The following is a 115343-nucleotide window of genomic DNA, read 5'->3' as shown; positions in this document are numbered from 1 at the left end:
TTTTGGAAAACAAGAATGGGTGAAACCTTATACCGATCAGCTTTTACAAGATTGGGCAAAGCAGGGCGTTAAGTCCGTTCAGGTGTTAAGTCCAGCTTTTTCTGCCGATTGTTTAGAAACTTTAGAAGAATTAGCGATTCAAAATGCAGAGCTATTTCAACAAGCAGGTGGTGGGAGTTACGCTTATATTCCTGCCTTAAATAGCGATCAGGCTCATATTGATTTGCTTGCAGGATTAGTTCAGGCTAATCTTGATGCCCTCACTTATACCTTAGCCCACCGTTAATTGCGTTTTAGCCAGAGGTTTTTATGTTGCAAGTCAAAATTGTTCCAGTTACTGCATTTGCCCAAAATTGTTCCCTTGTTTGGGACAGTGAAACGAAAGAAGCAGTTTTGATTGATGCTGGTGGTGACGCTGCTGTTTTGAAAAAAGAAGTAGAAGCCTTAGGTTTAAAGGTAAAAGCACTTTGGCTGACTCATGGACATTTAGACCATGCTGGAGCGGTAGGTGAGCTTGCCAAAGAATGGAGCGTTCCAGTTATTGGTCCACATAAAGAAGATCAGTTCTGGCTAGATATGATTCAGGAAGTATCAGCACGTTACGGCTTCCCAATTCCGCAACCTGTTAAAGTCGATCAATGGCTTGAAGGTGGTGAAGTACTGAAACTGGGTGAAGATGAGTTTGAGGTGCGCTTTGCACCGGGGCATACACCAGGACATGTTGTTTTCTATAATAAAAACCATGGCTTACTTTGGACGGGTGATGTTCTGTTTAAAGGTTCGATTGGACGAACAGACTTCCCGCGTGGCAATCATGATCAGTTGATTGAATCGATTAAACGTGAATGTTTTAGTTTGCCAGATGATACTCAGTTTATTTCTGGACATGGTCCGATGAGTACCATTGGCTATGAAAAACAATTTAACCCGTTTGTCGCGGGTAAAGCAGGTTAATCCTCATAATCATCTTCATTTTGACTACCCTTGTCTTGCTGAGGAGCATCTTGGGTAGGCAATTTATATTCATCGTTTGCCCAAGCTCCTAAATCAATTAATTTACAGCGTTCTGAGCAAAACGGACGAAACTCATTACCTTCCCAAACACTTGGTCCACCACAACGTGGGCAGGGGAATGTACGTGGCATAGGGCAATGTCCTTCATTGTGAAAAGAAATAGATTAGGCAAAAGTCAGGTGTCTTGGTAGACTTGTGCCGATTTTTATTTAGTTTGATGTGATTATGCCGATTCGTCAATTTCAAGCACAACGTATGCAAGCGCCTCGCGATTTTACCCCAATTGAAAATACTCCAATTTGTGTAGAAATTGGTGCAGGTAAGGGTAAACATGCTTTGCTCTTTAGCGGGCAACACCCACAGTATACGTTATATGCAATTGAACGAACCCGAGAAAAATTCTTGGCAATGCAAAAACAGCATGGTTTGGAACCAAGAGATAATTTGGTGCCTGTACATGCAGATGCTTTACCTTGGGTTGTACACGCTTTACACCCTGCTCAAGTTGAACATTTCTTTATTCTCTATCCAAATCCAGAACCACATAATCCGGCACAGCGCTGGTTGAATATGCCATTTTTTGAATTCTTAATCTCACGCCTGCAAACAGGTGGAACCATTACATTGGCAAGTAATATTCCTGAATATATTGAAGAAGCAGAACAGCAGTTATTAAATGTGTGGAAGCTGCCGTATCAAAAAGAAAAAATTGCCCAAACCTCTGCACGTACTCATTTTGAAATTAAATATTTAGAACGTGGCGAGCTTTGTCAGCAACTCATTATGACCAAGCCTGAAGGTTATAAAACTCGTTTTGATGAGTTTGCACCATTGCAAGGGCAAGTGCATGGTGAATAAGCGGGTTGCTATTATTGGTGCAGGCCCAGCAGGTCTTATGGCTGCTGAAGTGTTAAGCCAATATGCTTATGAAATTGATGTGTATGAGCAAAAGCCTTCAGCTGCACGTAAGTTTCTCATGGCTGGTAAGACTGGTTTAAATATCTCGCATGCTGAACCTTTAACACAGTTTATTGAGCGTTATGACCATGTTGAATGGTTGAGGCCGTGGGTTGAAAAGTGGGATGCAGTCTGGATTCAAGGCTGGATGAAAAGTCTTGGAATTGAATCTTACGTTGGCAGCTCGGGTCGTATTTTTCCTGTCGAAATGAAAGCAGCGCCTTTACTGCGTGCTTGGCTAAAACGCTTGGCAGAGCAGCAAGTTAAATTTTTTTATCGTCATCGTTGTATTGATTTACAAGGTACAGCAGTGACTTTGGAAAATCAGAATAATCAAAACACTGAAACTTTTACCCAGCAATATGATGCGGTCGTGTTGGCTTGTGGTGCTGTGTCGTGGTCTCAATTGGGCAGCGACGGAGCTTGGCTACAATGGATTGACCCATCTAATATTGAGCCTTTCCAACCGAGTAATGCAGGTGTTTTACATGCATGGTCGTCTTTTATGGAAAACTGTTTTGGTGAGCCGTTAAAGCGTGTACATGCATGGGTTGATCCAAGTCAAATTGTGCAAGGTGATATTGTGATTACCCACTATGGTTTTGAAAGTGGTGTGATCTATAAACTGGGCCGTGCCTTACGAGCACAACAAAAACAAGGACAAAGCTTAAATCTATTTTTAGACTTATTACCCGATATTGAATTAAGCCAGCTTATAAAAAAATTACAGGCTGGGAAAAAGCAATCTTTGACGAATATTTGGCGTAAAGCAGGATTAGATACAGCCAAAATTAACTTAATTCGAGAAGTCGTTGATAAAGCGCTATGGAACCAACCGGAAATAATGGCTGAGCAGATCAAGTCATTAAAAATAGCCTTAGATGGTTTTAGACCTATTGAAGAAGCGATTAGCTGTGCTGGGGGTATTAAACAAGAGGCACTGTCCGAAAGTTTAAATCTCAAACAGATGTCAGGTATATTTTGCTGCGGTGAAATGCTGGATTGGGATGCGCCTACTGGCGGTTATTTGCTTACAGCATGCTTTGCCACAGGGCGAGCCGCGGGAGAGGGTGTGCATTCATTCTTGGAGCGATAAGCGCTTCATTTTGCGCTTTGTTTGATATGTGGAAAGTGTTATTTTTGAGCGATCAATAATAATAGGAGTTGCGATCACATGTCTCAAGCATCACCAGTCTATCAGGGAAGCTGTTTATGCCAAGGTATTCGTTATGAAATTAAAGGCGATATCGGGGATATTATTCAATGTCACTGCCAACGCTGCCGTAAAGCAAATGGCACTGCCTTTGCGACCAATGCTCCTGTCAAAAGTGGAGACTTTAAAATCATTCAAGGTGAGGACTTAGTCAAAAAATTTGCTGTGGAAGGTGTGTATCGTTGGTTCTGTAGTGAATGTGGTTCACCTTTGATTAGCTCTCGTGATGGACAGCCTGAACTTTATCGTTTAAGAATTGGTACTCTTGATACACTATTAGACCAAAAACCGACAATGCATATTTTTGCTGCTTCAAAAGCAGAGTGGGAATGTATTCAGGACGATTTACCTCAATACGCTGAACGCCCATGAGTTGAAAAGAGTATTTCAATCAACTTTTAGTTGTTTTAAGATACTGATCAAGGGGAGATGGCATTCCTCCCTAGAAAAACCGCCGTATTGGCTAATGATGCCTACGTGATCCTCATATATTTATATTGTTAGGTGCGTAGGTTATTGCGTACTCGGCTATTTTGGGAGTACGCGATGTCAGTTTATCCTTCATGCTTTTTTGCTCTTTTAGCGCCTATCTAAAGGGGTAGTCCTATGTATTATTCTCTACTTTCAATTGCTTTAGGTTCTGTTCTAGGGGCATGGCTGCGTTGGTTTTTGGGCTTAAAGCTCAACTCGATTTATCCGCAAATTCCACTTGGCACCGTCACTGTTAATTTAGTCGGTGGTTTTATTATTGGTTTTGCGATTGCCTATTTTGCTCACAGTGATTTAAGTCCAAATTATAAACTTTTTGTGATTACTGGTTTTTGTGGTGCTTTAACCACTTTTTCTACATTCTCAATTGAGATTGTGACTTTATTGCAAAGTGGTAAGTTGGGCATGGCAATTTTGGGAATTTCTATTCATTTGATTGGATCGTTAATTTTTACGTGTTTGGGGTTGGCGACTTATTATTGGGTAGCAGGCAACTGAGTATTTGTTTCAGTTGAAATGTTTACTGTAGAGTCTTTTCAATAAGGTTTTATGTCTGGATTAGCCGTCGGCTCGACCTACTTTTGTTTCGGCAAAAGTAGGCAAAACCATTTTCATCAACAGAACCTGTTATCTGTTTACATTTATCAAATATGTCGCAAAAACATTATATTGCTGATTTGAGTCAGGCTGTTGATGACTTCCCGAGTATCCAATGCAAGACATTAATCAAATAATTTAAATAACAATTGGACATTTACTATCGTGACAGACGGCATGGATGCCGTCGTTTCGCTGTGCTACATGGATGTAGCATTAGCGGAACAAAGGATTTTTGTTACTTTTCATCCTTGAAAAGTAAGGTTAGCCTATACAATCCATTATTTGGATATCACTTCCATCTAGGGCAGTGCTAATAATAAGAATTACGACACTTCTATTATTTTTCAGCTAAAGCCTGGCCTTCAAACTTCACACCATCCCAACCATTTTGCATAAACTGGCGAATATTTTGATGATCAGTCCCCTCTGGTGTAGCCAATACAGATGCATAGTGTTCTGCAAATAAACTCAAAGTTTGTGCTTGGTCTAAACCTTGTAACTTGGCAAAAGAGAAAACTTTTGCACTGCCTTGATTTTCAGTAGCAGCGTTATGCTGTGCGCCATTTTGAAAAGCTGTTGGAGTATGTTGGTAGCGGGCTTCAATATGAGCTAAAACGTCTGAAAATTTTGCTGTGCCTGCTTGTAATTGGGCAAGTAATTCTTGTGCCATTATCTTAAAACTTCCTATCAAATGAGGGTTTAAGCATAGCATCGAATAAAAGCTTTGGAAGCTTGCCGAATACAAAAAATGATGAGTTGTGGGCAAAATAAGAAGAGTTTTTACACAAATTGTGGATAAGTTCTCTTTTATACACAATATAAAAAGGTCGAAAAACGGACATAAAAAAAGAAGCCTAAGTGGAGGAGATAGTCTTAGGCTTCCAATGATTTAAGTGTATTGGTCAAATCTTAACGTAAGATTAACTCTTACGATTAAAGCGAGCGAAGCGTTTATTAAAGGTTGCAACACGACCTTCATTGCTGGCTTGGCGTACTTCACCTGTGTAGAAAGGGTGTGATGCACTTGAAATATCAAGGGTGACATAAGGATAGACTTGTCCTTGATATTCTTTAGTTTGCTTCGTCTGAATCGTACTACCAATTACGAAGTACGCATCTGCATTAGTATCATGAAATAACACTTGTTGATAAGCAGGATGAATATCTTTACGCATGAGAGATCTCCTAATTATTTTTGAATATAGGAATGTTATAACATAACATTAGGTAAAGTCAATGCATCTAGTGAGGAGTGCATTGGGAAAAGTTATGGTGTAGGTGGAACGAGTTCTTCGAACAGATCTTTTAGATTGTCGTGTACTTTTAAGTGAATCAAATTCCAGTAATGGCCCGAAATTGTACGATTTACCATGAGCGTATCTGGAGATGGTTTAAAGACATCCCAATATTTTAATGATTTTTTCACGAGTAACATGCCATCATGATGTGATGAGTTTTCAGCAAAATCATAGGTTGTGGTTAAAGGACGTAATAAAATTTCAATCCAGAGCTTATATAAATCACTCGGGAACTTATCTTTTTCAACAATGGAATGTAAGGCTACAAGCTCTGTTTCAAGCAACTCAATATTTTCATGACGCGCTGCATTTACCAGATGTTTAAAGTTTTGCACAATTTCATTTGAAAGTGTTTTAACACTGCCATAGTCATAAATAATGACACTACCATCTTGGCGGAAAGCGAAATTACCAGGGTGAGGGTCACAGTGAAAACGTTTTAAAAAGAACATTTCCTGACCTAAAGCACGAATGAGACGACGTCCAATGGCATTTCGAGTTTCGATAGGCCAAGAGCTCGCAGTTTCAATACTGTCACCTTGTTCGAGGCTGAGTGTCAAAATACGTCTTGAAGAATAATCTTTATAGACCGTTGGAATAATAATTTTGTCGTCTAGTTGGCTATGGAATGTTTTAAAAACTTCAAGGTTCTGAGCTTCAATTTCATAGTTGAGTTCTGCTGAAAGGCTGTCTTGAATTTCTGCAAAAAGCTGATCTTGCAATTTTTTATCAATTTTAAGTACGCCCATTAAACGCAGTGCTAGACGTACTTGTTTTAAATCGCTTTCACAGGCTTCATCAACGCCAGGATATTGGACTTTAACTACGACTTGTTCCCCACTAAGAAGAACTGCTTTATGAACCTGCCCAATAGAAGCTGCGGCAAAAGGTTCACTATCAAAAGATTTAAACGCAACATTAAGTGGCTTTCCAAGTTCTTTTTCGACTTGTTGTTGAATAGCGGCAAAAGGAACTGCTGGGGCTTGGCGTTGTAGTTTTGAAATTGCTTTGGCTACTTCGGGCGGGAAAATGTCTTTATATTGTGAGGCAATTTGCCCAACTTTCATGACCGCGCCTTTCATTTCACCTAAGGTGTCGGCAATTTGCAAACCAATATCTTGAAATAGTTTGCTTTTTGCAGCCAGTTTCTGATCTTCGTCTGCATTAAAGTTTCGGATCGAATTAGAAACGGTTTTTGTTGCAATGCTCGCGGTCATCCCTGCAAGTTTCATAAAACGTTTGCCAGGTGAACTTGCATTCTTTGCCATATCTTCGATACCTCGTTAACTACAACATAATACTGCGTAGTTTTGATCATAGGTGACAAAGCTTAAAAAGCCTATACGAAATTGTTTATCTCATGTAAGAAAATTTTCGAAAAACAAAATGTTATTTTTATAGTAAAAAATATGAAAAGCTTTTGAATATTCATTTCATAAACAAAGCTTTAATAACTATAAGAGGTGTGTTTTTTTGATGCTAAGGTGAATGTCATGTTAGATAAGAATAGAGATAACAAAAGTTATGACAAGTTTAAATTCGGCCCATGGGCGTTCTCAAGCGGTTCCACTGTCTGTGTTTGAGCAATCGAAAGATGCACATATTATTCGCTTTGATGAAGAAGCCATTGAGCTTGCCAGACAACTTGCCCAAGAGTTTGCTCAAGAGGCATCTGCTCGGGATAAAGAGCGCCGTTTACCCTTAAATGAAATTCAACAATTCTCACAAAGTGGCTTGTGGGCGATTACGGTTCCTAAGCAGTTTGGGGGCGCGCAAGTTAAATATCGGACCTTGGCTGAGGTGATTAAAACAATTGCGAGTGTTGACCCATCTCTGGCTCAGCTTCCTCAAAATCACTTGGCTTTTATTGAACATTTAAGACTTGATGCAGCTCCAGAACAACAACAGTTCTTCTTTAATTTAGTGTTAAGAGGCATTCGCTTTGGCAATGCTTTTTCTGAAAAAAATAGCAAAACGGTTGCAGATCTCACTACAACATTACGAAAGACCGAGCACGGTTATGAAATTAATGGCAAGAAATTCTTTGCAACGGGAGCATTACTTGCACATTGGATTCCAATTGTGGCGGTGAATGAAGAAGGGCAACCTTATGCTGCTTTAGTGCCACGTGAAACATCGGGAGTTAATATTATTAATGATTGGTCTGGTTTTGGGCAACGTACCACCGCGAGTGGCACAGTTGAGTTAAACCAAGTGCCGGTACGTGAAGAATATTTAGTTCCGATTTATAAAGCGTTTGAACGACCAACACCAGCAGGTGCAATTTCTCAGTTTATTCAAGCCGCAGTGGATGCGGGTATTGCGCGTGGTGCAATTGAAGAAACAATTCACTATGTCAAAAATCATAGCCGCCCATGGGTCGACTCAGGTTTGGAAAAAGCGAGTGATGACCCTTACACGATTGCCAATATTGGTGATTTAAAAATAAAACTGCGTGCAGCAGAAGCGGTATTAGATTTGGCAGGAGATGCGATTGACCAAGCGATTGCCGACACGACAGAAGAGCTTGTAAATCAGGCCACACTTTTGGTTGCCGAAGCAAAAGTATTAACCACAGAAATTGCCATTTTAGCTGCCAATAAGCTTTTTGAGTTGTCAGGGACACGTTCCACTTTGTCTGAACTGAATCTGGATCGTCATTGGCGTAATGCTCGTACTCATACTTTGCATGATCCAGTACGTTGGAAATATCACCTTGTAGGAAACTACTATCTCAATGGTATTTATCCACCCCGTCATGCTTGGAGCTAAATTGAAGAAAATAGGATTAGGAGAATAACGATGACAATAATACAAATTGAAGTAGAAGAACTATCTCTAGGGGCCGACTATGAGAAAGTGGCAAGCAGATTTCGGCCGATTTTTGAAAAGATTGCCCAAGGTGCAATTCAACGTGAAAAAGAACGAATCTTACCTTTTGAACCCATTCAGTGGTTAAAAGAGGCGAAATTGGGTGCTGTACGAGTACCGGTTAAATATGGTGGAGATGGGGTGTCATTGCCACAGCTTTTCCAGCTTCTAGCTGAGCTTGCGCAAGCAGACTCAAATATCGTGCAAGCTTTACGTGGGCATTTTGCATTTGTTGAAGACCGTTTAGTTGCTCATAAAGAACATTCGCAAGATGTTTGGTTTCAGCGTTTTGTACAAGGTGATTTAGTCGGAAATGCATGGACAGAAGTTGGTAATGTACAAATTGGTGATGTGGTTACACGAGTCACTAAAGATGCTTCGGGTAACTTGGTGGTGAACGGCGAAAAGTATTATTCAACTGGAAGTATTTTTGCGGACTGGATCGACTTATTTGCTTATGATGAAGTGAATGATCGTCATGTGATTGCCGCTATTTACCGTCACGAAACGGGTGTGAGTGTTATTGATGATTGGGATGGTTTTGGGCAAAAAACCACGGGTAGCGGCACCTTAAAAGTACATCAGGTTCATTTACCAGCTTCGCACCTCATTCCATTTGATCAACGTTTTAAATATCAGACCGCTTTTTATCAGGTCGTACACCTTGCAACCCTAACAGGAATTGCACACGCCGCCGTTGAAACTTTTAGCCAAGAGATTCGGGAGCGGAAACGTATTTTTAGCCATGGTAATGGAGACTTAGTTCGCCACGACCCGCAAGTTTTACAGGTGGTGGGTAAAGCCTCTGCTCAAGCTTATGCGAGCCAAGCAATTACCGTAAAAACAGCAGAAGCACTACAAAAGGCTTATGAAAGTCACTTTAGTGAGTTAGAAGTGAAAGAGCATCAGTTTAATGTAGATGCTGAGCTTGAGTCCGCGCAAGGACAGGTGGTGATTTCTAATTTGGTACTCGATTTAACCAGTCAATTATTTAATGCATTGGGGGCTTCAGCAAGCAGTCAGGTCAAGCAACTTGACCGTTTCTGGCGTAATGCCCGAACGGTATCTTCACACAATCCACTCATCTATAAAGAAAAAGTAATTGGAGATTGGGAAGTGAACCGTACAGATTTACCGTTTGTTTGGCAAATTGGAGCAAGCCCAAGAGCAAAATCTGCATAGTAAAAAAAAGCCGATATTTCATCGGCTTTTTTATTAGGTTTGGCTTAAACGTTTGGTGTTTAAATAGAGCCTTGAAAGTAATAACACACAGGCAATGCTTAAACCAATAATCAAGCCTAGCCATACACCAGCTACGCCCCAATGAGTATAACGTGCTAAATAAAGTCCAATAGGGAAAGCAATCACCCAATATGCCATGAGTGTAATCCACATCGGTGCTTGAGTATCTTGCATGCCTCTTAAACAACCTGCGGCACTCACTTGCAATGCATCCATCAATTGATATGCCATTGCAAACCAGAGTAAATACATCGCAACAGGAGCTACGGTTAAGTCTTGAGTATAAATCGAGATAATTTGTTCACGGCATAGAGCAATAAAAGTCATGGTTAATATGGCAAAAAATATTGCTGTGCTGAGACCAATCTTTTGTACCTGATACATTGCAGCCCAGTTCTTTTCACCATAATAAGTACCGACACGGATGGTTAAGGCAATGGCTAGTGAAAGCGGAATCATAAACAGCACAGAGGTAACGGAAATTGCGACTTGATGTGCAGCAATAAACACTTCACCAAGTGGGCTAAGTACCAATGCACCTGTACTAAAAATACTAATCTCAAAGAACACAGCTAAACCGATTGGTAGACCAAGCTGTAAAATTCTTTTAACCCAAGCCATATTAATTTTATCAAATCGGCCAAAAATAGACGTGTTTCGATAAGCTGAGGCTTTATAAATATAGCCAGCTAATATAATCAGCATGAGCCATTGTAAAATGGATGTTGCAAAACCACAGCCCGCGCTACCTAACGCAGGTATTGGTCCTAATCCATGCATAAAGATCATGTTAAGAGGGATCAACACAACTAAAGCTAACATGCTAATAGCTGTGACAGGGCGTGGATGGCCTAATGCCTCTGAATAGCCACGTAGCGCTGCGTACATGGTCACAGCTGGCATACCTAAGCCAATTGCATGCAAGAATAGGCTTGCTTTAGGTCGTAAGCTCTCTGGTACACCGAACACGTGTAAGAAAAAAGGCATAAGCTGCAAAATGAGCATTGCCAGTACACCTAAAATGACAGCAACCCATAATGACTGACGAACAACGACAGGAATCTGCTCTGTATTTCTTGCGCCTTTTGCTTCGGCTACCAAGGGTGTAGTTGCAATCATAATGCCGCTGAACAGAAGCATGATTGGAACCCATAAACCGACCCCTACAGCAATTGCTGCTAAGTCGGTTGCGGATAAATGGCCCGCCATAATGGTATCAATTAACCCAAAGCCTGCTTGAGCAAACTGGGTAATTAAAATCGGTAGCATTAAGTGGAAGAGTTGTTTTAATTCAGACCGAAAAGACGTGACATTCGACACAAAAGGTACTCTTTATCAATATACAAATGAAGCTACCGTTGCAAAGTGAGTAAAACACCGACAAAAATGATGATCCCACCAAGAAACCGTTGCCATGTAACAGGTGTCTTTTCTGTACCTAACCAGCCAAAGTGGTCAAGTAACATAGAAATAACGATTTGCCCAAAAACGACTAGCCCTGTAAAGGTTAAAAAACCAAGTTTAGGTGCAGTATAAATGCTCATGCTAATTGCATAAACCCCAAGAAATCCTCCAGTCCAAAGAAGCCAAGGAATATTGGATATTTCACTTAAAGTGGGTTTCTCGGCGCTTTGAAAGAAAACCATAATAGCCAAAACAATAGTTCCCACAAAAAATGATAAGAGCGCTGCTTGTAATGGCGAGTGTAATTGTTCTCTGAGCTGTGCATTAATAGCAGTTTGAAAAGCCATGGCAACACCAATTCCCATAGCTAGGGGTAAAAACAGGAAGAGTTGACTAGAGAATTTCATCATTTTTATCAGTATTTAAGTATGTTTAAAATTAGTCTAAAGCAATTAAGGTATGTTTTCATAAGCCCATTGATGCAGTCATGTTAAAATAGAAATATTGTGTAAATTGGGCTTGCTCCTTGGCTGTATTAAATCCTGCTTCTATTCCTTTATCTTTATATATCCACATGCCTTGGTGCGTGCGTAAATGTCCATATTGTGACTTTAACTCGCATGCTGTACCAGACGGAGCACTTTCGTCAGAACTCGAACAAACCTATTTAAAAGCGTTGGTCGCCGATTTTGAAACTCAATTAGAAATGGCACAGGGGCGTTCAATTCACAGTGTATTTATTGGTGGTGGTACTCCTTCACTGATTTCGGCACAGGGTTACGTGTGGCTGTTTGAACAGCTTAAGTCGCTACTTAAATTTGAAGATGGCTGTGAAATTACCTTAGAAGCCAACCCTGGAACAGTAGAGCATGACCCGTTTGCAGGATATTTAGAAGCTGGTATTAACCGCTTGTCTATTGGCGTACAGAGTTTTAATACCGATCATTTGCAAAAGCTTGGTCGTATTCATTCAGCAAATAATGCAATCGATGCGATTCAACAGGCAAAGCAAGCTGGCTTTAAGCGGGTGAACGTCGATTTAATGCATGGTTTGCCTGAGCAAACGCTAGAGCAGGCACTTTATGATTTAAAAGTTGCTGTAGAGAATGGGGCAACTCATATTAGTTGGTATCAACTTACTATTGAACCTAATACGGTTTTCTTCCGTACTCAGCCCGTTTTGCCGCAAGATGAAATGCTAGAAGACATTCAAGAGCAGGGTGAGGCATATCTTAAAGCAAATGGTTTTATAAACTATGAAGTGTCAGCTTGGCGTAAAGAGCAGCCTTCCGCCCATAATTTAAATTATTGGGATTTTGGTGATTATCTTGCGATTGGGGCTGGTGCTCATGGCAAAGGTACACGACCAGATGGGGTATATCGTTTCCAAAAAACTCGTTTGCCGAAAGACTATTTAGCCAAGGTTCCAGCTGAACATTTGCAAATGAAAAAGATTGAGGCAGCAGAGTTACCTTTTGAATTTATGATGAATGCTTTGCGTTTAAATGATGGGGTAAAAGCTGAGTTATACGAACAGCGTACAGGCTTAAGCTTAGATAGCATAAATGACGTACTAACATCGCTGCGAGCTAGAAAACTCTTGGTAGAGGACAACTCTCGTTTAGCTTGTACAGAGCAGGGGCATATTTTCTTAAACTCAGTGCTTGAAGAATTCTTATAATTAAGCAAAGCAAAACCCGCATCATAAGATGCGGTTTGTTTTATTTTAGCGAGTCGTATAACCGCCGTTTGCAAAAATTGTTTGGCCGGTAATCCACCAACCATCTGTGACCAAGAAACGGATTAAAGGCTCAATATCTTCAATTTTGGTGAGCCCACCTAAAGCTGAAGCTGATTTATGGTAAGCGACTGCTTCGGCAGATTCTTGTCCATAAAAGAAAGGTGTATCCATAGGACCCGGTGCAACAGCAGTCACAGAAATCTGACGGTCTCCAAATTCTTTTGATGCAGCGCGAGTGTAATGCTCAACAGGCGCTTTTAAGCCTTCATAGGTTGAATACAGCCCAGTGTAAGCTGCAAGAAGCGAAGTAACGATTGAACAGATTTTTCCGCCATCATTTAAATGACGACCAGCCGATTGAATAAAGAAATAGGCGATTTTTGAGTTGATATCACTCATGCTATCAAACTCTTGCTCGGTGGTTTCCAAGAAAGATTTTTTCAAAACCTTCCCAACTGTATTAATGGCAATATCAATTCCACCAAAATGTTGCTTAGTGCCTATAAAGAGTTTTTCAATATTATCAATATGGGTTAAGTCTGCCTGAATTAAAACGGCATCTACACCCAGTGCTTTTACATCTGCCAAGGTTTGTTCTGCATCAGCCTGAGTTTCCGAACTATTGTAGTGAATTGCGATTTTTGCACCTTGCTCTGCAAATTTACGGCTAATGAGTCCACCTAAGTTTTTTGCACCGCCTGTAATCAGTACAACTTTATCTTTGAGAGTATGAGTTGTCATGATGATTGTTCCTATGATGACTTGTTCTAATGTATTTTTAGTCTAGATTGGCGGTAATTTTTGATCAATTATGCTAGTTTGGTTTAACTATTCAGAAAATACGAACAATTAAATGGATCGGTTGCAGCAATTTTTTATTTTTACAGAAGTCGCTAAACGACAAAGTTTTAGTGAAGTGGCAAATCAGCTTGATTTACCTCGTTCGACAGTGACGAGTGCAATTCAGCAACTTGAAACGCACTATGGTGTTCGGCTATTTCATCGGACCACGCGCAAAGTAAGTCTCACTCAAGATGGACAAAGAATATTGCCCGAATGTCAAAATCTATTATTTGACTATGAACAGCTCGAACAACTCATACAGACGCAAAAGCAGCATTACCGTGGCACGCTAAAAGTTTCAATGCCTAGCCGAATCGTGCATCAAGTCATTATTCCTGAACTTCCCGATTTTTATAGCCGCTATCCAGATATTCATTTACAACTGAATAGCTCTGATGACATCACTGACTTGATCGAGAAAGGGATTGACTGCGTTGTTCGGGTGGGGCAGTTAGATAGTAGTAGTTTGATTGCGAAGTTCGTTGGCAACTTGATTATGGTGAACTGTGCAAGTCCCAATTATCTGGAACAGTACGGTATGCCTGAGCAATTAGAAGATCTATCTCAGCACAAACTCGTTAATTACGCAGGAGCCGTAGGGGAAAAACAAGGCGTATTTTTATATCAAGATGGAACAGTAATGATGGATAGTGCTTTGAGTGTAAATAATACAGAAGCTTATGTCGCAGCGGCTTGTGCTGGCTTAGGGATTATTCAACTTCCATACTATGATGTTCAGGATAAAATAGAGCAAGGAACTCTGATTGAAGTGCTAAGTGCACATACGCCTCAATCTTTGCCACTCAATATTTTATATCCGAACCGAAGTTATATTCCTAAACGTTTAGAAATCTTTATGAATTGGGTTAAAGACGTTTTATATAAGAAATGCATCGTCATCTTTTAGTCATGAAATTAAAATAAGATAACAATAAAAAAAGCCTCTCGCAGTGAGAGGCTTTTTAGAATTTGGTGGGTCGTCCGCGATTCGAACGCGGGACCAACGGATTAAAAGTCCGCTGCTCTACCAGCTGAGCTAACGACCCAAATAGGTTCAAAACAGATAAGTGGTGGGTCGTCCGCGATTCGAACGCGGGACCAACGGATTAAAAGTCCGCTGCTCTACCAGCTGAGCTAACGACCCTGAACAAACATTCAAACACTGTTTGAATGTGAAGTGCAAGATAACTAAAAGTTTTCTAACACCACCTTTGTTTTGATGTCGCGTATTTTAGCAAGTTATTCAACTAACACAAGAGGTAAATCAAAAACATTTGCATGATTGCCTATAAAAAGCACGATTTTCTCTTGTTTAGCTAAAAAATGAACTAAAAACGATATTTATATGCCTGAATGTTGTCAAAAATCTCAGTTGTGACATCACAATAGCTGTTCGCACCAGGTAATAAAGCGAGTAAACGTTCAGAAGTTTTGCCTGGATTAAACGAATCTTCCTTCAATTTATTCTTTTGATATTTAAAAGTACCTGTTGTTTCAACTTTAGCTTGCACACGTAAAAACACGGGTACTGCGTAAGCCGGTAGGCATTTTTTAAATATAGTGACCATTTCTGTTAAATCAGACTCATTTAATTCGGCACCATCAGCAAGTGTGATTGCTGCCATACCAGCACGACCATTGGTATTTGGAATTTCTACACCATAGACCACCGCTTCAGCGATCTTGTCATATTCACAAACCATGTTCTCAACTTCAGTCGTAGATACATTTTCGCCTTTCCAACGGAAAGTATCTCCTAAGCGGTCAACAAACTGGGCATGACGGAAACCAATATTACGAACAAGATCACCTGTGTTGAAATATGAGTCACCTTTTTTAAAGATATCTTTCATAATCACAGATTTATTCTTTTCTGGGTCTGTATAGCCGTCAAAAGGCGAACGACTGGTAATTTTACCAACTAGCAAACCGATTTCACCTGCTTTAACTTTTTTACACCAGCCATTTTTATCGCGTACAGGCTCATTCTTTTCTTTATCAAACTGAATGACCGCGTAGGGCATAGGAGAGAAGCCTACGGTATTATTGAAATTGAAAATATTACTAAATCCGACATTGCCTTCACTTGATGCATAAAGCTCAAGAACTTCTTGAACACCAAAACGTTGTTTGAACTTATCCCAGATGTTTGGACGCATGCCATTGCCGATCATTTTGGTTACACGGTGAGCACGGTCAATTTCTGTAGTAGGAGCGTCCATTAAGTAGCGACAAAGCTCTCCTACATATCCAATTGCAGAGGCATTAAATTTCTGAACATCTTTCCAGAAAGCACTGGTTGAATATTTACGTCGAATTGCAAGGGTAGAACTTCCTGCAATCACTCCACACCAGCAAACGACGACACCCGTTGCATGATACAGCGGTAAAGTTACATACATCACATCATCTGGGCCAAGATTTAAAATGTGGCCATAGGTGCCATATGCGAGCGTCCAGCGACTGTGTTTGAAAATAACAGCCTTTGGTAAGCCAGTAGTGCCTGAGGTATAAATATAAAACAGGCCATCGCTCCCATGAACAGACTGGGTAGTCGATGGGTTAAATTTTGGAAATTGATCAATTTCTATTGCAAGATTGGCATAACCTTGAGGCGCTGTTCCTGCATCTTGACGTGTAGCCTGATCTGCAAACCAATGAAAACGGTCTTTAGGAACATTGAGGTCCTGACGAATTTCATCAATTACCGCCCGAACTTCTTCACCTGCAATGACGGCAATTGGTTTGACAAGATTAATACTATGAGCGAGGACCTTACCTACTTGAGAGGTATTAACAAGCGCAATAGTTACCCCAATTTTAGCTAAGCCTACAATCGTGGCAATAAGTTCAGAACGGTTCTCAACCATTACTGCAATCACGTCACCTTTACGTGCGCCAAGAGAGAGATAGTAATGAGAAATCTGGTTAGCCCATTCGTTTAAAGCTTCATATGAGTAACTTTGATCTTCAAATAATAATGCAATACCTTGCGGATTTCGCTTAACAGCTTTTTCAAAAGCCACACCTAATCCCGTTGGTGTATTTGCTGTTCTTAAGTAAGCCTGTTTAAGACCATTCAGGATATGGGGTACCTTGGGGATGAAGCTAGGAAGTCTTGTTGCAACATCACCAAGCGTAATGATATCGGTCTGTGTTGTCTGGCTCATATCAATCCTATTTATTTTTCGATCAATCCAAAAAAGGTTGCGTTGGCAAAAGTACAGTATTTTTCATGGTTCACCATGCTTTTAAAACTTTTCTTCTAGTGCAATCAACCTAATTGGTTAAAAATAACAAAAAAAACCTAGTCATCGAAATGACTAGGTTTGTTTAAATTAGCTGCAATTGAGCAAATGATTTACTCAGCTACAGGATTTGCTTTCTTTGGTGGACGACCACGAGGACGACGGGGAGGACGATTTGGTTTGTCCAGATCAGCCTTAGAATCTTCTGATTCAACCTCTGCATTAGCTTCTACTGGTGCTACAGCTTGTTCAGTGGCTGCTTTGGCTTTTGCTCTCGGTTGTTTCACAGCCGGAGCTTCAACCACAGTTGTTGCTGGTGTTTCTTCTACGCTTGTTTCACTTTGCGCTACTTCAGTTACCTGATCAAGCTCAAGCGGTTGTTGTTTTGACTCAACAGGTGCTTGCGTTTCAGCAACAGGAGTAACAACAGTTTCTTCAACAACTGGAGCTACGGGAGCAGCTTCTTCTGGTGCAGAGTGTTGTTGTTTAACTTGCTCAAAAGCTTGTTCAGCAGCAAGTTTTGCTAAACGACGACGCTCACGTGGATCATTCGCAACACGTGGTGTCGACTCTTTTTGTGGCGTCAATGCAAGTACAGGCGCAGGCTCTGCTTCTTGTGATGGTTTGTTGCCTGGAAGCTCTGCATCACGAGTAACAGGCTTCTTGTCTTCAGCATCAGACGCGACTTCTGTTACTAGAGTGCTTGCGTACTGTTCGGCAAATTTCAGCAATGCACGATTAAACGTTGGAACTAAACCAAACTGTTCAATCAATACTGTGCAGTCTTCACCATAAACATGACGAATCAAGCTACCAATTGTGTATTGCGCCAAAGTTGGAATTTGCGATGGGGCAATAGACGGTACCGCAGCTTTAGCACGTTTTGCGTTGCGTTGTTCACGGCGACGCATGCGAGGGTCATTACTCGCACGTTGAATTTGCGGTTGATTTTTGTTGTCTGCCGAAGGAGGAGTAGTTTCTTTTGCTTCAGCAGTTACTACCTCTTCTACAACAGCAACAGGTGCTGGAGCCGACTCTTGAACGACTTCAACAACAGGTGCTGTTTCAGTACGTTTTTTAACAGGCTGCTCAGGAGTTAAAGCGATAATTTCGCTTTGTGCCTGATCAACATTAATCACTAAGGCTGTATTCATGACTTCATGCTTTGGAGCATCAATCAGATTAACCTTAACTTGTTTCTCATCAACAATTACTGGTGCCGCCGGCGCATTTTGATTTTCATTCAATACGCTTGGATCGCGGTGGCGATTTGGACGATTCGGACGTTGTTGATTATTACGGTCACGACGCGGCACGACATTTTCAGTTTGTTGTCCATCATTTTGATGCTGTGGATGTGGCTGATCAGTGTGCGGACGTTTTTGTTGACGTTTTAACTCACGTTGTTCTTGACGTGATAACTGTACAACTTCTTCATGAACCTGTTGTGGTTGCTGCTGCTGTTGTGGCTCTTGAGTATGGTGATGTTGTTCACGTTGCTCTTTGTGCTTACGTTTTTTGTTGTTTGGACGTTGTTGTACTTTCTCGTCTTTTTCAACATTCTCACGAACTTCCTGTTTAGCAGGAGATTGCGAAATATAAGCATTGTTAGATGGCGCCGAAACAACTTCAGCAACTGCCGGTACTACAACTTGTCCAAACTGGCCACGGCTTACAGCGCCAGTATTCACCATTTGTTCAATTGTCGCAGCAGCATTTTGAGCCGAGCGAGATTGGTCAACAGTTTTAGCTTGTTTTTGAACAAAAAGATTCTCTAACCATGCACAAGGGCTTGCTGCTTTTTGAGTGCTTGGTTGAGCAGCAGAAGGTTGAGCTGATGATTGATTTACTTTCTTTTGAGCAGTGGCGTTGTTTGCAGCAGGAGCTGCATGAGCATGGCCATGATCTGCTTCTTCTAAATGCCATTCAGAAGATTCATAACCTAACTCTTTCTCGCTTGAACGAGTTGCTTCAGTACGCTCATAGCTAGATGGTGCAAAGCCATCTGGATTGTACTGAATTTCATAGTGAGGTGTTTCTAAGTGTGGGTGAGGTAAAATCGTCACACGAACACTAGAGGTTTGCTCTAAATAAACAAGGCTATGTCGTTTTTCATTGAGTAAGAACGCTGCAATTTCAACAGGAACTTCTACTTGTACTTCACCATGACGTTCACGAAGTGCAATTTCTTCGACTTTACGCATAATTGAAAGCGAAAGTGAACGTAAGTCACGGACCATACCTGTGCCATGACAGCGTGGGCAAACATATCCGGTTGCTTCTTCAAGTGATGGGCGTAAGCGTTGACGGCTCATTTCCATTAAACCAAAACGAGATAATTGGCCAAATTGGATGCGCGCACGGTCGCTTTGTGTTGCTTCACGAAGTTTTGCTTCAACCATGCGTTGGTTGCGTTCTTTAGTCATGTCAATAAAGTCGATCACAACTAAACCGCCAATGTCACGAAGACGAAGTTGGCGAGCAATTTCTTCTGCTGCTTCTAGGTTTGTATTTAGTGCAGTTTCTTCAACGTCATGTCCACGAGTCGATTTCGCAGAGTTAATATCGATTGAAACTAAAGCTTCAGTCTGATCAATTACGATTGAACCACCAGAAGGAAGTTTTACTTCACGCTCGTAAGCAGTTTGAATCTGGCTTTCAATACCAAAATGTGCAAACAATGGCTCATTTAAAGTATAAGTTTTAAGCTTGTCTAATTGACGAGGCATTACTGCTTTAACAAAGTTATAAGCTTCGTTATAGGCCTGTTCACTATCAATTAAAATTTCTGCAACGTCATCACGTAAGTAATCGCGAATAGCACGAGTTACTACACCAGCTTCTTGGTGAACAAGCATTGGAGACGGGCCAGAACTTGCTGTGCCTTGGATTTGTGTCCAAAGATCAAGCAAGTGCTGTAAATCTAGCTGTAACTCTTCTTGAGTACGGCCAATACCTGCGGTACGCACAATAACGCTCATGCCACGAGGTAAATTTAAAGAAGCTAAAATTTCTTTTAATTCTTCACGTACAGAACCTGAAATTTGACGGCTAATACCACCGCCTTTCGGGTTGTTTGGCATAAGAACCAAATAACGTCCTGCAAGTGAAATGAATGTAGAAAGGGCAGCGCCTTTATTACCACGTTCTTCTTTTTCAACCTGAACAAGTAATTCAGTACCTTCAGTGATGAGCTCACGAATGTTTGAAGTTTGTCGCGGGTCTGCCTGGAAATAGCTGTTCGCAATTTCACGCATAGACAAAAAGCCTTGACGGCCTGCGCCATATTCGACAAACACAGCTTCTAAAGAAGGTTCTACGCGGGTTACATGGCCTTTATAGATATTGGATTTTTTCTGTTCTCGGGTACGATTTTCTAAATCAAAATCGTAAAGACGATTACCAGTGATAAGTGCAACGCGGACTTCTTCTGCGTGAGTTGCATTAATCAACATACGTTTCATGGGTGTGACACCTAATAGTGACCCACACAAACATATCGCACAAACTTAAAGGTTCTGAACGAACATCGAACATGACGGATCATTTCCCAGATCTCAAAATATTTGTGGTCTGAGTCATCTGTTACCGGCTACATTTAGCCTGAACTTCGATTCTCGTCTGTGATGTAGGCAATACTGCTTCAACCTTTAAATCGGATTTCCTTAGTGCTTCACTGGCGGGTGAGCGGTACATTGGTTAATGACTTTCACTGTCATTGTGCGCGAAGTGACTTCTTTTTAGAAGTTTGATACGGAATGTTCATCGTATCGGTGCTTTCGGCAGTTCCAATGCATCAACGCTTTAGCCTGAAGGCAACATTAAGGAGCGATTTGTCTGATGTGTATCAGTTTACGTTCCATAACCAACTAGAGTTGGTAACATATTTTTTTGAACAAACTGAATTAAACGCAACAGTTTGTCATTTTGCCGATATAATAAGCCTTCGGCGTCGGCATAATTCTTTAGGACCTATCCGAGCTGATGGTGAAAGCATCATTTTGATTGAGGTTTCAATCAGGGAAATTCCCTATTAGATGTTCACTTACGGCGGTATCCGTGCGCTGACTATATCAAACCTTGCAGCATCTGCCTATGGGCTAAGCTTAGATTTCTTGTGAAAAAACTAAGCTAAACGGTCATTTATTAATCAAATTTAGCAAAATTTCAGGTTTAAATATTAGTATGAATTCTACACAGCAATGGCAAAGTGTCACTTGGTTTGAGGTGGATGAACATCAAGCAGGACAACGAATTGATAATTTCCTGTTCTCGCGCTTAAAAGGTGTACCTAAAAGTCGTATTTATCGTTTGATTCGTGAAAGTCAGGTTCGAGTAAATAAAAAACGTGTTAAAGCTGAGACTAAACTTGAGATTGGCGATCAGATTCGTGTTGCTCCAATTCGTTATGAACAAAAAGATGAAACAGCCGCTCCTGTCAGTGACAATGTAGCACAAAGCTTATTAAGCCGTATTGTTTATGAAGACGAAGGGCTATTAGTTGTCAATAAACCTTCAGGTATTGCTGTCCATGGTGGCAGTGGTATGGCATATGGTTTGATTGAGGCACTACGTGCAGCGACTGGCAAAAAATATTTAGAACTTATTCATCGTATTGACCGTGATACTTCAGGCCTGGTCATGATTAGTAAAAAACGAAGCACATTAAAACAACTACAAGATATGTTGCGTGAGCACAAAATTCGTAAAACCTATGCTGCGATTGTTAAAGGGCAGGTGAGCCTAGATAAACAACTGATTGATGCACCTTTATTGCGATATGAGTTGGCAAATGGCGAGCGTCGTGTACGTGTGACTAAAGATGGTAAACCAAGTAAAACAGAATGGGTTGTAGCAGAGCGTTTTAAAAATGCAACATTAATCCATGCGTCACCTTTGTCAGGTCGTACTCATCAGATCCGTGTGCATGGTTTAAGCATTGGGCACCCGTTGATTGGTGATGATAAATATGGGCACACTACTGTGTACACTGGCCCTGAAGCCCGCCGTCTATGCTTACATGCGATGCGTTTAGATATTCCGGGTTATCCATCGATTGAAGCGCCGTTACCAGAAGATATGACCCAGTTATTAAAGGCTTTGAGAGTGGCAAAATGAGTCTAAAAACCGAATTAGTTATTTTTGACTGGGATGGGACTTTATATAACTCTGTTGGACAGATTGTTGCGAGCTTACAACATGCTGCAGAACAACATGAATTGCCTTTAACCAATGAAGCAGCAAAAAGCATTATTGGTTTAGGCTTGCCCGAAGTTATGCAAACCTTATTCCCAGAAGCACCTGAGTTACATGATTCAATTTTAAAAGCATATGGCGATCACTATATTGCCAATTCTACAAATGACGCATGGTTCGATGGTGTTGCTGAGCTATTACATGATTTAAAGGCTCAAGGTTTAAAACTTGCAGTTGCAACGGGTAAAAACCGTCGTGGGTTAGATCGCGTAATCGCAAAAACACAGAGTACTCATCTTTTTGATGTGACTCGAGCAGCCAATGAAACTCGATCGAAACCCGATCCACTCATGTTGCAAGAAATCTTAACAGTCACTGGAGTGAGTGTTGAGCGTGCTGTAATGATTGGTGATAGTAGCTATGACCTTGAGATGGCCCAGCGTTTAAACATGCCACGAATTGGTGTCGGTTATGGCGTTCATTCGGTTGAAGTGCTACAACAATTCAAGCCTTTAACAATTGCCAAAGATGTTAAAGAGCTTCATCGCTTCCTAAACGGTTATGCTCAGTTACCTGCTATAGATTTAGTGTAATTTAAAGCGGTACGAAGGGGGATAATTCCCCCTTATTTGAATTTAAAAAACAATAAGAAGAGAAAAATGAGTCGTTCTATTCGTCTATTAAATCTTTTACAACAACTTCGTGAAGCGCGTTATCCAATCACTGCACAAGTTCTTGCTGAGCGTATGGGAATTAGTGTGCGAAGTATCTATCGGGACATTGATAGTTTACGTGAGCAGGGTGTAGAAATTGAGGCATCGGCAGGTATAGGTTTTCAGCTTAAAGAAGATATTGTATTGCCACCAATGTCGCTCAATGAAAATGAAGTCGAAGCTATTTTTTTGGCGCTGTATTGGTTGAAGAGTGTGCCAGATCAATCGTTACAATCGGCATCTACATCAGTATTAGCTAAATTGAATTCTGTTTTACCCGAACATCGCCAATATTTATTACAGCAAACGACCTTAAGAGCGTTTAATACATGGCTACCAGTAGATGAAAATCGAGTCGAACAAGTACGTTTAGCCATTCGGCAGCAAGTCAAAATTTCGATGCATTATCATGATGAACAGCAACGAAGTAGTGTTCGAACCTTGTGGCCTTTTGCATTGGGATATTTTAATGACAAAATTGTGTTGGCTGCGTGGTGTGAACTCAGGCAGGATTTTCGACATTTTAGAATAGATCGCATTCAACAGCTGAGTTTAAGCCAAGAATTATACCCATCATTTAAGCAACAACTATTTCAGCAGTGGTGGGCGCAAGAATCGCAGACTACTGACAAAAACTGACAAAGAGGTTTTGTAGACTAGGACCCACGATAAACAAGGAGCCATAAAAATGAGCCTTAAACTTTATACTAACAAAGAGTCACGTGGTGTTGTGGTCGACTGGCTTTTAGTCGAATTAGGTGTTGAATGTGAACGTATTGAAGTCGCATATAAGACCGAAATGAAATCATCAGAATATCTAAAAATTAATCCTTTTGGAAAAGTACCCGTATTGGTAGATGGCGATGTTGTTGTTTATGAGTTAGGTGCAATCTGTGCATATTTAGCCGATAAATTTTTCGACAAAGGTTTAGCTCCTGCATTGGATGACCCTAAACGTGGTTTGTATTATCGCTGGTTATTTGTGATGGCGGGTCCATGGGAAGCTGCGGGTGTTGATAAAGCCCTCGGAATAGAGGTATCTCCTGAGCAAAAAATATTTGTGGGTTATGGTGACTATAACGATGCTTACCAAGCTTTAGTGCAGGGGCTTAGTGAAGCTAACCCATATGTATGTGGTGAACAGTTTACGGCTGCCGATGTCAGTGTTGGAGCAATGCTATTATGGCAGTTGAAAATGGGGGCGATTGAATCACATCCAGCCATTACGCGTTATGTTGAAACCATTAAGCAACGCGAAAATTTGCAAGCGTTAGGGGCGGTGTTCTCCAGCTAAGCTTTTAAGTAAAAAGTCATCCATTTGGATGACTTTTTGTTTTTATAAGTAAGAAGTTAGTTGGTCAGAAAGCCTGCAGCAACGTTAATGCAAATCGCTAAAATTGTAGTATTAAAACCAAATGACAACACGGCGTGAAATAAGTTTAAAAGCCGCATATGCTTATTGGTAATTGAAACGTCAGCAGTTTGGGCCGAAGTTCCAATAATATAACTAAAATATAAAAAGTCCGGATAGATCGGATGTTCTGTTCCGGGAAAATCTAAACCACCATTTTTTTCATTTCTAGATAAAGCCATATAAAAATCATGAGCATAATGCAGAGCAAAAACGGTATGCATAAATAGCCATGCCGAAACAATTGTTAATAATGCTAAGGCAACATGTCCTAGTTTTGCAGAACTATCGGAAGGAAGTTGTGATAGTTGAATTAGAATAGCAACCATACACATGGTTAAGGCCAGTAACACAATCAGCATGATGACCCATTTACTTTCATCTTGCTTTTTTGCTTGTTGTTGCATTTGTGAGTGATCGGCACTTTTCATGAGCTGCCAAACATGAAGTAAATATATGCTCACGGAAGTATTCCAACTTACTAATAAAATGGTTGACCATTTCCATGAGGTTAGCCAAGTCAAAATAGCTGCTGTGATAAATCCTACAAATAAAGCAATAAAGAAATGAGGGCGGTTTCGTACACTACGTCCAAAATGTTGAAATAATGCAACCATTTTCCTAATCTCCTTTTACTAGATAATAAATATATTATTTTTTATTAAATGGTGAAAATAATATCCAGTTTTATATAGATTTTATTCCAAGATTTTCAATTATATTTACTTTTACCGATTAGGTAAAATAGAACAAAAGCGCGGGCTAAACTGTTTATAAAAAGTATAAAATAAATAAAAAGATTATTTACTTATACCTTTTATAAAGGTGTTGTTATTAATCATGGGCTTAAAAATAAAATATAGCTTTCTTGATTAGGTGTGGGTTAAGTTTTTATCCAGATGGAATACTTTAGTGAGCTGGTCAATAAACTTTTGAACGCCTAAAGATTGTGAATTTTTGCGGTAATTGACAAATAAATCGAGAGTCGGTAATTCAACATCCAGTGGACGAACCACCGTATTTTTAATCCCTAAAGGTGCAACGTAGGCTGGTAAAATCGTACAACCTAACCCTGATCCCAGAGAGTTAATATTAAACAACATACTGTCCGCTTTTTGAACAATATTAAGGTCAATATTGTGTGTTTTGGCAAAGTCTAAAATAGTGTTATGTAATGTTTGTGACTGCTCGGCAGCAGGAATAATAAAGTCAACGCCTTGTAAGGCATGGACAGGAATTCGGTCATATTGAGTAAGTGGGTGATTTTTAGGAAGTAAAAAAATTAAGGGTTCAGTCAAAACAAATTGGCTTTGGATGTCATCACTAAGTATATTTTCTCGGGTAAAGGTAATGTCCAACTCACCTTTTTTTAAGGCTTTAAGTTGTTCTGTATTGTTTAGGTTAGATAATTCAATGATGAGGTCGGGGTGTTGTAATCGCAAATTAGGAAGAACGTAAGGGAAAATTTTCATTTCTGCAATGGGGACAAAACCGATACGTAATAGTTGCTGTTTAGCCTTAGAAACCTGTCGTGCTAGAGCAACTGCTTTTTCAGCTTGAATAAGTGTTAAGCGGGCATGTTCTAAAAACACTACGCCTTCTTCGGTTAATTCAACTTTACGTTTTGTACGGTTTAAAAGTCGTACACCTACGTCTTCTTCTAAATCTTTAATTTGTTGGCTAAGGGAGGGCTGTGCGGTAAAAAGTTTCAGAGCAGCTTTACTAAAATTTAATTCTTCAGCAACGGTAATGAAATATCGGAGGTGGCGTAGTTCCATAAGACTAATCCAAAAAATGTCTTACTATGATTTGTGTGAAGTATAAAGCATAAAAGGATATAGCGTGAAGGTGCTTTAGGTATTTATAAAATAAATGGAATTTTAATTTTCATTAAATATTTAATATATAAATATAAGTTCTAGTAATTCATAAAATATATTAATTATGAGAGGTTAAGTACATTATTTTTAATTAATCAAAGAAATATTTAAATGTTTTAAATATTAATATGGGTGATTCTCATATTATGCAAAAATAAAGAAGAGTAAATTAAGATTATAAAATATAAATTCTGTCAGAATGAATTAACTTTAAATGTTACTAAATATTTTGTTTTATAGTCTGTCAAAGCATGTGAAGGGGGGAAAGTAAGGCCTATCAAGGCAAAAACGACTAAATCTCTGATAATTTCATGTGACTAATTATTGTTATGTTATACAAGTGCTCTTATTAAGAATGGTAATTATCGACGCATAAACCCAACACATCCATGTATTTTTTATGGCAATCTAATTCAACTTATGTTGGCTGTGACCACAATAAAAGGGATATTTATATGATAAATAAGTGCAAGTGCCATAGCTTAATTTGTTTTAATTGTTAAGATAGAAACCTGAACACATCCATTCTGCAGATGCTAAAACATAGAAAAGCCCATGAAAGACAAGCCGACATTAACATATCAATTGCCGACTCAGTCCTGTTGGACGCATACATGGATAAAACCTCCTTTTTATCATCCCGAGTCAGGGCATGAATCTGATACACGTTTTTATAACCAACACCCTAAATTGCCAGCTCGTGGCTCAAAAGAGTTATTGCGTTGGTTAGCCACTCGTGAGTCTTTCACATGGAAAGTCGATATTCAAAATGAATATGATACGCGTGTAAACACTGCTGTGGCATTACCTCAAAATCGACCTCAGGCAGATTTAGATGATTGGCAAGTTTGGTTTGTTGGGCATGCAACAGTATTGATTCAGATCGGACCTTATAACTTTATTACCGATCCGGTATGGTGTGATTATGCAAGCCCTTCACAGGGGCGTGGACCTCGTCGTGTGTGTCCTGCAGGTTTTGCGTTAGAACAATTACCGGTTATTCATGGTGTTCTACTCAGCCATAATCACTATGATCATATGGATTTGGCTACGCTTGAGTGGTTACATAAAAAATTCGCAATGCCCATTTACACGGGACTCGGAAATGGCTTTTATTTACCCAAAGAGTTTCATGTAATTGAGATGGATTGGTGGCAAGAAATTCCTTATCACGAATTAAGAATAATCTATACACCTGCACAGCATGGCTCCGGGCGTGGTCTACGCGACCAGAATAAAGCACTGTGGGGAGGCTTTTCTGTTGTGGCTAAAACTGGTCATTGTTTCTTTGCAGGGGACACCGGTTATGCGGGGCATTTTAAACAAATCCATGCACGTTATGGTGCGCCACGTGTTGCTTTGCTTCCAATCGGAGCTTATGAACCTCGCAAGTTAATGAGTTATGTTCACATGAACCCTCAAGATGCTGTGCATGCACATTTAGATTTGCAAGCTCATCGTTCTGTTGCGATTCATTATCGAACTTTCCAGTTGACCGACGAAGACCGAGAAGATCCTGAACATGCTTTAATGCAGGCGATTAAAGCGTCATCGAAACTTGCGAGTCCTTTTTATTGCATCCGCGAAGGGCATAAATTGACCGTCTAAAAGTACATCATTTTATATTTAAGTAAAAAAGCCAGTTCAATTTGAACTGGCTTTTATTATTTTGACTTCAATTAAGCTAAGTCAAAACGATCAAGATTCATGACTTTAGTCCATGCCGCTACGAAGTCTTGAACAAATTTTTCTTTACCATCTGCCTGAGCATAAACTTCTATCAGTGCACGCAAGATTGAGTTTGAACCGAAGACTAAATCATTACGTGTTGCAGTAAATTTTACTGTGCCTGTTTTACGGTCTTTGCCTTCAAATACTTCACCTGATGAATCAACAGGTGCCCATACAGTAGACATGTCGAGTAAGTTCGTAAAGAAGTCTGTGCTGAGTACACCGACCTGATGAGTGAATACGCCGTGTTGCGAACCATCCCAGTTGGTACCTAGCACACGTAAACCACCAATCAATGCAGTTAACTCTGGTGCAGTTAAAGTCAGTTGTTGTGCTTTATCAATTAACAATGCTTCAGTTGCTGCATTGATTCCTTCTTTTTTCCAATTTCTAAAACCATCGGCAAGGCCGAGGAGTAATTGGAAAGATTCGACATCAGTTTGACTTTGTAACGCATCAACACGACCAGGAGCAAATGGAATACTAATGTTGAAACCTGCCGCCTGAGCAGCTTGCTCTACACCAACGTTACCTGCTAGCACAATTAGATCAGCCAATGACAGTTGAGTTGATGCTTTGATCTCTTCAATTTTAGTTAAAGTCTCAACCGCTTTTTGGTTCACTTCCCAATCACGTTGCGGTGATAAAGCAATACGGGCGCCGTTTGCACCACCACGCTTGTCCCCACCACGGAAAGTTGACGCTGAAGCCCAACCCAGAGAAACCAACTCGCCAGCAGATAGTCCTAGCGCAACGATTTTTGCTTTTGCATCAGCAATGCTGGCAGAAGATGGGGTAGTGCTAGCAGCAGGTAATGGATCTTGCCAAATTAAATCTTCAGCAGGAACTTCTGGACCTAAATAACGTGCTTTTGGCCCCATATCACGGTGAGTTAATTTAAACCATGCACGGGCAAAAGCATTGGCGAAAGCTTGTGGGTCATTATGGAAGCGACGAGAAATCTTTTCAAACTCAGGATCAAAACGTAAGGTTAAATCTGTAGTGAGCATTGTTGGCTTACGTTTAATTGATGGGTCAAACGGATCAGGGATGATCGCTTCAGCATCTGCTGCTACCCATTGAATTGCACCAGCAGGTGAACGTTCTTGTACCCACTCGTATTTGAATAGGTTTTCAAAGAAGTAATTGCTCCATTGTGTTGGAGTCTGAGACCAAATGACTTCTAAACCTGAAGTGATGGCGTCTTTACCAACACCTGTACCAAAGCTATTTGACCAGCCAAAGCCCATTTGTTCAATTGGCGCGCCTTCCGGATCGGCCTGAACATGGTCCGCAGAGCCAGCACCGTGGGTTTTACCTAAAGTATGACCGCCTGCAATCAATGCAACAATTTCTTCGTCATCCATTGCCATGTTGCCGAAAGTCGCACGAATAAATGGTGCCGCTGATTTTGGGTCACCACTGGCTTGTGGACCTTCAGGGTTCACATAAATTAGACCCATTTCAGTTGCAGCTAGATTGCTGCCTTCCAATGCTTCAGAGTTGCGATGAGCTAACCATTCTTTTTCATCGCCCCAGTTTACATCGTTGTCTGGTTCCCAAACATCTTCACGACCTGCACCAAAACCAAAGGTGCGGAAGCCAGAAGACTCGAGTGCAATGTTACCAGCAAGAATAAATAAATCTGCCCACGATATTTTTTGACCGTATTTTTGTTTAACAGGCCATAGCAAGCGGCGTGCTTTATCTAAGCTCGCATTGTCAGGCCAACTATTTAATGGTGCAAAACGTTGCTGACCGCGACCAGCACCACCACGGCCATCGCCCATACGATATGTGCCGGCAGCATGCCATGCTAAACGAATAAATAAGCCTGTATAATTTCCCCAATCGGCTGGCCACCAATCTTGAGAATCTGTTAATACATTTTTGATATCAGCTTTGAGGGTGTAGTAGTCGAGTTTCTTAAATTCTTGACGATAATTAAAATCTTTACCGAGTGGATTAGAGCGTTCTGAATGTTGATTCAGCAGGTCAACGCGTAATTGTTTTGGCCACCAATGTAAACTAGGCGTGCCACCACCGACTGTTACTTGAGGTTTTGAGGTATGACCTGAAAAAGGACATTTTGATTCGTCTGACATGGTTATATTCTCTCTGGGTAATAATTATTGAGCTCTTGATAAAGTAGTAGGGCTCATTTTCCTGGACTTCTGGGTTAAAAACTCATGTTTATCAAATAAAGAAATGAGTAAACAAATAGTGAGAGAAACCGTTTAAAAAATTCTTTTCACTAAGATGTTAGCCCATCATTTTTATTCAATAATGCATCAGATTCCTTTAATTGTTATTCCTCCAATTTACTGGATGAAGGTTAAAAAACAAAAGGAAAAATAAGCTGAAGGTTGTAAATAATGATGCATAGAATTACCTCTTCAATTGCTGGAACAACGTAAGATCTTTTAATAACGCTCTTTAAACATAGTAAAAGTAGAAGACTTATTTTTCAAATGGATTAAAATGCAAATATTGATTTAAAAAACCGATTGAAGTTTTGTTTGAAAAAGTAGGGTCAAGTGAGAGTGAAAAGAAATTTTTTATATTTGGTTGTAATTTTAGAAGCTATTGAAAATAAATAAAGGAGAGCGTTGCTCTCCTTTATTGTTTATATATTAAACATTTACGATTCGATTTGATTTGACCATATCTGCTAAACCGTGAGTTTTAAAATAGTACTCAAGCCAGCTTTTTACAATGAGTGGATTATTCATTTTCATGACATCCTCAAGTAATTTTTGTGCGTCTGTCATTGGTACATGACAAATTGCTTTTCGTACTCGCAAAATGTTACTCGAACTCATTGAAAGGGTGTTGAAACCCATCGCCATGAGCAAAATGGCAGATAATGGATCACCTGCCATTTCACCGCAAATACTGACTGGTTTTTTGTATTCATGGCATTCTTTAACCAGACGGCTTAATGCACGAAGTATTGACGGATGAAAGTGTGAATAAACGTTTGCTACATGTGGATTATTGCGGTCAACTGCAAGTAAGTATTGTGTTAAATCGTTTGAACCAACCGAAAAGAAATCGACGAGTTCAGCAAACTCATCAATTTGTAGCAGTACGCTTGGCACCTCAACCATAATTCCGATTTTTGGCTTGTTAATTTTAACTTGTTCTTCTTCTTGCACTGCAATCCAGTCACGCTCAAGTAAATAAAGTACTTCTTCGACTTCACTTACTGTAGTGACCATTGGCAATAAAATATGCAAATTATTTAAACCAATACTTGCTTTGAGCATTGCGCGAATTTGTGACGAAAAAATCTCGGGATGATCGAGCGTGAAACGAATACCACGCCATCCTAATGCCGAGTTTTCTTCTTCAATACTGAAATAAGGAAGATCTTTATCGGCACCAATATCCAGAGTTCGCATCACCACAGGTTTATTGGCAAAGTGACTCAATTGTTGACGATAGATTGCACGTTGTTCTTCTTCACCTGGGAAACGTTCCCGTAGCATAAACGGAATTTCACTTCGATATAGACCGACGCCTTGAGCTCCGCGTTGTACACCGCGAACCACATCAATCATAAGGCCTGTGTTTACATAAAGTGGAACAGATACACCATCTGGAGTAATCGCTTCTCTTGTCTCGTATTGTTTGAGATCTTTTGCGATCTGCTCATCTTCTTTTTGAATTTCTTTATAGCGTTGGCGTAAACGGCGTGGAGGATTGACAAAAATACGGCCTTGATAGGCATCCACAATCATTTCTGCATCATCAAGCGTGTTAACTGGCAGTTCAGTTACGCCAACCACAGTTGGAATTCCTAGTGCCCGAGCCACAATCACCATATGTGAATTGGCTGCACCTTCGGATGTAACAATGGCAGCAATATTATCAACTGGTAGTTCAACTAACGCAGCCGTACTGATTTCTTCACCAATTAAAATACTGTCTGGGCTAAGCTCGCGGTGGCTAGAATCTTCTTTTTGCAAAGACGCTAAAATACGGCGACCTAAATCTTTAAGATCAGAAACTCGCTCACGTAAGTAGTCATCTTCCATTTGTGAAAATAAAGCAGTGTGCTTTTCAATCACACGGCGAACAGCCCCTTGGGCCCAATGTCCATCGCGAATAAGTTCTTTGATTTCGGCGGGTAATGCATTTTCATCAAGCATTCTTAAGAAAACGCTGAATAGGGCGCGTTCTTCTGCCATTAATGAATCATGCATTTTTTCATCTAAAGAACGAATCTCTAAGCGAACTGATGAAATGGCTTGATCTAAAATTCGAAGCTCATCACTAATATCTTCAGCTTCACGGTCAGGTACTGAACCTAAGTCGGCAGGAGGATATAAAATAATAGCTCGACCTAAAGCGACGCCACCTGCACCTGAAACACCCTGAAAGGTTTTATAGGCTGGGCCATTGCTTGGTTTGCGAAAAACATCAATATTGCCGACCGCATGGGCATGCGCAATAACACCTGAAAGTTGTGCACACAGCGTGACTAAAAATGACTCGGCGGCTTCGCTAAAATCTTGAGGAAGCTTGTTTTGTACAACTAAAACGCCCATAACCTTACGGCGATACATGACAGGTACACCAAGGAATGAGTTGTAAATTTCTTCACCTGTTTCTGGTAAATACAAGAAACGCTCATGTTTTGGTGCATTGTCAAGGTTAACAATTTCTTCGCGTTGCCCTACCAGACCGACCAAGCCTTCACCTAATTGTAGGGAAACATGGCCTACTGACTCTGGATTTAAGCCTTTTGAGGCCATTAATACATAGCGCTGATTTCGTTCATCGAGTAAATAAATAGAACAAACATCCACTTTCATGGCCTCAGCAACCTGATTGACCATAATGTCTAATGATTCATGCAAACTGACGGACGCATTTACTTCTTGGACAATGCGCCGTAGAGTGTCGAGTTGCATGTTTGACATGGATGTATACTCCAGTATTTTTTTAGACTATGAATGTATTTATAACAGCACTTTTAATAAAAATCATTTGCTAGATAAATGATTTTTAGGGTAATTGTTGCACCGGCAACTGTGTACACAACTCCACCATGGCTTTACGATAAACGTCACGCTTGAAGTTCACCACTTGTCCAAGAGGATACCAATAGCTGACCCACTGCCATTCATCGAATTCGGGCGGGTCGGAGAGGTTTAACTGAATATTTTTTGCAGACGCATTTAATTTCAGTAAAAACCATTTTTGTTTCTGTCCGATACATACGGGGTCAGAGTCTGACCGAATGTAACGATGTGGCAAACGATAACGCAACCAACCTTTGGTTTGCGCAATAATCTGGACATGTTCGGGCAATAAGCCGATTTCTTCTCTCAGTTCTCGAAAAAGTGCCTGTTCAGGGGTTTCTCCAAACTGAATGCCTCCTTGTGGAAATTGCCAAGCATTGTGACCAATGCGCTTTGCCCATAAAACCTGTCCATCATCGTTTGCCAAAATGATCCCGACGTTCGGTCGGAAACCTTCTGAATCGATCATTTGGCTACCTAAATATTGTCTATATCGTTGACTTTAATCGCGGGGACAAACACTTTTTTATGTCCAGCTCGAAAAGATCAAAGTAAAATGTTTAAATTGCTACGATCTTAACGAATTTCTATCGACTAGCGGAGATAGATTTACATTTTTTTTCTTAAATTTCAGTTTAAACGAGAATTTTCATGAAACTGGCGTTGTTTGATTTAGACCACACCTTGTTAAATACCGATTCAGACCATTCTTGGGGTGAATTTTTAGTCAATGAAGGTTTGGTTGATCCGGTTCATCATCGTCAGATGAATGATAAATTTTATGAAGATTACAAAGCAGGGCAACTTGACCCATATGCTTATAATGAGTTTGTCTTTGGATTTTTAACAAAGCACGACAATAACTACTTAACTGAGCTTCACCAGTTGTTCATGCAAAAAGTGATTCGCCCACAAATGCGTCCAAAAGGTTTTGATGCCATCAAAAAACATCAGGACTTAGGACATACGATTGTTGGAATTACTGCAACAAGTGATTTTATTACTGCGCCGATTTTTCGCGAATTTGGTATTACAGAAATTTTGGCAACCAATGCTGAAGTTGCTGAGGGGAAATATACAGGTAAAGTTGCTGGTTTAGCGTGTTATCAAAAGGGCAAGCTTGCACGTCTAGATGGGTGGTTGGAAGGTCGTAGCGTGTCTGAGTCTTGGGCTTATTCAGATTCAATTAATGATCGTTTTTTACTTGAATATGCAACTCACGCGATTGCAGTGAATCCTGATGATCGCCTTGAAAAGCTGGCTCAAGAAAATAATTGGGAAATTCAGGACTGGTCGATTTAAGATTGTGGAGTTGGAAGAGTAGCTTACAAAGCTTTGAGGTCTTCCAACTCTTAATTAATTATATTTAAAATCATCTTTTGAATATTTTTTTATAAATCTTGTTCCAAAAGTAGATATAAGTATGTCTAATAAAAAATAAATTTTGCCTTGGCAAAGGTTTAATAATATAAAAATTTTTAATTTAAATATGAGGGAATAATGCCAAAAAAAGCACAAATTAAATTACCAAAACAACTTTGGAATGATGAAAGTATTGATTTAACACGTCATAGCTATCAAGGGAAATTACTTAATAAAAGTGAAGGCTTCAAATTAGGTAAGGCTCAACGTAAAAAAGTTCCGCGAGAACAACTGTCAGAGCTTTCTGAGCGACCAAAAGGTATAACTGCTTTAACAATCTATGATTGGAGTAACCAACGACGTTTAGAGCAGCTCAAACCAATTCGTGCAAAACGAATGAGTATTTCACCCTTTACATTTTATCGTGGTATGCCTTCTTTAATGCTTTTTGATCAGGCTTGGGAACAGGTGAGCTCAGGCTTATTTCAACAGATTTGTGGAGATTGCCATTTAAGTAATTTTGGTGGGTTTGCTAGCCCAGAGCGTAATCTGTTGTTTGGAATCAATGATTTTGATGAGACGTTGGTGGCCCCATTTGAATGGGATTTAAAGCGTTTAGCTACCAGTTTTGTGATTGCGGCTCATGATATTGATCTTGCAGATAAGGTTGGTTTAAAAGCAATTAAAACGATGTTAAATAGTTATCGTCAGCACTTATTAGAAAATACGGAACTTTCGCCTCTACAAGTTTGGTATGAAAAAGTTGATGCCAGTACCTTATTAGAAAATACTGAATGCCGAAAACTGAGAAAGAAACGCGAGAAGCATCTTGATTCAGCGCAGAAGAGAAATGCATATTCTGTTTTACCGAAGCTCACTCAGCAAGATCAAGATACAGGATTTCGCTATTTTGTGGATGATGTGCCGTTATTATGGCATCCAAATGCAGATGAACCTTTCAGTAAAGATATTAATGCATTCTTTCAGCAATATCGTGATTCTTTGAAATATGATCGCCAAGTACTTTTTGATCGTTATCAACGGACAGATGTGGCTTTGAAAGTGGTTGGTGTCGGTAGTGTGGGTACACGATCCGCGATTGCATTGTTTCAAGACGCAGATCGGGAACCGTTAATTTTACAAATGAAAGAAGCGAATCCATCGATTTTAAGTCCATTATTTGTAGAAAAAGTAAAACATGAAGGTGAGCGCGTGGTACATGGTCAGCAACTCATGCAAGCTGCTAGTGACATCTTTCTTGGATTTTCTTCAACATCGAATCAACATTTTCATGTACGTCAGTTACGTGATATGAAAATCTCGGTTGATCTTAGTGATATGGATGATGAGTATTTCTATGAGTATGCCGAAAGTTGTGGTTTGGCTTTAGCTCATGCCCATGCTAAGTCTGGAAATGCTGATGTACTTATGGGATATCTAGGAGAGGGCAGTACAATTGTAGAAGTATTACAAACGTATGCAGAGGAGTATGCAGAGCGCAATTTAAACGATTATCAGCAATTTATGAATGAAGTTACAGATGGTAAGATTCCGCTCGCTGGAGATGATGCGCTTTAAGAATAAGTATGCTGCTACAGATGACATCAAATAATTCGAAAGGTTAGAGAAAAAATGTTTAATAAAATTATGTCTGGTTTGGGCCTTCAAGGCGTAACGGTAGAAACTGTTTTAGAGAATCCAAACTTGCAAGCAGGCGAGATACTGCATGGGGAAATTAGCTTTAAAGGAGGGTCAATTGATAAAGAGATTAATGGTCTTTATTTGAAGTTGATGACGATGGCAGAAGTTGAATCTGGTGACCATGAGTTTAATCAACCTTTGGTCTTACAAGAGTGGTTAGTGAATTCTCGATTTTTATTGCCGGCCCATCAGGCACATTCTTTTCCTTTCAGTATTCAATTACCATTTGAGACACCTATTACAGAAGTTGCCTGTCGACGAAATGGTACACGTGTTTGGATTCAAACCCATATGGATGTTGATTGGGGATTAGATGCAACTGATCGTGATTATCTAAAAGTGCTGCCAACCCCCGCTATGCAAATGTTTTTACAGGCTATGCAGCGATGTGGCTTTATTTTATCAACAGTTGATGTAGAAAAAGGTCAACTTACTGCGCGAAATTTCAGGTCAACAATTGGTTGCTACCAAGAGCTTGAATTTGTCTCTTCACATATGTTTAGTGGGTTTAATGAGGTTGAGGTCTCTTTCGTTGCTGAACCTAATCAAACTCACGTTATGCTTGAAGTTGACCGCCATTTTCGATCAGATCAACTATTAACGATGACCATTTCACATCATATGCTTGATGAAAACCAAATGGTGCAACAAATTCGAAGCCTATTGCAGCTTGGATAAAATAAATTAGGTGCATCAAATGAGAGTTTTTTATGCATCCTGCATCATTTTAATCAGTTCTTGCATAGCTCTAGATTGAGTACGTGCAGGATGCCATACCATGCCTAACTGACGATTCATTTCTACATCTAAATCAAGCTGCTGCATATCTTGATTCAGTAAAGTTTTTGGCAAAACTGACCAACCTAAACCAATAGACACCAGCATACGAATAGACTCAAGCGGGTTATTGCTCATGGTGATTTTAGGTTTAAGCCCTTGTTTTTCAAACTCGGCTAAAGTGATTTGAGCAGTGTAAGTTTGTGCGGCGGGTAACAAGCTTGGGTATTCAATGAGGTCTTGTAAGGTCAGATTCGTTTTTTGTGCCAGTGGATGAAAAGGGGCAGCAACAAAAACTAAAGGGTCATTCCAGATGGTAATGTAGTTAAGGCGATCATCACCTGAAGGGGGAAGTGTTAAAAATGCTAATTCTAAATCACCAGCGAGTACTTTTTCGTGCGCTTGCTCTGAGTCAACAAAATGCACATCTAAAGTCACTTGCGGAAATTGTTGAACAAAGTGTTTAAGGGGCGCGGGTAAATGATGCAAGCCAATGTGATGACTCGTTCCAATTTTTAAACGACCTTGTATCTGAGTTTGTTCATGGCTGAGAGTGTGATGGATATCGCCAAGCTCATTTAGCCAGTTTTTAACTTTGGGTAATAGTGAATGAGCAGCATGAGTTGCTTGAACCCCACGGCCTGCCGACTCAAATAGTTTTACACCAAAATATTCTTCTAAACTGTGAATCCGTTTGGTTACAGCCGGTTGAGTAATGAATAGTTGATCTGCTGCCACAGAGATAGACCCTGTTTCCATAACTTTTACAAAAGCTTCAAAGGCTGCAAGATTCATAATACAACTCAACTTGGAATAGAAAAATCGAGGGGCTAAAGTTACCAAGCCAAAATCGTATCATGCTTGCAGCGAAACGAGTTAGAAAGTTGTGAATTACCGCACTAATCTTAGCCTAAGCTGTTGTTTCTTCCTTTGCTAAAGCTGAAATGCGACGATCTTTAGCAGCCCATACTTTTTCATGAAAGAAAAACGCAAATGCTTGTACGGTTGGTTCGAGCATACTTAATGTTAAAGCCATCCATAGGTTACCTGTGACTAGATAAGCAACTAGCATTGCTACACTAATATGCATAATGTAATAGCTGAATGTTTTCTTTAAAGTACGTTGATTATTGATAACAAATTTTTGGATTTTAGCCATGATCATTCTCTTTAGCCACTTTTGATATTTTTAGTATAGAGTTTAGAGTATAAGATTAAAAATTGATTATGCAAATGATAATCATTAACAAAAACGATTTATTAAATTTGATGTGTATGGAAGGGATTATGATTCATTCTAAAAAGTTTTCTAATTTATAAAAATGATAAATTAGATTTATGTAAAACTCTGGCTATAATCGAAGAAAGATTAGAATTACCCAGTCCAATGGAGCAAGACGACATGGCAGGCAAAACTTTATATGACAAATTGTGGGATGACCACGTTGTTTCACAGCGTGATGATGGCTCATGTTTACTTTATATTGACCGTCATTTATTGCATGAAGTGACTAGTCCACAAGCATTTGAAGGTTTGCAACTTGCGGGTCGTCAACCATGGCGTTTAAGTGCAAACGTTGCTACACCAGACCATAACGTTCCAACATCTAAAAAGGAACGTGAGCAAGGCATCGCGGGTATTGAAGATGAGACGTCTCGTATTCAGGTTCAAACCTTAGATGACAATTGTAAAGCCTTTAATATTGTTGAATTTAATATTAACGATATCCGTCAGGGGATTGTGCACGTAGTAGGACCTGAACAGGGCTTAACTTTACCCGGCATGACCGTGGTGTGTGGTGATTCACATACAGCAACACACGGTGCTTTTGGTTGCTTGGCACATGGTATTGGAACATCTGAAGTTGAACATGTTTTAGCCACACAATGTTTGATTCAGAAAAAATCTAAAAATATGTTAATCCGTGTAGATGGCGTGCTAGGCAAAGGTGTAACACCAAAAGATGTGGTGTTGGCAATTATTGCTAAAATTGGTACCGCAGGTGGTACGGGTTACGCGATTGAATTTGGTGGTCAGGTGTTCCGTGATATGTCGATTGAAGGGCGTATGACGGTATGTAACATGGCGATTGAAGCAGGTGCTCGTGTAGGCATGGTTGCTGTCGATGACAAAACCGTTGAATACGTGAAAGGCCGTAGCTATGCACCAAAAGGCGAGCAATGGGAACAAGCAGTTGCTTACTGGGACACTTTGCATTCAGATGAAGATGCTGTTTTTGATGCAGTCGTTGAATTAAATGGTGCAGAGATCGAACCACAAGTGTCTTGGGGAACTTCACCTGAGATGGTTATTCCGGTCACTGAAGCTGTACCAACTTTAGAACAAGCAAAAGATGATGTTCAACGCAATGACTGGACGCGCGCTTATCAATATATGGGCTTAAATGCAGGTCAGGCTTTAGCTGATATTCAACTTGACCGTGTCTTTATTGGTTCTTGCACTAACTCTCGTATTGAAGATATCCGTGCAGCAGCAGAAGTAGTAAAAGGCCGTAAAGTAGCATCTAGCATTAAGCAAGCCATGATTGTTCCGGGTTCAGGTTTGGTAAAACAACAGGCAGAAAAAGAAGGCTTGGATAAAATCTTCTTAGAAGCTGGTTTTGAATGGCGCGAACCGGGTTGTTCAATGTGTTTAGCAATGAATGCAGATAAATTACAACCAGGTGAACACTGCGCATCGACGTCTAACCGTAACTTTGAAGGTCGTCAAGGCAATGGTGGTCGCACTCACTTGGTGAGTCCAGCAATGGCGGCAGCGGCTGCAATCGCAGGTCACTTTGTTGATGTTCGTTCATTTTAATTCGGTCTGGAGCAAACCATGAAAGCTTATACAGTTGAACAAGGTATCGTTGCACCATTAGATCGTGCCAATGTTGATACAGATTTAATTATTCCAAAACAGTTTTTGAAATCAATCAAACGTACTGGTTTTGGCGATAACTTATTTGATGAGCTTCGTTATTTAGATGAAGGTTATCCGGGACAAGATAATTCAGTACGTCCAAAAAATCCGGATTTTGTTTTGAACCAGCCACGTTATCAAGGAGCAAATGTTTTAATTGCTCGTACTAACTTTGGTTGCGGTTCTAGCCGTGAGCATGCGCCTTGGGCATTAAATGAATATGGTTTTCGTACTGTTATTGCGCCAAGCTTTGCTGATATTTTCTTTAATAACTGTTTCAAAAATGGCATGTTACCTGTCATTTTGTCAGAAGAAATTGTTGATCAGTTATTTAAAGAATGTGCTGCCAATGAAGGATATCAATTAACAATTGATTTAGCAGCTCAGGAAGTGCGTACTCCAGCAGGTGAAGCTTTTAAATTTGAAGTTGACCCATTTCGCAAGCATTGCTTGTTAAATGGCTTGGATGATATTGGTTTAACGCTTCAAAATGCGGATGCAATTCGCGCTTATGAAGAAAAAACTAAACAGGTTCGTCCTTGGGTATTCCAAGAGTTAAATTAACCTTTTGGTACATTTTAAACATAGCCATGGCGTAGCGTTCAAACTCTTGCTAACATGCTAAAGCATAAAAACACCTTAAAATTATGCACTAGATGAGGATTGGGCTTGAACAATGAAGAGGAACGTTACTCATAGCTTTTTGTTGAGCCTGTGCGCAATAACACTCAGTGCTTGTCAGAGCACATACAATGTAGTGGATACTGTCCGTATTAAGCAGGCTGAACAAGAAAATTTGGGGCAGAATGCAGCAATATATTGTTCGGGCGCGAAGAGTTGTGAATTTGAACGACTCAATGATATTACTGTAGTGGATGCACAAACACGACGAATTAGTAATCAGGCAATTCATCAAGGAATTGTACGGTTGCACGGTTCAGTGCTTAGCCAAACCAACAGTTTATATTTATCTGTGCCTGCGAAACAATATGAAGTGGTGATCCGTTTCTATCCGATTTCTCCAGATCGGGCCGAAACAATCCATGTGATTCACCAGTTTAATGCCAACCATCGCTATACATTTAAAATGTACCGAGACAAAACTAACCGTTCGGGTAGTTTGCTGAATGTTTCTGTGCCAGATCCATTATGTGTCGATTTAGAGCAAGATGAGCGTGTGATTCGCCGTTTTTGTCGACCATTTGATGTAACAACAGGGCTAGGCGAGTTCCTTGAACAGAAAAAACTAACACCGCGGTAGTCATAACACTGCTTGTTTTTTGGAAAATGGAAAAAGTTCATGTCTAAACAGATTTTAATTTTAGCTGGTGATGGTATTGGTCCTGAAATTGTTGGGGCAGCAGAAAAAGTATTAAATACAGTAAATGAAAAATTTAATTTATCGTTGACTTGGGAACATGGCCTATTGGGCGGCGCTGCAATTGATGCACATGGCGAACCGTATCCCGCTGTAACGAGTGAACAGGCAAAAAAAGCTGATGCAATTTTACTGGGTGCAGTAGGCGGACCAAAATGGGATGCAATTGAGCGTTCTATTCGTCCTGAACGTGGTCTTTTAAAAATTCGTAGTGAACTCAACTTGTTTGCTAACTTACGCCCAGCGATTTTATATCCGCAATTGGCAGACGCTTCTAGCTTAAAACCTGAAATTGTTGCTGGTTTAGATATTCTGATTGTTCGTGAGCTTACTGGCGGTATCTATTTTGGCCAGCCACGTGGTATCCGTGAACTCGAAAACGGTGAAAAACAAGGCTATAACACTGACGTTTATTCTGAAAGTGAAATTAAGCGCATTGCAAAAGTTGCTTTTGAACTTGCAGGATTACGTGGTGGTAAAGTCTGTTCAGTCGATAAAGCGAACGTTTTAGAAGTAACAGAACTTTGGAAGCAGACCGTTACTGATTTGCAGCAAGCGAGTTATTCAAACATTCAGCTTTCTCATATGTATGTCGACAATGCTGCAATGCAGCTTGTACGTGCACCAAAACAGTTTGACGTGATCGTAACTGGTAACTTGTTTGGCGATATCTTATCTGATGAAGCGGCAATGCTTACAGGCTCAATCGGCATGTTGCCATCAGCTTCTTTAGATGAAAATGGCAAAGGCATGTATGAACCTTGTCATGGTTCTGCACCTGACATTGCAGGTCAAAATGTGGCGAATCCATTAGCAACTATTCTTTCGGTTGCAATGATGCTTCGCTATACATTCCGTGAAGAAGCTGCCGCAAAAGCAATTGAAGATGCGGTCGGTCAAGTACTTGATCAAGGCTTGCGTACAGCAGATATTATGTCTGAAGGTATGACAAAAGTGGGTACAGCCGAGATGGGTGAGGCAGTTGTCGCTGCTCTTGCTTAAAAGTTTCTTATAAAAAAACGCAGCTCAACGCTGCGTTTTTTTATGCCTATGTTTTAGCAAGCTTTACCTTCATATTGAATAGACTGTGCAATATTATTCTTAAGCTGAAAAATAACTTTGCAGTTGAAATTCACATCGTAAGAATTACCACCAAGATTACCTGACTGTATAGCGACCGAATTACCTCTCATATCGACATTACTCACCATAGGAATTGGGATATTTATCGGCCGTAGAATGGTATAAATCAGCTGATCTTGCGTTTTTTGCGGTGTTTTTAATACCTGAAAACCAAGACTTCTTAGATTTAGATCTTGTTGAATGGTTGCGGCAGGTTTGCCGAGAAACCCTTTTAAATATTCTTGTAAATTTACAGATAGGTGTGGATGGCTAGTGCAACCGTTCACATTCATCATGATTAAACAAAGTAGGCCAATTTGATATCGGGTATCTATATTCATTTTTATCTCAATAAAAAAATTATATTTGTTATTAAAGAACAATAGGTTGGATTTGAATACTTGTAAAGTAAAAAAGGAGGATTATGATAAATGAAAGGTGTACTTATCTTTAGACTTATCCTTACATTCAAACCGTTCTAATAATAATTTCATAGAAAACTTAAGGAAGAAAAGTATGAGAAAAATTGCTTTTGCATTTTTATGCAGTTTAGGAATGACTGTCGTCTACGCTGATAACTGTGATAGTACCCGTAATACTTATGATGATATTTATTGTACAAATAAAATTTATGCAAGTGCAGATGCAGACCTGAATAAGAATTATCAAGCATTGCGAGTAAAGTTAAATACCGCGCAAAAAAATATTCTTAAGAAATCTCAGCTCGCATGGATACGTCAACGTGATGCTGAGTGTACAGATTCAAATAGGAATAGCGTAGACGTGCAATGTCGTTTACAGACAACGCAGGAAAGAAACCATTGGCTGCAAGAAAGGTTGCGTGAATGCCAAACGGTAGGATGTAAAACCAGTCGCTTAAGTGAATAAATGACGCAATAAAAAAGCCACATTATGAAGTGGCTTTTTTGCATTCACTAATTAGCGAGCACGGTACGTAATACGACCTTTAGTCAAGTCATATGGTGTCATTTCGACTTTTACACTGTCGCCAGTAAGAATACGAATATAGTGTTTACGCATTTTACCAGAAATGTGTGCAATAACTTCGTGACCGTTTTCAAGACGTACACGGAACATCGTATTAGGAAGCGTTTCGGTGACAACGCCTTCGAACTCAATGAGTTCCTCTTTATTGGCCATAGCCTACCTGATGATCAAATTGGGAAGGCGCAAATTATAGTCAATTTATTTAAAAAAAACAAGATAGACATACTTCTACCCAAGCATCTGGTTAAAGTATGACTAATAAAAAAAGATGTAATTTTTTTCACAAAAGAAGTGTAATTCTGTTGTCAGTTCGGTCAATCAACGCTAATCTAAAATCATAGTTATTAGGGACTGTTAATTGCGTAAAAGTCAACGGCCCTAAATATCAATGAAGTATCTACATGGAAGGGCACTGCGTGGGTCAGCTAACAGATGCATCAGTTGTATTACGCTTTGGCTATCAAGCGATTCGTCGTGCGGGATTGCCAACAGAAGAAATATTAACCAAAGCGGGAGTTGCTTTAAATCAGGTTGATACAAATGCACGTACACCGTTAAGTGCACAGTACGCCTTTTGGACTGCTGCTCAGGAAGTCAGTAAAGATCCAGATATCGGTCTGCATTTAGGCGAACATTTGCCTTTGTATCGTGGTCAGGTCATTGAACATCTATTTATTAGTAGTGATACCTTTGGTGAAGGCCTAAAGCGGGCTTTGGCTTATCAGCGCCTTATTAGTGACGCATTTGATGCGAAACTGGTGATTGAAGAAGGACGCTGTTATTTAACCAATGGCGAACAGATCGGTGCTGATAATCTTGTTAATCGACATTTCTCTGAATGTGCAATTTCGGGCATTCTTAGATTTTTTAAATTTATTACTGAAGGGCAATTTCACCCGATTTTTATCGATTTTAACTTCAGCGAAGGCGCAGCCGAGGATGAGTATTTCCGCGTATATGGTTGTCCGGTCAGTTTAGGTCAAAAAGAAACACGTTTATATTTTGATCCAGCTATTCTAGATTTTCAGCTTTGGCAGGCAGAGCCGGAGTTATTGCAATTGCATGAGCAGCTTGCGATTGAAAAATTGCAAGAGTTAGCGCGTTATGATTTGGTGGGTGAAGTTCGTAGAGCAATTGGTTCAACGCTGGAAAGCGGAGAAACAACTCTAGAGACAGTTGCAGCTCAGTTAAATATTACACCGCGCCGCTTACGTACTCAGCTAAGCGAAGCCAATACCAGTTTTCAGCAAATACTTTCTGACTATCGTTGTCGTTTGGCTAAAAAGCTTTTGGCCAATACCAGTGAGAGTGTTGAACGTATTGTATATTTAACGGGCTTCTCTGAACCAAGTACGTTCTATCGGGCATTCAAACGCTGGACAAATGAGACACCAGTTGAATACCGGAAACGCAAACAGCATCGCTAGATTAAGTACAACTCGAGCAGGCTAAGCTTACTCAGGTAAGTTTAGCCAATGTGGGCCAAGTGGCGGCTGTGGCAAATCAAATTGCTCAGGATAGTTACACTGAATAAAATAAAGACCGTCGGGTGGGGCTGTTACTCCTGCCGCCTTACGATCTTGTGCAGCAAACATTGCATCGATATGGCCAACTTCATACATGCCTTGTCCAATTTCGAGTAAACATCCAACAATATTGCGAACCATATGGTGTAAAAAGCCATCTGCTTGAATATCTAGAACCAAATAGCGCCCATGTTCAAATAAACGGCAATGTTTTACATGTCGAACAGGCTGATTTGACTGGCAGGCTGCTGCGCGGAAGCTTTCAAAGTTATGAGTCCCTTCAAATTTGCTGGCTGCTTCAATCATCTTTTTCACATCTAACTGTTGGTAAATGTGAGTAACCTGTTTATGTAATAGTGCAGGCCGATGAGGGGTGTTATATATAATATAGCGGTAACGTCGAGCAGTCGCTTTAAAGCGGGCATGAAAACTTTCATCCATCAGTTTAATCCACTGAATGGAGATATCTTTAGGTAGCTGGCTGTTTGCTCCTCTTAACCATCCCGTTTCTGGACGAATGGCATGCGTATCGAAGTGTGCCACCATATTTGTCGCATGTACTCCTGCATCGGTACGACCAGCACCATGAAGTGCTATAGGTTCATTTGCGACTTTGCTAAGCACACGTTCAATAGTTTCTTGTACGCTGGCAACGCCTGGCTGTTGTGTTTGCCAACCTCGATATTGAACTCCGCTAAATTCAATACCGACTGCATAACGTTGCATAGCTTTACCTCTATTTAATGCAAATTTTCGTTCCAATGGCTGAGCCACTGTTCTGGGGTTGAGTATTTTAAATAGATTTGAAGTGCTTTTGCATAGAGATCTGCATGACTATGTGCATCACTAATGACAATTTTTGCAGTTTTGGTCCACTCACTAATCGCATAGCGCTGATCAATACCACCAAAGGTAACCTGAGTGGTAAGAACTGGAACGCAGCCATGTGTATAGAGCTCATCTAATGTTGCTAGTAACTCTTGGTTAACGGCTATGTTTCCAGTACCAAAACCCTGTAATACTAAAAATTGAGGTGGGGCTGGCAGTAAGTTTCGTAATTGCTGAACAAGTTGAGTAGTCGCGATAGGTTGCATCATCCAATTCAAAATTTGAAAAGATGCTGCACGCTCGATTTGCGTATCTTGCACAATCAGCCTATTTTGCTGAGGTGTAAATTCAGACTCAGCTTTAAGGCCGGAAAAAGCGTCAAGTTCAGTCGTATGTGTCTTTAACACAGTTTGTGCATGAAATACTTGATGATGAAAAGCAAGGTAAGTACCCACTGGTAAGCTAATCGCCTGCTCTAATGCAAGATATAAATTATCAATTGCATCAGTAAACTCACGGGTATTATCTCCTTGAATGTTAAGAAGAGGATATTGACTGCCAGTAATAACCACATGACAACTCTGTCCTAAAAAACGAGCTAGAGTCGCAGAAGCATAACTGAGTGTATCTGTACCATGAATAACGACGAAGTGCTGATAGCCTTCGAGTTGGAGCTGTTGTATACGTTGAATAAGACGTAGCCAATCAGGCGCTGTACAAGCGCTGCTATCTACAATATTGGGTGCAGCAAAACAGTCAACCGTTAAGTGAGGCGGTATAACTTTCTCAAGTTGAGGCAAAAACTGGTCATAAGGCATAGGCGCTAAAGGTTCACCTACACAACCAAAAGTACCACCCATATAAAATAAGGCTATTTTTTTCATCTTTTTCAGGCATAAAAGCAGTCATCTTTGACTGCTTATGGTAAAACGATCAGCTTTAAGAAGCTATGCGATTTAGTAGATTTTTCGCACGTTGTTGTTGCTCTGTGTTGAATTTTTGCTCATTACTTGCCAACAAAGCATGAGCGGCTGGGTAAGCACCTAACTTGATGTACTGCTCTGCAAGTTGTAAGTCGAGTTCATTTTCATCTAACTGTTTTAATTCTGGAAAAGCTTGGACAAGTGGGTCGTTGTTTTCAAGACTAAGTTCTGATTCATTTAAATTCGGTTGGTTATCTTCAGACTCTATAGGGTTTAACGAAAACTCAAGGGTTTCAATTGATAACGGCTGAGTTTGAATATTTTCTTCTAAGACGGTTTCTTGAGAGATATTGCTTTGTGAAGCAGTGTCTTTATCTATTGAAAAATCACTAAAATCAAGATCAATGTCTGGCGTAGCGGTTGTATCAATTTTGATTGTTTCAACAGACAATTCAGAGGTAGTCTCAAAAGACTTTTCTGCTTTATTTGGGATAGACTCTAAATCAAATGAAAACTCTAAAGTATTTAAGTCATTTGTTTCACTGTCTGTTTCAGTGCTAATTTTATCTTCAGGTTTAGCAGAACCGATTTCTGTTGTTTTTTGCTCAAATGAGAAATTAAATTCTAGAGGTTCAACTTCAACAGCAGGTTCTTGTTTTACAGGTGTATAGTCTTTCTGCAAGTCATCGAAAGAAGCTTCAGAAGAACTTGTTGTTAATTGGTCAAACTGAGCTGTTGTGTCAGGTGTATTTTTTGGTTCTTTGTATGTTTGAGCTTGAGGGAAATCGATGGCATCAGATTGTCTTGAAGACTCATATTCTTTTTGTCTAGTTTCTGCTTGAGCCACTATTTTATTTAATGTCAAGCTACGAATATGACTAATCAATTGCGTTATGGCAAATTCATCTTTCTGTGCAATATGAACTTCAAGCAATAATAAATAAAGCTCATGTTGAGTATTATCTTTTTTTAACGCCTGATTCACTTGAGCTTCAGCGGCTGAATATTGCTTTTCTTGAATGAGCTGTTGGATTTTTTGACGTACAGCTTCTGGAACAGGACTGCTCTGTGGAATAGCTAGAAGTGTTTCTTCTACCTCATGTGCTTTACTTTTTTCACGGGAGTTTTTACTCGATTTAGAGTTTGCTTTTTTATTGGTTTTTTTATTTAGCGTTTTAGGGGAGGTGGCCTCTTGTTTCTGGCTATTCTCGCGTTTTTTTAAAATAACAGCGACCACGAGTAATATGATGAACGGAATCACATATAGCATTACTTTCCCCTTAAAAAATAAATATTTGCAATATAAAGCGAGCTAACTCTGGTTTTAACTTAATGTTTTTGCTTATGAGTTTGCTGCTGTGCTTGTAACTGCTGTTGTAACTCTGCCAAACGTGCATTCAAAAGTTGAATACGCTGGTCTTTTAAACGTAAAGTTTGATTCAGTTTGGTTACATTCCTTTGTAATGTAACGTTTTTTTCTCTTTTTGTCATAACTTTTACTGCTAACTCAGTATTGTTTTGACTTTGTTGTGTGTTCTTTTTAGCACTTCCATGGGTAGAATTTTGGCTGTTTTCAGCCACGATACTCATTTCTGCTTGTTGCAAACGGTATTTAGCTTGGCCAGAAGGTGATTTTGCAGTACGCGTTATTTCTGTTTTTGATTTATTTTGCTGAGTTTTAGTGGCAGGAGTGTGGGAGAGTTTTAGAGCGATTCCCTGACGTAAACGGTTTACATCACCTTGGATAAAAGCATGCTGGTTTTGTTTTTGAATATCGTGCATGACTTTCGCAACTGGCTGTTTGGTTTTCGCTGCAATACGATTAGCAATGCTCCATAAAGACTCATTGTGTTGTACTACATATTTACCTGAAGTTATTGGTCCTCTAGACGAACTTAGGGTTTGTTTCTTTGCAGAATTTTGACTGAGCTTTTTGGATGAAACAGACTTCTTTTGTACTGCTAAATTTTTAACCGACGTTTTTGGTGAATTATTTGCATCTGACTTAGTGAGAGCTTTGGTTTTCGCCTGATCAGGAGTAGGACTTATTGCAATTTGTTGAGCTGCCTGAGCCGAAGATTTTTCGCTAAGTGAGGGAGTTGAATTCGTATTTATCGCGGGGGCAGTCCCAGCGTTGATATTAAGACTTTGTTCACTATTTGAGTTTATTGTAGTTGGGGGCGAAGTTAATGAAGCATATTGGGTACTTTCTGGCAGATTTAAAGCAATATCCTTTTCATTCAGGACAAGCTGAGGTGATAAAGTACTTTCGTTATTTTCGGTCTTTTTTATAGAAGAGGGCTTAATTACAGTTTTGATATGCTGCAAACGAGTTGCAGAGCCTTCACTGATTTTTACAACAATATTGAGTTCAGGATCAATAACAGGGCGGGATGAGGTAATAACAATAACCCCAGAACCTTGACCATTTTGGCGTGTATAAAAATTAAGATTTCCCGGCGGCTGATGAGTTACGTCCAAAGCACTTAAATCTTCGGGGGTTGCTAAACTGACTTGCAAAGTGGAATTGGGATCAGCTTGCTGGAAGTTCATTTCTGCATATAACAAATCGCCGGGCGCGGACTGAATTTGTATAGGGTCTAATGTAATCGCATAAATAGAAGGCGAAGACATAATGGTGAAAATGGCAATTTTTAATTTGTTATAAACAGTCATCTCAATCCATGACCTAATAAGTCGTAAAGTCGTTCAAAATTATACAATAATGAAATGTAAATAAATTGTAAATTTTTCACAAACCAGTTACGAAAAAGCCGATCTAATGTGATCGGCTTTTTGTTTTGACTGAATAATTCAGACCAAATTATGAGTTCTTATATTCTACTAAGATACGTAACATGCGACGTAAAGGTTCAGCAGCGCCCCAAAGTAATTGGTCACCTACTGTGAATGCGCCTAAATATTCTTTACCCATATTAAGTTTACGCAAACGGCCAACAGGTACAGTTAAAGTACCAGTTACAGCAACAGGTGTAAGGTCAGTCATAGACGCTTCACGAGTGTTTGGTACAACTTTCGCCCATTGGTTTGAAGTACGAATCATATCTTCGATTTCATCAAGTGGGACATCTTTTTTCAACTTGATCGTCAATGCTTGAGAGTGACAACGCATCGCGCCAATACGGACACAGTGACCATCAATTGGAACAATTTGTGAATTACCCAAGATCTTGTTGGTTTCAACCTGACCTTTCCACTCTTCTTTTGACTGACCGCTTTCAAGTTGCTTATCAATGTAAGGAATCAACGAACCAGCTAATGGCACGCCAAAGTTAGCAGATGGGAAACCTTCACCACGTTGTAACTCAGCAACTTGACGATCAATATCCAAAATTGCAGATTTAGGATCATCTAACAATGTTTTGGTATTGTTATATAAGTAGCCCATACCAGTAATTAGCTCACGCATGTTTTGTGCGCCAGCGCCTGATGCTGCTTGATAAGTCATAGCAGTCATCCACTCCACCAAATTATTTTGGAAAAGTGAACCTACACCCATCAACATAAGCGATACTGTACAGTTACCGCCTACGAAAGTTTTGGTGCCGTTAACCAAGCCGTCTTTGATAACGTTAAGGTTTACTGGGTCAAGAACGATGATTGCATCATCTGACATACGTAAAGTAGAGGCTGCATCAATCCAGTAGCCATTCCAACCAGTTGCTTTTAACTGTGGGAAAACTTCAGACGTATAGTCACCACCTTGACAGGTAATAATGACATCCATTTGCTTCAGACTATTAATGTCTGTAGCTTCCATAAGTGCTGGGGCAGTCTTACCACCAAATGAAGGAGCTTCACCACCTGCATTACTGGTAGAGAAATAAAATGGCTCAATATGAGCAAAATCATTCTCTTCAACCATACGTTGCATAAGGACGGAACCGACCATCCCGCGCCAACCGACCAGACCTACTTTCATGTCATTTTGCCTCGGTGCGTTAAAATTGTTAGGGGGAGTTGAGTGTATCAAAAGTGTCCACAACTGCAAGCGTTACAGAAAGAAAACACCATGTTTATTGAGTAGAATATCTTGTTTATGTTACATACAAAATTGATAAAGATGACAAAAAATTTAAAAATCAAATCATCTTAAAAGAGAAAATTCAATGATTTATATCGAAGTTTTAGCTGGTCTGGTGATTTGGTTAAGTTTCTGGTCACTTATTCCTCGTGATGAGTGGTGGTTTCGAGGCGCCGATTTCCCCCGTTTGCAGATTTTATTTGTTGGACTATTAGCCTTTGTCGGAATGCTGTTTTGGCCTACCGAATGGAATCTATGGCGTGAAATATTGCTTGCTGTGCTCATCGCTGCCATCGCCTATCAGCTTAAAATGGTTTTGCCTTATACCTTGCTCTGGAAAAAACAGGTTAAACAGGTGAGACGGTCTCAATTAGATCCGCAAAAGCAAATTTCATTAATTGTATCGAATGTTCTAACCCCTAATGATAAATATCATTTACTTCTTGAACAGGTTCAGACATTACAGCCTGATTTACTGCTTACACTGGAAAGTGATAAGACGTGGGAAAATGCTTTAAAAGAAATTGAAGAAGATTATCCTTATCGCGTTCCAGTGCCTTTAGATAATCTATACGGAATGCATTTATATAGCCGTTTACCTTTATCTAATACTGAAGTTAAATTTATTTTGAGTGATGAAATTCCTTCGATTCACACCACTGTAACGCTGCGTTCAGGAATGTCAGTCCAGTTATATTGTTTGCACCCAAAGCCACCGAGTCCAACTGAGGCGAAAGATTCGACTTTACGAGATGCCGAGCTTTTAATTGTTGGGGATCAGATTAAAGACTTAGATGAAAGCTGCATTGTTATGGGGGATTTAAATGATGTAGCGTGGTCACGTACTACCCGTTTATTTCAACGTATTAGCGGATTACTTGACCCACGGGTTGGCCGACATTTCATTAATACTTTTCATGCAGATTATCCATTACTGCGTTGGTCTTTAGACCATATTTTTCATAGTACAGACTTTGGTTTAGTTAAAATGCAACGATTGCCACATATTGGATCTGATCATTTTCCTGTGTATGTTGTGTTGCAGACAGGACGATTATTTGAACAGATTCAAGAAGAGTTGGAACAAACTCAAACCGATGAAGAAGAGGCTCAAACCGCTATACAAGAAGGAATTGCAAAGGCTGAAAAAGAAGAGAAAATAGTGACTGATGAAATCGCACAGCCTTATAAAGAGAAAAGTATATGAAAATGAAATGTAAGCAATATCGTACAAAGATTTGAGTCTAGGGCGAATAGGCAGATGGTTATAAAAAACGTATTCTACATTCATCGGCACACGGAAACGGGAATGGACGATCCCACGTAAGGATACATTAAGCTGATATGGAATAGCATCACGGATCAGATGTTGGAACGGAAACGATAAAAATAACGATTAACCTGAAAGCACAACCTCATTTACCCGAGTTTTGCAGGACGCAGAACTCGGGTTATGCTTTTTTAAATATCAAGAAAATAAACAGCTATGTATTTATCAAACTTTCAAGAGTTCAAAATTTATATTGTTAATTTAACTGATCTAGCGCGTGATGCCTTACATATCTATGCTGGCTTAGCTGTATTTTTTATAGTTGCCTTTTTTCATCATCGTCAATTGAAATCGTCTTGGGCAATATGGGCAACTATTATTATTGCTGTTGGTGCAGAGTTGTTTGATGCCCGTGATGATCTGATAAATTACGGTTATTGGCGAGTTGGCGCAAGTGTACACGATATTATCAATACGGTTTTTTGGCCCTTCATAATTTGGCTTATGGTTAGATTTAAAATATTTAAAGGGTAGGTTGTAGCTTTTATAGCTGAGATGGAAAGAGATTCATTCTATATTTTTCGGCATAAGTTAACTGCATTTACCTGAGCCTTTCATAAAGTGAATTCTAGACATTGTTTATTGAATAGATAGTCACAAGTTGTTGTAATTTTTGTTCTTTTTAAGAAATATTTAATTTTTAAAACTTTTTAACTACGCATATCAATAGTAAGTTTTTCTAATACTTTGGCTGTTTTTTTAGGAAGAGATACAATTTTTATTCTGTTTAAGTAATTGTTTTTTTGGTTTTTTTATCTATCAGCATGGTATTTGTTTTATTTAGATATAAATTGGGGTTGTTTAATTGGCAAATCTCAATAGAATGTGCCGATCGTTGACATGTTGGATCGTCAACAGGCATTGTTGTTTATCTCGCCGGAGCGGCGAGCTGTGATTTGTTTGTGCATTTAAGTTTCTGTTTGGAAATTACTGTACATATTGAGGTTTCACTCTTAGCTAGTGGTCTTCTCCCTCTCATATTTGATACTTTGCGGTGCATAAGGATTGTCTTATGAAGAATTTTAAATTTAGCCTTGCTTGGCAAATTTTAATTGCTTTAATCCTAGGGATAGTTGTCGGGGCTGTTTTACATAACCAGCCTGAAATCAAAGATAGTATTGTGAATAATTTTCTTGCTCCATTGGGTAAGATTTTTATTAGCTTGATTAAAATGATTGTTATTCCAATCGTTTTCTCAACCTTAATTTTAGGTATTGCCGGTGTTGGCAGTACGAAAAGTTTAGGACGACTTGGTTTTAAAACCATTCTCTATTTTGAAATTATTACGACTATTGCTATTTTGGTTGGCTTGGTTGCAGCAAATATTTTCCACCCAGGCTCAGGCATTGATATGTCTCAGTTGGTGCAGTCAGATATTTCTCAATACAAGCATACAACTGAAGAAGTTCAGTCTCAGTCACATGGTCTTATTCAAACAATATTATCGCTTATCCCAACGAACATTATTAGTTCAATGGCGCATGGCGAAATGTTACCTGTGATTTTCTTTGCTGTGTTATTTGGTGTGGGGTTATCTTCATTACCAGCAACCACTAAAGACCCATTGTTGAATGTGTTTCATGCAGTTTCAGAAACAATGTTCCGCGTAACGCATATCATCATGAAGTATGCGCCTGTGGGTGTATTCGGCCTGATAGCAGTAACCGTTGCAAACTTTGGTTTCGCTTCACTTATTCCTTTGGGCAAGTTAGTCGTATTGGTATATAGTGCGATTTTGTTCTTTGCTTTAGTGGTACTTGGTTTAACTGCAAAAATGTTCGGAATTAATATCTTTATCTTACTTAAGATTTTAAAAGATGAATTGATTTTGGCATTTTCAACTGCAAGTTCAGAAACAGTTTTACCGCGTATTATGCAAAAGATGGAAGCTTATGGCGCGCCTAAAGCAATTTCTAGTTTTGTTATTCCAACAGGTTATTCATTTAACCTTGATGGTTCTACGCTTTACCAAAGTATCGCAGCAATCTTTATTGCACAGCTTTACGGTATCGAAATGTCAATTAGCCAACAAGTCATTTTAGTTGTAACTTTAATGATTACTTCTAAAGGTATTGCGGGTGTTCCTGGCGTATCATTTGTTGTGTTACTTGCCACATTAGGTAGTGTTGGTATTCCTGTAGAAGGCTTGGCATTTATTGCAGGTGTTGACCGTATCATGGATATGGCACGTACCGCGTTGAACGTTGTAGGTAATGCACTTGCAGTACTTGTAATTAGTAAATGGGAAAAACAATACGACTCTGAAAAAGCAGCAGCTTATGAAGCATCGTTTAAATAAACCAGACTTTTTCTAGTTGTAATAAAAACCCGCGTTGATCGCGGGTTTTTTTATGGAGTCATTTTAGTACTGACTCATATAGAGCTAGTGTCTGATCACACATGTCTTTCAAGCTAAACATAGTAACGGGGTCAACGGCTTGAGGCTGCTCAATATGTTTTTTCACTGTTTCCAGTAAAGCCGTTTCATTTTCTACTTCAACAAGACCTTGTGGATAGACATTAGATAAAATCTCGGCAACACCTCCACGGTTCCAGCCAATGACTGGTGTACCTACTGAGAGCGCTTCTAAGGCTGTTCTACCAAATGTTTCAGCTTGATTAGATAGTGATAAGACAATATCGCTAAAAGCGAGCCATTCACGTATATCTGAGCGATGTCCTACGAAGGTAATTTTATCTGCAAGTCCTTTACTTTGAATGGTGCTTTGCAGCTCATTTAAATAGGCCTGTTTTTTTGTATCAGCACCGCCGACCACAACCGCATGTAGTTGAGGATATTGTTCACCTAGTTTTTGCATAAGTTCAATTAAGCTTTCATGGCCTTTTAAACGTGTAATACGGCCAGGTAAGCAAAGTAAAAATTTATTTTCGAGTTCAGGAAAGTCATTAAAAACTTGATTAAACCATTGTGCTGGAGGGTGATAGTTATGCGGAAAAGCAGCTGGGTCAATCCCTCGATAAATGCGAACAATATCTTGGGGAGGGCAGTTTTTATAATGGTCAGTGATGTATTTAACCACGCTGTCAGAAACAGCAATGACTTTCTCGGCTTGAGTCATAATTGCGCTATAACGATTGACTGAGTAGAAGCCATGCACCGTGCTAATGAGATGAGGGCGTTTATTTTTAGGTATTTTTCTTAAAGCAAAATAAGTTAACCATGCAGGTACACGAGAACGGACATGAACAATGTTGGGCTGATGCTGTTCAATAAGCTGGCGTAAAGGCCGGATCTGCCACAGGCTTGAAAGTGACTTTTTATGAATCGGTAGTGTTAGGTGAGTAGAACCTTCAGCTTCGAGCTGTGAAACTAAGCGCCCGCCATTGGACACAACAATAGACTGATGGCCTTGTGCAACAAGCGCACGTGCGATTTCAAGTGTGCCGCGTTCTACGCCACCGCTGTTGAGTTCTGGGAGAAGTTGCATCACTTTCATTATTTTTGCCTTTAGGTTGTAGCAAAGCGGAGTCTTACAGTTTATTCATTCAATATTTGGAGTTTACTCCTTACTTTTGTTTTGGCAAAAGTAACAAAACCATTTGTTGGACTAACGACACATCCGTGATGTCGTAGTCCAACGGGCGACATCCTTGTCGCCTTCGCACGATAGTACATACTGGATATTATTTAGATGTTTATTACTACCGTGCGGCCGTTACTGAGGATTATTAATAGATTTCTTCATATCCTTCAGGACGTGTTTTAAAGCGACGGTGGAACCACATATATTGAGTTGGTGCGATTCTAAGTTGATTTTCAATAATTTTATTGACGCGTGTTGCATCATCAACTTCATCTTCACTTGGCATATTGTCGACCGCAGGTTCAATCAGAACATGATATTTCGGGTTCTTAAGGTCTCCATGGCGGTAGAAATATAAAGGTACAGCAACTGCTTTTGAGATTTTCAATAAGCGGCGGTGTGCAGTGACTGTGGCTGCTGGTACACCAAAGAAAGGTGCCATCACGCCTTGTTTGAGCCCAAAGTCTTGATCTGGGCTATACCAAATTGCATCGCCATCTTTAAGGTGACGAATTAAACCACGCATATCGTCATGATCGATTTGTGCTTTATAAATTGTGCCACGGCAACGATAAATCAGCATGTCGAGTAAGGGGTTGTTTTGAGGGCGATAGACAACATCAGGTTCAAAATATTGAGCACAAAGATAGCCGCCTGCATCAAGAAGCGTGCTATGAGTGCCTAGTAATAAAACACCTTTACCCTGAGCTTGAGCATTTGTAATATGTTCTAAACCTTCAATAGTAACTCGGTTTTTGAACCAATCAGGTTTATACCAAGCATTTAATGTTTCAAACACGCCTAGCATCATGTCGACAAAAACTTGTTGCGCTTGTTGCTGAACTTTATCGGCAGACCATTCAGGAAAGCAGACTTCTAAATTACGAATAGTTGTTTTACGGCGTGATTTTAAATATTTCCAAGCCAGATTCGCTACACCATGCGCCAGACGCCATTGTATGGCCCACGGTAAAATAGCCAAAAGCATTAAAAAAACAATAGCAATCCAAACACCCCAATATTTAGGCAATAAAAAGGACCATTGAAACTCACCGGGCGTATAAGGCTGCTTTTGGCTCATAACGATAAAAAGATTTCAAAAAGTTAAAACTGGCAAAAGTGTATCACGAACTGAATTTATCGTCGTAATACACTGTTCAATTGAGTGTTAAGAGAGGATGAAATAAGAAGGCTGGGTTATCGGCGATTTTCTAAAAGAATTTTAACAGCGAGGCCGGCCAATACAGTTCCCATGAGCCAGCGTTGTATATTTGCCCAAAGAGGCTTTTGTTGTAGAAAAAGTGCAATGCTACCTGCAGAAAGTACAATAAGAGCATTTACTGAAACGCTTACAAAAATTTGAATTGTACCAAGTTGAATTGATTGCCATAAAATACTGCCTTGTTGGGGGTGAATAAACTGTGGCAGTAAAGATAAATACATAATGGCAATTTTAGGATTAAGCAAGTTGGTCGCAAAACCCATTAAAAAAAGTTTAGCTGGGGAATCTACTGATAAATCTTTTAGATTAAAAATAGGGGCGGCATTTGGTCGTAGTGCTTTCCATGCAAGCCAAAGTAAATAAATTGCACCAGCAATCCGAATGGTGTCATAAGCGTAGGGAACAGCGACAATTAACGCCGTAATACCAAAAGATGCGCAAAGCATATAAAAGATAAAACCTACAGCTACCCCGCCTAAAGAGATAAATCCTGCTGTTTTCCCTTGGCAAATTGAGCGGGAAATCAGGTAAATCATATTGGGGCCAGGAGTGAGTACCATCGCCAAACAAATTAGTCCAAATGCCAAAATTTGAGAAAGCTCCAGCATGCGAAAACACTCCAATATTATTATGTTGTTAGGTATAGCATAATTATTTTTATAAATCTTATATTCAAGTCTAAGGCTATTTTTAAAATACTGAAAATAGAAAAGATATAATCGATTACCATTATGTGATGTATAGGATTTGATTTTTAAAAAGCTTATATTCGCAATATAAAAAAGCCCCCTAAATTTAAGGAGGCTCTTTTTACGTTCTTTTTAGGAAAGTAAAGCTGATTAGTTTCCTTTACTCATTTGTTCAAGTACGTCCCAGCGTTCCAATTTTTCAAGTAATAACTCGTCAATTTCCGTAAGACGTTGGCTTGCTTTTGTTGCTGCATCAGCATTACTCACAAACCATGAACCATCAGCTAATTTATTTGAAAGTTCAGCTTGTTCAGTTTCCAGCTTTTCAATTTCAGCGGGTAATTGTTCAAGTTCACGCTGATCTTTATAACTAAGTTTGACTTTTTTAACACTGTTCTGAGCTGCGGCTTTTTCAGCTTCAGCTTTTGCCTGAGCTTTTTTTACATCAGATTTCTGATCTACAACTTTATCATCTGGACGCTGTTGTAAATAATCTTGATAGCCACCGATGTACTCTGCAATGTTACCTTTACCATCAAATACCCACGTCGACGTTACCACGTTGTCCATAAAGGCACGGTCATGGCTAATGAGAAGCAAGGTTCCTTTGTAATCGGATAACATTTCTTCGAGAAGCTCGAGTGTAACCATGTCTAAATCATTGGTTGGCTCATCCATTACAATCAGATTGGACGGTTTGAGCAACAATTTAGCCAGTAAGATACGATTTCGTTCACCACCAGAAAGTGCTTTTACTGGAGTACGGGCACGTTCAGGTGAAAATAGGAAGTCTTGAAGGTAGCTGTAAATATGACGACGGTTACCATTCACATCAACAAAATCAGAGCCTTCTGAAACGTTGGCCATGACTGTTTTTTCAAGGTCTAAGGCATTACGCAATTGGTCAAAATAAGCAACTTCCAACTGGGTGCCTGTTTTAACTGAACCACCATGTTCGATTGTACCTAAAATGGCTTTAATTAATGTCGTTTTACCAACACCGTTATCACCGACTAAACCAATACGGTCACCACGCATGATAAGAGCAGAAAAATCTTTGATCAGTAGATTGTCACCATAAGATACGCTTAAGTTTTCGATATCAAAGACTAATTTACCTGAACGATTGGCGTCTTGAGTCGCCATACTCACTTTGCCTTGTTGTGAGCGACGTGCTTTTGATTCGTCACGTAAAGCTTTTAAAGCACGAACGCGGCCTTCATTACGGGTACGACGAGCCTTAATACCTTGACGAATCCAAGCCTCTTCTTCTGCTAATTTTTTATCAAATAAAGCATTCTGTTTTTCTTCTGCTTCCATTTGCTGAGCTTTAAGCTCTAAATAACGTGAATAGTTGCCTTCATACGTGCGTAAAACGCCACGATCGAGTTCAACAATTCGAGTTGCAATACTATCTACAAAAGAACGGTCATGTGAAATAAACAGAAGCGTTAAATTATTTTGATCGAGTAAGAATTTTTCTAGCCATTCAATACTTTCAACATCTAAATGGTTCGTCGGTTCGTCGAGCAGTAATACGTCTGGTTGTGTCAAAAGAGCGCGCGCTAATAAAACACGGCGTTTACGTCCACCAGATAAGTCTGCTAAGTCTGCATTTGGATCAAGCCCCATTTTACTTAAAAGAGCATTTACCTTGTTCTCTAGTGCCCAGCCGTCTAACTGGTCTAGTTTATGCTGAAGGTTACCCATACGGTCACAGGCTTCCATGTCTCCTAGCATACAAGCGTCGGTCGCTTCATGATAAGCCCTGAGTACTTCTGCCGCTTCTCCGGCACCATCTGCCACAATGTCGGCTACTTTGCCAGAGTCCATTGGAACGTCTTGGGCTAACATTGAGACAGTTAAACCATTTTGAATGGAAACTTCACCAGAATCTGGTAATAGGCTTCCCTCGATGAGTTTAAGTAAAGTAGACTTACCTTCACCATTACGCCCAATTAAACAGACTCGTTCGCCACGTTCTAGATTAAAGTTCGCGCCATCGAGCAGGGCAGGTCCGCCAAAAGCAAGTTGGACATCCCTTAGGGTAATATAGGCCATAATGTTTTCCAGAATCTCAAATGAGGATTTAAATGACTAAACCACCATATCATGATGATCAAGCGTCATTGTCCGCACCCATTGAAGATTTGCAAGTGCGAATTACATTTTTGGATGATTTAGTTGAAGAATTAAATCAACAACTCGCTATTCAGACTCAAGAAATAGCTGATTTAAAAAAACAAATGCAATTTCTTTATCAACGGGTGGAATCTTCAGATTTATCCGAAGGTATTGCTCCTTTTGATCCATCAACCAATAAACCGCCCCATTATTAATAAAATGGCAAGTTCAATACTTGCCATTTTATTAGAGTTTAGTCGTAAGTTGAGCTTAAAAGCCATGTAATACGATCTTCCCTTTTGTTGTGCCACTTTCAATTTGCTGGTGAGCTAACTTTAAGTTTTGTGCATTAATCGGGGTTAAAGTTTGCGTAACTGTGGTTTTGATTTTACCTGCGTCAACAAGCTCTGCAACCTCATTGAGTAATTCACTTTGTTTAGCCATGTCTTGGGTTTGATACATAGAACGAGTAAACATAAACTCCCAGTGAACTGATACGGACTTAGATTTAAAAGGTTTAATGTCTAACTGTGCCGGATCATCAATCAGTCCAAAATGGCCTTGTGGTGCAATCAACTCGACGATGTCTGATAAATGTTGATCTGTTTGCGTGGTTGAAAAAACATATAAAGGTGCATTTAAACCAAGTTGCTTTATTTGAGGTGCTAAAGGTTGAAGATGATCTAACACATAATCAGCACCGAGTTGCTTAACCCATTCTTGTGTTTCTGATCGTGAAGCCGTTGTAATAATCGTTAGATTAGTCAATTGTTTAAGAAGTTGAATCGTAATTGAACCAACTCCGCCAGCACCACCAATGACTAAAATTGAAGTATTTTCTGGGACAACCTTTGGGACCTGTAATCGATCAAATAACATTTCCCACGCCGTAATTGCGGTTAAAGGGAGAGCTGCCGCTTCGGTAGGTTCTAAAGAATTCGGTTTATGACCAACGATGCGTTCATCAACCAACTGTAATTCACTATTACTGCCTTGGCGATTTAATGCACCTGCATACCAAACTAAATCACCAACTTTAAATTGAGAAACTTGATCTCCAATTGCTTCAACCACTCCTGCTGCATCCCAGCCAAGAACTTTCCATTGATTATTCTCCGCATTGACATTCTTACGAATTTTAGTGTCGACTGGATTAACTGAAATTGCTTGTATGCGAACCAGTAGATCATGACCTTCTGCAACAGGTGTATCTAGTTCGACGTCAATAAGTACCTCTGGCGATGTAATAGAACCTGCTTTTTGATATGCCACAGCTTTCATAATTATGATTCCTCTTGTTGAGAGTTTGATCATAACGTAAGCTTAAATTTGGTGACTACAGACAAATAACGCTCATAGTGTCAAAAAGGATACTGTAAAATGGCAAAAGCACGGCATTCTAGTTTTGATTGCTCTCCGGGTTGTTCTGTTGAGGCAGCCATTAGTTTGATTGATGGAAAGTGGAAATGCGTCATTCTTTGGCATTTGTTTAATGAAGGCACTTTACGATTCAATGAAATTCGAAAGCGCGTTCCGAGCATTACCCAAAGAATGTTAACTAATCAGCTACGTGAGTTAGAACAAGACGGGATTATTCATCGAGAAGTTTATCCTCAGGTTCCGCCTAAGGTTGAGTATTCTTTAACTGATTTAGGGCAGGGTTTGGAGCAGATCCTTCTTGCTTTAAAAACATGGGGAGATGCCCATCTTGATCAGTTTGGTAAATTGACACTTGTTGATCGCAATCAGAATCCTTAAATATATCTGAGTAAACTCACACAATTTGCACTGTGAAATGCCGATATTTTAGGTGTTGCTATCTTATTGGGTATTATTTTTATCATGTAACTTGCGTTTTCTGGTCAGCTTATGCAACTCTAATAAAAGAGATTAATAGGTTTTGCTATGGACAATATGGGAATTTGGGTTACCGTTATCATTGTTCTTTTCGTACTAGGCTCCATTTTTGGTTTAAGAGTGAGCCCTCGTGAAAAGGCACTTGGTATTATGCGTGACAAAGCTCGCAAAATAGGGCTACATCCACGCGTAATTGTTGCACCTGAATGGACACATGTTCCAATGGCGACTGAAAAACGTGCCAGCATGGTTGCTTATTATAGTGTATTGATTCCCGATGCCCGTTTATCTTTAATGCGTGCTCGCGTTATAGACGGCAAGTTAAAAGTAATTCAGGGTGATGAGAAATTTAATGATTCTCCCATTGCATTAAAAGGGATTTATGCTATTGATATGCAGGCAAACTGTGTAGGACTTTATTGGGATGAGGAATCAGACCTAAGAGCAACACAATTAGATGAGATGAAGGCTTATCTGTTGGCCTTGGCTACAGCCTGATTTTTAAATTTATTGGTATAGGAATAACATTTTATATGGCGAATACCTCGCGCTCTGCATCTCAAAGCACAGCATCTACTGCACCTGCTGCACCTAAACGTGCCTTAGTGATTGTGGAGTCGCCTGCCAAAGCGAAAACCATCAATAAATATTTGGGTTCGCAGTTCATTGTAAAGTCTTCTGTAGGTCATGTACGTGACTTGCCAACGGGCGGCAGTAAATCAACAGAGAAAAAGCCGGCTGCTCGGACCAAACTCTCTGAAGCCGAAAAAGAACAAAAAGCTAGTCAAGCTTTAGTTAACCGTATGGGAGTTGATCCAGAGCATGGCTGGGAAGCTCATTATGAAGTTCTGCCAGGTAAAGAAAATGTCGTTGCTGAACTAAAGAAACTTGCCAAAGATGCAGATGCGATCTATCTCGCAACGGATTTGGATAGAGAAGGGGAAGCCATTGCTTGGCACCTAAGAGAAGTTATTGGTGGTGATGACAGTCGTTATCACCGCGTGGTGTTTAATGAAATTACCAAAAATGCCATTCAAGAAGCATTTAAACAGCCAACACGTCTAGATCTGAATCGCGTAAATGCTCAGCAAGCACGCCGTTTCTTAGACCGAGTCGTGGGCTTTATGGTTTCGCCATTACTTTGGGAAAAAATTGCCCGTGGTTTATCTGCTGGACGTGTACAGTCTGTTGCAGTCAAACTGGTTGTTGAACGTGAGCGTGAAATTCGCGCATTTATTCCTGAAGAATATTGGCAAGTTTTTGCAGATACGGTTTCTAAAAAAGATGATATTCGTCTTGAAGCGGTTAAACAGGCTGGAAAAACATTAAAGCTAAAAAATAAAGCTGAAACTGATGCTTTATTAGATGTTTTAAAAGGTGCTGAATATAAAGTTGCACAACGTGAAGATAAACCGACTAAGGTTAATCCAAGCGCGCCTTATATCACTTCAACGTTACAGCAAGCTGCAAGTACACGTTTAGGCTTTTCTGTGAAGAAAACCATGATGTTGGCGCAGCGTTTGTATGAAGCGGGTTTCATTACCTATATGCGTACTGACTCAACTTTCTTGAGTGATGATGCAGTAAGTATGGTCCGTGCACATATTGAAAGCCAATATGGTGAAAAATATATACCGGCAAAGCCAAACCGCTACGGTAACAAAGCGGGTGCTCAAGAAGCCCATGAGGCGATTCGTCCCTCGAATGTTGCGCTTACTGGTGATCAACTTGCGGGTGTAGAGCGTGATGCTCAACGTCTATATGATTTGATCTGGCGTCAGTTTGTTGCGTGTCAAATGACACCAGCAGAATATTTATCTTCTACTTTGATTGTTGAAGCCGCGAATGTTGAGTTAAAGGCAAAAGGCCGTACGCTTGTATTTGAAGGCTTCACTAAAGTACGCGGTGCTAATAAGTCAGACGACGATATTATTTTACCTGCCATTAAAGTAGGCGAAATTTTAAAGTTAGAAAAATTAGATCCAAGTCAGCACTTTACTAAACCACCTGCACGTTTTACTGAAGCATCTTTAGTTAAAGAGCTTGAAAAACGTAGTATTGGCCGTCCTTCAACCTATGCAGCTATTATTTCTACCATTCAAGAACGTGGTTACGTTAAGTTAGAAAACCGTCGTCTTTTTGCCGAGAAAATGGGCGAGATTGTGACGGATCGTCTGGATGAAAGTTTTAATAACCTGATGAACTATGCCTTTACGGCAGATCTTGAAGGTCAACTTGATAAAGTCGCAACAGGTGAGCGTAATTGGAAAGAGTTGCTAGACACTTTCTATGGTGACTTTAAGAAACGTTTAACCAATGCTCAGGGTGAGCAGGGAATGCGCCGTAACCAACCGGTTGAAGTACCAGCAGTACATTGCCCTGAATGCTCACGTCCAATGCAGATTCGTACAGGTACAACTGGTGTGTTCCTAGGGTGTTCTGGCTATAACTTGCCACCTAAAGAACGTTGTAAAGGTACACTGAACTTAACACCTGTTGAATCTTTGGCAGCTTTATCTGATGACGATGGTGCTGAAACTGCTGACTTGATGTCAAAGCATCGCTGTGAGAAATGTGGCACGGCCATGGACAGCTATGTGATTGATGGTGGCCGTAAGTTGCATGTATGTGGTAACAACCCAGACTGTGATGGCTTTGAGCTTGAAGAAGGTGAGTTTAAGATTAAGGGTTATGATGGCCCAACCATTCCATGTGATAAATGTGATGGCGAAATGCAGCTTAAGACGGGTCGTTTTGGTCCATATTTCGCTTGTACGAGCTGTGACAATACACGTAAAGTCTTGAAAAGTGGTCAACCTGCACCTCCACGTGTAGAACCAATCAAGATGGAGCATTTACGCTCAGCGAAACATGATGACTTTTTTGTGTTACGTGATGGCGCGGCTGGTCTATTTTTGGCAGCAAGTAAATTCCCGAAAATTCGTGAAACACGTGCACCAAAAGTTGCAGAGCTACGAAGTGTTGCAGCTCAGCTTGATCCAAAATATCAATTTATTTTGCAAGCCCCAGATGTAGATCCTGAAGGGAATCCAACAGTTGTGAAATTCAGTCGTAAGAATCAATCACAATATGTAGGTTCAGAAACACCAGAAGGTAAACAAACCAAATGGAGCCTGATTTATCAAGATGGTAAATGGGTTGAGGGCTAAACAAGTCCACAATAAAAAATGCTAGCTCAGCTAGCATTTTTTATGTCTAAAACAATAAAAGAAAAATTTAATTTTATGGGGAACAAGAATGTGGAAAAACATTCGAGTCTTATGCTTATTCATTATTTTATTGATTGTTGCTGTTCAAGCATGGCGAGATCAGAATCAAGACTGGAATCAATCTATTGTAGTCGTTCTACATCCAGTGAATACTGATGGTTTACAGACAACACAGAGCTATATTCATCAGTTGAAAAATGAAGATTTTTGGACAATTAAAAACTATTTAAATGAGTGGTCACAGCATTATCGCGGGCAATCAGGGAACTTTGAAATTCGCTTAGGACAACAGTTGCAGCAACGACCACCTGAGGTTCCTCAAAATGCCAATATCTTGCATGTTATGTGGTGGAGCCTAAAGTTTCGTTTTTATGCATGGCGACAACAACAACCCGAGGATAGTGGAGCCTCACTCAAACTTTACTTAAATTATTATGATCCGAATTATCAGAAAGTCTTGATCCATTCGACTGCTTTAGAAAAAGGTCGTATTGGTAGCGTTAATTTATTTGCGACCAAAACACAAGCTTCACAAAATCAGGTTGTGATTGCTCATGAGTTATTGCATGGCTTTGGAGCACAGGACAAATATGATTTAAAAACAGGACAACCTATTTATCCTTTAGGTTATGCCCAACCTGAAAAAGTGCCTCTATATCCACAGACTGATGCCGAAATCATGGGTGGTCGAACGCCCTTATCTGAGCAGAGCAGTAAAATGCCGAATGGCTTACAAGAAACAATCATAGGGTTACCTACTGCCCAAGAAATTGGCTGGGTGAAATAAAACTGTGGATAAATACTGCTTTATCCACATCAATTGTTAAGAAACGATGCAGATTTTATACAGACAAAAAGTGTGAAGTACATCACTATTGTTGGGTAGATGAAATTCTAATACCTGATAATAAGAGTAGCCATGATGAAAACTGTAGGTAATGATTTGGTACGTAATCAGTTACATGCTGACCGTAAATGGTATTTGATATTAGGCTTTGTGCTTATTGGTTTTGGTCTGATTTTATTTAGTTCATTGCCATTTGCGACTTTTTCTGTCGTTTTTTTATTTGGAATACTCATGATGGTCGGCGGTGTGTTACATCTCGTCGCGGCTATGAGTGTTTTTAAAGGTGCAAGCCGATGGTTATGGGCACTGTTTGGTGTGCTGTATCTCATGGCTGGCTATTACGCTTTTTCTACTCCAGTCACTACAGCTGTTGTTTTGACAAGCCTATTGTCTATAGCGCTGATTATTGCTGGTGCTATACGTACTATAAATGCAATTTTACTTAAGCCTATTACAGGATGGGGCTGGACCTTGTTTTCAGGATTGCTCACCTTATTTACAGGTATTTTAATTTTGGTTTCTAAAGATTCACCTTTTTGGGTGCTGGGAATGTTCCTTGCTGTTGATATCTTATTTCAGGGAATTAACTTCCTTGGTTTAGCTTCAGCCATCAAACATCTTCCATCTAGTTCAAAAACAGTATTTTAAAAATAATATCGACTCAAAGAGCACTTTAAGTGCTCTTTGTGTTTTTAAGAGTCTAAGGTTCATCTCTGTTCTGGGTCTGCTAAACTATGCCTTGGTGTGTTAGCGATATGTGTTATGAGTCTTGCAAAATTAATTAATGAACTAAATGCTCAGCAAAAAAAAGCAGCGACTACCTCTGCACAGAACTGTTTAGTTTTGGCGGGTGCTGGTTGTGGCAAGACTAAAACGATTGTTGCGCGTGCAGCCTATTTAATTGATCAAGGCTTACCAGCAAATCAAATTCAGATTTTAACTTTTACGCGACGTGCTGCGAGTGAGATTGTTGCAAGAGTAGAGCAACATGTAGGAGCACAAGCAAAAGGTTTGCGAGCTTCAACTTTTCATACTTTTTGTATGTATTTACTACGCCGTAATCCACAAGCTTTTGGGTTAAATCAATTTAGTATTATTGATCGCGATGATCAATTACTCATGTTCCGTTTATTAAGAGGCAAAGATAAAGATAATGTTTTGCCTAAAGCCGCAGAGCTGTGTGATTTATATTCTTATGCTCGAAATACTCAAACAAAGCTTTCGGAAGCATTAATCAAACAGCTTCCAGATGCATATGAGCATAAAACTCAAATCGCAGATTTGATGAAAACCTATGAGCAGCGAAAAAGAGAACGTAATTTTTTAGATTACGACGATATCTTGTCGATTGTGGCTGTACATTTACAAAACTCGGAAGCACTCACCAACTGGGTTGCAGGTTTTTGTCAGGCACTGCTGGTTGATGAAATGCAAGATACCAACCCTTTGCAATGGGCTTTATTGCAGCCGTTAATTGGTAAAGTGAAGCTGTTTTGTGTTGGTGATGATGCGCAGTCAATTTATGGCTTTCGTGGTGCAGACTTTGAAAATATCCATTCTTTTAAAGAGCGGATACCTGACGCAGTCATTCATACACTGGATTTAAATTACCGCTCGACTCAAGAAATTTTAGATTTATCAAACTGGTTATTAGCAAATAGCCCAATTGATTATCAAAAACAGTTACAAGCACATCGTGGTCAAGGCCAAAAGCCACAGCTACATTTATTTGGTAACGAGTTCGAAGAGGCGAATTGGATTGCGCAAGACTTAATTACACGGCATCAGCAAGGTGCGGGCTGGTATGACCATATGGTTTTAGTCCGTTCTGGTTATAGCGCTCGTTATTTGGAAGGGGCTTTTATTGCTGCTGAAATTCCTTATCGTTTTATTGGTGGTGTAAAACTTCTTGAGTCGGCACATGTGAAGGATGTGCTTAGCCTACTAAGGATTGTGAGTAACCCTCACGATGATTTAGCTTGGATGCGGTTTTTAACCTTGTGGGACGGTATTGGCGATGTTGGAGCGAGTAAGCTAGCTCAAGAGCTAATGGGAATTACTGATGTTGAGGAGCGCTGCAAGCGTCTAGAGCGCCATGGAAAAGTTCCTTTACAGGCCATTTTAATTTTAAAACAGCTAGATGTATTACAGCAGCATGTTGAAGCAAGTATTGGCTTAGCACTTGATGCTTTAGGTGAACAGCTAGAACAAAATTATAAAACTAAAGATTGGTCACGTCGGTTAAAAGACTTTGATTTGGTCAAACAACTTGCACGCAAACATGCATCTTTGGGCGAATTTCTTGAAGAATATGTGCTTGAACCAATTTCAATTTCTGAAATTGAAAAAGCAGCTGATCAGGATTTAGTCACTTTAATTACGGTTCATTCAGCTAAAGGTGCGGAGCAGAAAGTCTGTTATGTACCTCATGTATCGCCCAATCAATATCCTTATGCAAGAGCACAGGGCGATTTTGACGATGTCGAGGAAGAGCGCCGCGTATTGTATGTTGCATTAACACGCGCAGAAAATGAATTAATTTTGACCAAGCAAAACCTCAATACATGGTCAGAAGATAATTATGATGAGCAAGGCCGTAAAATCGAAAGTTATTTCCTAAATGATCTTCCTGCACATTTAGTTCAGGCAAAGATTCATAGGCAAGTACCTCAGCCGTTTGCCAAAAAGCAATGGAACCGTTCACCTACAGTAAATTTAGGTTTTGGTATCGATCTGGATTAAACTACTGTATAAGACACTGTGATTACTTAAATATATATTGGCTGCTCCCTTTTATTGCCAATTAAGGTTAGAAAATGAAGATATTAGTTCGTAATTTAGATCGTGCTGTGAGTGAAACTGAAATTTTAGAGTTATTCAAAGCATATGGTAAAGTTGAGACGTGTGTTCTTGTTACTGATAAAGACACAGGTAAATCAAAAGGTTTTGGTTTTGTTGAGATGCCTAACCCACGTGAAGCAATTAAGGCAATTAAAGGCTTAAACCTGCTTAAAGTTAAAGGCAATGGAATTCGAGTTAAAGCAGCCGAAGAGTAAGTCTTTATTGTGAAAAGACAGTTTTTAGCTCTTTCGATTGTCGCGCCAAATGGTACTCGCATAGCTGAAGGTATAAAAACACTTGAAGTGCGTTCATGGGTGCCGACACAGTTACCAGTGAAAGATCTATTAATTGTCGAGAACCAAAATTTTTTAGTCAAAGATACTGATGAAGAAGAGGGAATTGCTGTCGCTTTGGTTGATGTCGACTCTATTCATGCTTGGCGAAATGACGAAATTGAGTCTGCATGTGCAACTGCTTGGGACGAAGGGTATTTTGCTTGGGTTATAAGTAATGTCCGTCCTATAAGGCAGCCATTAAAAACTTTAGCTAAACGTAAAATTTATCAGGTTGAGCTGGATTTACCATAAATAACGTTGATTTTATTAATGGAGTCGTTAAGCTAAAGAATAGCTGTTGCAATAGCGATTTTAGAACAGGAAAGTTTAGTTATGTCACGTGTTGCTCGTTATCATGCCGATCGTACCAATCAGAAGCTCTATTTTGCGCGTTTAGCGTGTCAACAGGCAGAACAGACCGATCATGTGCAACAGATACAAGCTTATCGTGAAGCAGCTGTATTTCACTTACATGGCGCAATGTTAGCTTTCTTACAAGAATTGGTACGTTATTACCGTTTAAATGATTTGCAACCTACCTTAAAATCTATTGAGGAACATATGGCGGCAAAAGGGCAAGTTTCTCCTGAAGTGTCCATTTTGCAACAATTGGCAAAAGATGGCTTCGTTGCTGAATTAAAACGAGCTTATCGTATGTGCCAATATGCGCCGGAACCTAAAGAGCCGACCCCTGAAGAAGAAACATCTTCTAACCTGATTATTAAAGTGACTCAAGGTCCACAATCTTGGTTACCAGATGTTAAGATTTTGCGTGAATGGCATCGCGAATTAAGCCATTTAATCGATGGTTTTCGTAATGAAATGGTCGAGTTCTAAAATTAAACTGCCCGAGTGCTTGAAATTTACTCCGGGTGTGCCTATATAAATAAGACAAGAGATGCAAAGTGCAAGGGTGCTTTGCCACCATGTTGAAACATGGAGGAAGTATATGTCTATACAGCAATTGAAAGAGTTATTTGGGAATCAAGAAGCCGTTTTGGAATTAGTCCAACTCGAAGGTGGCGAACTCGCCTTGCGTAATGCAGGTTCTGAGAATGAACCCTTGGTTAAAATTCAATTTAGCGATGAAGTAAAAGCAATCTTGGGTGAGCAAACTCCAGTTGTTGCTCAGCATATGATTCAGGCTGCATTGTTTGGGCTGCTTGAAAAGCAGGTAAACGAGTGGCAGGCTGAGGTATTAGACGAACAGCCTAAATTCTTGAGTTAAAAAAAGCGTACTCTTGAGTACGCTTTTTTTATCGGGTTAATGAATAGTTGACTGATGGGCAAGCTCGATCTGATTTAATATATGATGGCTCATATTCTTTGCCATTTCCTCTTTGGCATAGAACACTTCACCAATATTTTCATCTCTGATCACCGCAGCTTCTTCTTTACTTTCCGCGCAAATTAACACCTGAATTTGAGGGTTTAATTGCTTGGCAATAGCCACAATACGGTGAATGTCCAAAATATCCATAGGTGAGATCACCAAGAGTCTTGCATGCATAATGTGTGCTTGAATTAAAACACTTGGTTCAGTTGCCACACCACTCACAGCAGCAATGTTCGAATGACGTAGCTTTTCTACGATTTCACGATTCTCTTCGGCAATAACGACTTTAATATTTTCATTAATTAAATTTTCAGTAATACGTCGTCCAACACCACCATATCCGACAATAACGACCTGATCGCGTAAGTAAGCTTGATCAACTTCATCGGGTAACATTGCTAATGGGTCGCCACTACGTTCAAGAAGTCGGGCTAAGTGAGAGCGCTCTCGAATCCAGCGTTGTACAGGTTCAATGGCTGAGAATATAAAAGAGTTGAGCGTAATTGAAAATAAAGCACCTGCCAGAATCAGATTTTGTGCTTCTAAAGTTAATAAACCTAATGAGACACCGAGAGTTGCTAAAATAAACGAGAACTCACCAATTTGGGCCAAACTCGCCCCCACTGTAAGGGCTGTATTGATGGGATAACGAAAGAATAAAACCAAAGCCATTGCCGCAAGTGTTTTCCCCACCATGATAATTGCGATAACAGCCAAAATATGTAGTGGACGTTCTACAAGAATATTTGGGTCAAACAGCATTCCCACAGAAACAAAAAACAGAATTGAGAAAATTTCACGTAGTGGAAGCGTTTCCTCTTCTGCACGATGACTAAAGTCCGATTCTTTAACAACCATCCCAGCAAAGAATGCGCCTAGTGCCATGGAAACCCCAAAAATGGCATAAGATCCGTAGGCGATTGAAACAGCAGCTGCAACAACAGTGAGGGTAAATAACTCTCTTGAACCTAAACGCGCAACAAACTGCATGATGATAGGAACAACACGTTTACCCACAATAAGCATAAAGGCAATGAAGCCAATTACTTTTAATAAAGTTATCCCAAGCGTTAACCAGATGTTGCTATCAGCACCTTCAGGGGCTTTGCCACCTAATAAAACAGCGGTGGCTGGAAGTAGGACTAAAACCAGTACCATCACTAGATCTTCGACCAGCAGCCACCCCACAGCAATTTTGCCGTTGACTGAATCTAAAAGGCCTCTGTCCCCTAAAGCTTTTAATAATACGACCGTACTCGCACACGACAGACTTAAGCCAAAAACGAGTGCAGAGCCAAAGCTCCATCCCCATAGCATGGATACGCCAACTCCCAACAGGGTAGCGACCGCAATTTGTAAAATCGCGCCTGGTAGGGCAATACGGCGAACAAGCAATAGGTCATTTAATGAAAAGTGCATTCCTACACCAAACATCAGAAACATGACACCGAGTTCTGCAAGTTGGTTCGCAAGATGAATATCTGCTTCTATACCCGGGGTATTCGGGCTAATAATAATTCCGGCAATTAAATAGCCGATAAGAGGGGGAAGTCTTAATCGGGCTGCAATATAGCCAAAAATGAGGGCAACGCCGAAACCAACAGCAAGTAAAATAATTAAATCTACGTCATGCGGCACTAAAAACTCCTTTTACGTGAGTTAGGCTAAAGACAAGCATAAAAAATGCCAAGGCGAAATATATGGAAAGTTTAACAAAAAAAAGTTACGTATAAAAAAAATGCAAAAAAAAACGACTTCATTGTGAAGTCGTTTTTTTGCGAGGCTAAAATTATTTGATTTTAGCTTCTTTGAAAATCACGTGTTGACGGATTTTTGGATCAAATTTTTTGATTTCCATTTTTTCCGGCATAGTACGTTTGTTTTTAGTCGTGGTATAGAAATAACCTGTACCAGCTGTAGAAACGAGACGAATCTTATCACGCATTGTTCAGACTCCTTAGATCTTTTGACCTTGAGCACGAAGGTCTGCAACAACCTTTTCGATACCCAATTTGTCAATAATACGCATACCTTTAGTGGTTAAACGAAGACGTACAAAACGTTTTTCGCTTTCTAACCAGAAACGGTGGTGGTGCAGGTTCGGCTCGAACCGGCGCTTGGTTTTGTTGTTGGCGTGTGAGACGTTGTTACCAACGACTGGACGCTTGCCGGTAACTTGGCAAACCTTAGACATGGTGTAACTCCATTGATTCAGCCAACAGCAAATCTGTGGCCAGTCATACTAAATGTAAACGGATGAATTCATTCAAGGGGCGTTTTATACCAAAAATACGATTAAAAGACAAGCGGAATTGGTAAAAACGAGGCATGATTTAGTATAACAGATCATGCCTTGATCAGTTAGCGCAACAAGGTTTTCGAAATGAAACGATGAATGGGCTTATTGAACGGTGGAAGAATGTATTTAAGGCTATAAAGTTTTGGATTTGACATTACCGAACGTTCATGAGAAAGGCTAAAAAAGCCCTCTGGTCCGTGATATTTACCCATACCTGATGCCCCAATTCCTCCAAACGGTAAATCATCCTGAGCCACATGGGTAATGACCATGTTGATTCCGAAATGTCCTGAGTGGGTGTGCTGTGCAACATAATCAGCACGCGCCTGATCATAGTCGAAATAATACATCGCTAGAGGACGTGGACGACTATTAATGAATTCGACGACTTCTTCTAGTTGGTCATATTCTAAAATTGGCAGGATAGGGCCAAAAATTTCATTTTGCATAATGTCCATTGCAGTCGTTACGCCTGTAACTAAAGTCGGCGCAATTTTACGGACATCATCTAAAATTTCATTTTGTGGGTTAACTTCAACAATACGAGCACCTTGATCGCGGGCATTTTCAAGGTAGCCCTGAATCCGGTTGTATTGCTTGTCATTAATAATAGATGTGTAATCTTGATTATTGCGGAAGTGTGGATACATGCCAGCCACAATCAATTTAAAGTTTTCGATGAACTCAGCAGTTTTTCCGCGCGGTAAGAAAATATGGTCAGGTGCAACACAAGTTTGTCCTGCATTCCATAATTTCCCTACAGCAATACGTTGAGCCACATCTTTCATATCCATTGATGCATGCACAAGTGCAGGAGATTTTCCGCCTAATTCAAGAATAACAGGAACTAGATTTTGAGCTGCGGCTGCCATCACTGTTTTACCAACAGAAGTTGAGCCTGTGAAAATCATTTTGTCAAAAGGCAAATGACTAAAAGCATCTGAAATAACGCCACCACCATTTACCACAGCAACTAATTCTTGTGGAAAGGCTTCTGCTAATACACTTTCAAGAACTCGCCCAAAGTTTGGGGAGGCACTAGAAATCTTGATCATGGCATGGTTGCCCGCTGCCAGCGCACAAATTAATGGCCCAACTGAGAGCAGCAATGGATAATTCCATGGTGTAATAATACCAATTACACCCATAGGTTGATATTGTACCCAACCTTTTGCGGGTTGATGTAATACACTGATATGGCGTTTTGAAGGTTTCATCCACGCTGTCAGATGTTTACTATAATATTTGATTTGTTCCAAACTGGTGAGTAACTCACCAATTTTTGTTTCCATAACTGCACGATTGCCATAATCAAGGTTAATTGCGTCGGCAATCTGATCTTGATATTTTACCAAGACTCTTTTAAGACGAGCTAAACGATCAATACGCTCTTTAGCAGTGGGTACCGGATGACGTAAATAAGCAAGCTTTTGTTGTTCAAGCAAATCATGTAAATGCTTAACATCATAAGGAAGCTGAGTCTCTGGATTTGTTTTTGTTTGACTGTTCATCGGTACTTACCAAATATATTGATATGTTTATTTTTTAGAGTAAATACTCTAAATAGTCAAGTCAGTTTATGTGTTTAAGTCTTAACCATTTGAATTATTAAAGGTTATTAAAATGTCTCAACCTAAAGCTCTGAAGACAAAAGACCGGATTTTACAAATCAGTTTGCAGCTTTTTAACGAGCGAGGTGAACGGTCGGTTACAACCAATCATATTGCTGCGGAGTTAGGTATCAGTCCCGGAAACTTGTATTATCATTTCCGGAACAAGCATGAAATCATTAAGGAATTAATGTATCTATATCAGGCCGAGACGTTGGAAGTACTTTCTTTACCTGACGATAGACCATTAACGACCAATGATAAAATCAACTATTTTCAAGTGCTCAGTGGCCAGTTATGGAGCTACCGTTTTATTCATCGTGATGTTTATCATTTAGTTGAAAGTAACGAAGACTTCAAAAAGATTTATCCGCGTTTTGCGGGGCAGGTCATGCAACAGGGACAAAAGATTTATCAAGCCTTTGTAGATGCAGGTCTTATGAAAATGACGGCATCAGAAATTGAAGCGCTCATTATTAACCTCTGGATTGTATTAACAAACTGGACAAACTTTTTATATATGTCTGGTCATATTAGTGACAATAACCATTTAGAAGAAAAATGGGTTTGGCAAGCATTACGCCAAATGGTTTTCCTTGAAGGGCCTTATCTTATGGGTGAAAGCCGAGCAACTTATGAGCAGTTGCTTGAATCTCTTGGCCCTTCAGATCTATTTGCCAGCTTATCGTCCTTAAAAGACGAATAGTTGTGCTTGTTTATTTAGGGCGCTAGAATACTCGGCCTATTAAAAAATTTATCTCAATTAAGTGATATTAACCAAATGAATATGACCACTGCCAATACAGCCCGTTTACTGATTACTTGTGAAGACAAGCCAGGGATCGTACAAGCGGTATCGAGCTTTTTGTATCACCAAGGTGCAAACATTACCGCGCTTGATCAGTATGCGACGGAAGCTCAGGGCGGACGTTATTTCATGCGTGTTGAATTTGAACTTGATCATTTACAGTCGCGTAAAGATGCATTAATTCAAACTTTTGCTGCGAACGTTGCTGAGCGTTATGGCATGCAATGGCGCCTTGCTTTCGTAAACGATGTTAAAAAAGTTGGTATTTTAGTTTCTAAAGTTGACCATGCATTGCTTGAGTTGTTATGGCGTCATGCACGTGGTTCATTACCTTGCGAAATTACTCATGTCATTTCAAATCATGAAGATCTACGTGAATCTGTTGAAAACTTTGGTATTCCATTTACGGTAATTAAAGTCACCAAAGATAATAAAGCTGAAGCTTATGCGCAAATTGATGAAATGATGCAAGGCAATGATTTATTAGTTCTTGCACGTTACATGCAGATTTTAAACGAAGATTTTGTTGCGAAATGGGAAATGAAAATCATCAATATTCATCATTCTTTCTTGCCAGCATTTGTGGGCGCAAATCCGTATAAACAAGCTTATGAAAAAGGTGTGAAGTTGATTGGTGCGACAGCTCACTATGTGACTGCTGACCTTGATCAAGGCCCAATTATTGAGCAAGATGTTGAACGTGTGAGCCATAACTATAATGTTGAGCAATTACGTGAGCTAGGTGAAGATGTAGAACGTAATGTATTGGCTCGTGCAGTAAAGTGGCATTTAGAAGACCGTATTATTGTAGATGGTAATAAGACCGTTGTTTTTTAAATAACGCTTATTCTAAAAAAGCACGCTTCTTGCGTGTTTTTTTATATTCAAAATACATTTGGAATGATATAACGTATCGGTGATTGGATAGGTCTGTGGTAATATTGGTTTTGTTCAATATGAAATTATTCAAGCAATACAAATTTGATTAAGTGAATGATGAGCAAGTGATCAACACTGATGTAACTATGAGAAAACTAAAGTAAAGACACTCAATAGTTACAAATGGGTGACATAGCGCAGATGATTTTCTCAAAAAATAGTTGCAAATGAAAACACTTCTCATTTATTATTGTGGCACTTTATTGTTCTATCCGATGTTTGAAATCGTTTCTATAAATAGAAATCGGAAATCATCATCCATTAGGTAATTAGATTCTTATGAGTCAATCTTCCGCAGCCTTAAATTCTCCCAATCCGATGAAAAAGAAAGTCATCACAGCACTAATTGCGGTTGCAATTGGTCATATCGGGGTTTTATGGGCAGTCAACCATATTAAGCCTGCTGAATTAAAGCCAATCGAGAAGAAACCTTTACAGGTACGTTTCGTAAAAATTCAAGAGCAACCAAAACCACTACCTCCTAAGCCAAAGGAACCGCCAAAAAAACCGGAACCTAAGAAAGAAGTGAAGGAAGTTAAAGTTGTTGAAAAACCTGTAACGCCACCGAAAAAAGTGGAAAAGATTCAACAGGTGAAAAAGGCTGAAACTCCAAAAGAAACAGTAAAGACAGAACCTAAAGTTGAAACCAAAGTGGTGACAACGACGACGACAGTCACTGAAAAAGTAGTTGAGAAACCAAAGCCAGTAGTACAAGAAGCTCCTAAAGCTCAACCTGCTCCTGATCCATCACCGAAACGAGTTTCAATTGGTGGTTCGGGTGTACAGTGGAGTCGTTCACCACGATTAACAGTTTCTTCAAAAGATTTACAAGGCGAAGCACGCTCTGTCATGGTACTGATTGAAGCCGATGAAAAAGGCAAGATTATTAATGTGCGAGTGACCAGAAGTAGTGGTATTTCAAGTCTAGATGACAAAGTTGTCCGTGCTGTTCGCGGTGCGAAATTTAAACCTTATATGGAAAATGGGGTTGCTTACCCAATTAAAGCAGAGCAACCCTTTGATTTAACCCCTTAAATGAATTTGAGTCCCAACGGCTAACCTTAATCAGGAGTTCAATATGAACTTTTCAATCTATTGGCAACATGCAGATGCAGTGAGTAAAACCCTGTATTTCATTTTATTGGCAATGTCGATTGCTACCTGGACAGTTTTCATCTTACGTTTGATGGGGACTCGCCAATTAAAGCAACAAGCTTATGCTCAGCTTTCTCAGGCTATCACTTCGCTAAAAGCAAAGTTACAACCATTAAGCTTTGAGCAACGTAAAGCGGTTGCAGAGCAGGCTCTACTTCGTCAAATTTCTGCTGAAAAAGTCAATGCTGAAAAAGGTATTTCTGTTTTAGGAACAATTGCTTCAATTGCACCATTCGTTGGTTTGTTTGGTACGGTATGGGGTATTTTCCATGCACTTGTTGCAGTAGGTAAGAGCGGACAGGCAGGGTTGGCTCAAGTGGCTACACCAGTAGGTGAAGCGCTTATTATGACGGGTCTTGGTCTTGCAGTTGCGATTCCTGCGGTATTGGCTTACAACATCTGTGTACGTGCTAACCGTGGTCTTGCTCATGATTTACAAGATCAAGCGCACAGCTTGTTAATTGACACGATGTTGCAGCAAGACTCAACTGTAAAATCTGATGTTAAAACTGCGCAGCAAAGTTATGTTGGAGGTCAAGCTTAATGGCTTTTCAATTGGGTGAAGACCACGATAGTGGCATAAATGAGATGAACCTCATTCCGCTAATCGACATTATGTTGGTGTTAATGATCATCTTTTTGGTCACAGCAACAGTTGCCAACCCATCGATTCCATTAACGCTTCCTAAAACAACTGCTGAAATTATTGATCCACCACCAAAAGCTATTACGATTAGTATTAATGCAAATGGTGAAGTGGCTTGGGATACTCAAGTAATTAGCCTTGATGAGCTTCAAAAACGTTTTCAAGAAGCAGGTCAAGGTGATGTTAAACCAACAGTTCAACTTCGCGCTGATAAAGAGTCGAAGTACGATACTGTTGCACAGGTAATGTCTCGCGCAAGTGAAGCCGGACTGAGCGATATTGCCTTTGTCAGTGAAAACTAAAATTTAGTTAAGCAATAAAAAAGCAACCGATTTGGTTGCTTTTTTATTGCTCTAATTTATTGATCTTTCATAAGATGCTGGAATTTACTATATAGCTTGAGCAACTTAGGTGGAATCGCAAAGTTGCAATAACCTTGTGAAGGATTCTTTGCATAGTAGTTCTGATGGTATTCTTCTGCTGGATAGAACGTCGGAACAGGAGATAACTCAGTCACAATATCAAGCTCGTCATCTTTTAAAGTTTGAATCGTATGTTCTGCTGCCTGCTTTTGCTCTTCATCAAAATAGTAAATAACAGAGCGGTATTGAGTGCCCATATCATTACCTTGACGGTTTAATGTAGTTGGGTCATGAGTTGCAAAGAACACATCGAGTAACTGGGAGTATGTTACTTGCTCTTCATCAAAATCTACCAAGATAACTTCAGCATGCTGAGTGTCGCCCTGACAAACTTGCTCATAAGTGGGATCAGTTGTATGCCCACCCGCATAGCCACTTGTCACTTTTTCTACGCCACGAATTTGTAAAAATACGGCTTCGACGCACCAAAAGCAGCCGCCGCCAAATAATGCCTGTTGCATTGTTTTTTCCTCTATTTCCTGCCTATTACAATAGGGTTTATATATTTAGATTACAAAGTAAAGCATGTATAAAAAAGTAAAGAAAAGTGCCTTACTTATTTCATTTTACTTGAGGTAAACCTTGGCGAACGATTTGAGAGAAATGTTCACTACTTTGATCTGAAAGCTGTTCAAAATTTTCAGTACGTGGGTTGATGTGTGCAATTTCATACCATTGTTTTAAACTAAAATTTTGATTAAGCGCTTTAAGATCATATAAATAATTAGGTAAGTAACCTGAAGCGATTAGGCGATAATCTTTAGGAAGTTGATAGGGGTTAATCGCTTGAACCATATCAAAAATTAAGGTGGTACAATTACTGGTTAGGGTGTTGTACCACTTCGGTTCTGCACGAAGTTCATCCGATTTCTTTAGATATTCTAAAAATAAGGCCTTCTGCTCGCGACGTGGCATGTTGACTGGAAAATTATAAACTTGCTCTTTGCGAATGTTACTGCGGGTGTAGACAATATCTTTTTCATCAGAAGCAATTAGGCTCAGTTCATATTTTCTAAAAAATCCACCAATTGCCGAAAACTCTTCGCTTTTTTCTTTACGAATTTCGATTGAAAATACTATGGGGTGTTGGTTCTTAAATTCAAAGCTGACCAATGTATGAGCAATTTGCGGTCCCATCCAATAAGAAGCAATGATGTTTATGCCATTCAACTGGTTAAGATCAAAAGTTCGAGTTTCCCACCGCACATCATAAGTGCCATCAGGATGCCAGTTGAAGTTACGCACATTATGGAGAGTAACTACATCGCCGTGCTTTTCGTAGCTCAGCATATTGGCAACTTCAGGGTTCCAGTCGCGGTCCTGACGTGCAGTAATCGAAAAATACCAAACGAGAGAACAAGCAAACGCGAGAAGATAAATCAGGATATCAGTACGGCGGCTAATAATATGGCCTTCAACATATAAGCCAGCCATACTGAGCGCAAAAGCGATCCAGATACCAATGAGTATGCGGCTACCTAACCAGCCAAAAGGGTGTTGAACCCAGAGCGCTACACATACCCAAATGCTAGAGAGCACAATAAACAGCGTGAATAGACTATGTAAAAACCCGAAAAGTAGGGCAGTAATAAATTCACGCGATCCAATATTGTGCATAGATGTCCATAGAATTATTTTTTATAAGTTGCAAATTCGAATGAAGTTCCTGATTTTTCATCAACTTGCTGTTCACTCGCAGTTTTATGAAATTCACTCGGGATTGTTGGATAATGTGCATCACCTTGCACATCTAAGTCAACATGAGTGAGTTCAAGACGGTCTGCAATTGACAAAGTTTGCGTAAATATTTCACCGCCACCAATAACGAAAAGTGCCTGCTTCTCGGTATTTTTTACATCTTCTAATGCTGCATTTAAAGCATCTTCAATCGAATGGGCAACTTTAACACCGTCAAATTGCCAGTTAATGTCACGGGTAATCACCCAGTTCACACGGTTCGGTAGAGCTAGACCCATCGACTCAAGCGTTTTACGGCCCATCACGACCACACCACCTTGTGTGATTTCTTTAAAATGCTTTAAGTCGGCAGAAATATGCCATGGCAACGCATTGCCTTTACCAATACAGTGGTTTTTGTCCATTGCCACAACGTGAACAACTTCTACATTTTGCCATGCCATAATCTTGTTCTCTAAATCGTAAATCTAATGAAAACTGAGCCGTCGTTATACTGCAACGGGTGCTTTAATTGCAGGGTGTGACTCATAACCTACAATTTCAACATCTTCAAATTTGAAATCAAATAAGTCTTTTACTTCTGGATTCAGTTTCAATTGGCATAGTGGTAAAGGTTCACGTGTCAATTGGAGTTGTGCTTGTTCAAAGTGGTTAACATAAAGATGCGTATCACCGCCAGTCCAGACAAAATCACCTACACCTAAGTCACACACTTGAGCAATCATATGAGTGAGTAGAGCATAGCTGGCAATGTTAAAAGGAACCCCTAAAAACACGTCTGCACTACGTTGATAAAGCTGGCATGACAACTTGTTATCTTGTACGAAAAATTGAAAAAGCGTATGACAAGGCGGTAAGGCTACTTGTCCAGCTTCGTTCGGGTTCCAACCAGAAATAATTAAACGACGTGAATTCGGATTGGTTTTGATTTCATTAATTAACCATTTAATTTGGTCAAAACCATCTTGGTTATAAGTGCCATCAGCATTTTTAGTTGCGCCGAAATTACGCCATTGATGACCATAGACAGGTCCAAGTTCATGCTCTGGGCGGCCAAAACGGGCAGTTTGTTCTGCTGTTGCCCATTCATCCCAAATTGAAACTTTATTGTCTTTTAGATATTGGACGTTGGTGTCGCCTTTTAAAAACCAAAGTAACTCAATCACAATAGAACGGAAGTGAACTTTTTTTGTGGTGAGTAAAGGAAAACCTTTAGAGAGATCAAAACGCATTTGATGACCAAATACAGAACGGGTTCCTGTGCCTGTACGGTCGCCTTTGTCACCGCCATTATCAAGGATATGTTGTAGAAGGTCTAAATATGCACGCATAACACTCTCGAGTTCGGATTAATTCCATAAAATAAAGGGGGAGATAGCTCAACGATAAATAATTACGCAATAGAGCTGCTTCATCATGAACCACTGAAGATGATACCTGTTGTAGCTCAAGATGAAAATCTAAAAATGGTTCTATGGCCTTCCGATGAACATAATTAGTCAAATCGTTTAGCACGATTTTGGTAAATCGAAACAAGAAAAAAGCCAACCAGTACAAAGCCTAAAGCTTGTAGCACAAGAATCCATTTATGTTGAGCAGGAAGCAGGTACATCAAAATAATAACGATGAAAATAGGGTAAATTCTCAGCAAAAACTGGAAGCTAGATTTGTATGAGTTGCCATCTGGAATTTTTGTTTGTAGATATTGCCCAAAATGCAGACCTAATCCGAACACGAGACTCAGCACGGTATAAACAGGGGGCAACGGTTGAACTTGATTAGCTAAATAAACTGCCACACAAACGGCAACAATACAGATGAGTTTGATATGGCGTGGAGCGTTGTACCAATAAGCCAACATGAAAACTAAACCTGTTTATTAAAAAGCGATTGAGGTGAAAAAATAAAAACAGCCAGCGCCATAAAAGCAATCCCTTGTATGCCCCAGATGAGTAAATTAGGCATAGCTTTCACAAAAATAAGGGCAAATAACAGTGCAATAGGCACCCAAGTTAGCAGGCGGTAAAGTAAACCAGTCGGATTTTTTTGAGCAAAATGTAATTTGAAATAGCGACAAATTAAAAAAATAACCCCAGTTCCGGTGAACATCAAAATCGTATCTAAAGGCAATGGTTGGTATTGATAGAGCGCAATACAAATGGCTAAAGTAATAATTAAAATCACTAATTTTTTTAATGACGGGACTTGAGTGTTAAACCAGAATTCCAGCATGGTATATCTTCATTTTGGGAGAATAAAAACTGTAGCATAAAAAAGAAAAGAGGAGCCGAAACTCCTCTGATTTATCATGTTAACTATTTTTTTGTGGACCCCAGTCGTAAATTTTCTTTTGGTAGGCGTACCACATCATCCAAAGACCAATGAGCAACATTGGAACGGTTAGGATCTGACCTTTCGTCATCCAGCCAAACAGAATAAAGCCTTGGTCTGCATCGGGCTGACGGAAAAACTCCATCACAAAACGGGCAACCCCATAGCCCATTAAGAATAGAGCAGAGACGGCCATACGTGGACGTGGTTTTGAACTAAACCACCACAAGGCAATAAATAGGATTAAACCTTCACAAATGGCTTGATAGATTTGTGATGGATGGCGAACCAGCTGTAGAGGATCGGTTGGGAAGATCATACCGAATGGGTAATTCGGGTCTGTTACCGCACGACCATATAACTCGCCACCAATAAAGTTACCGAAGCGTCCAAACATTAAACCTGTTGGTACACATGGAGCAATAAAATCGAGTGTCTGGAACCATGTTTTTTGGTATTTTTTACACCAAAATAACATTGCAATCATGACGCCTAAAAAGCCGCCGTGAAAACTCATGCCACCTGTCCAGACTTGAAATAGCCAGATTGGGTTTTCGAGAAATTTATCAAACTCATAGAAAAAGACATAGCCGACACGACCGCCCAGAACAACACCTAGGGCACCGTAGAATATTAGGTCGGAAACCATTTCTGATGTCCAGCCATCACGTTGTTTGGCACGGTAGGATGCAAGCCCCCAAGCACATAAAAATGCTAATAAATACATGAGTCCATACCAATGGACTTGAAGAGGTCCTAGATGTATTGCGACCGGATCGATATTAGGATAGGTCAGCATTGCTGCTCCTTGATCTTACGTTTTGACAGATTGTAGCGGAATGATGTGAAAAATGTTGTACATTCAATGTGTAAAGATAAGGAACAAGAAAAGATGTGTATTGTGGCTTTAGCATGGCATGTTCTGGATGATATGCCCTTGTGTCTTATGTCAAATCGAGATGAGTTCTATCATCGACCAACGGCGTTGTTGCATGCTTGGGAAAACACACCAATTGTTGCAGGGCAGGACTTACAGTCGGGTGGTACTTGGATGGGGGTAGCATCTCAAGGCCGATGGGCTGTTTTGACCAATTTCCGTGATGGGCGAGACCAAAAAACTTATGAGACTTCTCGGGGGCATTTAGTTCAGGCTTTTTTAGAGTCTGATTTATTACCTATTCGTTTTGCACAGCAATTAGAGCAGCAACAACAAAATTTTGCTGGCTTTAACTTATTTATGGGAAACGCTGATCAAGCTGTCTATATGAGTAACCGAGGTGAGGCACCGCAAGTTTTAGCCAATGGCGTCTATGTCGTCTCGAATGGACTGATGTCTGAACATTGGGAAAAAACCAAGCATTTGCGAACACGCTTTACGCAAGAGTTTTTACCCATGATTCAACATGAAACAGAAGAGTTGGTTTTACAAGACGTTGCGTGGGATATTTTAGAAGATGAGCGTAAAGTCACAACGGCATTATTACCCAAAACGGGCATTCAACCAGAAATGGAAGAGTTATTATCTTCGACCTTTATTCAGAGTCCCGTGTATGGAACACGTTGTTCGAACTTTCTAAGAATGACCAATAATGAGTGGCTTTGGTTGGAAAAGACTCAACAAGGTGAACACAGCGGTCAAATTGTGCAGCAGCAGATTCCTTTAAATAGATAGAAATAAAAATGCCGATCAATTGACCGGCATTTATTCTTAATGAATATAACAATTATCCAGCAATTACGCCGCCATCTTTACGGGTGATTACAACAGTTGCTGAACGCGGACGAGCCGTTTTATTGCTTGGGTCTTTTTGGGTTGCAGGCCAACTACTCTCTGGCGTTGCATAGCTAGCAGAATCTTCACCTGGATGCTGAACATTAATAAAGATTGCTTTGTGATCAGGTGTCATGGCGATGCCTGTAATTTCACACTGCTTTGGTCCAACCAAGAAACGGCGTAATGTTGAGTCAGTAACTTTAGCGCCGACTAGCGTTTGTTGGCCATTTGAAGTAGTTGCAGCAGCACCATCGCCAATTTGGCCTGGTAGTGCCGCAAGCATCATACAGTTGGTAACATCGGTGTAGGCACCATCGTCTGTTTGAATCCAAAGCACACCGCGTGGGTCAAACCACATGCCATCTGGTGAAGATAAGTCGTTATTATCAGTTAAACCAGATAAGTTAATGTTTGAAGCCATAGATGCTTCTGCACCGAACAAGTAGATATCCCACTTGAACGTTTCAGCAGTGGTTTTATCATTGGTTTCTTTAAAACGGATAATATGACCGTTCACATTACCTTTTTGCTCTTTGGTGCCGTTATATAAATCTGTGTAGTTACGTGGGTTAGCTGCATCAGTTGCGTAATCTTTACCACGATTTGAGTTGTTGGTGAGTGTTACATAAATTTCCCCATTCACTGGGTTGACTGTACACCATTCTGGACGGTCCATTTTGGTAGCACCGACAGCGTCGCCAGCCAAACGTGCAAATGTAACAACGTCTGCTTGAGATTTGAATGGGTAAGTGGTGTTGCTTTCATTTAAGCCATTTTTGCCATAGGCAAGTTCAATCCATTGACCTGAACCGTCGTTATTAAACTTGGCAACATACAATTTGCCTGCATTCATATATTTATCGCCGGCCGTATAGCCGCCGTTTACATCTTTAGCATCCCATACAGCGGTAGAGACAAATTTATAGATGTATTCTCCGCGAGAATCATCACCCATATAAAATGCTAATGGTTGACCTACAACGGCACGGCAAGCACTATCTTCATGTGCAAAACGACCTAATGATGTTCTTTTTACTGGGTTTAGGCGGTTATCAAAAGGATCAATCTCAACCATCCAGCCGAATGTATTAGGTCCATTGCGGTAGTCTTGTGTCGGCTGTGCAGCTTTTACATCTGCATTCCAGCGGTCATATAAGTCTTGTGACTCTACTTGACCAATTGCTGTTTCCCAACCGTAACGTGAACTTGCGCCTAAATAAATTTGTCGCCCTTGTTCATCAACGTTAGGGATTAACTCACCATTTTTATCTTTTAAATAAATAACCTTGCCATCTTTATCTTTTTTAGGGGCACCTTTTTCATCTTTCTCGTAAAGATACGGTTCATCTTTTTTAACGCCTAAACCGTAACGTTTTAATGTAATTTTTTCTGCATCTGTACGTGCATATTCATCGCTACCTGAACGTTGGAAATAACCAATAAAGTTTTCTTCGGTAGTTAAATACGTGCCCCAAGGAGTATGACCATTACCACAGTTATTATGTGTGCCGCGAGTTTGACGGCCAGCAGGCGAGAAGCGAGTTGCAAGCAAGCCAGAACCAGCTGCTGCACCTGCAAAATCCATTTCTGTTGATGCTGTAATACGGCGGTTAAAAATAGAGTTTTTATCAATTACTACTTTTTGAGTTGCAGCATCTTTTTTAATGTGAACGACAGATACGCCATGTGCATTTGTTTCACGAATCACTTCATCTTCAGGGCGGCGTCCATCAACTTTTGTTGGACCTTTTGGATGAAGGAAGGTCTGATTGATATATTCGTGATTCATCACCAACAAACCTTCAGCTGAAACACTTTCATCGAAGTTATTTTTCGAAGTATTTAAACCAAAGAAATGCATACCGTCATGGCAGTCGCCAGAGCGGAACTGGAAACTTGGACCCGATGGGATATTATTATCATTCCACTCTCCAAAGGTTGGGTTGATTGAGTCCCCTAAAGCATAAATGACATTCGCTTCATAACCTTCAGGTACAGTCACAATATCGTTGTGGTTTTTTGCAACTGCTGTAAAAGTTAGTTTTTCTGGTCTTTTATTTGGGTCTACAGGTGTGGTTCCACCATTGTTAGAGCCAGAGTCATCATCGCTATCATTACAACCAGTTAATGTAGAAGCTAAAGTTAATGCTACAGCACCGCTTGCTGCTTTGGTGATTAAACTACGGCGGCTTACATGTTGTTCTAAAATGTCACGGAAGTGGATGTTGTCTGAAGTATTGTTATCCAGTTCTTGGTCTTCATGATATGGCGTCAGCTCTGTCATGGGAAATTCCTAAGTAAATATAAAGAGATTGTTCTAAAAGTCCTCATGAGCTTAGTTTGTGAATGTGACGTGCCGTTGACGTTTTGATGATAAGTTGATGAAAAAATCAGTAACTTTTCATTTTATTTTTGTAAAAAGTGCGAGCTTACCTAAAAAACATTAAAGCTGGCTTTAGCCAGCTTTAATGTTTAGATTATATTAAAAATTATTTTGTTGTGATCGATGGTGCAATTGGGTCTGCTGTAATATAACCCACGTTAGCGCTATAACCATTGTTATAATTTTGGTTAATTAATGCCTTAACGTCTTCAGGGACACTGCTGCTATCGCCTGGGTGCTGGAAGTTACTCATGATATAAGTCCAACCATTGATTGAATCTACTGCATGCAAACCAGTTGACTCAGCACCAGCTGGTGTAGAAAGTAATCGGATTAACTCTTTGGTATCTACATTGTAGGCCCACAAGAAGTTATTAACATGATTGCCTGAGTCTTCACCAATGAATAATGTACGTAAAGTTTCAGAGAACTTCAGATTGTCTGGGCTGGCAATTTTGTCTGGATGAGCTGTATTACCTAAGCTATCTTTCGCAGCAAGATCTTCGCCCATTAACAACATATATGAGTAAAGAGGAACCCATTCACTATTAATTGCGCTACCTTGATTATCTGTAAAGCTATTGCCTAACTTATGTGCAAGAACCCCACCCGCAGTAATTTTTTTAGAGAACCCTACATTATGTTCTGCAACATAACCTTTACCGCCCACGACCATTGAATCTTGAATATTAGCTAAAGCAGAGTAGGCCACTTTATCTTTAATATTCACGTTTGTTCCTTCCATCTTGGTAAACGCCATACTTGCACCTTTTAGTGCTGCATAACGATGTGTTTCCAAGAAAGCTGCTGCTTTTTCCATACCTGGCTTAAGTTTGACCCAAAGCGTTTTCTTTGCCAAAGTAATTTCAGTATAGCTGGCATCATTTGGGTTCGTTGTTAAACTTTCCATAATGTCAGTTGACTTAATTCCACCCGCAACTAAATCTTCAATTTCTTTACTTGTCGCATGACCAAGTTTGATCCATTGAATACTCGCAGTTGAAGTTTCAGTTAAAGTATTAATGTATTTAGCGACGTACAGCGTACCTGCCGATAAGTCTTTTTCTTTGTCAGCAATGAACATGAAGAAACCACCATTTGTGTAGTCATCTCCCATAAGCGCTGTGCGGTTGTCTGGCATTACATGAATAAGTTCATGAGAAATACGGCCTAGGCAGTAATGCTTTTTAATACTACCAGTACCATCAAGGTTAACTGTTACTTCTGGCAAATGACCGTAGTTATATGGGTTTGCTTTAGTTTCATCACCAAAGAAGTATTTACCAAGATATTTTGGATCTGTACCACCAATACCTTGATTAAATGCATCAGGTTCATACTCTTCACTTGATAAGTGAGTATTCCAAGGCGATAGGCTAGCACCGCAAGTAATCCATAGACCGTGGACCGGAGCGGTATCAATATTGAAGTATTTTTTAAGTTCTAAATGACCAGTTTTTTGGTCTTGATCTAAAGTCAAAATTGCAATTGGTGATGGCAGTTGTCCATAAGTATCTCCACCAGCTTGGTCTTTTGAGCTGTACTCAAATTGAACAACATGAAATACAGGATTTGCTACGCCATCAACTTTCGCACCTTCTAACTGAATTAATGATGAACCATCTGGACAGTCTGAAAAGAACTGACGCTCTTTACCCGTAACAGACTTATCCATAATTGGATTGCCGTTAACATCAAAATAACCACCAGCGATAATTGTTCCACCACCAAGTTTTGGTACGCTATCACCAGTTTTAAAGAATGATTTATAAGCAAGTTGGTATTCAGTACTAGTTGAGTTTTCCCAATCAATTTTTAATTTAGAATTTACTAAAGTTGTTGCACGGTCTGCTGCTGCTGTTGGAGCTGACATTGCCGTAAATTTTGCATTTTTTAATTTGCTTGGTTGCGGTGTTGGAGTGACTACAGAACTGTCATCACTATCATTACAACCTGCTAACGTTGCTGCCGTAGCCATCGCCCCTAATGGTAGAAAAGGAATCCCCGAGAACCATTTTAAAATTTCGCGACGTGTTGGTTGAGTAGAAGCAGTTGTCATAATAAATCCGTAACTTTTGTGGGTATATTTGTTGAGTTGATTCTATGGCCTGAAAATGACACTTTTCTTACATTTTTAAGTCACTTTGAAGACAGTTTATGGCTTTGTAGATTGAAAAGTGCTCTAAAAGAAAAAAGCCTGAACTTTAATATTCAGGCTTTTATATATTCATTTTATTCAGCAGAATGAGTTTTTCTTTTCTCAAGAATTTTACCAAAGAGCAATCCGAGCTCAAAAAGCAGCCACATTGGAATAGCTAACATCACCATTGAAATTGCATCTGGCGGTGTAATGAACATCGCCACAAAAAAACATCCCACAATAATAAAGCGTCTTTTTTCAGCAAGACTTTTTGTGTCTACTACACCTATTAAAATGAGTAGTAGGGTTGCAATTGGAATTTCAAAAGTGAGACCAAAAACTAAAAATAGCTTTAAGCAAAAGCTTAAATAGCTATTAATATCAGTCATGGGTGCGACAGTTTCAGGCGATACACTAATAAAGAAATGTAAAATGGCAGGAAGGGTAATGTAGTATGCGAAAGCAACACCAGCATAGAACAAAACAATACTGCCAATGAGTAACGGAATCGCTAAATGTCGTTCTTTTTGATACAACGCAGGGCGAACAAAAGACCATATTTCATAAAGAATAAATGGCATTGCTAACACGAGCGCGACAAATAAATTTAATTTAAATGGAGCCATAAAGGTTGCAGTCACATCTGTAGCGATCATTGAAGATGATGCCGGAAGTTGCAGCCTTAATGGTTCAGATAATAGTTGGTATGTATTATTTCGAAAGGGTAATAAACAAAAGAATAAAAATAATGTTACCCCAACAATTCTAAATAAATGACGTCTTAAAATAACCAAATGGCTCATGATGGGCATTTGGTCTAGATTTTCCTGAGAATTTACAATGGTTGAAGGCAGTTGGTTCATACGGCAATCTTCAAGTTAACGGGAGATTTCTCTGAAATTTCAGGTGTTGATACCAAAGGAATAAACTTTCCAATGTACGGCACTTTATACTGACCCGAGATAGGCAGACATATCCGAATAGGCTTTGGCAATATTTTAGAAGCCTCAGTTTTATCTACAGTTTCGGAAATATTCTGTTTTTGTATTTCTTCAAGTTGTTGTTGTACTTTCCGTTCCAGTGCTTCAATGCGGTTGAGTTCATCCTGCATTTCTTTTCGAAATTCAGAAAGACGCAACTCTTGATCAATATCATTTTGCAAATTAGTAATATAACGTTTTAGGCGAACATACCAGCGACCAGCAAAGCGAGCCGCTTCTGGAAGCTTATCTGGGCCTAAAACTAAAATTGCAATAATTGCAAAACAGAGTAGCTCTGTCATTCCTACATCAAGCATGGTTGAAAACCTTTAGCTTTTTACTGATGTGCTGTCAGGCGTTTTGACTTGGGCATCAATTGTACGTGGAGTATTAAGAGCAGCAGCTTCGTCTTCTTCACGAACTGATTTTTTAAAGTCTTTTACTGCACCACCAACGTCTTTACCGATATTTTTTAATTTAGATGTACCAAATAATAAAATAACGACAATTGCAAAAATAACGACATGCCAAATAGATAAACCAGCCATGATCTTATACCTCTTTTCAGTTCGCTTTATATCAACAGGTTGCCATGACAGGAATGTGACATTTATATGTCATTTTTAAGACAGTGATAGTCAGTCGAGACATAAAAAATGATATCTATAAAACTTATTTCTTATTTTTTTCCTTGTGTAGGCCTAAAAAAGAGAAGCTTAAATTACTTGAAATGGAGAGTACATTTTAGTTTGAAAAGGTGTAGCATTACAGGCTGGTTTTGATGGGGGAAAGAAGAAAACGTGGCGTTATTACTCCCAATACTGGCATTTATTACAGGTCTTCTACTTGCCCAAACGTCTATTTCAGAAACGATAAAACCCATCCTTTCAGCTTGGCTTGCACGTCTACTCATTCCGGTTGTTATTATTTACAACATGGTATTTTATCAAGCGGGTAGTTTAAGCTTAATGCTGTTTAGCTTCGGTTCAGCATTTCTTATTTTCTTTGCTTATTTAGCTTTATTTAAAGACAGATTATTAGCGCTTTGTGTGAGCTATACCAACATGGGCTGGCTAGGTTTTCCTTTTGCCATGGCTTTATTTGGTCCTGAAGCGACTGCACCTATCGTCGCGTTATATATTGGAATGTCCCTGTTTGGCAATGCCTGGGCTGTGACTGCTGTAACAACTGCACCACAAAGTAAGCTCAATATATTAAAAAAGGTTTTAACTTCTCCACCATGTATTTCAATATTCGTTGCGCTTGTGCTCAGGCTTTTAGGTGCCCAGCATCTCGAACATCCTGCCATACATTGGGTTTATGAAGTTGCCAAGTTCGCGATGACTTTTGCTGGGATGTGTGTATTGGGAATGTGGCTGCGCCGTACCCGAGTTCATGTAAAAGACTTAATCTACAGTACGAAAGCTCAAGCTTTTAAGGTGGTATGTGGGATTATTCTTTGCGGGCTTACTTATAGGTTTTTACCTATTCCAAATATGAGCCAGCAAATTGGTGTGATGTTTTTAATGTTCTGTTTGCCACCAGCGGCCAATATTGTAGCGTTAGAAACGCACTATCAAGGAACAGGAAGATCTGCGGCTTATATTGCTTCAGGGACGATTGTGAGTTGTGTGTGTATTGCGATTTATGCAGTGTTTTTACACATGTTCGTCTAATTAATTATTTAATTCTAACCCTACACTTGCTTGTGCGAAGGTGGCATGGTTGCCGCTATGTCACTGCCTTGCGCTGATTCCCAAAGCAGTGCTTTGGAAATCGCTCAGGAAGTACCATCAGTCTAACAAAAGATTTTTGCTTACTTTTCATCTTTGAAAAGTAAGGTTTGCCTATACAAAGTTGAATAGGTTGTAACGTTGTATATTGTGGCAGTATGAAAAATTTACTTCTGCAAACTTTCTCTAAATAACTGCATCGCTTGTCCACGATGGCTAATCTTATTTTTGTCTTCTTTAGACAGTTCAGCGCTAGAAACTTGTAGCTCAGGCAACCAGAAAAGTGGGTCATAACCAAAGCCATTTTCACCACGTGCAGCTTCTAAAATTTCGCCGTGCCAAATGCCTTGGAAAATTTGTGGTAAAGGATCTTCAGCATGTGTAACCAAGGCTAAAACACACACAAACATACCTTCAATCACTTCACCATTTTTACGATACGGTAAAAGATCATTTAATAATTTTGCATTATTTGCTGCATCATCACCGTGTTCTCCAGCATAGCGTGCTGAGTAAATACCGGGTGCGCCACCTAATACAGGAACACAAATGCCTGAGTCATCAGCCATAGCTGGTTTGCCTGAAATTTTAGAGGCATGACGAGCTTTAATAATGGCATTTTCAATAAAGCTTAAACCATCTTCAATTGCATCAGGAATATTAAGGCGACCTTGAGGAATAATTTCTACAGGTAACTTAAGCTGTTCAAAAAGTTTTTCAAACTCTGCGACTTTACCTTTGTTATTGCTGGCAAGAACTAAACTGCCCTGATCAAACCAATGTGGGGTAGACATAATAAAACCAAACTTTATAGCGAATATCGAACGTGAGTTATGTTACGTGTTTTTTAAGAGGGGATATAGAGGGAAATAGATAGAATATAAATGGGATGATCTAAACTAAAACCACCTTGTAGAGCATACAAGGTGGTTTTAGTCGAGTAAGGTTTTTTACGGATGAACCGTTATTATTGTGCTTGAATCCATTTGTCTGCACGGTCACGTGCTGTACGAATTTGTTCTTGAGTCAAGTTAGCTGCAAGAGCAGTTTTCTTACCTTCTGATAGGCTAATTACTTTATTGTCGAGCATGCCATCACGAGTTGAAAGCTCATACCACTGGTAAGCACCTACGTAGTTTTTCTTTTGCTCTTCCATCATCGCAAGGTTATAGCTTGCACGGTTATCACCATTGCTTGCTGCTTTCTCGAAGTATTTACGAGCCATTGACTCATCTTTTTTAATGCCAATACCGTCGGCGTACATGCGGCCTACGTTTAATTGTGCTGGCGATAAGCCTTGATCAGCCGCTGCTTTAAACCATGCAAAAGCCTGTTTTTCATCTTTTGCTACATCTTTACCATATTGGTAGTGTGTACCAAGATAAAATTGTGCGCCTGCTTGACCAGCTTTTGCAGCTTTCTGAAGGTCATTAACCCCCATTGTTGAAAAACGTGCAGCCTGACTCGCAACCGATTGTGGCTGGGCGATATAATCTGCATGAGCCTGCATACTTAGCAGTCCTGCAAATAGTGTGCTAAATAATGTCTTTTTCATAGTGCACTCACTCGATAAATAGCGACTTCACCAAACAAATTAGGAATATGTTTGCTTAACAGGCTTCCCTGCTGGTTTCCATTGACGGCGAGTCGATTAATAATTTGTATCTGATTTTCCACACACAGTGCTTCGAAATCTTTAAATGTACATAAATGAATATTGGGGGTGTTATACCACATATATGGTAGAGCATCCGATACAGGCATCATACCTTTTAATGCAAGAAAAGAGCGAGTCTTCCAATGCGCGAAGTTCGGAAAAGTAATAATTGCCTGTTTACCCACACGCACCATGTCTCTTAATAAAACATCCGGTGCATCTACGGCTTGCAAAGCTTGTGCCATGACCACATAGTCAAAAGACTGGTCAGCAAAGCGGCTTAAACCGAGATTCAAATCTTGTTGAATAATATTTAACCCGCGACTGACGGCAATTGCAATCTTTTCTTGATCAATTTCTAAACCATAAGCACGAATTTGATGTTTTTGGCTCATATGAGCAAGTAATTCACCGTCACCACATCCCAAATCGAGTACGCTTGAGCCCGGTTTAATCCACTTTTCTGCTAGTTGTTGATCAATACGCATTAGCTTGCCTCCAGTGATGTCGATTTTAAGTGTTCTTCACCGCCTAAGAAAGCGCGCATGGTTTTGACATACAGTGGAATCGGGAATAAGAACGAGTCATGGCCCTGTTCAGCATCAATATCGAGATAACTTACAGGCTTATGATTGGTAATAAGCGCATCAACAATCTCTTGAGAGCGACTTGGTGCAAAACGCCAGTCTGTTGTGAACGAAACTATAAGGAACTGACATTTAGTTTTACCCATTGCTTCAGTTAACGAATGACCATACTCACGTGATGGGTCAAAATAATCCAAAGCTTTGGTCATGATGAGATAAGTATTGGCATCAAAGTTACGGCTAAATTGTTCACCTTGATAACGCAGATAACTTTCAACCTGAAATTCGACATCAAAGCCATACATAAATTTGCCGGACTTTAAATCGCGACCAAATTTTTGTTTCATGGCTTCTTCAGAAAGATAGGTAATATGCCCTACCATGCGGGCCAAAATCAGACCACGACGTGGATAGCTATCATTTTCTAGATAACGTCCATGATGAAATTCAGGATCAGATAAAATAGATTGGCGTGCAACTTCGTTAAAGGCAATATTCTGTGCTGAAAGCTTTGGCGCACTAGCAATAATGACGCATTTTTTTAAGCGGTCAGGGTAGTCTACCGACCATTGAAGTGCCTGCATGCCCCCTAAAGAACCACCAACAACAGCATACCAAATATTTACACCCAAACGGTCAGAAAGCATGGCCTGAGTTTTTACCCAGTCACGTACTGTAACTAATGGGAAATCTGGTCCGTAAGGGCGATTATCATTTTCAGGATTTGGGGAGGTCGGGCCGGTTGAGCCGTTACATCCACCAATGTTATTGATTGAAACTACAAAAAACTTATTGGTATCGATTGCCTTACCCGGGCCAATACAGCTATCCCACCATCCAGCTTTTTTATCATCTTCATGGTGATAACCCGCTGCATGATGATGTCCGGAAAGAGCATGACAGATTAAAATAGCATTTGATTTATCTGCATTTAAAGTGCCGTAAGTTTCGACCATTAATTCAAAACGTGGCAAAACACGGTCACACTCAAGATGTAATGGTTCTTCAAATTGGAACTTTTGCGGAGTGACTAACCCCACTGAATCAGCTGGAAAAGACACGGGAACATTTCGCCTTTTAAATCTTTCAGGAATAAAAAGAAAGGATACCAAGCTAGGTATCCTTTCAAAAGAGTTTTTTTAATTAAACAGCAGCGGCAACAACCTGGTCTGTGCTTAAAACCCCTTGATCAATCAAACGGTTGGTACATGCAATAATTGCTTCAATTGATGAGGTGACTGTATTGTCATGAACACCTGCACCAAATGAGCCTTTACCCGTACCTTTTACTTGAAGCTCAATCAAGGTTAATGCTTTTGCATTTGCCCCTGAACTAATACTACGTTCTTCATAGTTCAACACGTCAATTGGTAATTGAAGCGCATTCAAGAATGCAGAGATCGGGCCGTTACCTTCACCACGAAGTTGTTGTATTTCACCTTCGACTTCAACATCAAGTTCGATGATTTGAGTACCGTTAATGTCAGATAATCTGTAGTTTTTGACTGTGTAATGGTGGTTTTTCACATCGACATAGGTGTCTTTAAATAAAGTCCAAATTTCTTTGGCATTAATTTCTGTACCGTTGTCATCAGCATATTGTTGAACAACCTGACTGAATTCGATTTGCAAACGACGAGGCAACACCACGTTGTAATTCGCTTCCAATAAATAAGCGATACCGCCTTTACCAGACTGACTATTTACGCGAATAACTGCATCGTAGTCGCGGCCCAAATCTTTCGGGTCGATTGGTAAGTAAGGCATATCCCAAATTTCTTCGTTTTTCTGGAATTCGAAACCTTTTTTGATCGCATCCTGATGTGAACCCGAGAATGCGGTAAATACTAAGTCACCTGCATATGGATGGCGAGGGTGTACAGGTAAACCAGTACATTCTTCAACCGTTGCAATTACTTCATTAATGTTAGAGAAGTCTAACTCAGGTGCTACACCTTGGGTGTACATGTTCAAGGCAATTGCAGCAACGTCAACATTACCAGTACGTTCACCATTACCAAACACACAGCCTTCAACGCGGTCAGCACCTGCCATAATGGCAAGTTCTGATGCAGCAATACCACAGCCGCGGTCATTGTGGCAGTGAACAGAAATGATCACGCCATCACGACGTGCCAAATTACGGTGCATCCATTCAATTTGGTCTGCATACACATTTGGAGTAGAGACTTCTACAGTCGCTGGTAAGTTTAAAATAACTTTATTGGTTGGAGATGCATCCCAAATTTCTGTGACGGCATCACAGACATCTTTAGCGACTTCTAATTCTGTTGCAGAGAAACACTCTGGGCTGTACTGGAAAATCCAGTCAGTTTGAGGATATTGCGCAGCATATTCTTTAACTTTTTGAGCAGCATTAATTGCTAATTGTTTTGCGCCATTAGCATCTACGTTCAATACCTTTTGACGGAAGGTGGGAGAATTAGAGTTATAAATATGCACAATTGCACGTTTAGCGCCTGCCAAAGATTCAAAGGTACGTTCAATTAAATGGTCACGCGCCTGAACCAAAACTTCAATATATACGTCATCAGGAATATGATTTTCTTCGATCAACATGCGTGTGAAATCGAAGTCAATTTGAGATGCAGAAGGGAAGCCGATTTCAATATGTTTAAAACCGATTTTCACAAGCATTTTGAACATTTTGAATTTTTGTTCCATGTCCATTGGTTCAAAAATTGCTTGGTTACCGTCACGTAAATCGGTACTCATCCAGATTGGCGCTTTTGTAATTTCATTATTCGGCCATTGGCGATCTGGTAAATCCACTCGTTGGTACATACGACGGTATTTTTTGCTTGGGTCAGCCAACATCATGAGAAAACTCCTTGTCTCGTAGCGCGGTTGCTCTGGATATATTTAAAAGGCAACGTCTCTACAGTTATATATGGTATCTAATTCAGAAAAATTAAAGCTAATTTCGAAGTGCTGCTTTAAAAAGCAGACAAAATTTATACGCGCGCTGGGCGCAGCATCAGGAGTTGCAGATGATGTCTTGCTTGAAAAGGAGGGGCAAACAAGTAATTCGTTTTCATCTCTAGACCATGAAATAATAAGTTTGGTGGTTTGCTGGTATGTTTATCATTTAGATATATCACATCTAAACAATGATTACACCTTGTGCAAAATTCTTATAGTAATTTTAATCTTGGTAATAAGAAAATAATTTTCTTATTTTGCGCTGTTTTAAGTTTTGTGGAAAATAATTTTCATATTTTTACCATATTGAGATAAAAATAATTATATATACTCAATAAGGTAAAAATAAATATAGTTACAGCTCAGACCACATGCGAATTAAATTGTGATAAATGTTGGTGAGTTTCATCACTTCAGAATAGCTATCGCCATGTGCTTTACGCAGTTCCCGAATACTTTCATCTAAATTAAATAGAAGGTGTCGCTTACTATCATCGCGTACCAAACTTTGTACCCAGAAAAAAGAGGCGAACCGTGTACCTGAGGTAATACTGCTGACTTCATGTAAGCTCGTCGATGGATAGAGTACGACATCACCTGCTGGTAATTTGACTTCATGATAACCATAGGTGTCTTCAATAACCAGATCACCACCTTCGTACTCATCAGGTTCACTTAAAAATAATGTACAAGATAAATCGGTACGAATTTGTTCTGAAGTACCCCGAATAAGACGAATCGAGTTATCAACATGAAAACCGAAGCTTTCGTACTCATCATAACGATTAAAAAGTGGTGGAATAATTTTGTGAGGAAGGGCAGCGGCCTGAAAAACAGGGTTTTGCCAAATTGCTTTAATGACAATATCACTTAAATGATGAGTCAGCGGGTCTTGTTCAGAGAGTTGCTGATTTCTTTTAACTGAAGCTGATAGGGTGCCAGCAGTTACTTTTCCACCCACCCAATTCGCCTCTTTCATAAGCTTCCGAAACTCGGCAACTTGTTCTTTGCTTAACACATTAGGGATATGATGAATCACAGCCAACACCTTTTTAATAGATACTTCATTTGTAAAAATAGCCTCGTGACGAGGCTATCTTATATGAACTTTAATTAACTCCATAAATAAACTATGGAATTTAACCTTAGTACTTAAAATTAATCGCTAATACTGCGTTACGGCCATTACCTTCAAACGCGTAGTGAGCTGCATGTGCACTTGTGAAATAACGTTTGTCAGAGATATTGTTGATATTAAGCTGTAAATTTACATTCTTGTTAACATCATATTTAGCCATCGCATTGTAAATGGTGTAGGTTGGCAAATATTTAGGTGCAGTCGTGTTTACAAACACTTGATCACGATATTCAACACCAGCGCCTAAAGTCAATTGAGGCATCACTCTATAAGTAGACCATAAGGTAGCGCTGTTTTTCGCTACAAATGGTAAAGGTTTACCTTCTTGAGCAATCGAATTGTATGCAGCTTCTGTGATTTCGCTATCTAAATAACTATAACCTGTAGATACATCCCATTTGTCGGTAATTTTCCCATTCAAGCTGATTTCAAATCCATCAACTTTACTTTTACCCGCATTCGCGGAAGTAGTAGGATCGATTTGAATACGAGTATTTTGCTTTTCAGTACGGAAAACTGCGGCAGTTAAATTTGCACGATTATTAAACAGATCCCATTTCGTTCCTACTTCAAAAGTACGAGCCTCTTCTGGTTTAAGTTCATTAATAATATCGGTAGTACCAAGTGCATTGTCACTACTGTCGCCTTCAGCAAGAACGCCTACTGGGTTAGCAGAAGTTGCAAAGCTTGCATAGATACTGCCGTTCTCAGTTGGTTTATATACTAAGCCCGCTTGATAAGTGAAGAAATCTGAATCACTTTCATATTTTGTTCCTTCTGGAGTGGCAACTTTTGAGTAGTTATATGCCCCTTTTTCAGTAGCATATACATCTTTGTTATATTTTTTCTCTGTTTCAAACTTATCCCAGCGGACACCTACATTTAAAAGCCATTGAGGGTTAAATTCGATGCTATCTAAAGCATAAACAGAAACAGTGTGGCTACGCGTTGTAGATTGGCCTTTAATTGTTCCAAGTTTGTCGGTGAAAGCACCATTTCTTGGATTATTTAAACCAGTACACCAACCATTTGATGCGGCAGCAGTTGAAGTACAGTTATTAATATTATCTTGTAAAATTGTCGAAGTTGTTTGTCCAGCAGCATTGGTAAATGTATACATACCTTGGTCAGTTTCTTGGAGACTCCATTCTGTACCGACATTAAAAGAATGCTTTAATGAACCAGTATTAAATTTACCTCTCAAAGAAAGTTGATCACTATACGCATCAGTATCTAAGATACGGCTTAAAGCACGGCGAGCGATAGTCCCTCTGTAAATATTACCCTTAGAGTCATCAGCATTGGTATAAACATAATCAGATTTAGATTTGTTGTAAGTCGCTACATTCGACAAGGTAAGATTTTCACTAAAGTCATGTTCTAATTTAAACGTACCGATATGGTTTTCACGTTTATCAAAATCACGAGCTTTCCAGCCATAGTAAGTTCCCGCTTTTACATCAACAGGTTTACCATTACCAGGAGTCACAGTAACTCCAGCAGGAGGAGTCGCTGGATTTGCATTGTTAAATGGAATACCTGCATCTGGTTCATCATTACTACGTAAATAGTAGTAGCTAAGTGTTCCACGAGTTGCTGTATCTAGGCCAAATGCAAGGCTTGATGCAATACCGGCACGAGCATATTCAGCTCCGTTACTCTGACCAGCTTTTTCATTTTCATGACCCATGATAACAACACGACCAGCAATGCCATTACCAAAGTCTTTGTTGGCATCAAGTTGAATATGACGATAGTTGTCAGTACCCCCTTGAACACTGCCTTGGTAGACATCACCTTCGTGAGCAACTTTAGGAATTAGGTTAATACTTCCACCAATGCTACCACCACCACCAAGGGCAGAGGAAGAACCCTTAATAACCTCAACTTGTTCAATCGCAAACATATCGCGGCTTTGTGAAGTTGTATTGCGAACACCATCCACATAAATAGAAGACTGTCCGCTATAACCACGAATGTAAGGCATATCTGTAAATGGGGTACCACCTTCACCCGCACCTAGAGTAATGCCTGGTTCGTAACGTAAAGCTTCGAGCAAGGTGTTAGAGTTTGTATCTTTAATTAGTTTTTGAGAAAGGATAGAGACCGATTTCGGCGTATCTTTGAGAGGAGCCACAAATTTTGAGTTGGCTGACTGATCTACCTTTAAAGATTCCTCTTGAGTCGCTTGAGTATGAATTGTGGGTAATTGTGAAATTGCTTCTTGTGCCATGGCTGTTGTCGCAATCATTGATAGTGATGAAGCTATCGCAGAAGAAACAATTTTTTTACGTGTTCTAATCAAAGACATGACTTCAGGACTCTAAAACTAAAAGGTTATGCGAATAATAATAATTCTTATTTATATGTACAGTTTATGTTAATTGAATTTGCCAATTGAATTATGAAGATAGAGTGAATGGCTGAATAGGTAATTGTGCTTTATGTAGTTAATCTACTGATTTTTAGTAATTGTTTGTAAAAGCGATTAACTTTAGATTTTGATTGTAATTTTAGATTTGTGAAGAATAACTAAAAAATTAGCTTTACTTAAGGCTTTATGAAAAATATTTAAAGAATCATAAAATTACTGTGAAATTTACGAGAATAATGACCTTAACTTAAATGAAGTGGTCGGTTAATTTTGTATATCTTGAAAGTTGTCATATAATACAGCACTTTTAAAAAAACTGTTCCTACTCACTAATTTTTATCGAGGAAGCCATGCAAGTAACGACTGAAGCGGTTTCGGGCGTTGCCCGTCGTTTAAATGTTTCTGTACCGACGAGCCGTATTAACGAGCAATTTGAAGCTCGTTTGAAGCGCACTGCCAAAACTGTGAAGATCAACGGCTTCCGTCCAGGTAAAGTACCTGAAAACGTTGTTCGCCGCGAATATGGTGCGGGCATTTATCAAGAAGTTGTAAATGACATCATTCGTGATAGCGTTTTTGAAGCAATTCAACAAGAAAAAATCAATGCGGTAGGTATGCCTAACATTGATAAAGTTGAACATAAAGAAGATGCTTTAGTTTTTGAAGCGACTGTAGAAGTTTATCCAGAAGTTGCAGTACAAGCATTCGACGGTTTAGAAGTTGAACGTAAAACAGCTGAAATTAAAGATGCTGACGTTGATGCTATGATCGAAAACTTGCAAAAACAACGTCAAACTTGGGCTGTTACCAAGGGTATGGCGAAAAAAGACATGCAAGTGACTTTCGACTTTGAAGGCACTATCGACGGTGAAAAGTTTGAAGGCGGTTCTGCTGAAGACTTTAAACTAGTATTAGGTTCAGGTCGTATGATTCCTGGCTTTGAAGACGGCATCGTTGGCATGAAAGCTGGTGAAGAGAAAGTAATTGACGTTACTTTCCCTGAAGACTACCAAGCTGAAAACTTGGCTGGTAAAGCAGCTCAGTTCAAAATCACTGTGAAGCAAGTTGAAAAATCAAAACTTCCAGAAATTGATGCTGAATTCTTGAAAATCTTTGGTGTAACTGAAGAAGAAGGCGTTGAGAAGTTAAAAGCTGACGTTCGCAAAAATATGGAACGTGAAGTTCGCAATGGTTTACGTAACCAAGTTAAACAAGCTGCTTTTGATGCACTTGTTGCTGCGAATGAAGTTGAAGTTCCAACTGCTATGGTTGCTCAAGAAATTGACCGTCAACGTCAACAAATGGTTCAACAGTTCACTCAACAGTTCGGTGGTGCAGGCGCGCAATCTTTTGACAAGAGCATGCTTCCTGACGAATTGTTCAAAGAACAAGCAGAACGTTCTGTTAAGCTTGGCGTGTTAGTAAGCAAAGTTTTAGCTGATGCTAAACTTGAAGTTGATCAATCACGCGTTGATGCTTACATTGACGACATGGCTTCTTCTTACGAAGATCCAACTGAAGTGATTGAATACTTCAAGAATGATGCTCAACAACGTGCTCAAATCGAAGCAGTTGTATTAGAAGATCAAGTTGTTGACCACATCTTAGCTGCTGCTAAAGTGACTGACAAACCAGTATCTTATGATGATTTGTTAAAAGAACAACAAGCTCGCCGTATGGGCTAATCTTTTAAGAAGTCAGAAAAAGGCGCTTTAAGCGCCTTTTTCGTTTTTCAATATGTGGTTAATTTGAGTGCGACATTAAGTACTTAGGTATAAATAATATAATATTTCAGTGCGAACCTTTTGCAATTTGAGAAATTATCCCGCATATTGTTGCCATAGGTTAAGTCACAAAAAATTTAGGAATAAATAACGTATGTATGTTCCAACAATTGAAAATGCTTTAGTTCCTGTTGTGGTTGAACAATCTTCTCGCGGCGAACGTTCTTTTGATATTTATTCACGACTTTTACGTGAGCGCGTCATTTTTTTAACAGGTGAAGTTGAAGACAACATGGCAAATCTAATTGTTGCCCAAATGTTGTTTTTAGAAGCTGAAAACCCTGATAAAGATATCCACCTTTATATCAACTCTCCAGGTGGTTCTGTGACAGCGGGCATGGCTATTTATGACACAATGCAGTTTATTAAACCTGATGTTGTGACATATTGTATGGGTCAAGCTGCTTCAATGGGTGCATTCTTGTTAAATGCTGGTGCTAAAGGCAAACGCTATTGTTTAGAAAATGCCCGTGTCATGATTCACCAACCATTGGGTGGTTTCCGTGGTCAAGCATCGGATATTGAAATTCATGCGCGTGAAATACTATTTATTAAAGAACGTTTAAACCGCTTAATGGCAGAGCACAGTGGTCAAGACTACGAAACAGTTGCTCGTGATACTGACCGTGATAACTTTATGACAGCACAGTCTGCTAAAGAATATGGTTTGGTTGATCAGGTGCTAAGTAAGCGTCCATAAGGACCTTCTTAATATAAATAACTTGAGATGTTGAAAAAGATCTCCATTTAGTTATTTATGCAGTGCATCTTGCCCTAATATTTAAGATTCTATTTGTGGAGTGAATATGTCCGAACATCCTCAAGGACAAAAACATTGTTCATTTTGCGGTAAAACGCAGTCTGAAGTCGGGAAACTGATTGCAGGTGAGGACGCATATATTTGTAATGAGTGTGTGGATGTCTGCTTAGACCTTGTACAAACCAGCCAACAGGTTGAAGCAGGGGACTGGGCGAGTAAGGCATTACCAAAACCACATGAAATACGTGCTGCGCTTGATCAATATGTGATTGGTCAAGATCTTGCCAAAAAGACATTATCTGTTGCGGTTTATAACCATTATAAACGCCTGAAAGTTGGTCATAATGGCCATGTGTCTAAAGAAGTAGAAATTGCTAAAAGTAACATTCTACTGATTGGACCTACAGGTTCGGGTAAAACTTTACTTGCGCAAACATTGGCTCGCCTTTTAGATGTTCCATTTGCAATGGCAGATGCAACGACATTAACCGAAGCTGGTTATGTAGGTGAAGATGTTGAAAATATTGTACAAAAGCTTTTGCAAAAAGCAGACTACGATGTAGAGAAAGCTCAGAAGGGCATTATCTATATTGACGAAATTGACAAGATTACTCGTAAATCTGAAAACCCGTCAATTACACGTGATGTTTCTGGTGAAGGTGTACAACAAGCATTGTTAAAAATGATTGAAGGTACAGTGGCTTCTATTCCTCCGCAAGGTGGACGTAAGCATCCGCAGCAAGAGTTTATCCAAATTGACACTTCGAATATCTTGTTTATTTGTGGTGGTGCTTTTTCTGGTTTGGAAAAAATTGTACAGCAGCGTCAAGAGAAAGGCGGTATTGGTTTTACAGCTGATGTTAAAAACAAAGATGAAACCAAAAAACTTGCTGAATTGTTCCGTCAGGTTGAGCCAACCGACTTAGTGAAATTTGGTTTAATTCCAGAATTCATTGGTCGTTTACCGGTGATTGCGACTCTTGAAGAGTTGGACGAAGAAGCATTAATGCAAATTTTGACTGAACCAAAAAATGCATTAACTCGTCAATATCAATATCTTTTCACTATGGAAAATGTTGATCTGATTTTTGAAGACTCTGCATTACGTGCTATTGCAAAGAAAGCACTTGAACGTAATACGGGCGCGCGTGGTCTACGTTCTATTATGGAGAACGTACTGCTTGAAACCATGTACGATTTACCAAGCCGTAATGATGTCGGAACAGTCATTATTAATGAGGCGGTAATTAATGGTGAAGCAGAGCCTGTTTATCAGTCTGAGCGTCAGCCTAAAGAAGCTGTAACACATGAAAGTGTTGCAAAAGCCGATTTAAAGGTGATTGATTCGAAGTCTGCATAGATTTCATTCATCTAAAAAGCATGAATCGCTTCGGTGATTCGTGCTTTTTTTGTTTTCAATTTATGTGGGTGGTGTTAATCTTAAAAATACAAAATACGCATAGTTTTGCGGTGTAAAAAATAAATCAAAAACAAAACGCTTTGAGGGATGCCATGCGTTATTTAATCGTATCTTTGTGCTGTGCCGGACTGTTTGTGGGCTGTCAAAGTTCATCTCATTTAGAAAAAAATACGGGTGAATTGACTGCAACCTTACCTAAAGTCGATGTTGAAAAAGAACCCGGACTATTAGATCAATATCACGTAGGTGGTTTTGCTGTGGGTGGTTGGGTTAATCAAAAATTGGGTCAGACCTTTGCTCCGATCAAACCGCAAAACGCACAAGCTGCTGTTGTTTATCTCTATCGACCAGATACAAAATGGAATCGTCAGGAAATTGCTGCGATTAACCTGTTTGTAAATGGCAAGCGCATTCCGAGTCTATTACATAATCATTATTACTGGATTGAGTTACCAGCAGGAACGTATCGTCTTTCTGCGAGTCGCCCTTTATTGGGGATTCATTTTCAAGAACCAAAATATATGGATATAACAGTGGAGGCTGGAACGTCTTATTATTTGAAATATGATGAAGAAAATAAAATGGATCGAGGTGAACACACTGGGCCATTTATGTTAATGCAAGATAATATTGGCCGTAGAGAAATTGCCTTTACCGAGTTGAAATCTTCAAGCTACAATTTCGTGGCAGAGGACGCTTCAGGTAAGATTCGACATAAGCCGCAAGAGTTAAAACCTGCCAAATATGATGAAAAATCAGATGTACATCTGATTAAGCCTTTTAAATTATGGAATCCTTTAACTTGGTAAGGTCTACAAAAGATAAAGAAAAGTTAAGACTTTTCTTTATCTTTCATCAGTGGAGCAATAATTTTAAGCATCTCTTCTTGCATGTGATCCCGTGCTTTAGGATCATTAAAGGTCTGTTGTCCTAACTCCATCATATATTCTGAAATTTGCCCCATAATCTGTACGTTTTTACGCGTAATCGATTGGCCTTCTGGGGTTTTTAAAAATTTAAGATTCGCTTGGATCTCTTCTTCAGAATATGTCTTTAGGTAAATATCTTGTAAAGCTTGCACAGTTTTAGGATTGCTGATGAGTTGGTTACTTGAATCTTTCAATAGTAAGCCGAGCTTTTTCGCAGCTTCTTTTTCTTTCGGGCCTAGGGTTTTGATGCCTGTAATATTACTAACGATCTGTTCTGCCTGTTGATCATAATAAGGCGTTAATTCATTAATTGATTCTTTAAGTAGGTAATCAATTTGGCTAATTTGCATGAGTTCTTTCACTGAACTTAACTTGGCAGGAGAGGCAAATAAGCTTGTAGTAATGCAGCTTAGGCAGAGACTAATTGAAAGATTTTTAAGAATAGGGCGAATAGTCATGAAATGACCTATATTCAATATATGGTGAGAGAGTGCATTTATTAATAGCACAGATTAACGAAGCAATTGTTACAATTCTTTTCAATGTTTAAAATAAAAAAGAAGGTAAAAAAAAGCACCGAATTCGGTGCTTTTCTTGATTAACCTGCTGCGGCATCAACTACTGGAATTTTTCCAATTTTTGCTTGCCAGATTTTTGGAGCAATTGCATGAATTGATGTACCGTTTACATCAACTGCCACAGAAACAGGCATATCTTCAACTACGAATTTGTAGATTGCTTCCATACCTAAGTCTGCAAACGCAACAACTTCAGCTTCGCGAACAGCTTTAGATACAAGGTAAGCTGCACCACCAACTGCCATTAAGTAAGTTGCTTTGTTGTCTTTGATTGCTTCAATCGCTGTAGGACCACGATCAGCCTTACCGATCATGCCAAACAAGCCTGTATGCTCAAGTACTTTACGTGTGAATTTATCCATACGTGTTGCAGTTGTAGGACCAGCAGGACCAACAACTTCGTCACCCACTGGATCAACTGGGCCTACGTAATAAATAAACTTACCTTTAAGATCAACTGGTAATTCTTCACCGTTGTCGATCATTTCAACCATACGTTTGTGCGCAGCATCACGACCTGTGTACATCGTTCCGCTAAGGAGTAATGTGTCACCCGGTTTCCAAGAATCCATTTCTGCTTGAGTAATGGTATCAAGGTTTACACGTTTAGATTTTGAAGAGTCCCAAGTTACAGATGGGTAGTCTTCAAGTTTAGGTGCTTGAATATGAGCTACACCTGAACCATCAAGCTGGAAGTGAGCGTGACGAGTAGCAGCACAGTTAGGAATCATACCTACTGGTTTGCCGGCAGCATGACATGGGTAATCTTTAATCTTAATATCAAGAACAGTGGTTAAGCCGCCAAGACCTTGAGCACCAATACCAAGTGCGTTTACTTTTTCAAAGATTTCGATACGAAGTTCTTCGATTTTGTTTTCTGGGCCACGACGAAGTAATTCGTCCATGTTGATTTCTTCCATGAGTGCTTCTTTAGCAAGCATCATGGCTTTTTCAGCAGTACCACCAATACCAATACCGAGCATACCTGGAGGACACCAGCCTGCACCCATTGTTGGTACAGTTTTAAGTACCCAATCAACAATCGAGTCAGATGGGTTAAGCATCGCAAGTTTAGATTTGTTTTCTGAACCGCCGCCTTTAGCAGCAACAGTAATATCTACTTTGTTACCCGGAACGAGTTTGTAGTGAATTACAGCAGGGGTATTATCTTTTGTATTTTTACGACCAAATGCTGGGTCTGCAAGTACAGATGCACGGAGAACGTTGCTATTTTCAAGGTAACCTTGGCGAACACCTTCATTTACTGCATCATCTAAGCTCATTGTTAAATCAAATTTAACATCTAAGCCCACTTCAAGGAAAACGTTAACAATACCAGTATCTTGGCAAATTGGACGATGACCTTCCGCACACATGCGAGAGTTAATTAAAATTTGTGCAATTGCATCCTTTGCAGCTTGGTTTTCTTCGCGATCATAAGCACGGCTCATCGCTTGGATAAAGTCTTGCGGGTGATAGTACGAAATAAACTGTAGGGCGTCCTTGATCGATGTAATCAAGTCATCTTGTTTGATAATCGTTGTCATACCAGAAAATCTCTTGAGCGGGCTGTTAGCTAGCGGGCTAAATTATATGACAAAAAGATCGTTTTGTGGGAGATTGGTTGATCTTTTGACCGAAAGTCGCATAGGGCTATATAGAGCGCATTTAAACGTCAGAGATAGGAAAATTATTTATTTTGAAACGATTAAAATAAAAAAAGCCATTTGAGCGGACATCAAATGGCGAGAGGTAGAAACAGATAAAATTATATTAATTATTTAGCAGCAGCTTGCTGTTCAGCCTGAATTGCTGTTAATGCAATGGTAAACACGATGTCATCTACCAAAGCTCCGCGAGACAAATCATTTACAGGTTTGTTTAGACCTTGCAGCATTGGTCCAACGCTTACAACATTTGCAGCACGTTGTACTGCTTTATAAGTCGTGTTGCCCGTATTTAAATCAGGGAAAATAAATACATTGGCACGGCCTGCAACTCGTGATTCTGGTGCTTTTTGGCGACCAACGCTTTCAACTGAAGCTGCATCGTATTGAAGTGGACCATCAATAAGTAAATCAGGGCGACGTTGCTGAGCAATTTGAGTGGCTTGTTGTACCTTCTCAACATCTGCACCTGTGCCAGATGTTCCAGTTGAATAACTGATCATGGCAATACGTGGATCAATCCCAAAAGCTTTCGCTGAGTCGGCTGACTGAATTGCAATTTCAGCCAGTTGTTCTGCTGTCGGGTCTGGATTAATCGCACAGTCGCCATACACATAAACTTCATCTGGTAAAAGCATAAAGAAGATGGATGAAACCAGTGAATATTCAGGGGCTGTTTTGATGAGCTGGAAAGCGGGGCGGACAGTATTTGCTGTGGTGTGCACTGCACCAGAAACTAAACCATCTACTTCATCTAAGGCTAACATCATCGTACCGAGTACTACGGTGTCTTGAAGTTGTTCCTTTGCCTGAAGCTCGTTGAGTTTACCTTTACGCAGCTCGACCATTGGTGCTACATATTGATCGCGAATACTATCTGGATCAACAATTGCTAATCCGGCTGGTAATTCAATACCACGAGCTTTTGCAACGTCCTGTACCACATCTAGTTTAGCTAGCAAAATGCAGTCAGCAATACCACGTGCCTGACAAATTGCCGCAGCTTGAATGGTGCGTGGCTCATCGCCTTCAGGAAGTACAATTCGTTTTTTAGCTACAATCGATTTTTGCACTAGTTCATGACGAAAAGCCGATGGAGATAGGCGAGGGGTAGCTGCATTATTACTGTGCTGCTTAAGCCATTCGACATCAATATGACTTGAAACAAAACGAGTCACTTGTTCTGCACGTTCAGTATCATCGACGGGAATTTCATTACCAAAGTCAGATAAACGCTGAGCAGTTTCAAGTGTGTTTAAACGGGTATGTAAAATTGGCAAGCCTTGCTTGATCGCACTTTGGCAAAACTCTAAAAGCTCAGGAGCTGGTGCTTCACGTTCAGTAAGAACCAAACCTGCGAGTGGAATACCATTGCTGGTTGCCAAACTGCTTGCAAGTAATACATCTGTACGTTCAGATGCACTAATAATCAGTTCACCCGCAATAAACTTATTGAGTTCATATTCAATGCTTGAGGCAATTAAACTTGAATGCAAAATACGGCGTGTCTTAGCTTCACCTTGATGCACCCATTGCCCATCAATCACATTCGCGATATCTAATGTTCTAGGTACGCTTAGGGTGTTACTAAATGGAACTAAACCAATAATCGGTAAATCGCTAGAGCCAAAATAACGATTATATTTTTGCAATTCGGCCGTAAATTTTGCGATGTCTTCAGTTGGGCGTAATGATGGATCAAATGCAACAGGAATTTGTGCTGTTTCTTCGCTTAACCCTCGTGTACGCATGAAAAGCACACCCGCAGTACGATTTGAAGCCGCACCACCAAACTGGCGTAAATGAGCATCTACTTTTTCTGCGGCTTTTTTCGGGTTTTGAATATCTGCTGTACTGATCAAGACGACTTCTGCATCAAGTGCTTGAGCGAGACTCGCATTAAGTTCACTTGCGAAGTGGTCTTGTCCGTTTGGCAATAAGCCTTCCACAATAATGACATCATGGTCTGCTGCAACACTGCGGTGAAGACTAACAGCGTCTTCAAGTAATTCATCTACTTCCCCAGCAGCAATAAGCTGAGTTAATTTTTCATGCGAAATAGATTGAACGGTTTTACTTTGAAATAAATGACCGAATAATGAAGTTGTCCGGTCAAGATGTTCTTGGTCTTCTTGAGAAAATGGTTTTAAAAAGCCTGCTTTAATTCCGTTACAATCAAGTGCGTAAATCATGCCTAAGCAGGCAGAGGTTAAACCAACCCCTTCGCCTGTAGGAATCAATAAAATTGTATTCATATAAACCTATAAATAAACGAATATCGGGTTTTCGCTAAAATCTGATTAAGCAAGACTCGCTACAGATGCTGTAGTTCCTGCCGCTTCAACAACTTGACGGGTTTCTTTGGCAATACGGCCTTCTTCATCTGTAGGAATGACCCAAATTTGAGGCCCTGTTCCATTGTCGATTCGGCCTTCAGTGCCACGTTTTAAGTTGTTATTTTGATCTTTATCAAGCTGCAAACCAAAATGAGGTAAATACGCTAAGGTTTTTTCTCGAATATATGCTGAGTTTTCGCCAATACCGCCTGTGAAAATGAGGCCGTCTAAAGTTGGTAGGCCACAGCTTAGTGCTGCAAGTGATTTTGCAAGGCGATAACTAAAGACTTCAATTGCAAGACTAGCATCTTCATTGCCATTTTCTGCCGCTTCAATGACCGTACGCATGTCATTAGACAGTTGTGATAAGCCAAGTAAGCCACTTTCGTTATTTAAAACTTTATCAATTTTAGCAAGGTCCCAACCAAGATTTTTGGCAAGGAAGCTATGTAGGCTTGGGTCGACATCGCCACTACGAGTTCCCATCACCACGCCTTCAAGTGGAGTAAGGCCCATAGAGGTATCAACACTTTGTCCGTTCCATACCGCACAAGTTGAACTGCCATTTCCTAAATGTGCTGTTAACCATCCACCTTTTTTCAGGTTGCCCGCAAGCTCACTTGCTTTATCAGACACGTAAGCATGACTTGTGCCATGGAAGCCATAACGGCGGACGTTGTGGTCAGTATATAAAAACTTAGGAATTGCATAACGGTATGCATGGGCTGGCATGGTTTGATGGAATGCTGTGTCAAATACGGCAACTTGAGGTAATTCAGGGAATAGGCGTACGGTTGCGTCAATACCAATTAAATGTGCTGGGTTATGAAGCGGAGCCAAAGGCGTTGCTGCACGAATACGTTCAATAATTTCAGGAGTGAGTAATTCTGCTTTGGTTAAACTACCGCCGTGTACAACACGATGTCCGATTGCTTGCGGTTTGTAGTTGGCTAGACGCGCAAGTAAAGTTTCTAAAGCTTTGGCATGATCAGCATAAGGGATAGCAAGTTCAAGTGGTTCACCACCAACTGTCACTCCCTTAATCCGAGCATCGGCTGCCCCTAGGTTTTCTGCTAAACCGTAAATACGATCTTCACGACGTTCTGAAACCAGCGCGTATTTAATAGATGAAGAGCCGCAATTGATAACTAATACTGATGTAGCCACGTTGAAATACTCACGTCCTGATTTAAAATAGTTTTCCTAACTTCCTGTTCGACATGTATTATTTTTAAATACATTTTGAACGGGTTGTCATGTTTTAACATGTGTTGTTTTTCTGTCCAAGATAGACTTTAGCCCATTAGACTTAAGCACTATGATTTTTAAGCTGTTTATAACTAATATTTAGTCAGTATAGATGTTAATCTCTGTGTGGCTTATTTTTTATACAGGAATCGATCAGTTTTTTGTATATTTTTATGAAAAATAAAACCTGAACCAAATATGTATTTTAAGAGCCAGAGGTCGATCCTTTAATAAAAGGACGAGCAAACTCCTTAAATTAAATTTTAAGAATATATTACAAATAATATACGTAATTGAAATTCAGATTTAGGGGTATTAATGGAAATTAAAAAGAATAAAAAGTGGACTTATTAAAACTAAAAACTAGAGTGAAAAGCTCATCATTTATATATTGTTAAATATATTTTATTGTATTGATATTACAATAATTTTCCCGTATTTACCAAAGTTTGGTTTCAGCATAAATATATCCAAATTTTAAATGGGCTTTCTGTCTCAAACCTAAGCTTGCTCTACCGTTAAGCTTTGTGCTGAGGTCATTACAGCAGCATTGGCTGGGGTTGCATGTCGCTTTTTGCCTGAATAATATTGTTCATCCTTTTTCAAATGATCATAAAAATATATCATTTGGTTTATTTTTATTTCCCGGCTTATCCGGTTGTACAGGAGCGTCCTGCATGGACTTGCCGAATTCTATACTGGCAAAAGTTACCGAGCGTGTCATCGCACGTAGTCAAAAAACTCGTTCTGCATATTTACAACGTATTGAACATGCACAAGGCAAATTTCCTGCTCGTGGCGCACTTTCATGTGCCAATCTGGCTCATGGTTTTGCCAGCATGGAAGATAATGAAAAATTAATTATTAAAGTAGGTCGTGAGCCAAATATTGGGATTGTATCTTCATATAACGAAATGCTTTCGGCTCATGCACCCTATAAAACATTTCCAGATCTAATTAAAACAGCCGCTCGTGAAAATGGTGGTGTAGCACAGTTTGCTGGCGGTGTGCCAGCGATGTGTGACGGTATTACTCAAGGTAATGCTGGCATGGAACTATCATTGTTCTCTCGTGAAACAATTGCAATGAGTACCGCTATTGCATTGTCTCATAACATGTTCGACGCAGCTTTATGTCTGGGTGTTTGCGATAAGATCGTGCCGGGATTATTGATTGGTGCTTTGCAGTTCGGTTATTTACCTACTATTTTTGTGCCGGCTGGCCCAATGACTAGTGGTTTGTCTAATGATGATAAAGCTAAAATTCGTCAGCAATTTGCAACTGGTCAAGTTGGCCGAGATGCTCTGCTAGAGGCTGAGTCAGCTGCCTATCATGGACAAGGTACATGTACATTTTATGGTACGGCTAACAGTAACCAGATGCTGATGGAAGTGATGGGTTTACACCTTCCAAGTGCTGCATTTGTTCATCCTCACACACCATTACGCGATGCACTCACTGCAGAAGCTGCGATTCGTGTACTTGATTTAACCGTTGAGCGCGGAAACTACACACCGATTGGTCATGTTGTTGATGAGAAAGCGATTATAAACGGCATTGTGGCATTGCTCGCAACAGGCGGTTCAACGAATCATACTTTGCATCTTATTGCGATTGCTCGTGCTGCTGGAATATTAATTGACTGGGACGACTTTGATGAATTGTCGGCTGTTGTTCCATTGCTCGCAAAAATCTATCCAAATGGTAAAGCCGATGTAAACCATTTTCAGGCTGCGGGTGGAGTTGCTTTCCTCATTCGTAATTTGCTTGAAGCTGGCTTGTTGCATAACGATGTAACTACAGTGGCTGGTAAAGGTTTACAACATTACACCAAAGAACCAAAACTGATTGATGGCAAGCTTACTTGGGTCGATGGTGTGGTTCAAAGTCTTGATGACAAAGTTTTGCGTAGCATTGATGCGCCGTTTCAACCAGATGGTGGCTTGCGTTTAATGCAAGGACGTTTAGGCCGTGGTGTAATCAAGATTTCTGCTGTTGCACCAGAACATCGTAAAGTTAAAGCGCCAGCAATTGTGTTTGATTCTCAAGAAGCCGTGCAAGCAGCGTTTGATCGTGGTGAGTTGCATCGAGACTTTATTGCAGTCGTTCGTTTCCAAGGCGCACGCGCTAATGGTATGCCAGAACTACATCGTTTAACTCCTGTGTTAGGTGTTTTACAAGACCAAGGTTTTCATGTTGCTTTAGTGACCGATGGCCGTATGTCTGGTGCTTCAGGCAAAGTTCCTGCGGTGATTCATCTATCTCCAGAAGCATTATTGAGCGGTCCGATTGGCAAAGTTCAAACAGGAGATATGTTGGTTATTGATGCTGAAGCTGGCGTGCTTGATGTCGAGCTAGATGAAGCTGTTTGGCAGTCACGCCCTGTTGCACAGCCAGAACATCAGGCAGAAAACGAAGTTGGCTTTGGCCGTGAATTATTTGGTGTGTTCCGTGCTGCTGCTGCGCCAGCTGAACATGGGGCATCTGTATTTGGTGCACTGGTTGGTGAAACTGCTCCAGAGCAGATTTGAATCAAAGGAACTGAAAAATAATGATTAAAATTGAAGATATCGTCAAATTAGGTCCAGTTGTTCCCGTATTGGCATTTGATTCTGCCGAGCAAGGTGAACATGTATCACGTGCTCTACACGCTGGTGGTGTGAAAGTATTAGAAATTACGTTGCGTACCGCTGCTGGTCTTGCTGCTATTGAGCGTGCGAGCCAGTTGGCAGATGACATTGTGGTGGGTGTAGGAACAATTACCAAACCAGAACATTGTGCTCAAGCTAAAAAAGCAGGTGCTCAATTTGGTGTGTCGCCGGGTTTGACTAAAGATCTGCATTTGGCTGCACAAGATGCTGGCTTGCCTTTATTACCGGGTGTGATGACACCAAGTGATCTGATTCAGGCAATTGAATTAGGCTATGAGATTGTAAAGTTTTTTCCAGCTCAGCAAGCGGGTGGAGTTGAGATGCTAAAAGCCTTTTATGGTCCATTTCCAAACTTACGTTTTTGCCCTACAGGTGGAATTACGGCGGAGTCAGCGCCAGATTTCTTAAAACAACCAAACGTAGTTTGTGTGGGTGGGTCATGGTTAACACCTAAATCTGTTGTAGCTACACAAGACTGGGCTGAAATTACTCGTTTAGCTCAAGTGGCTAGTCAGTTGAGAGCACTGTAAATGTAGTTAATATTTATAAAAAATGAAGTGCATTTGTTGTGCTTTAGTGATTGCGTCGATGTGACCAGTAAGTGCTGGTCACACCTAAATATAAGAAATTAGTGTCTTAACAGTAGGAATTACTGTGGCTGAAGACCTTTGTTTGGGCAGTCTGCCTAAATAGCATTATTCCAAGGAGAAGTGTCACATGGAGACGGTTCAGGGTGGCATGTTGCTTATCTACACTGTAATCGCGATTATTGCATTGGTTGTCATGATCGCGAAGTTCAGAATTTATCCATTTCTGGTTCTTATTATTGTTTCACTCGGTTTAGCTTTAGCTGTTGGCATGCCAATGGGCGACATTGTTAAGTCATATGAAGCTGGTACTGGCAAAACCTTGGGTCACCTTGCGATTGTGATTGCACTGGGAACCATGCTCGGTAAAATGATGGCCGAGTCAGGTGGTGCCGAGCGAATAGCAATTACTTTAATTAAATGGTTTGGTGAGAAAAATATTCACTGGGCCATGATGTTTATTGCCCTTATTGTTGGTCTTCCTGTATTTTTCGAAGTAGGTTTCGTTCTACTCATTCCAATCGCATTCAATATTGCAAAAAGAACAGGTAAATCATTACTGATTGTTGGTTTGCCGATGGTCGCAGGTTTGTCGGTTGTGCATGGCTTAATTCCACCGCATCCAGCTGCGTTATTGGCAGTACAGGCATATCACGCTGATATTGGTAAAACGATTGCCTACAGTTTGTTGGTGGGCGTACCAACTGCCATTGTGGCAGGGCCGTTGTATGCGCTATGGATCAACAAATATGTCAAATTGCCTGAGAACAATCCATTGTTTAAGCAATTTGTTGAGGTAGATAAGAAAGAAACTCGTGAGCTACCAAGCTTTGGAATTACCTTATTTACGATTATGTTGCCTGTCGTATTAATGTTAATCGGAAGTTGGGCTGATCTTTTCTTTGCACCACAAACTTTCGCAAACGATTTACTACGTTTTATTGGTACTTCTGATATCGCATTGCTGATTGCCGTGCTGGTCAGCTTTATTACCTTTGGTACCATGCAGGGCTTTAATCGGGAACAGATTGAAAAGTTCTGTGGCGGATGTTTAGCTTCTATTGCCGGAATTATGTTGATTGTCGGTGCTGGTGGTGGTTTTGGCGGTATTTTACGTGACAGTGGTATTTCTAATGAGATCGTTTCTACAGCCTTGAAGGCAAATTTATCACCGTTATTGTTGGGCTGGTTAGTTGCAGCATTGATTCGTTTGGCAACAGGTTCGGCAACGGTTGCTATGGCTACTGCTTGTAGTATTGTTGCTCCGATTGCAGCCACGGCAGGTGTTGCAGTTAGACCTGAACTTTTGGTACTTGCCACAGGCTCAGGTTCATTAGTTTTCTCACATGTAAATGATGCGGGTTTCTGGTTAATCAAAGAATATTTCGGTATGACCGTGGGGCAGACACTCAAAACTTGGTCGGTATTGGAAACGATCATTTCGGTGTTGGGATTATCTTTCACGCTACTGCTTAGCACTATTTTATAATTAGAGGTAAGTGATCCATGATTGTGATTGCAATGGGTGTCTGTGGAACAGGCAAAACGCTGATTGGTGAGTTGCTATCGGAGCATCTGGCTTGCGAGTTTCTCGATGGAGATACACTGCATTCAGCTGCAAATAAAAGTAAGATGAGTCAAGGTATCCCTTTGACTGATGAAGACCGCTTACCTTGGTTACACGCGATTCGTAAGGCTATTGAAGAGAAACAGCAGGCAGGTGAGACGGCAGTGTTTACCTGCTCTTCATTGAAGCGTGCTTACCGAGATATTTTACGTGGATATGACCAGAATGTGCAGTTTGTATATTTAAAAGGGTCATATGAATTGCTACAGCAACGTCTTGCTGAGCGGGCAGGTCATTTCTTTGATCCATCGTTATTGCAGACTCAGCTTGATACATTAGAAGAGCCAGATGTAAATGAAGCGATTACCA

110 protein-coding genes, 2 tRNA genes and 1 riboswitch (2 of these 113 cut by a window edge) are annotated in these 115343 nt (G+C 39.9%); of the genes, 53 read left to right on the top strand and 59 right to left on the bottom strand.

Annotation, left to right across the window (positions count from 1 at the left end; all coding sequences use genetic code 11):
* Positions 1-286 carry the 3' end of a ferrochelatase gene (gene hemH / locus KTH84_RS12170; protein ID WP_262473295.1) on the top strand. The gene continues 731 nt to the left of window position 1, outside the view, so only the last 286 of its 1017 coding nucleotides appear in the window; its start codon lies beyond the left edge, outside the window; it ends in the stop codon at positions 284-286.
* 23 nt (positions 287-309) lie between these two features.
* The gene (locus tag KTH84_RS12165) at positions 310-954 is read left to right on the top strand and encodes an MBL fold metallo-hydrolase (protein ID WP_005045031.1); all 645 of its coding nucleotides are present in this window, start codon (positions 310-312) and stop codon (positions 952-954) included.
* Here the strand turns inward: KTH84_RS12165 and KTH84_RS12160 are convergent.
* On the bottom strand, positions 951-1145 hold the full coding sequence (locus KTH84_RS12160) for a DNA gyrase inhibitor YacG (RefSeq protein WP_042894610.1): 195 nt from the start codon (positions 1143-1145) through the stop codon (positions 951-953). The genes KTH84_RS12165 and KTH84_RS12160 overlap by 4 nt on opposite strands.
* Before the next feature lie 88 nt (positions 1146-1233).
* Between KTH84_RS12160 and KTH84_RS12155 the strand changes: the two genes are divergently transcribed.
* From KTH84_RS12155 to crcB, 4 genes are all read left to right on the top strand, one after another.
* Positions 1234-1872, top strand: a complete 639-nt coding sequence (locus KTH84_RS12155) for a tRNA (guanine-N(7)-)-methyltransferase (RefSeq protein WP_262473293.1) — start codon at positions 1234-1236, stop codon at positions 1870-1872.
* Positions 1862-3067, top strand: coding sequence for a TIGR03862 family flavoprotein (locus tag KTH84_RS12150; protein ID WP_262473291.1), 1206 nt, complete (start codon positions 1862-1864; stop codon positions 3065-3067). The genes KTH84_RS12155 and KTH84_RS12150 overlap by 11 nt, the downstream gene beginning before the upstream one ends.
* 78 nt (positions 3068-3145) lie before the next feature.
* Positions 3146-3556, top strand: a complete 411-nt coding sequence (locus tag KTH84_RS12145; protein ID WP_262473289.1) for a GFA family protein — start codon at positions 3146-3148, stop codon at positions 3554-3556.
* 44 nt (positions 3557-3600) lie between these two features.
* Positions 3601-3667, top strand: a riboswitch (Fluoride riboswitch).
* A gap of 123 nt (positions 3668-3790) precedes the next feature.
* Positions 3791-4171, top strand: a complete 381-nt coding sequence (gene crcB / locus KTH84_RS12140) for a fluoride efflux transporter CrcB (protein WP_262473288.1) — start codon at positions 3791-3793, stop codon at positions 4169-4171.
* Between the two features lie 439 nt (positions 4172-4610).
* On the opposite strand, the gene KTH84_RS12135 is transcribed toward crcB, so the two are convergent.
* The 3 genes from KTH84_RS12135 to KTH84_RS12125 form a co-directional block, all read right to left on the bottom strand.
* Positions 4611-4943: a HopJ type III effector protein gene (locus KTH84_RS12135; RefSeq protein WP_016144213.1), complete on the bottom strand. Its 333-nt coding sequence runs from the start codon at positions 4941-4943 to the stop codon at positions 4611-4613.
* A gap of 250 nt (positions 4944-5193) precedes the next feature.
* Complete coding sequence (locus tag KTH84_RS12130) at positions 5194-5448, bottom strand: type B 50S ribosomal protein L31 (protein WP_042894627.1); 255 nt, start codon at positions 5446-5448, stop codon at positions 5194-5196.
* 92 nt (positions 5449-5540) lie between these two features.
* On the bottom strand, positions 5541-6839 hold the full coding sequence (locus KTH84_RS12125) for an ABC1 kinase family protein (protein WP_042894629.1): 1299 nt from the start codon (positions 6837-6839) through the stop codon (positions 5541-5543).
* 256 nt (positions 6840-7095) lie between these two features.
* Here KTH84_RS12125 and KTH84_RS12120 point away from each other — a divergent pair, with 256 nt between their 5' ends.
* Positions 7096-8343, top strand: coding sequence for an SfnB family sulfur acquisition oxidoreductase (locus tag KTH84_RS12120; protein ID WP_202742550.1), 1248 nt, complete (start codon positions 7096-7098; stop codon positions 8341-8343).
* Positions 8344-8373: 30 nt separating this feature from the next.
* Positions 8374-9624 carry a monooxygenase gene (locus KTH84_RS12115; protein WP_262473284.1) on the top strand — a complete coding sequence of 417 codons (1251 nt, stop codon included), beginning with the start codon at positions 8374-8376 and terminating at the stop codon, positions 9622-9624.
* A 33-nt stretch (positions 9625-9657) separates the two neighbouring features.
* On the opposite strand, the gene abeM is transcribed toward KTH84_RS12115, so the two are convergent.
* Together abeM and KTH84_RS12105 are read right to left on the bottom strand one after the other, a co-directional pair.
* Positions 9658-11004: a multidrug efflux MATE transporter AbeM gene (abeM, locus tag KTH84_RS12110; protein ID WP_262473282.1), complete on the bottom strand. Its 1347-nt coding sequence runs from the start codon at positions 11002-11004 to the stop codon at positions 9658-9660.
* A gap of 32 nt (positions 11005-11036) precedes the next feature.
* Entirely contained in the window at positions 11037-11498 is a 462-nt protein-coding gene (locus tag KTH84_RS12105) for a DMT family transporter (protein WP_042894640.1), read from the bottom strand.
* Between the two features lie 116 nt (positions 11499-11614).
* Here KTH84_RS12105 and hemW point away from each other — a divergent pair, with 116 nt between their 5' ends.
* The gene (gene hemW, locus KTH84_RS12100; protein ID WP_262473280.1) at positions 11615-12769 is read left to right on the top strand and encodes a radical SAM family heme chaperone HemW; all 1155 of its coding nucleotides are present in this window, start codon (positions 11615-11617) and stop codon (positions 12767-12769) included.
* Positions 12770-12814: 45 nt separating this feature from the next.
* Here the strand turns inward: hemW and KTH84_RS12095 are convergent, their stop codons facing one another.
* On the bottom strand, positions 12815-13570 hold the full coding sequence (locus KTH84_RS12095; RefSeq protein WP_262473279.1) for an SDR family oxidoreductase: 756 nt from the start codon (positions 13568-13570) through the stop codon (positions 12815-12817).
* A 112-nt stretch (positions 13571-13682) separates the two neighbouring features.
* On the opposite strand from KTH84_RS12095, the gene KTH84_RS12090 reads away from it, so the two are divergent.
* Positions 13683-14579, top strand: coding sequence for a LysR family transcriptional regulator (locus KTH84_RS12090; RefSeq protein ID WP_262473277.1), 897 nt, complete (start codon positions 13683-13685; stop codon positions 14577-14579).
* A 63-nt stretch (positions 14580-14642) separates the two neighbouring features.
* On the opposite strand, the gene KTH84_RS12085 is transcribed toward KTH84_RS12090, so the two are convergent.
* From KTH84_RS12085 to KTH84_RS12070, 4 genes are all read right to left on the bottom strand, one after another.
* Positions 14643-14718: transfer RNA gene (locus KTH84_RS12085), tRNA-Lys, on the bottom strand.
* Between the two features lie 22 nt (positions 14719-14740).
* A tRNA-Lys gene (locus KTH84_RS12080) sits at positions 14741-14816 on the bottom strand.
* Between the two features lie 184 nt (positions 14817-15000).
* A complete protein-coding gene (locus tag KTH84_RS12075; RefSeq protein ID WP_262473276.1) occupies positions 15001-16842 on the bottom strand; it encodes a long-chain-acyl-CoA synthetase in 1842 nt (613 codons plus the stop codon).
* A 191-nt stretch (positions 16843-17033) separates the two neighbouring features.
* Complete coding sequence (locus tag KTH84_RS12070; protein WP_262473275.1) at positions 17034-20384, bottom strand: Rne/Rng family ribonuclease; 3351 nt, start codon at positions 20382-20384, stop codon at positions 17034-17036.
* 721 nt (positions 20385-21105) lie between these two features.
* Here KTH84_RS12070 and KTH84_RS12065 point away from each other — a divergent pair.
* From KTH84_RS12065 to KTH84_RS12050, 4 genes are all read left to right on the top strand, one after another.
* Positions 21106-22038, top strand: a complete 933-nt coding sequence (locus tag KTH84_RS12065) for an RluA family pseudouridine synthase (RefSeq protein WP_075431255.1) — start codon at positions 21106-21108, stop codon at positions 22036-22038.
* On the top strand, positions 22035-22709 hold the full coding sequence (locus KTH84_RS12060; RefSeq protein ID WP_133975577.1) for an HAD-IA family hydrolase: 675 nt from the start codon (positions 22035-22037) through the stop codon (positions 22707-22709). The genes KTH84_RS12065 and KTH84_RS12060 overlap by 4 nt, the downstream gene beginning before the upstream one ends.
* 66 nt (positions 22710-22775) lie before the next feature.
* Complete coding sequence (locus KTH84_RS12055; protein ID WP_133975575.1) at positions 22776-23468, top strand: helix-turn-helix transcriptional regulator; 693 nt, start codon at positions 22776-22778, stop codon at positions 23466-23468.
* Between the two features lie 49 nt (positions 23469-23517).
* Entirely contained in the window at positions 23518-24123 is a 606-nt protein-coding gene (locus tag KTH84_RS12050; protein WP_262473272.1) for a glutathione S-transferase family protein, read from the top strand.
* A 56-nt stretch (positions 24124-24179) separates the two neighbouring features.
* On the opposite strand, the gene KTH84_RS12045 is transcribed toward KTH84_RS12050, so the two are convergent.
* The gene (locus KTH84_RS12045; RefSeq protein WP_133975571.1) at positions 24180-24857 is read right to left on the bottom strand and encodes a DUF1345 domain-containing protein; all 678 of its coding nucleotides are present in this window, start codon (positions 24855-24857) and stop codon (positions 24180-24182) included.
* Positions 24858-25112: 255 nt separating this feature from the next.
* Positions 25113-26018, bottom strand: a complete 906-nt coding sequence (hcaR, locus tag KTH84_RS12040) for a DNA-binding transcriptional regulator HcaR (RefSeq protein ID WP_042894661.1) — start codon at positions 26016-26018, stop codon at positions 25113-25115.
* Between the two features lie 657 nt (positions 26019-26675).
* Between hcaR and KTH84_RS12035 the strand changes: the two genes are divergently transcribed.
* Positions 26676-27728 (top strand): MBL fold metallo-hydrolase, encoded by a 1053-nt coding sequence (locus KTH84_RS12035; protein WP_262473270.1) that lies wholly within the window; start codon positions 26676-26678, stop codon positions 27726-27728.
* A gap of 71 nt (positions 27729-27799) precedes the next feature.
* On the opposite strand, the gene katG is transcribed toward KTH84_RS12035, so the two are convergent.
* From katG to KTH84_RS12020, 3 genes are all read right to left on the bottom strand, one after another.
* Entirely contained in the window at positions 27800-29956 is a 2157-nt protein-coding gene (katG, locus tag KTH84_RS12030; RefSeq protein WP_262473268.1) for a catalase/peroxidase HPI, read from the bottom strand.
* Positions 29957-30484: 528 nt separating this feature from the next.
* Complete coding sequence (gene ptsP, locus KTH84_RS12025) at positions 30485-32779, bottom strand: phosphoenolpyruvate--protein phosphotransferase (RefSeq protein WP_042894667.1); 2295 nt, start codon at positions 32777-32779, stop codon at positions 30485-30487.
* An 85-nt stretch (positions 32780-32864) separates the two neighbouring features.
* Positions 32865-33350 (bottom strand): RNA pyrophosphohydrolase, encoded by a 486-nt coding sequence (locus KTH84_RS12020; RefSeq protein ID WP_133975565.1) that lies wholly within the window; start codon positions 33348-33350, stop codon positions 32865-32867.
* Between the two features lie 182 nt (positions 33351-33532).
* Between KTH84_RS12020 and KTH84_RS12015 the strand changes: the two genes are divergently transcribed.
* From KTH84_RS12015 to KTH84_RS12005, 3 genes are all read left to right on the top strand, one after another.
* A complete protein-coding gene (locus tag KTH84_RS12015) occupies positions 33533-34183 on the top strand; it encodes an HAD family hydrolase (RefSeq protein WP_262473267.1) in 651 nt (216 codons plus the stop codon).
* Between the two features lie 198 nt (positions 34184-34381).
* Positions 34382-35821 (top strand): DUF2252 domain-containing protein, encoded by a 1440-nt coding sequence (locus KTH84_RS12010; protein ID WP_262473265.1) that lies wholly within the window; start codon positions 34382-34384, stop codon positions 35819-35821.
* 54 nt (positions 35822-35875) lie between these two features.
* Positions 35876-36622, top strand: coding sequence for a sporulation protein (locus KTH84_RS12005; RefSeq protein ID WP_262473264.1), 747 nt, complete (start codon positions 35876-35878; stop codon positions 36620-36622).
* Positions 36623-36652: 30 nt separating this feature from the next.
* Here KTH84_RS12005 and KTH84_RS12000 read toward each other — a convergent pair whose 3' ends face one another.
* Both KTH84_RS12000 and KTH84_RS11995 read right to left on the bottom strand, forming a co-directional pair.
* Positions 36653-37516 (bottom strand): LysR family transcriptional regulator, encoded by an 864-nt coding sequence (locus tag KTH84_RS12000; RefSeq protein ID WP_133975557.1) that lies wholly within the window; start codon positions 37514-37516, stop codon positions 36653-36655.
* Between the two features lie 115 nt (positions 37517-37631).
* Complete coding sequence (locus KTH84_RS11995; protein ID WP_171459075.1) at positions 37632-37886, bottom strand: DUF2061 domain-containing protein; 255 nt, start codon at positions 37884-37886, stop codon at positions 37632-37634.
* A gap of 237 nt (positions 37887-38123) precedes the next feature.
* Between KTH84_RS11995 and leuC the strand changes: the two genes are divergently transcribed.
* From leuC to leuB, 4 genes are all read left to right on the top strand, one after another.
* The gene (leuC, locus tag KTH84_RS11990; protein ID WP_262473262.1) at positions 38124-39542 is read left to right on the top strand and encodes a 3-isopropylmalate dehydratase large subunit; all 1419 of its coding nucleotides are present in this window, start codon (positions 38124-38126) and stop codon (positions 39540-39542) included.
* An 18-nt stretch (positions 39543-39560) separates the two neighbouring features.
* Positions 39561-40208, top strand: coding sequence for a 3-isopropylmalate dehydratase small subunit (leuD, locus tag KTH84_RS11985; RefSeq protein ID WP_262473260.1), 648 nt, complete (start codon positions 39561-39563; stop codon positions 40206-40208).
* Positions 40209-40320: 112 nt separating this feature from the next.
* Positions 40321-40905 (top strand): hypothetical protein, encoded by a 585-nt coding sequence (locus tag KTH84_RS11980; RefSeq protein WP_133975550.1) that lies wholly within the window; start codon positions 40321-40323, stop codon positions 40903-40905.
* Positions 40906-40944: 39 nt separating this feature from the next.
* Complete coding sequence (gene leuB / locus KTH84_RS11975; RefSeq protein WP_004640985.1) at positions 40945-42024, top strand: 3-isopropylmalate dehydrogenase; 1080 nt, start codon at positions 40945-40947, stop codon at positions 42022-42024.
* Positions 42025-42077: 53 nt separating this feature from the next.
* Here the strand turns inward: leuB and KTH84_RS11970 are convergent, their stop codons facing one another.
* Positions 42078-42485: a hypothetical protein gene (locus KTH84_RS11970; protein WP_262473257.1), complete on the bottom strand. Its 408-nt coding sequence runs from the start codon at positions 42483-42485 to the stop codon at positions 42078-42080.
* Between the two features lie 175 nt (positions 42486-42660).
* Between KTH84_RS11970 and KTH84_RS11965 the strand changes: the two genes are divergently transcribed.
* The gene (locus KTH84_RS11965) at positions 42661-43032 is read left to right on the top strand and encodes a lysozyme inhibitor LprI family protein (RefSeq protein ID WP_262473255.1); all 372 of its coding nucleotides are present in this window, start codon (positions 42661-42663) and stop codon (positions 43030-43032) included.
* 51 nt (positions 43033-43083) lie between these two features.
* Here the strand turns inward: KTH84_RS11965 and infA are convergent, their stop codons facing one another.
* Positions 43084-43305 (bottom strand): translation initiation factor IF-1, encoded by a 222-nt coding sequence (gene infA / locus KTH84_RS11960; protein ID WP_001284370.1) that lies wholly within the window; start codon positions 43303-43305, stop codon positions 43084-43086.
* Positions 43306-43568: 263 nt separating this feature from the next.
* Between infA and KTH84_RS11955 the strand changes: the two genes are divergently transcribed.
* Positions 43569-44579: an AraC family transcriptional regulator gene (locus KTH84_RS11955; RefSeq protein ID WP_262473254.1), complete on the top strand. Its 1011-nt coding sequence runs from the start codon at positions 43569-43571 to the stop codon at positions 44577-44579.
* Between the two features lie 27 nt (positions 44580-44606).
* Here KTH84_RS11955 and truA read toward each other — a convergent pair whose 3' ends face one another.
* The 5 genes from truA to asd form a co-directional block, all read right to left on the bottom strand.
* Entirely contained in the window at positions 44607-45404 is a 798-nt protein-coding gene (truA, locus tag KTH84_RS11950; RefSeq protein ID WP_262473253.1) for a tRNA pseudouridine(38-40) synthase TruA, read from the bottom strand.
* 14 nt (positions 45405-45418) lie between these two features.
* The gene (locus tag KTH84_RS11945) at positions 45419-46390 is read right to left on the bottom strand and encodes an asparaginase (protein ID WP_133975544.1); all 972 of its coding nucleotides are present in this window, start codon (positions 46388-46390) and stop codon (positions 45419-45421) included.
* Positions 46391-46445: 55 nt separating this feature from the next.
* The gene (locus tag KTH84_RS11940) at positions 46446-47699 is read right to left on the bottom strand and encodes a hypothetical protein (protein ID WP_262473251.1); all 1254 of its coding nucleotides are present in this window, start codon (positions 47697-47699) and stop codon (positions 46446-46448) included.
* A gap of 59 nt (positions 47700-47758) precedes the next feature.
* A complete protein-coding gene (locus KTH84_RS11935; RefSeq protein ID WP_262473249.1) occupies positions 47759-49105 on the bottom strand; it encodes a FimV family protein in 1347 nt (448 codons plus the stop codon).
* Positions 49106-49253: 148 nt separating this feature from the next.
* Positions 49254-50372, bottom strand: a complete 1119-nt coding sequence (asd, locus tag KTH84_RS11930) for an aspartate-semialdehyde dehydrogenase (protein WP_042894691.1) — start codon at positions 50370-50372, stop codon at positions 49254-49256.
* Between the two features lie 187 nt (positions 50373-50559).
* On the opposite strand from asd, the gene KTH84_RS11925 reads away from it, so the two are divergent.
* The 3 genes from KTH84_RS11925 to gltP all read left to right on the top strand — a co-directional run bounded on the left by KTH84_RS11925 (position 50560) and on the right by gltP (position 54103).
* Positions 50560-51681, top strand: a complete 1122-nt coding sequence (locus tag KTH84_RS11925) for an endonuclease/exonuclease/phosphatase family protein (protein WP_262473247.1) — start codon at positions 50560-50562, stop codon at positions 51679-51681.
* A gap of 279 nt (positions 51682-51960) precedes the next feature.
* The gene (locus KTH84_RS11920; RefSeq protein WP_262473245.1) at positions 51961-52278 is read left to right on the top strand and encodes a hypothetical protein; all 318 of its coding nucleotides are present in this window, start codon (positions 51961-51963) and stop codon (positions 52276-52278) included.
* A gap of 538 nt (positions 52279-52816) precedes the next feature.
* Positions 52817-54103: a glutamate/aspartate:proton symporter GltP gene (gltP, locus tag KTH84_RS11915; protein ID WP_133975534.1), complete on the top strand. Its 1287-nt coding sequence runs from the start codon at positions 52817-52819 to the stop codon at positions 54101-54103.
* A gap of 58 nt (positions 54104-54161) precedes the next feature.
* On the opposite strand, the gene KTH84_RS11910 is transcribed toward gltP, so the two are convergent.
* The 4 genes from KTH84_RS11910 to KTH84_RS11895 all read right to left on the bottom strand — a co-directional run bounded on the left by KTH84_RS11910 (position 54162) and on the right by KTH84_RS11895 (position 59321).
* Positions 54162-55262 (bottom strand): glycosyltransferase family 4 protein, encoded by a 1101-nt coding sequence (locus tag KTH84_RS11910; protein WP_133975532.1) that lies wholly within the window; start codon positions 55260-55262, stop codon positions 54162-54164.
* A 232-nt stretch (positions 55263-55494) separates the two neighbouring features.
* Complete coding sequence (lpxL, locus tag KTH84_RS11905) at positions 55495-56430, bottom strand: LpxL/LpxP family Kdo(2)-lipid IV(A) lauroyl/palmitoleoyl acyltransferase (RefSeq protein ID WP_133975530.1); 936 nt, start codon at positions 56428-56430, stop codon at positions 55495-55497.
* 116 nt (positions 56431-56546) lie between these two features.
* Positions 56547-57179, bottom strand: a complete 633-nt coding sequence (locus KTH84_RS11900) for a LysE family translocator (protein ID WP_133975528.1) — start codon at positions 57177-57179, stop codon at positions 56547-56549.
* A 231-nt stretch (positions 57180-57410) separates the two neighbouring features.
* On the bottom strand, positions 57411-59321 hold the full coding sequence (locus KTH84_RS11895; protein WP_262473242.1) for an ATP-binding cassette domain-containing protein: 1911 nt from the start codon (positions 59319-59321) through the stop codon (positions 57411-57413).
* 32 nt (positions 59322-59353) lie between these two features.
* Here KTH84_RS11895 and KTH84_RS11890 point away from each other — a divergent pair, with 32 nt between their 5' ends.
* Positions 59354-59599, top strand: coding sequence for a SlyX family protein (locus tag KTH84_RS11890; protein WP_133975525.1), 246 nt, complete (start codon positions 59354-59356; stop codon positions 59597-59599).
* Positions 59600-59654: 55 nt separating this feature from the next.
* On the opposite strand, the gene KTH84_RS11885 is transcribed toward KTH84_RS11890, so the two are convergent.
* The gene (locus tag KTH84_RS11885; protein ID WP_262473241.1) at positions 59655-60665 is read right to left on the bottom strand and encodes a zinc-binding alcohol dehydrogenase family protein; all 1011 of its coding nucleotides are present in this window, start codon (positions 60663-60665) and stop codon (positions 59655-59657) included.
* 99 nt (positions 60666-60764) lie between these two features.
* Here KTH84_RS11885 and KTH84_RS11880 point away from each other — a divergent pair, with 99 nt between their 5' ends.
* The 10 genes from KTH84_RS11880 (at position 60765) to KTH84_RS11835 (ending at position 69722) form a co-directional block, all read left to right on the top strand.
* A complete protein-coding gene (locus KTH84_RS11880) occupies positions 60765-61142 on the top strand; it encodes a winged helix-turn-helix transcriptional regulator (protein ID WP_042894700.1) in 378 nt (125 codons plus the stop codon).
* A 147-nt stretch (positions 61143-61289) separates the two neighbouring features.
* On the top strand, positions 61290-61739 hold the full coding sequence (locus tag KTH84_RS11875; RefSeq protein WP_042894701.1) for a hypothetical protein: 450 nt from the start codon (positions 61290-61292) through the stop codon (positions 61737-61739).
* Positions 61740-61774: 35 nt separating this feature from the next.
* The gene (gene topA / locus KTH84_RS11870; protein WP_042894703.1) at positions 61775-64411 is read left to right on the top strand and encodes a type I DNA topoisomerase; all 2637 of its coding nucleotides are present in this window, start codon (positions 61775-61777) and stop codon (positions 64409-64411) included.
* 88 nt (positions 64412-64499) lie between these two features.
* Positions 64500-65258, top strand: a complete 759-nt coding sequence (locus KTH84_RS11865) for a hypothetical protein (protein WP_262473238.1) — start codon at positions 64500-64502, stop codon at positions 65256-65258.
* A gap of 135 nt (positions 65259-65393) precedes the next feature.
* The gene (locus KTH84_RS11860) at positions 65394-65966 is read left to right on the top strand and encodes an HdeD family acid-resistance protein (RefSeq protein ID WP_202742700.1); all 573 of its coding nucleotides are present in this window, start codon (positions 65394-65396) and stop codon (positions 65964-65966) included.
* A gap of 114 nt (positions 65967-66080) precedes the next feature.
* Positions 66081-68060, top strand: coding sequence for an ATP-dependent helicase (locus tag KTH84_RS11855; protein WP_262473237.1), 1980 nt, complete (start codon positions 66081-66083; stop codon positions 68058-68060).
* 74 nt (positions 68061-68134) lie between these two features.
* Entirely contained in the window at positions 68135-68374 is a 240-nt protein-coding gene (locus KTH84_RS11850; RefSeq protein WP_005302115.1) for an RNA recognition motif domain-containing protein, read from the top strand.
* Positions 68375-68383: 9 nt separating this feature from the next.
* The gene (locus KTH84_RS11845; protein WP_202742579.1) at positions 68384-68746 is read left to right on the top strand and encodes an ASCH domain-containing protein; all 363 of its coding nucleotides are present in this window, start codon (positions 68384-68386) and stop codon (positions 68744-68746) included.
* A gap of 81 nt (positions 68747-68827) precedes the next feature.
* Positions 68828-69331, top strand: a complete 504-nt coding sequence (locus KTH84_RS11840) for a DUF6586 family protein (RefSeq protein WP_202742580.1) — start codon at positions 68828-68830, stop codon at positions 69329-69331.
* Positions 69332-69443: 112 nt separating this feature from the next.
* Complete coding sequence (locus tag KTH84_RS11835) at positions 69444-69722, top strand: hypothetical protein (RefSeq protein ID WP_002114792.1); 279 nt, start codon at positions 69444-69446, stop codon at positions 69720-69722.
* A gap of 36 nt (positions 69723-69758) precedes the next feature.
* On the opposite strand, the gene KTH84_RS11830 is transcribed toward KTH84_RS11835, so the two are convergent.
* From KTH84_RS11830 to KTH84_RS11815, 4 genes are all read right to left on the bottom strand, one after another.
* Positions 69759-71468 carry a cation:proton antiporter gene (locus tag KTH84_RS11830; protein WP_133975513.1) on the bottom strand — a complete coding sequence of 570 codons (1710 nt, stop codon included), beginning with the start codon at positions 71466-71468 and terminating at the stop codon, positions 69759-69761.
* Positions 71469-71619: 151 nt separating this feature from the next.
* Positions 71620-71775: a 50S ribosomal protein L33 gene (rpmG, locus tag KTH84_RS11825; RefSeq protein WP_003654787.1), complete on the bottom strand. Its 156-nt coding sequence runs from the start codon at positions 71773-71775 to the stop codon at positions 71620-71622.
* Positions 71776-71787: 12 nt separating this feature from the next.
* Positions 71788-72024, bottom strand: a complete 237-nt coding sequence (rpmB, locus tag KTH84_RS11820; RefSeq protein WP_000048256.1) for a 50S ribosomal protein L28 — start codon at positions 72022-72024, stop codon at positions 71788-71790.
* A gap of 167 nt (positions 72025-72191) precedes the next feature.
* Positions 72192-73640, bottom strand: a complete 1449-nt coding sequence (locus tag KTH84_RS11815) for a coniferyl aldehyde dehydrogenase (RefSeq protein WP_202742581.1) — start codon at positions 73638-73640, stop codon at positions 72192-72194.
* A 112-nt stretch (positions 73641-73752) separates the two neighbouring features.
* Here KTH84_RS11815 and KTH84_RS11810 point away from each other — a divergent pair, with 112 nt between their 5' ends.
* The 5 genes from KTH84_RS11810 to KTH84_RS11790 all read left to right on the top strand — a co-directional run bounded on the left by KTH84_RS11810 (position 73753) and on the right by KTH84_RS11790 (position 77589).
* Positions 73753-74445: a TetR/AcrR family transcriptional regulator gene (locus tag KTH84_RS11810; protein WP_042894718.1), complete on the top strand. Its 693-nt coding sequence runs from the start codon at positions 73753-73755 to the stop codon at positions 74443-74445.
* A gap of 75 nt (positions 74446-74520) precedes the next feature.
* Complete coding sequence (gene purU, locus KTH84_RS11805) at positions 74521-75384, top strand: formyltetrahydrofolate deformylase (RefSeq protein WP_262473233.1); 864 nt, start codon at positions 74521-74523, stop codon at positions 75382-75384.
* A 381-nt stretch (positions 75385-75765) separates the two neighbouring features.
* Positions 75766-76521, top strand: a complete 756-nt coding sequence (locus KTH84_RS11800; RefSeq protein ID WP_202742582.1) for an energy transducer TonB — start codon at positions 75766-75768, stop codon at positions 76519-76521.
* 43 nt (positions 76522-76564) lie between these two features.
* Positions 76565-77185 carry a MotA/TolQ/ExbB proton channel family protein gene (locus KTH84_RS11795; protein ID WP_004641039.1) on the top strand — a complete coding sequence of 207 codons (621 nt, stop codon included), beginning with the start codon at positions 76565-76567 and terminating at the stop codon, positions 77183-77185.
* Positions 77185-77589 (top strand): ExbD/TolR family protein, encoded by a 405-nt coding sequence (locus tag KTH84_RS11790; protein WP_003654800.1) that lies wholly within the window; start codon positions 77185-77187, stop codon positions 77587-77589. The genes KTH84_RS11795 and KTH84_RS11790 overlap by 1 nt, the downstream gene beginning before the upstream one ends.
* Positions 77590-77645: 56 nt before the next feature.
* Here KTH84_RS11790 and msrA read toward each other — a convergent pair whose 3' ends face one another.
* The 7 genes from msrA to lgt all read right to left on the bottom strand — a co-directional run bounded on the left by msrA (position 77646) and on the right by lgt (position 82537).
* Positions 77646-78170: a peptide-methionine (S)-S-oxide reductase MsrA gene (gene msrA, locus KTH84_RS11785; RefSeq protein ID WP_262473231.1), complete on the bottom strand. Its 525-nt coding sequence runs from the start codon at positions 78168-78170 to the stop codon at positions 77646-77648.
* A gap of 100 nt (positions 78171-78270) precedes the next feature.
* Positions 78271-79326, bottom strand: coding sequence for a DUF4105 domain-containing protein (locus tag KTH84_RS11780; RefSeq protein WP_262473230.1), 1056 nt, complete (start codon positions 79324-79326; stop codon positions 78271-78273).
* 14 nt (positions 79327-79340) lie between these two features.
* The gene (locus KTH84_RS11775; RefSeq protein ID WP_262473228.1) at positions 79341-79850 is read right to left on the bottom strand and encodes a dihydrofolate reductase; all 510 of its coding nucleotides are present in this window, start codon (positions 79848-79850) and stop codon (positions 79341-79343) included.
* A gap of 45 nt (positions 79851-79895) precedes the next feature.
* Complete coding sequence (gene thyA / locus KTH84_RS11770; protein ID WP_075431260.1) at positions 79896-80738, bottom strand: thymidylate synthase; 843 nt, start codon at positions 80736-80738, stop codon at positions 79896-79898.
* Positions 80739-80902: 164 nt separating this feature from the next.
* Positions 80903-81268, bottom strand: coding sequence for a hypothetical protein (locus KTH84_RS11765; protein WP_042894733.1), 366 nt, complete (start codon positions 81266-81268; stop codon positions 80903-80905).
* A 5-nt stretch (positions 81269-81273) separates the two neighbouring features.
* Entirely contained in the window at positions 81274-81639 is a 366-nt protein-coding gene (locus KTH84_RS11760; protein WP_202742586.1) for a hypothetical protein, read from the bottom strand.
* Positions 81640-81718: 79 nt separating this feature from the next.
* Positions 81719-82537 (bottom strand): prolipoprotein diacylglyceryl transferase, encoded by an 819-nt coding sequence (gene lgt / locus KTH84_RS11755; RefSeq protein WP_202742587.1) that lies wholly within the window; start codon positions 82535-82537, stop codon positions 81719-81721.
* 93 nt (positions 82538-82630) lie between these two features.
* Here lgt and KTH84_RS11750 point away from each other — a divergent pair, with 93 nt between their 5' ends.
* Positions 82631-83410, top strand: coding sequence for an NRDE family protein (locus KTH84_RS11750; RefSeq protein WP_262473347.1), 780 nt, complete (start codon positions 82631-82633; stop codon positions 83408-83410).
* Between the two features lie 52 nt (positions 83411-83462).
* Here the strand turns inward: KTH84_RS11750 and KTH84_RS11745 are convergent, their stop codons facing one another.
* The 5 genes from KTH84_RS11745 to KTH84_RS11725 all read right to left on the bottom strand — a co-directional run bounded on the left by KTH84_RS11745 (position 83463) and on the right by KTH84_RS11725 (position 89563).
* On the bottom strand, positions 83463-85796 hold the full coding sequence (locus tag KTH84_RS11745) for a PhoX family protein (protein WP_262473223.1): 2334 nt from the start codon (positions 85794-85796) through the stop codon (positions 83463-83465).
* A gap of 205 nt (positions 85797-86001) precedes the next feature.
* The gene (locus KTH84_RS11740; protein WP_262473221.1) at positions 86002-87954 is read right to left on the bottom strand and encodes a PhoX family protein; all 1953 of its coding nucleotides are present in this window, start codon (positions 87952-87954) and stop codon (positions 86002-86004) included.
* Between the two features lie 173 nt (positions 87955-88127).
* Positions 88128-88898: a twin-arginine translocase subunit TatC gene (gene tatC / locus KTH84_RS11735; protein WP_262473219.1), complete on the bottom strand. Its 771-nt coding sequence runs from the start codon at positions 88896-88898 to the stop codon at positions 88128-88130.
* The gene (gene tatB, locus KTH84_RS11730) at positions 88895-89332 is read right to left on the bottom strand and encodes a Sec-independent protein translocase protein TatB (RefSeq protein WP_133975498.1); all 438 of its coding nucleotides are present in this window, start codon (positions 89330-89332) and stop codon (positions 88895-88897) included. Before tatB ends, tatC begins: the two co-directional genes overlap by 4 nt.
* Positions 89333-89344: 12 nt before the next feature.
* Positions 89345-89563, bottom strand: coding sequence for a Sec-independent protein translocase subunit TatA (locus KTH84_RS11725; protein WP_003654829.1), 219 nt, complete (start codon positions 89561-89563; stop codon positions 89345-89347).
* Positions 89564-89815: 252 nt separating this feature from the next.
* On the opposite strand from KTH84_RS11725, the gene KTH84_RS11720 reads away from it, so the two are divergent.
* A complete protein-coding gene (locus KTH84_RS11720) occupies positions 89816-90691 on the top strand; it encodes an AEC family transporter (protein ID WP_262473218.1) in 876 nt (291 codons plus the stop codon).
* Between the two features lie 224 nt (positions 90692-90915).
* Here the strand turns inward: KTH84_RS11720 and rdgB are convergent, their stop codons facing one another.
* The 7 genes from rdgB to KTH84_RS11685 all read right to left on the bottom strand — a co-directional run bounded on the left by rdgB (position 90916) and on the right by KTH84_RS11685 (position 99384).
* On the bottom strand, positions 90916-91542 hold the full coding sequence (gene rdgB, locus KTH84_RS11715; RefSeq protein WP_004698813.1) for an RdgB/HAM1 family non-canonical purine NTP pyrophosphatase: 627 nt from the start codon (positions 91540-91542) through the stop codon (positions 90916-90918).
* A gap of 173 nt (positions 91543-91715) precedes the next feature.
* Positions 91716-92303: a tetratricopeptide repeat protein gene (locus KTH84_RS11710; protein WP_042894755.1), complete on the bottom strand. Its 588-nt coding sequence runs from the start codon at positions 92301-92303 to the stop codon at positions 91716-91718.
* Positions 92300-92893 (bottom strand): methionine biosynthesis protein MetW, encoded by a 594-nt coding sequence (gene metW / locus KTH84_RS11705; protein WP_042894757.1) that lies wholly within the window; start codon positions 92891-92893, stop codon positions 92300-92302. The genes KTH84_RS11710 and metW overlap by 4 nt, the downstream gene beginning before the upstream one ends.
* On the bottom strand, positions 92893-94053 hold the full coding sequence (locus tag KTH84_RS11700) for a homoserine O-succinyltransferase MetX (RefSeq protein WP_133975490.1): 1161 nt from the start codon (positions 94051-94053) through the stop codon (positions 92893-92895). Before KTH84_RS11700 ends, metW begins: the two co-directional genes overlap by 1 nt.
* Positions 94054-94135: 82 nt before the next feature.
* Entirely contained in the window at positions 94136-95833 is a 1698-nt protein-coding gene (gene leuA / locus KTH84_RS11695) for a 2-isopropylmalate synthase (protein ID WP_262473216.1), read from the bottom strand.
* A gap of 457 nt (positions 95834-96290) precedes the next feature.
* Positions 96291-96974 carry a Fe2+-dependent dioxygenase gene (locus KTH84_RS11690; protein WP_262473214.1) on the bottom strand — a complete coding sequence of 228 codons (684 nt, stop codon included), beginning with the start codon at positions 96972-96974 and terminating at the stop codon, positions 96291-96293.
* 106 nt (positions 96975-97080) lie between these two features.
* Positions 97081-99384: a TonB-dependent receptor gene (locus tag KTH84_RS11685; RefSeq protein ID WP_133975488.1), complete on the bottom strand. Its 2304-nt coding sequence runs from the start codon at positions 99382-99384 to the stop codon at positions 97081-97083.
* 413 nt (positions 99385-99797) lie between these two features.
* On the opposite strand from KTH84_RS11685, the gene tig reads away from it, so the two are divergent.
* The 4 genes from tig (at position 99798) to KTH84_RS11665 (ending at position 104220) form a co-directional block, all read left to right on the top strand.
* Positions 99798-101132, top strand: coding sequence for a trigger factor (gene tig, locus KTH84_RS11680; RefSeq protein WP_042894770.1), 1335 nt, complete (start codon positions 99798-99800; stop codon positions 101130-101132).
* A gap of 193 nt (positions 101133-101325) precedes the next feature.
* Positions 101326-101931 (top strand): ATP-dependent Clp endopeptidase proteolytic subunit ClpP, encoded by a 606-nt coding sequence (gene clpP, locus KTH84_RS11675; protein WP_003654845.1) that lies wholly within the window; start codon positions 101326-101328, stop codon positions 101929-101931.
* A gap of 106 nt (positions 101932-102037) precedes the next feature.
* Entirely contained in the window at positions 102038-103351 is a 1314-nt protein-coding gene (clpX, locus tag KTH84_RS11670) for an ATP-dependent Clp protease ATP-binding subunit ClpX (RefSeq protein ID WP_133975486.1), read from the top strand.
* Positions 103352-103503: 152 nt separating this feature from the next.
* A complete protein-coding gene (locus KTH84_RS11665; RefSeq protein ID WP_262473213.1) occupies positions 103504-104220 on the top strand; it encodes a DUF2846 domain-containing protein in 717 nt (238 codons plus the stop codon).
* A 23-nt stretch (positions 104221-104243) separates the two neighbouring features.
* On the opposite strand, the gene KTH84_RS11660 is transcribed toward KTH84_RS11665, so the two are convergent.
* The 6 genes from KTH84_RS11660 to KTH84_RS11635 all read right to left on the bottom strand — a co-directional run bounded on the left by KTH84_RS11660 (position 104244) and on the right by KTH84_RS11635 (position 110796).
* A complete protein-coding gene (locus KTH84_RS11660; protein WP_202742595.1) occupies positions 104244-104798 on the bottom strand; it encodes a DUF2059 domain-containing protein in 555 nt (184 codons plus the stop codon).
* A 140-nt stretch (positions 104799-104938) separates the two neighbouring features.
* Entirely contained in the window at positions 104939-106465 is a 1527-nt protein-coding gene (locus tag KTH84_RS11655; protein ID WP_004641080.1) for a fumarate hydratase, read from the bottom strand.
* 230 nt (positions 106466-106695) lie between these two features.
* Positions 106696-108840, bottom strand: coding sequence for a phosphate acetyltransferase (gene pta, locus KTH84_RS11650; RefSeq protein ID WP_262473210.1), 2145 nt, complete (start codon positions 108838-108840; stop codon positions 106696-106698).
* A gap of 45 nt (positions 108841-108885) precedes the next feature.
* Complete coding sequence (locus KTH84_RS11645) at positions 108886-110088, bottom strand: acetate/propionate family kinase (RefSeq protein WP_202742597.1); 1203 nt, start codon at positions 110086-110088, stop codon at positions 108886-108888.
* The gene (locus KTH84_RS11640; RefSeq protein WP_133975474.1) at positions 110070-110189 is read right to left on the bottom strand and encodes a hypothetical protein; all 120 of its coding nucleotides are present in this window, start codon (positions 110187-110189) and stop codon (positions 110070-110072) included. The genes KTH84_RS11645 and KTH84_RS11640 overlap by 19 nt, the downstream gene beginning before the upstream one ends.
* Before the next feature lie 481 nt (positions 110190-110670).
* On the bottom strand, positions 110671-110796 hold the full coding sequence (locus KTH84_RS11635) for a hypothetical protein (protein ID WP_262473208.1): 126 nt from the start codon (positions 110794-110796) through the stop codon (positions 110671-110673).
* A gap of 50 nt (positions 110797-110846) precedes the next feature.
* Between KTH84_RS11635 and edd the strand changes: the two genes are divergently transcribed.
* The 4 genes from edd to KTH84_RS11615 all read left to right on the top strand — a co-directional run.
* Positions 110847-112700 (top strand): phosphogluconate dehydratase, encoded by a 1854-nt coding sequence (gene edd, locus KTH84_RS11630; protein WP_262473206.1) that lies wholly within the window; start codon positions 110847-110849, stop codon positions 112698-112700.
* Positions 112701-112720: 20 nt separating this feature from the next.
* Positions 112721-113350, top strand: a complete 630-nt coding sequence (gene eda / locus KTH84_RS11625) for a bifunctional 4-hydroxy-2-oxoglutarate aldolase/2-dehydro-3-deoxy-phosphogluconate aldolase (RefSeq protein WP_133975470.1) — start codon at positions 112721-112723, stop codon at positions 113348-113350.
* 187 nt (positions 113351-113537) lie between these two features.
* Positions 113538-114896, top strand: a complete 1359-nt coding sequence (locus KTH84_RS11620) for a gluconate:H+ symporter (RefSeq protein WP_042894797.1) — start codon at positions 113538-113540, stop codon at positions 114894-114896.
* 17 nt (positions 114897-114913) lie between these two features.
* Positions 114914-115343 carry the 5' portion of a gluconokinase gene (locus tag KTH84_RS11615; RefSeq protein WP_042894800.1) on the top strand. 83 nt of this gene lie beyond the right edge of the window, so only the first 430 of its 513 coding nucleotides appear in the window; the start codon lies at positions 114914-114916; its stop codon lies off the right edge, out of view.

Origin of the sequence: Acinetobacter sp. WU_MDCI_Abxb74 (assembly GCF_025513915.1) — a bacterium.
Lineage (GTDB): Bacteria > Pseudomonadota > Gammaproteobacteria > Pseudomonadales > Moraxellaceae > Acinetobacter > Acinetobacter calcoaceticus_C.
Note: the sequence above shows the minus strand (reverse complement) of the source record. Positions and strands in the feature narration are given on the sequence as shown.

Excerpts from the sequence above, each read along its gene's own strand:
- KTH84_RS12165 (WP_005045031.1), top strand. The coding sequence starts at position 310 with ATGTTGCAAGTCAAAATTGTTCCAGTTACTGCATTTGCCCAAAATTGT.
- KTH84_RS12160 (WP_042894610.1), bottom strand. The coding sequence starts at position 1,145 with ATGCCACGTACATTCCCCTGCCCACGTTGTGGTGGACCAAGTGTTTGG.
- KTH84_RS12150 (WP_262473291.1), top strand. The coding sequence starts at position 1,862 with ATGGTGAATAAGCGGGTTGCTATTATTGGTGCAGGCCCAGCAGGTCTT.
- KTH84_RS12145 (WP_262473289.1), top strand. The coding sequence starts at position 3,146 with ATGTCTCAAGCATCACCAGTCTATCAGGGAAGCTGTTTATGCCAAGGT.
- crcB (WP_262473288.1), top strand. The coding sequence starts at position 3,791 with ATGTATTATTCTCTACTTTCAATTGCTTTAGGTTCTGTTCTAGGGGCA.
- KTH84_RS12135 (WP_016144213.1), bottom strand. The coding sequence starts at position 4,943 with ATGGCACAAGAATTACTTGCCCAATTACAAGCAGGCACAGCAAAATTT.
- KTH84_RS12130 (WP_042894627.1), bottom strand. The coding sequence starts at position 5,448 with ATGCGTAAAGATATTCATCCTGCTTATCAACAAGTGTTATTTCATGAT.
- KTH84_RS12125 (WP_042894629.1), bottom strand. The coding sequence starts at position 6,839 with ATGGCAAAGAATGCAAGTTCACCTGGCAAACGTTTTATGAAACTTGCA.
- KTH84_RS12120 (WP_202742550.1), top strand. The coding sequence starts at position 7,096 with ATGACAAGTTTAAATTCGGCCCATGGGCGTTCTCAAGCGGTTCCACTG.
- KTH84_RS12115 (WP_262473284.1), top strand. The coding sequence starts at position 8,374 with ATGACAATAATACAAATTGAAGTAGAAGAACTATCTCTAGGGGCCGAC.
- KTH84_RS12105 (WP_042894640.1), bottom strand. The coding sequence starts at position 11,498 with ATGATGAAATTCTCTAGTCAACTCTTCCTGTTTTTACCCCTAGCTATG.
- KTH84_RS12095 (WP_262473279.1), bottom strand. The coding sequence starts at position 13,570 with ATGACAACTCATACTCTCAAAGATAAAGTTGTACTGATTACAGGCGGT.
- KTH84_RS12090 (WP_262473277.1), top strand. The coding sequence starts at position 13,683 with ATGGATCGGTTGCAGCAATTTTTTATTTTTACAGAAGTCGCTAAACGA.
- KTH84_RS12075 (WP_262473276.1), bottom strand. The coding sequence starts at position 16,842 with ATGAGCCAGACAACACAGACCGATATCATTACGCTTGGTGATGTTGCA.
- KTH84_RS12070 (WP_262473275.1), bottom strand. The coding sequence starts at position 20,384 with ATGAAACGTATGTTGATTAATGCAACTCACGCAGAAGAAGTCCGCGTT.
- KTH84_RS12065 (WP_075431255.1), top strand. The coding sequence starts at position 21,106 with ATGAATTCTACACAGCAATGGCAAAGTGTCACTTGGTTTGAGGTGGAT.
- KTH84_RS12060 (WP_133975577.1), top strand. The coding sequence starts at position 22,035 with ATGAGTCTAAAAACCGAATTAGTTATTTTTGACTGGGATGGGACTTTA.
- KTH84_RS12055 (WP_133975575.1), top strand. The coding sequence starts at position 22,776 with ATGAGTCGTTCTATTCGTCTATTAAATCTTTTACAACAACTTCGTGAA.
- KTH84_RS12050 (WP_262473272.1), top strand. The coding sequence starts at position 23,518 with ATGAGCCTTAAACTTTATACTAACAAAGAGTCACGTGGTGTTGTGGTC.
- KTH84_RS12045 (WP_133975571.1), bottom strand. The coding sequence starts at position 24,857 with ATGGTTGCATTATTTCAACATTTTGGACGTAGTGTACGAAACCGCCCT.
- hcaR (WP_042894661.1), bottom strand. The coding sequence starts at position 26,018 with ATGGAACTACGCCACCTCCGATATTTCATTACCGTTGCTGAAGAATTA.
- KTH84_RS12035 (WP_262473270.1), top strand. The coding sequence starts at position 26,676 with ATGAAAGACAAGCCGACATTAACATATCAATTGCCGACTCAGTCCTGT.
- katG (WP_262473268.1), bottom strand. The coding sequence starts at position 29,956 with ATGTCAGACGAATCAAAATGTCCTTTTTCAGGTCATACCTCAAAACCT.
- ptsP (WP_042894667.1), bottom strand. The coding sequence starts at position 32,779 with ATGTCAAACATGCAACTCGACACTCTACGGCGCATTGTCCAAGAAGTA.
- KTH84_RS12020 (WP_133975565.1), bottom strand. The coding sequence starts at position 33,350 with ATGATCGATTCAGAAGGTTTCCGACCGAACGTCGGGATCATTTTGGCA.
- KTH84_RS12015 (WP_262473267.1), top strand. The coding sequence starts at position 33,533 with ATGAAACTGGCGTTGTTTGATTTAGACCACACCTTGTTAAATACCGAT.
- KTH84_RS12010 (WP_262473265.1), top strand. The coding sequence starts at position 34,382 with ATGCCAAAAAAAGCACAAATTAAATTACCAAAACAACTTTGGAATGAT.
- KTH84_RS12005 (WP_262473264.1), top strand. The coding sequence starts at position 35,876 with ATGTTTAATAAAATTATGTCTGGTTTGGGCCTTCAAGGCGTAACGGTA.
- KTH84_RS12000 (WP_133975557.1), bottom strand. The coding sequence starts at position 37,516 with ATGAATCTTGCAGCCTTTGAAGCTTTTGTAAAAGTTATGGAAACAGGG.
- KTH84_RS11995 (WP_171459075.1), bottom strand. The coding sequence starts at position 37,886 with ATGATCATGGCTAAAATCCAAAAATTTGTTATCAATAATCAACGTACT.
- leuC (WP_262473262.1), top strand. The coding sequence starts at position 38,124 with ATGGCAGGCAAAACTTTATATGACAAATTGTGGGATGACCACGTTGTT.
- leuD (WP_262473260.1), top strand. The coding sequence starts at position 39,561 with ATGAAAGCTTATACAGTTGAACAAGGTATCGTTGCACCATTAGATCGT.
- KTH84_RS11980 (WP_133975550.1), top strand. The coding sequence starts at position 40,321 with ATGAAGAGGAACGTTACTCATAGCTTTTTGTTGAGCCTGTGCGCAATA.
- leuB (WP_004640985.1), top strand. The coding sequence starts at position 40,945 with ATGTCTAAACAGATTTTAATTTTAGCTGGTGATGGTATTGGTCCTGAA.
- KTH84_RS11970 (WP_262473257.1), bottom strand. The coding sequence starts at position 42,485 with ATGAATATAGATACCCGATATCAAATTGGCCTACTTTGTTTAATCATG.
- KTH84_RS11965 (WP_262473255.1), top strand. The coding sequence starts at position 42,661 with ATGAGAAAAATTGCTTTTGCATTTTTATGCAGTTTAGGAATGACTGTC.
- infA (WP_001284370.1), bottom strand. The coding sequence starts at position 43,305 with ATGGCCAATAAAGAGGAACTCATTGAGTTCGAAGGCGTTGTCACCGAA.
- truA (WP_262473253.1), bottom strand. The coding sequence starts at position 45,404 with ATGCAACGTTATGCAGTCGGTATTGAATTTAGCGGAGTTCAATATCGA.
- KTH84_RS11945 (WP_133975544.1), bottom strand. The coding sequence starts at position 46,390 with ATGAAAAAAATAGCCTTATTTTATATGGGTGGTACTTTTGGTTGTGTA.
- KTH84_RS11940 (WP_262473251.1), bottom strand. The coding sequence starts at position 47,699 with ATGCTATATGTGATTCCGTTCATCATATTACTCGTGGTCGCTGTTATT.
- KTH84_RS11935 (WP_262473249.1), bottom strand. The coding sequence starts at position 49,105 with ATGACTGTTTATAACAAATTAAAAATTGCCATTTTCACCATTATGTCT.
- asd (WP_042894691.1), bottom strand. The coding sequence starts at position 50,372 with ATGAAAGTAGGTCTGGTCGGTTGGCGCGGGATGGTCGGTTCCGTCCTT.
- KTH84_RS11925 (WP_262473247.1), top strand. The coding sequence starts at position 50,560 with ATGATTTATATCGAAGTTTTAGCTGGTCTGGTGATTTGGTTAAGTTTC.
- KTH84_RS11920 (WP_262473245.1), top strand. The coding sequence starts at position 51,961 with ATGTATTTATCAAACTTTCAAGAGTTCAAAATTTATATTGTTAATTTA.
- gltP (WP_133975534.1), top strand. The coding sequence starts at position 52,817 with ATGAAGAATTTTAAATTTAGCCTTGCTTGGCAAATTTTAATTGCTTTA.
- KTH84_RS11910 (WP_133975532.1), bottom strand. The coding sequence starts at position 55,262 with ATGAAAGTGATGCAACTTCTCCCAGAACTCAACAGCGGTGGCGTAGAA.
- lpxL (WP_133975530.1), bottom strand. The coding sequence starts at position 56,430 with ATGAGCCAAAAGCAGCCTTATACGCCCGGTGAGTTTCAATGGTCCTTT.
- KTH84_RS11900 (WP_133975528.1), bottom strand. The coding sequence starts at position 57,179 with ATGCTGGAGCTTTCTCAAATTTTGGCATTTGGACTAATTTGTTTGGCG.
- KTH84_RS11895 (WP_262473242.1), bottom strand. The coding sequence starts at position 59,321 with ATGGCCTATATTACCCTAAGGGATGTCCAACTTGCTTTTGGCGGACCT.
- KTH84_RS11890 (WP_133975525.1), top strand. The coding sequence starts at position 59,354 with ATGACTAAACCACCATATCATGATGATCAAGCGTCATTGTCCGCACCC.
- KTH84_RS11885 (WP_262473241.1), bottom strand. The coding sequence starts at position 60,665 with ATGAAAGCTGTGGCATATCAAAAAGCAGGTTCTATTACATCGCCAGAG.
- KTH84_RS11880 (WP_042894700.1), top strand. The coding sequence starts at position 60,765 with ATGGCAAAAGCACGGCATTCTAGTTTTGATTGCTCTCCGGGTTGTTCT.
- KTH84_RS11875 (WP_042894701.1), top strand. The coding sequence starts at position 61,290 with ATGGACAATATGGGAATTTGGGTTACCGTTATCATTGTTCTTTTCGTA.
- topA (WP_042894703.1), top strand. The coding sequence starts at position 61,775 with ATGGCGAATACCTCGCGCTCTGCATCTCAAAGCACAGCATCTACTGCA.
- KTH84_RS11865 (WP_262473238.1), top strand. The coding sequence starts at position 64,500 with ATGTGGAAAAACATTCGAGTCTTATGCTTATTCATTATTTTATTGATT.
- KTH84_RS11860 (WP_202742700.1), top strand. The coding sequence starts at position 65,394 with ATGAAAACTGTAGGTAATGATTTGGTACGTAATCAGTTACATGCTGAC.
- KTH84_RS11855 (WP_262473237.1), top strand. The coding sequence starts at position 66,081 with ATGAGTCTTGCAAAATTAATTAATGAACTAAATGCTCAGCAAAAAAAA.
- KTH84_RS11850 (WP_005302115.1), top strand. The coding sequence starts at position 68,135 with ATGAAGATATTAGTTCGTAATTTAGATCGTGCTGTGAGTGAAACTGAA.
- KTH84_RS11840 (WP_202742580.1), top strand. The coding sequence starts at position 68,828 with ATGTCACGTGTTGCTCGTTATCATGCCGATCGTACCAATCAGAAGCTC.
- KTH84_RS11835 (WP_002114792.1), top strand. The coding sequence starts at position 69,444 with ATGTCTATACAGCAATTGAAAGAGTTATTTGGGAATCAAGAAGCCGTT.
- rpmG (WP_003654787.1), bottom strand. The coding sequence starts at position 71,775 with ATGCGTGATAAGATTCGTCTCGTTTCTACAGCTGGTACAGGTTATTTC.
- rpmB (WP_000048256.1), bottom strand. The coding sequence starts at position 72,024 with ATGTCTAAGGTTTGCCAAGTTACCGGCAAGCGTCCAGTCGTTGGTAAC.
- KTH84_RS11815 (WP_202742581.1), bottom strand. The coding sequence starts at position 73,640 with ATGAACAGTCAAACAAAAACAAATCCAGAGACTCAGCTTCCTTATGAT.
- KTH84_RS11810 (WP_042894718.1), top strand. The coding sequence starts at position 73,753 with ATGTCTCAACCTAAAGCTCTGAAGACAAAAGACCGGATTTTACAAATC.
- purU (WP_262473233.1), top strand. The coding sequence starts at position 74,521 with ATGAATATGACCACTGCCAATACAGCCCGTTTACTGATTACTTGTGAA.
- KTH84_RS11800 (WP_202742582.1), top strand. The coding sequence starts at position 75,766 with ATGAGTCAATCTTCCGCAGCCTTAAATTCTCCCAATCCGATGAAAAAG.
- KTH84_RS11795 (WP_004641039.1), top strand. The coding sequence starts at position 76,565 with ATGAACTTTTCAATCTATTGGCAACATGCAGATGCAGTGAGTAAAACC.
- KTH84_RS11790 (WP_003654800.1), top strand. The coding sequence starts at position 77,185 with ATGGCTTTTCAATTGGGTGAAGACCACGATAGTGGCATAAATGAGATG.
- msrA (WP_262473231.1), bottom strand. The coding sequence starts at position 78,170 with ATGCAACAGGCATTATTTGGCGGCGGCTGCTTTTGGTGCGTCGAAGCC.
- KTH84_RS11780 (WP_262473230.1), bottom strand. The coding sequence starts at position 79,326 with ATGCACAATATTGGATCGCGTGAATTTATTACTGCCCTACTTTTCGGG.
- KTH84_RS11775 (WP_262473228.1), bottom strand. The coding sequence starts at position 79,850 with ATGGCATGGCAAAATGTAGAAGTTGTTCACGTTGTGGCAATGGACAAA.
- thyA (WP_075431260.1), bottom strand. The coding sequence starts at position 80,738 with ATGCGTGCATATTTAGACCTTCTACAACATATCCTTGATAATGGCGGT.
- KTH84_RS11765 (WP_042894733.1), bottom strand. The coding sequence starts at position 81,268 with ATGTTGGCTTATTGGTACAACGCTCCACGCCATATCAAACTCATCTGT.
- KTH84_RS11760 (WP_202742586.1), bottom strand. The coding sequence starts at position 81,639 with ATGCTGGAATTCTGGTTTAACACTCAAGTCCCGTCATTAAAAAAATTA.
- lgt (WP_202742587.1), bottom strand. The coding sequence starts at position 82,537 with ATGCTGACCTATCCTAATATCGATCCGGTCGCAATACATCTAGGACCT.
- KTH84_RS11750 (WP_262473347.1), top strand. The coding sequence starts at position 82,631 with ATGTGTATTGTGGCTTTAGCATGGCATGTTCTGGATGATATGCCCTTG.
- KTH84_RS11745 (WP_262473223.1), bottom strand. The coding sequence starts at position 85,796 with ATGACAGAGCTGACGCCATATCATGAAGACCAAGAACTGGATAACAAT.
- KTH84_RS11740 (WP_262473221.1), bottom strand. The coding sequence starts at position 87,954 with ATGACAACTGCTTCTACTCAACCAACACGTCGCGAAATTTTAAAATGG.
- tatC (WP_262473219.1), bottom strand. The coding sequence starts at position 88,898 with ATGAACCAACTGCCTTCAACCATTGTAAATTCTCAGGAAAATCTAGAC.
- tatB (WP_133975498.1), bottom strand. The coding sequence starts at position 89,332 with ATGCTTGATGTAGGAATGACAGAGCTACTCTGTTTTGCAATTATTGCA.
- KTH84_RS11725 (WP_003654829.1), bottom strand. The coding sequence starts at position 89,563 with ATGGCTGGTTTATCTATTTGGCATGTCGTTATTTTTGCAATTGTCGTT.
- rdgB (WP_004698813.1), bottom strand. The coding sequence starts at position 91,542 with ATGTCTACCCCACATTGGTTTGATCAGGGCAGTTTAGTTCTTGCCAGC.
- KTH84_RS11710 (WP_042894755.1), bottom strand. The coding sequence starts at position 92,303 with ATGAAAAAGACATTATTTAGCACACTATTTGCAGGACTGCTAAGTATG.
- metW (WP_042894757.1), bottom strand. The coding sequence starts at position 92,893 with ATGCGTATTGATCAACAACTAGCAGAAAAGTGGATTAAACCGGGCTCA.
- leuA (WP_262473216.1), bottom strand. The coding sequence starts at position 95,833 with ATGATGTTGGCTGACCCAAGCAAAAAATACCGTCGTATGTACCAACGA.
- KTH84_RS11685 (WP_133975488.1), bottom strand. The coding sequence starts at position 99,384 with ATGTCTTTGATTAGAACACGTAAAAAAATTGTTTCTTCTGCGATAGCT.
- tig (WP_042894770.1), top strand. The coding sequence starts at position 99,798 with ATGCAAGTAACGACTGAAGCGGTTTCGGGCGTTGCCCGTCGTTTAAAT.
- clpP (WP_003654845.1), top strand. The coding sequence starts at position 101,326 with ATGTATGTTCCAACAATTGAAAATGCTTTAGTTCCTGTTGTGGTTGAA.
- clpX (WP_133975486.1), top strand. The coding sequence starts at position 102,038 with ATGTCCGAACATCCTCAAGGACAAAAACATTGTTCATTTTGCGGTAAA.
- KTH84_RS11665 (WP_262473213.1), top strand. The coding sequence starts at position 103,504 with ATGCGTTATTTAATCGTATCTTTGTGCTGTGCCGGACTGTTTGTGGGC.
- KTH84_RS11660 (WP_202742595.1), bottom strand. The coding sequence starts at position 104,798 with ATGACTATTCGCCCTATTCTTAAAAATCTTTCAATTAGTCTCTGCCTA.
- KTH84_RS11655 (WP_004641080.1), bottom strand. The coding sequence starts at position 106,465 with ATGACAACGATTATCAAACAAGATGACTTGATTACATCGATCAAGGAC.
- pta (WP_262473210.1), bottom strand. The coding sequence starts at position 108,840 with ATGAATACAATTTTATTGATTCCTACAGGCGAAGGGGTTGGTTTAACC.
- KTH84_RS11640 (WP_133975474.1), bottom strand. The coding sequence starts at position 110,189 with ATGTTAAAACATGACAACCCGTTCAAAATGTATTTAAAAATAATACAT.
- KTH84_RS11635 (WP_262473208.1), bottom strand. The coding sequence starts at position 110,796 with ATGATATATTTTTATGATCATTTGAAAAAGGATGAACAATATTATTCA.
- edd (WP_262473206.1), top strand. The coding sequence starts at position 110,847 with ATGGACTTGCCGAATTCTATACTGGCAAAAGTTACCGAGCGTGTCATC.
- eda (WP_133975470.1), top strand. The coding sequence starts at position 112,721 with ATGATTAAAATTGAAGATATCGTCAAATTAGGTCCAGTTGTTCCCGTA.
- KTH84_RS11620 (WP_042894797.1), top strand. The coding sequence starts at position 113,538 with ATGGAGACGGTTCAGGGTGGCATGTTGCTTATCTACACTGTAATCGCG.